This window comes from Paenibacillus sp. FSL W7-1088 (assembly GCF_037969855.1).
Lineage (GTDB): Bacteria > Bacillota > Bacilli > Paenibacillales > Paenibacillaceae > Paenibacillus.
Map to the genome: position 1 here is coordinate 1,153,426 of NZ_CP150216.1, position 115,343 is coordinate 1,268,768.

A 115,343-nucleotide genomic window follows, 5' to 3' on the forward strand; every position below is an offset into this window, starting at 1 on the left:
AGACAGAATGGAAGAGTCGTCAAACAGATGAAGATGAGAGATATCCGTCCCATCTACATACTCATCCAATTGGTCGATGATGGTTTCGAGTTTTTGTTTGTGATGAACGAGTGTACTGCGATGCTCTCTCAGGATATCTTTCTGTTCGTCTTTGGAGAGTTGCATCATGGCTGCAATGTCTTTTAAGGAGAAATTCATTTCTTTGAACAAGAGAATCATTTGCAGATTCCCCAGTGCCTCTTGATCGTAATACCGATAGCCATTGTCCTCGACTCTGCTTGGTTTCAATAGATCCGTTTTATCGTAATAATGTAATGCGCGTTTGGTGATGCCTGTTATTTGAATGATATCTTTAACGGTGAAATAGGGTGTCTTCATTCCAAAAGTCCTTTGTTTCCGCAAGGATGTCACTTGCCGGAGTGATGGTTGCTTCGGTGATCGGTGTACCTGTTTTATTCAAATAATATTGGATTAAGTGATAACCGCAGGCATAGCCAGCCGCATAGGGCATACCAACGGGCGTGAAGTTTTGCATGATGGCAAGTTCATCGCCGTATAGATACGGATTAATCTGGTCAAAACCGGTGAGATGCAGCTGGTCTTTCATTTTTGGTTTAATTAAGGTGTTCAAAGTCTCCATATCCGTTTTGGCTACCCAGGGGCCTAGCAACTTTTCTCCATACAGGGATGTCGCAAAGCTCTCAGCCAACCCCTCACTAACAACCATTTCTCCAAGCGTAATCTGTGGATTCCACTGGATAAATTGATATCTCACATTATGATTGCATTCATGAGCTAACACGGATTGAATACGAGGTAAAGTATACGCACCCGGAATCAGGTTCGCAATAATATAACCAGGAATGCCGCCATCTCCGCTGATACCTTCGTTCATGGTGAGTGATGGACTGTTCTTATCGCCTAATAAAATCGTATATAGATATTCGGAGACAGACAGCTCAATCCCATGATCTGTAAAGGTAGATAGACTCGTACGAACGGCTTCATGACACTGTTGCCAAAATGCTTCAGACGAAATCGCTGCTAGCGATTCGTTAATCTCAGGTGTGATATCTGCGGGAGCGATATTCATAAAGTTATTCATCATGATCACATCGAAGCCGTGAGGCTCATGAGAGCGAAACGGGATATGTTGTATGTTCCATTTGTTCATGAAAGGACCCATCATTCGCTCGCGGTATAACTCCAATTTCTCATCGGGTGCAGCCTGAATGATCTCTTCATAGATTTGATCTGAGCGCAAAGCGGTAATTTTCATCCTTAATCTCTCCTTTAGGTGAACTTGAGATCATTATCAAGTATGACCTGACGTAACAGTCAAGGAGAAATCGCTAAATAGTTTATTTACTAATTGTTACAATTTTGGTTCAATTCCTTTGAACTTTGAGACAGAACTGAAACCCCCACCAAAGATCCTTATTATATAATGCTTTTAAATTGGAAAAACACCCCACGAGGGGGTGTTCCGCTTTTACCAAATTAAAAGTTGGTCGAGTATGACAATCCAAATGTTGAAATGTTATAACTCTTTCCGTGTACGGTGCCTGATCCATTACGAATAGCTGTTCTACGGGCAATTGGATCTGAGCCGCTAACTCCTTTCAAGACAGAATACAATCGTTCTTTATCGGGATAACGACCTGTCTCTCCCATATCTCTCCATGCTTTTTCGAGAGATTTAATTTCGGAAATGATTGAGCTTTCTCCGGAAAGACTCCAGGACTGAACGGAATGATCGAATAAGAAGGCAAGCCCCTGCGTGCTAATAATGCCGAATTTGCCAGCGAAGGTGACAGCGCGATCAAAATAACTTTCGGCATATTTACGTTGAAGTGCCTGGTTCGCAGACTTTGCCCCCATGGACTCAAACAGTGTCTTCCATTCGGATACCACATTACCGCCGCTTGTTGAGATACTGGCGCCCCAATCAATTTGTTGTGATTTCGTTTTGTTGTTGACCACATCTTTCAGGGTCGCGGCTTTGGAAGTACCGAATACGGCTTTGAACTCGGTTTCGTTGTTCTGAATGTACTCTTTTAGTAAAGGTTGCAGGGTCCCTTGACCAAAGTTGTACTGGATAATGCCGAACGAAATTCCTTGTCCATCAAAATTACCTGAAACGGTGGAATAACCATCGTTTCCTTCAAAAAATCCGGTATTTCTCAACAATTTGTCTTTCAAGCTGTCTGTAAGTGCCATATAACTTCATCTCCTTATGTTTGGGAATACTCATAAGGCGAACGAAGTCGACTTTAAAACAACCTGAAATGAGGAAAAAGGTTATGAAAAAATATATGATCCCTTTCTTGCTCCTGTTGCTTGTCGGTTCAGGGAGTACGGTTTGGTTGTACTTAACCAGCTCATCCGCGAGTGAGGCGACTGAAACAGTCTCCACCGAGACGGAACTCCCGCATACCGAATTATCCACTTTACCTGATATCGTTGAAATCAAAAGTGAGGGGGAATCCGTAAAATTATCCCTTAACGACATTCCTCAGTATAAGAATTATTTATTGAATGAAGGGGATATTCAAACGGAGATTGCGCGCACTCAATTTACTTCATTGGATGTACCTTCTTCTAATATGTATGTGATGCTAAAATATGGGTGTGGGGCCAAGGATTGTTCCACTATTCTAGTCCAAACCGATGGGAATAAAAGCGAAGGTCTAACCATGCCTGTGGGCATATTTCAGGATTATAAAGTTTCTTCAGATCATAAAAAGGTGTTAATTCGTTACGCTTATGACGAAGGTAGTCTGGTCAAAAGACAAATTCTTGTTGCCGTAGATCTCGAAAAATTAAAAATCGTTCCGTATACATCAGCTGCTCTTGAAGAGCCATTTATGTTGAAGCCAACTTGGCCCATCATCTCATATGATTGGATAAATAATAACCAATTCAACATTGAAACGGCAGCGTTGGAAACAAGCGAGTATTCAGCATTAAAAAACTGGTTTTCTTCCGAAAATCGCAAAACCAGGAAGGTCACGATTGGGCTGGATGTGAACAAACGCCTCAATGAATATCCAAAAGCAATGTAAAACGAAGTAAAGCTGGGAGATTAGTCTCCCAGCTTTCTATTTAATTACGTGGCTCCTGACGGTTATCGCAATACACCAAGAGATCCAACAGCTGTTTTTGTATCGTCCAGAACCCCGCGATCATTAATGCCTACAGTATTATCTGAAGTTCGTGTAATCACTACATCTACACCTGCGTTGGTTAGATATGTGTAATCACCTCTATGAATTATTTGATCGGTGCCAATCTATTTCATAAAGCGTGATGGACTTATCTAAAAACAACCTAATATGGAGTATATGATGAAAAAAATACTTATCTTTTTGTTTTCTCTGTCGTTAATCTCCAAAGATAAGGATTATTCACCCTGAAAGTGATAATGAGACATCAGCCTAATTGTGCTGGTGTCTTATTTTTTATATCTCAGGGTCATGAGGATAATCATCTGAGGGATGGATTTTTAATTATTTTGTACGATATGGGAAAAAATATAGTATAATAAAGAGAACAAATGTTCTTATTTATGGTTGTTTTTTCTTCTGCCAAAAACGCCTTCTTAAATATAAAAAGTGAAGGAGGCGGAGTCATATGAGTTCCTTAGAGAAGATTTGTCATTACCCAACACATTCGGTGACTGCACAGTTTGAGGAGTACAAGCATCAGAATCCCGCGTTATTCCATAATCGGGTTGTTCTAAACTTTTTCGAACAGGAGAAGCACCAGAAGTTATTGTTGGAGTCCTTGAGAGGGGAGGCTGGTAAGGAAGAAGAGTTAAATGAGGCGTTCCGCAAATATTTCTTTCAATTTCGATTTATCACTTATGTCACATCATCGCTCAAATTCATGAGTATCGATCAGATGCGGCGTAATCAGCGTTATGCTACCCGAAATGTATTGATCTATGACAGGCCATCCTCGGACGAGTCCAGTATGTGTATTGGTGAGACGATGAGTGCCTATCAAACTTCAGTGGATAATGTACAGCCGGATAAACAATCTACTAATTTCCAGGAAGGCTTTGCGGATGAGCATGTGGAATCGGCATTTGATAGTTTAACGGATAAGCAGAAGCATGTCACTACACTATATTATGGACAGGGTTACCACGATCATGAAATTGCGAGCAGACTTCAGGTTAGCCAGCAGGCGATAGCGAAGACAAGAAATGCAGCTCTGAAAAAAATGAAAACCGTGTTGGTTAGAGAGGAGTAAGTAATGGACAATAGCGCATTTGCGACTTTTATAGGTGGAATCAGTCAGGTCGGTTTTCCCATCATGATTACATTATATTTATTTACCCGATTTGAGAAGAAGCTGGATCAACTCTCAGTGAATATTAATACCCTTATAGAGGTAATTAAAGCGGTGATTAAAGATGAATCAAAACAACGTTGAATTTTATGATGCAGTGCAGAAGGCACAGAGTGGGGATCGGGAGAGCATGCTTCAAATTATTAGTGCATTTCAACCTATCATTCAGCGGATGAGATATCAGGTGAGACCTCAAGAGCGTGACGATCTGTCACAGACCATTGTTGAAGGATTGATCATTAAGATCATGAATTATGAGTTGGAGCATGTACCTACATACTCGGAGTTCTGCAAACAACTGTTTGATGCCGAATGAAAAACGAGGGATTATATTTTAAAAAAACTAAATCTGAACCCTGTCCATATTTCATGGTGTCTTTAGTTCACTGTGAAATATTCACAGGGTAATTTGTCAATAAAATAAGAATCTAAAGTGGCTTCATCAAAGCGATATTGATATCGTTTCTGCTAGGCATAATGAAAGGGGATATGGAGTCTTGAACAAATGGGTACATTGACATTTTCAATAGAGAAAGTTATCTTAAACTATATAGTTAAGTTATTAACTAAATGGAGAGGAACAGACCGTATGGACCAATTACAAGAAGAAAACTTGCCCTCAATTGACTCTAAACAAGATGCGCTGCAGGAATACTTGCTTCATCTGCCACTGCCGAATACAGCTTTTTTCATAATGGTTGAGGCTACTGCCAACCTGGTAGCTGTATCGGAAAAATACTGGCAGTCGAAGGGGCTGAATGGAGCAAGAATCCGTGTGCTTGTGGAGATTGCCAAAGATGGGGGAACGATGCTACCTTCAGTGCTTGCCGAAAAAATTGGTGTCACCAAGGCTAATATCAGCTTACTGCTAACACCACTGGAGCGTGATGGTTATATCGCGAGAGCTGAACATGCCCGAGATGGTCGCAAGACGGTGATTTCCATTACCGATGCTGGACGGACATTATTGAGTGGGCATCTTCCGGGAAATCGTGAAGCTGTAGCAAGACAGATGGACAAATTGGATGAACAAGAGCAGCATCAGTTGATCATTTTGTTACAGAAGCTGAACATGTCTTAATACAGTTTAAAACGGTGATAAGATCAGAAGATTCTAGAGCGGGTTGTGTGGAAATGGATATGATTGGTCCAGCGAGGAATATGTTAAAGTCCAGCTGATCATTCTGTCCATTTAGTTAATAACTTAACTACTTGATTATAATTTCATTTAAAGGAGGGGAAAATAGGATGTCTATTATGATTACTGGAGCGACAGGACAATTAGGCAATCTGATTATCGCAAATCTGCTTGATAAAATTCCGGCTACAAAAATTATTGCAGGTGTCCGTAATTTGAGTATGTCCTCAACCTTAGAAGCATTAAAGGATCAGGGTGGAGAGGTTCGCTTCATGGACTATGATAGTCCGGAAACATGCCAGAAAGCTTTTAACGGTGTGAATAAATTGCTGCTGATCTCTAGCTCACATACCGATGATACGGTGCGGCTAACTCAACATACTAGTGTAATTCATGCAGCGAAGAAAGCAGGAGTTGAACATATCTTCTATACCAGCTTTGCTTTTCCTCAGACGGGTCTTAAAATTCCAGTAAGCGTTCATAAACTTACCGAGCAGGTCATATTTGATTCAGGTATGAAGTATACGATTTTGCGCAACGGGCTGTACATTGATTTTGTGGATGTACTTGGATTAAATGAGGCGATACAAAGTGGTGTACTGACAACTCGTCCCGGAAATTGGCGGTTCAATGCTGTAACACGTAGCGATCTTGCACAGGCAATTGCGAACGTACTCGCAGGCAAAGGATATGAGCAGCAAATCTATGAGCTGGCCGCGCCAAAAACTTGGACCTTTGCTGATCTGGCTGAGGTGCTTACAGCGTTTGCAGGCAAGACCGTTATTCACAGCGAGGATGTGTCAGTGCAGAACTGGATCTACCCTTTTTTAAGTAGTATAGATACGGTATCTACATCGAAGGACCTTGAGCAATGGATGGGTCATCCGTTAACTTCGTTGAAGGATAGCATCGCACCCTTTCTGAAATAAGCGAACGCCAATTGGAGCGAAGTTAAGCCTATGATTGTAAAATAAAATCAATTTAAAAAACGCTTACAAACTTGCAATTCTACCCTACCTTTTACCAAACGAAGCTGAGATAATGGGAGAGTAAACGGGAATGAATTGTTCCCCGTATTGTTTATCATCTACGTCAAAAATAAATGCTGCATATCCATAGGAGGATTATCAATGAACACTCAACCACTGGAACTGATCCAATCCACTTCAGGCCAAGCGCTGCTTGCCCAAATGTACGGTCAGCAACAACTAGAAGAACAGACAGCACGTTACACCAAGCTCAATGAATCATTCGAACAGTATTTTGGCGTACAAGTGTGCAGCAAATTGTTCAGTGCGGCTGGACGCAGCGAAATTGGCGGCAACCACACGGATCATAACCACGGCAAGGTGCTGGCGGGCAGTATTACGCTGGATACGATAGCGGTGGCTGCGCCAACGACGGATTCGGTAATTACCTTTTATTCAGAAGGCTATGAACAGAAATATGTAATCGATCTCACAGATTTGGCACCGAAGGCTGAGGACGACGGCACTACAGCTTTGATTCGTGGTATGGCTGCGGGATTTGAGAAGTTCGGATACAAAGTGGGCGGCTTCCAGGCGTACATCTCCAGTAACGTGTTCTCGGCGTCCGGGCTGAGCTCGTCGGCATCGTTCGAGATGCTGATTTGTACGATTCTGAATCATTTCTATAATGAGGGCACATTAGATGTGGTCGTCATGTCCAAGATTGGTCAGTATGCGGAGAACAACTATTGGAATAAACCATCCGGTCTGCTGGATCAGATGGCTTGTGCCCATGGAGGGCTAATTGCGATTGATTTTGAAAATCCGGCCGAGCCTGCAATTGAGCCTGTACAATGGGATTTCCAACAAAACGGTTACTCCTTGGTCATTGTAAACACAGGTGGGAATCACGCGGATCTGACGGAGGATTACGCTGCTGTACCATATGAGATGAGAGCGGTTGCTAAAGCGCTGGGCAGTGAGTATGTCCGGGAAATTACGGCTGAGGCGATCTACGCCAATCTCAAGCAGGTACGTGAAGCTGCAGGGGATCGCGCGGTACTGCGTGCGCTGCATTTCTTGGAGGAAAACAATCGAGTGGACGGTCAGGTACAGGCCTTGCGGGAAGGTAGTTTTGCTGATTTCTTGAATCTGATTACGGCATCCGGGAACTCTTCCTGGAAATGGCTCCAGAATGTATATCAGAGCGGCTCGGTGAAGGAACAGGAGATTGGTATCGCATTGGCGTTAACTGAAAACTATCTGCAAAAGCTGGGTGATGGCGCTTGCCGTATACACGGTGGTGGATTTGCAGGGGTCATTCTGACGATTCTTCCCAACGAAAAGGTTGAGGATTATATGTCCTGGATGCACGGCATGTTGGATACGCCAATTATTGTGGTTAATGTACGTGCGCAGGGTGCGGTTTGTTTGAACACATTAATCGAAAACGTGGGTTAATCTTGTCGGTGTAACACACTGCGATGTTTAACCTGTATAGGTAGTATTAAACAGTACATTATAGCGGTTCTCCAACTTGACACTGGTCATGGAAGAGGATCGCTTTTTGCTGTCTACATTAGGAGAGATAGCTCGCTCCTGACTTTTTTTTGAGGGAACGGTCCGTTATTAAAAACTTCAGATCAGGAGTTGGTGAAGATGATTGTGGAACCTGAGCAATCTTAAGTTCATTTCTCTATAAAATTCCAAACTTTGGTCACGTTTCCGTGTTAAATTAGGTAAAGGAGGGGATGCAGAATGACGACAACCACACTGGCTGAGCAGGAAGAGGCGTGTTTGTATGACGAGTTAAGACATGCGCTGGAAGAAGTGGAGGAAGGAAAGCAACGGCATAAAATGTTGAAGCATATGATCAGGCAAATCAAGTTTGCCAAATGGCGGAAAGAAAGATTTCACTGGTTTGATCAATACTTCCTGAATGTAAGGCCAGTAACACTTTGGATCATGTTAGCCACTGGGGCGCTTATGCCAGTAATGTTGTTCAGCATTTTTATATGGGTATCCTTGTGGGTGGAATGAATCATGAATGATTAGGGTAAATACCTTTGAATGAATAGCATGTTAAAGTGAGGGCAGTGGGTATGGAGGAATTATGTGTACATTCACTGCCTAATAACTTCATTAGGCCAAAGATGCACTATAATGATTCTACTTCTTTTGGTATAAGTTCACATATATAGGGGGTGAATAATATTTTTAAAAAGCTTAAATGTTTATCTATGATATCTATACTTTTATTACTTATCCTTGGAGGATGCAATTCTATGCCCAATCAAAACAAAATCATTGAACAGGCCACAGAAATTGGTCAACAGTATTTTATAGATCAATACAATACGGAAGTTGAGTTTACAGATCATAAGTTCATGCCAAAAGATCTTAGTCACAATGTTAGTCTAAGCGGACATGTCAAAGACGACAAAGAAACGGAAGTCTCTATTCTTATTGATTATGATACGTTTGAATTCCAAACAGCTATTGTCCCCAAAGAACTGCTTAAACAAAAGAAAAAATAAATTCTAAACAATATCTTACTTCTTAGTGAGAAATGAATCAATTTATTTAAGAGGTTTGATATGATCAGGCACTGAACCTGTTTTGACTTCATAGGTATCATAATCCACCATAGCGAATACTTCTTGATCTTTGTTGCCTTTCACATATCCCGTCAATGATACCGTATGAGATAAGTCAGCCGGAATGAATTTATGATTTGTGAATTCTACATCAATTCCATAGTTTTCTTTAAAGTAAGTGAGACTTGCTACTTCGGCTTTTTGAAGGATGTCTTTTTGTTCATTTGACATACATCCGCTTAATACGATGAAAGCAAAAATGAACCATATAAACAAGAACGCTAATGTAAGATATTTTCTATTAGGAATATTCACTTCATTACTCCTTGCCGTACCAATGGAATGTGATGCATTATTTCTTGTCCGTTCCTTCAGGGAGAGAAAGCGTTTCCACCTTCAGAGGAACTTATGATCAGTAAAATCAACCTCCAACCCATAAGTATCCAATATGTATTTATGGGCAAACTGCTCTGCATCAGCAAGAATTTCTTTCTCTTGAGTAGACATACACCCTCCTAGAATAGTAAAAATTAGTCCCAAGGCTACAATGAATAGTAATCTTTTTTTAAATCAATAGCACCTTGGCTTCCATATGATGGTATAAATATACTATAGACACTTAATTTAAACCAGATTACATATAAGCATAAAAATGCATTGAACTCGAAGCTCATAAAGAAGAACTGAAGCGATATATTCGTAAAATGGAGGAAGAGGACAGAGAAGATCGCAGGGATCGCAGCAGGGTAGAGTAATACCTCTTTACAAGAAAATAGTTAGACAGGAATTAAACTTCCCATCTAACTATAGTTTGTTTTGTTTATGAATTGTTAAAGATCGACGCTATCCGAATAGCCGATACTGATTAACGTGTAGCTGACTTCGCCTTGTTCAACGTTTGAATTTTCTCCTGCATGTACTGGTGGTAATCGCTAAAACTGCTGATGTGGTGCAAGGAATCGGAATTTTCAGACTGAATCTTAATTTTGCCGTCCTGAGGCAGTTTTTTCATCTCAGCAACGACTTCTTTCGAGCCTTGAATATCTCCAGCCATCTCCTGAATTCGTTGTAAAAGCGTTGGATGGCCCTCATGTTGCAGCATTTCAGCGAGAGGTCTCATTTCCTCCAGCTTCTGGGTGGATCGTTCAAGGGTGGTCATTACTTTGTCTTCATCCATGCTCGCATTCAGCGAAACCATGCGATGAATATGATCCTTTTCCATCCGTTCCAACGCTTCCAGGTGGGAAGCTTCCAGTCGTTTGGGATCGTTCCAGCTTTCGGTTTGAACGGTCTCCTTCTGCTCCGAAGCATGGTTCATATTGGCATTGCCACATCCCCATAACAGAGTAGAGCAAGTTAACACCGTTCCAACGGCGATAATGCTTTTTAACCTCATGTTGTCACTCCTTCAATAATTTCCTGAAGGTAGTATGAGCTATAATATCCATAATCATGCTTGTATTCTTCATTTCTTTCCCAGAAATAAGCATATCTTTGATCAGACTGGTAAGAACGTCCTATAAGCACTCCATATATTTAGCTCATTGAGATTGAAATTACAGACTTTCTGCTTATTTTTGTAAGCATATGTTTTCGGGTATGTAGATATTGATTTATAATGAATAGATACAAATAAAGGGAATTTGTTGCAAAAAATTCATCTAACAACTAAAAAAAGATTGGGATGTTTTCTCCCAATCTTATATAACGAAGTGTAAATATATCGGTGTATTTCTTTGCAGATTTTTCTCAGGAAGAAGGTACTTCCTTTTTCGGATTTCGGCTATCTATAAACCAGCCTGGTCCTTCTACACTGAGAACCTCCTTTGTATCATAATTATAGGAAACGGTAATACGTTCATCCTCATGTCCTGGAACATGACCGTAAAGGTATAGGCGTGAATGGATGGAAGGGTCGTCAATATCATGACTTGTTACAATAAAGTCCGCATTGTAGTACTTCTTTATGTACTGAACACTTATTGGTGTAGCTGTTTCTAAAATATTTTGCTTATCTGAGGTAGACATACTTGAACATCCTCCTAATAAAAATAAAAAAATAAGTAAGATCAGAGCTACAGGTTTTATTTTCATAGGGCATTAATTCTCCTTTTATGGAAATAAACTCTAAAGACACTTTAATACAAATTATTATAATAGACAAGGCGGGGTATCATGACATACATAAATGATAAGACATATTGGACCATTGCAGATGAGGTATACAAACGAGATTTACCATCATCCGGATACAAAAATGAAAATCTTCCAGGTTGGACAATAGTTGAACCCAAGGGGGCAATGCTTCACGATACGAATGGTTCGGGATTTGATGCTTCAGTGTTTTACAATGAGGACCACAATCAAGTTATTATTGGTTATAGGGGAACTGAACCGCCTGATCGTCCCAAATGGAGTGTAGTAACCGACTGGGAGACTGATTTAAATGATGTTGTGGGTAATCGAACCAAAAATTTGGAGAAAACTCACAATTACATGGAGCAATATAAGGAAGAGATTTCGGCGCTACCTCTGCATAAACAAATGCCTTTTATTGATGCTGAATCCAGATACCGGAATAATCAGTTTGTTCAGGCAATGAATCTCTATGACAAAGTGAAGGAAGAGTTCCCGGAAGCTGATATATCAACGACTGGGCACTCGCTGGGAGGGGCGCAGGCAGAATATGTTGCGATTCGTAACGGAATATCTTCAGCGAGTTATAATCCGCCAAGTGTTGTACATTTGCTTCCTGACGATTTGCAAGAGAAGGTTCGCAACGGAGATTATCTGAAAACTAATGTGGCCTATGTCCATCCAGGGGATTCTGTAGGTTCTGGTGTGAAAAGCGCGGAGCAACATGTCGGTGCTACTTACTATATCAATTCGACTTTTGAAGATGCTAATAAATACGAGACAATCCCTATGTTCTTACCGATACCTCGGGAGACGTGGTGGGAACAAAAACTATTTGGTAACAAGTGGTCGTTTGAATTTGTCCGTGTTCCTTCCATATCGGGAGAACAAAGTGTACTATCTAAGTTTTTGGATCTCTGCTAGTTGGCCAGAGAACGCATAGTATGGATCATTTTACTTTCGATGAAAAAGGGAACATAAGTAATATACTGTTTACGATGGATGGGCAACGTGTGGAAGGCCAGCCTAGAGTGGGAAATTATGAAGAAATGATGCGGACGAGAGAAGAGTTTAAGGAAGCGATGACTACGCTTGTTGAGAAGCATGGTTCTACGATGGGAGGGTTTGGCCAACTTGCGGCAGCAGTGCTGGGAATCAGCCCGGCCGGTATGAATAGGCAGGACCCAGCGTACTATGTTGGCGACCGACATGGTAGCACCATTCAGTTAACACCTGAGGAACTTGGACAGGCTGCCCGACAGATGCGGGATAGTCTACATGGTTTTGCCAATGATGCACGCTCCTCAATCCAGATGTTTCAAGCACATATATCAACCAGTGAGAGCCAATCCTTTACTCCTATAGCCTATGATGCTACAGCAACGTTGGAGCGGATTAATCGGTGGTATCAGGAATCAATTACAGAAATCGCAGATTATATTGAAATGAAAAGGCAGGATTTTGTTCTAGCAGATCAATGATAGCTTAGCTTGAATGAACGTACAGGAGGTGTACATATGGGGAGAATATTTATCTCACTGTCAGATTTGAGAAGAGCCATACAGCAGTGTGAACAGTTGCAGCAACGCTTGATTCAACAGGAACAGCAGATGCGAAGCATATATGGAAGGCTGCAAGATTGGAAGGGAGAGTCTGCAGTGAAGTTGTCTGCAAAAATGTCGACTTTTCTTGAAGGGACTACATCCAAATTAGCAGAGTTAGAAGAACACAAAGAGCAATTAAAACGATATATAAGAAAGATGGAAGAGGCAGACCGCGAAGATCGGCGTAAAGCGCCGTCTCCTTATTAATCAGTTTACTTGCCGAGCAAGGAGGTATTATGTTTATCTACCACAATCCGATCTGGCGCTGGACCATTAATCTTTTATATCCTGCCATTATCTTTGTCTTCCAGAGCTGGGGACCAATATTGGATTCCTGGGCTGTTCCAATTGTATTTGTCGCATTGTTCTGCTTTCTGTGGAGTGGGGTGAAGGATTTATTCATCTCTACCGGACTGACCTGGTTTGTTGCCATCCCGTGCTGGTGGTACTTCATTGAGCTTCCCAAACCATCGTTTGGCGCAGAGAATTTTGCCGCTCATCTGGTGATGATCGTGCCGCTTTTTATATTTGTGGTGCTACTGCCACAGACCCTGATTTTGACCACACGTATGCGAATAATGGAGTACTATAGGCAGAATGGAAAATAGTCTGATTGGCGGCCGCTGCCTAGTGATGGATACGATAATTTAACATCATTAATGACTTCCTAACCTGTATGGTTGGAGGTCTTTTTATTAATCAGCAAGGAATAAACTATTTATAATTCCATATCTATCCTGTAAAATCTTCTGATAAAGGTTATTCACGTTGGGCGATTACGTTCAGGCAATCAGGAGGGCATATGAGCAAGAGGAAGAATGAGAAGTTATACAATTATTTATTATTATTTTTAGTTTTGTATGGAGTTACTTTGTTTATTTGGCCTATGGCTCTTTTTGGACTTGGTATGTCCTTATCGGCACCGTATCCACACACATATGATACTTCCCGTGATCTATTGGTTAAAATTCTTTTCACCTATCCTTTAGGCGTATTATTCGCGATTTTTTATTGTGGGATCAGTTACGAGAACGGGCGATATAAAGCCCCTTATTGGGTTGTTCATGTTCCATTACTTTGGCCTGTTGCATGGATCATAGTCGAATACTTAGGATTGAAATTTAGCTTTTAAAGAAAAGAGGATTGCATATGACACGTAATCGAAAACGGGGAGCATATGTGTTATTTATTATAGTATTTGTAGCGCTTCTCCTCTTGATTCGATCATGCAAGCCAGAAGAGTTCGCCCCCCTGCTAGCCAGAAATAACATTCAACCTGAACAGGTGAGGGTGGTAGCACCCGTCGATTCAAGAACTCACTTGGTTTTATATCAGGACACCCAGACTGAGGGTATTGCTTCTGCCTTGATTCAGCAAAGGAAGTGGTCTTCAAAAGTAATAAAATCAGAAAATGTCCTTGAGGACAATAAGGATGAGCCAATATCTTATCGTCTGACGGGATACCAGTATTCTAATGACAACACGTGCTATATTATATACGGATATATCCACAATCCGGACATAATCAGATTACTTATCCGCTATAATCCGAATTCTCCGGTTGCGGAAGTAGAGGCAGGGATCCTTGATCCCTCTGATCAGGGGAGGTTGTGGTTTGCTGTAATTCAGCAGCCAATAACGGAAATGCAGATGGACATCCGAGGGCTCGATAACGCTGGCAATACGATCTACTCATCCCTGGATAACGAAGATTAGAAGATTACATGAATGTTATTTAAAATCTCATCTCCCTACCAAAATAATCGAAGCATCAACCAAACAATCCCCTAGTCCGTTTCATACGGCAGGGGATTTGTTATGGCTACACTTTCCTACGGAATTTACCCGTATATGGAATGGTAATATGAATGTCCAGCTTCTGAATGGAATCTTCCGTCAGGATCATCTTTGAGCCGTTGTTGGACAGCTTGCGCCACAGACCTGGATTTTTGCGATAAACCTTCTCCTGAAGTCCATAGACATCGACCCCGCGTTTCAGACCTTCGCGATACGTTTGCATGATTTGCTCCCGCAATGTCTTCTCGCTGAATCGGACCATCTCGTCATAGGAAACAGGGGTGAGATATTCATACAAAGCGGTCAGGTACTTGGCATCGATGTTGAAATGAACCTCATTCCCACGAATGACAGGCACAATTTTGATATTAGGCAAACCAACGCTGAGCACACCATAGACGGTTCCTTCGTTCTCAATAATCAATGGCGCACGACGCATATCCTTAAGTAACCAGTGAAATCCAGAAAGCTTGCTATGGGGCAAATATTCAAAATCATCCCCGGTTCTTTCAAAAAAAGCACCGTCAATCATAAACAGTTCATAATTCTTTTTGTTCTGCGACCAGTGTTCCTTGTTCAGGGTGATACAAGGCAGATAAGTTGTCGTGGACGTATTGTTATGGGTGGCAATGAGTTTGAAACTGAGCACTGGAGGAAACAGCGATTCTTCCAGAAATGAGGGAAGAGGGTTGTGCAGAATGCTATCCAGTGGCGACAAATTGTATATGGACGTGGCACTAAGAATATTTTCTAGTGGATCGCGCGTGCCGTACACCCAGGTGGTATAACGTGATTCCGGGAAACGTCCAAGCATGTCAAACACTTCCTTAATATGCTTGCTTGTCAAGACACTTTCGCCCATGACAATGGCTGTCACATGGCCCCAAGCAATATGCAGCTGGGAACTTCGGAACAGCTCGTTTACCGCCAGATTCAATGTTTTCCCTGATGTATGTCCAACCCACACGGGTGGAGCCTCCGCCGTTTTGGTTGAACTTTCGCTTTTGGCTACACTGGTAAAGTCCATGCTCTGAACATACATATGGTACAACCCATCCTTATACTCGATCCCGATCGCTTTCGCATAATCCACCTGTTGAATTTCATATGCACTCCAGCACCCACTGGTCACGAAACAAAGAGAGACACTTAACGCTCCAAGCAACCATCGCTGTAAAAGGCGCTTCATCGCTCATTCCCTTCTTTGCGCGGCTCCTGCGTTTCGAGATAGACAGGTCTGCGTTTCATCCATCCTTTCGGAAGTTTGAACAAGGAGGCGAGTGCCTGTTTGAAATTAAGCGGACTGAGCGGCGTGAGATAAGGAATCCCGAACGATTTCAGATCGGTCAGATAGATCAGGAACAGGATAATGGACAGAATGAACCCATATATGCCAAGGGATGCCCCCAGTACAAAACAGAAAAAACGTAGAATCAGAACAGAACTGGTCATGACCTGATTCACAATCGTTGCTCCGGCCACTACGGTTACAGCAATGACGACAATCATGAGCGGGGAAACCATGCCTGCACGGATGGCCGAATCCCCAATAATCAATCCGCCAACAACGGTCAGTGTCTGACCAATGGCGCTGGGAAGCCTCACCCCTGCTTCCCGGAATAGCTCCATCAGCAGCATAATGAGAAACATTTCCACACCAGACTCCATAGGTAAACCCATGCGCCCAACCGAAATCGTGGCTACTAGAGGAAAGGGTAGCTGGTCCATGTGAAAAGAAGTCAGCGCAATATAGAAACCAGGCAAGAACACGGTTATTAATAGCCCGATAAAACGCAGCATACGGCCCACATTCACCGGAAGAAACGGGAAGCTGGCATCCTCGGGGGATTTGAGAAGCAGAAACAAATTGACGGGTCCGATGATGACGCTGGGATTGCCATCCACGATAATGACGAAACGTCCGTTCAGAAGACATTCAGCCGCAAAATCAGGTCTGCCCGTGTAATGGGTTACCGGAAACAATGTGACTTTGGAAGGGGACAATAATTCCTCTAGTTCATTGGCCGTCATAATGCGTTCGATATCGATTTTGCGCAGCCTATTCTTCACATCATCAATCAGCTCGGGATTGGCAATGTTCTTAATATACATCAGGGCGACTTTGGTCACGGAGCGAGAACCAATTAATTCAATATTACAGGCTAATTCAGCCGTACGCAGGCGTGTACGAATTAACGCAATATTGACTGATAGTCGTTCGATAAAGCCATCTCGTGCCCCGCGGATCGATACTTCCGTAGTGGATTCATCCGGCGACCGTGTAGGAATGTTGGATATATCCATGCTCCACATCTTCTGGATGGAAGGAATGCAGATGAGCATGTGTCCCTCAAACACCCGCAAGGACATGAGTTCCTTTCCCAGCGGATTATTCTGTATGTCTATACTTGTCCATTGCAGGGTAATGGACTTCTCGATATCCGATGCACGAACAAAGTGAGTACTCTCGTACGTTCGCGTCAGTTCGGGAAGAATAATATCATATATGGATTTGCTGTCGACCATACCGCTGCAATACACGATGACAATCTGCTGCGGAGATTCCCCAATCATATGGCTGCTGGTGATCACATCGTCTGAACCTGCAAAAAACGTCGTCAGATTATGCTCATTGATTCGGAATGGTTCAGCCAGATGGGGGTTCTTCTTTCCTGTGGTTGTGAGCGGCATGGGCGGGAGCCTCCTTGTCTTTTTTGTGTATGAATGCGGCGAGGGTCAACAGGACTGTTACCGTGGATACATAGGCCAGCATCACGGGAAATTGAATATGGTTTACATAATAGTCAACGTAATCAATTCTCCACCACTGTACAGCTATGGCGCACATGATGAAGGTGACAATTAGAACGGCAACGTACCTTTTCTTTGGTCTACGAAAATCGAGCAGATCGACGATAAGATAGATGGAGATCGCCACTCTGGCAAATGAACCGCTTAGCCATTGATAGATGGACAGGAAGTCCACGTGCTGGAGCAATTTTCCTATATTCACCAGCTTCCATTGTTCATAGGGGCTATTTCGTTGTTTTGCTGCTTCCTCCGGACCGAACTCAACGATGGCTCCCAGCGTTGGGCCAATTGCCATACTGAGCATGAATAACCCAAGCAGCAGAAGATGCCACCAGCGAATTTTACTTTTGATATCGTGTTGGAACAGCATTAATATCCAGATTTCCATCAGTCCAGCAAGCGAATAGATCATGCCCCTTAGAACGGGGCCGGAACCATATTCCATGATGGGAAACAACTGACCATAGTCTTTATATTTCATATTGGCTGACATCACGAAATATCCAAGCAGGATCACGAATGGAAGCAGAAGACTTGAAGTCATGGCAATGGAACGGATACCTTTGGCAGCCGCCCAGGCAGCAACCAGTGCACCCACACCTGCGAGCACATAGGGTGGGGTGAATTGAAGATAGGTGGATACCGTCCAGTTTGTTGTTTCATATAAGGTATGTGATCCAAGTGCAAGCAGCATGAGTGAGGCAGTGATACGGAAAATCCATGAAGGAATTACGCCAAATTCCCGCGTGATCCAGTCCGTCAAACGCTGTCCGCGTACCCGCCGGATAATAACGAACATCATACATAGAAATAACAAAAATAAGGGAGCAGCAGCGACTACCGATAGCCAGCCATCTCTGCCTGCATAATCCAGGATCGCCGGAATGGACAGCACATGGCACACGAGGCCTGCACTTAACAAAATGATGGAAAAGGACAGCCAAATCGTGATTTCTCCCTTTTCACGGCTCATGGGAATTCTCCTTTCCGTTCAAGGAAGTTTCCGTTAGGTTGTACAGGAAATGGATTTTCGATTCCTGTTTTATCTTTTTGAACAATAGAAGACGAAACGAGATAGACGGAAGAGACAGAAAGCATTAACATACAGATATAGCAAGTTTAGAAGACAAGCTCCAAACGAAGTATAGAGAAAGAGGAGGAAACCTGCGATGACAAATACAACGAAGGCACTTGGAGAGACGAAAGTTGGCTTTATCGGTACAGGCGTAATGGGCAAAAGCATGGCAGGGCATATCCAGCAGGCAGGCTATCCACTGCATGTCTATACGCGCACGGCCGCCAAGGCGGATGCGCTGGTGAAGGAAGGTGCCGTATGGCATGACACACCAGGCAAACTGGCAGCCGAGTGTGATGTCATCATCACGATGGTGGGGTATCCGAAGGATGTTGAGGAGATTTATCTTGGTGAAGATGGTCTCGTGGCCAACGCGAAACCAGGCTCGTACCTGATTGATATGACCACATCCAGTCCGCTGCTGGCTGCACGGATCTATGAAGCCGCGGAAGCGAAAGGACTGCATGCATTGGATGCACCGGTTTCCGGTGGGGATATCGGAGCAAGGGATGCCAAGCTGTCCATAATGGTTGGTGGTAGTACGGAGGCTTTTGAAGCGGTTCGTCCGTTGTTCGAGCAAATGGGCACTAACATTGTGCTGCAAGGCAAAGCAGGAGCAGGACAGCATACCAAAATGTGCAACCAAATCGCCATTGCTTCAGGCATGATGGGTGTATGCGAGGCACTCGCTTATGCCAAGACATCCGGTCTGGACGCGGAGAATGTGCTGAAGAGCATCGCTACCGGTGCAGCCGGGAGCTGGTCACTTAGCAATCTCGGTCCGCGCATGATCGCAGGCGATTATGAGCCTGGATTCTATGTGAAACATTTTATCAAAGACATGGGTATCGCTCTCGAATCTGCCAAAGCTATGGGGATGAAGACACCAGGGCTGGCCTTGGCTGAGTCCTTGTATCAGGAAATATCCAGCAACGGTCTGGATGAAAAGGGTACGCAGGTGCTTTACACCTATTATTTACAGGCTTAATCCTCACAACCAAGACAACAGCGTGTTCTTTTTCTTCAATAGAAAGGAATACGCTGTTTTTTTTAAAATTCCCCTTCTCGTATGCGTCTAAAGTCACAGTATTGGTTAAATATTGGTATATACTTTAGTTGAACAATGGATTGTTGGTCCTCTTCCCTTTATTTTTGCCCCTCTTTATCCGACATAAGTAATAGAAGTATACATAATGGATGTGCGAAACCCACACTACATAGAACGGAGCTTGCCCATGTTCAAAAAAATCCTGTCTCTGTTCAAGTCACAGCCAGAGCTCGCGAACCAGATATCAGCTTCCGCTTCATCTTTACCGTCAACGGCCCCCATTCCCACACGTATGGTCCGTAGTCGTCGCAAAACGAAATCGGACGGAGATTGGACCCGTCAGCCCGAGGAACCAAGCACTGCCCAGCAGCTGCATGCTCTTCCGGGTGAATACAAAGTGCTGAACGACTTGCTCGTTGCCAATCCCAAGTCTCGCTCGGGTTACTCATCGATTGATCATGTCGTTATCGGTCCACGGGGAATCTTCGTGATTGAGACACGAAACCTGACGACAGGTGAGATTCGTGGCGGCCGAAGAGAGGCCAACTGGACAGTCAGCAGCAGCCGAATCAAGATGTACAACCCACTGATGCAGCACCGAGGGCATGTGGAGGCCATTCAGGCACACCTCGGTGATTATAAAAGAGTTCGTCTCGTCTCCATGGTGACCTTCACCAATCGCTGCCGGATCAGTGTTGATCCAGCTGTGCGGTATGTTAATTCGGATGAACTGATTATCTATGATCATGAATTGGTGGAGACCATCCTGCGCAAAACGGAAAGGCTTGAGACCGAAGTCCCCGAAACGTTGTATAAGGAACAGGATATTCAGGCCATCTACAACATGCTGTCCGCAGTCAATTCCACGGATCCCCAGATTCGGGCTGATCATATGGAGAAGGCCAAAGGCATCAAATAAGAGGAATCGAACCTGCAACCTGCTGCATCATTCATACGGCGATGAATTGAAAACGAATAATGCAGCTTACCGAGCGTGCATATCAACACGGTTATCCTTTCATGGATGACCGTGTTTTTTGTTCTCTCCGTAAGTGAGAATAGGACTGACGGAAATACAGCATAAGCATGCAGGCACAATGTCTTATACACCCAGTATTTAACTTATGATAGAATAAAGACCAGATTATATAGTAGTCTATCTATGTTATCCGAAAGAATGTTTATGGAATGAACTATTCATGGATTGAAGTAGAGGTTAATATAACCCAGGTACATACATAAGATAAGGGGAAGATTACACAATGAGTTGGAATCATAGAATCAAGATGTTCACGGCCATTTTCAGCTTGGTTGCCATATTGACTGCATGTGGCGGTGGGGCGAAGGAAGCAACGATGAAGGAGTCTGCTCAGGATGCTGGCACGGTGGCTACAGCGACCAATAGCTCGGACACGTCAACGACTGACACGTCCGCAGCAGATACCAATGCTGAAGACTCTGCGGGCACCTCCTCAACTTCCGATACAGCGGGGTCTTCGCCTGAAGAAGGCAAGATCGGAGTGGACTCTACACTGGAGGAATTGAAGCAGAAATATGCAGACAAGCTTGGCTATATCCGTGTCCCGCTTAACGATCATCCGGTACGCAGGGTAAGTGAAGAAGGCTCCAAAAATATTAATATCGCCAACTACAGTGATGCGGTAGTGAATATGAACACAGGTATTCCCATCCATTCCGATTCACAGCGTTTGATCGATGATGCCTTTCCTTTTTTCACAACCGTTCAGGCACCGGAAGTCTCCTATGTATCATGGGAAGAAGCAACCAATCTGGAACGTGCCATGGTAAAGACGTTGTTTATCTCTCGTCAGGCGCTGCTCCTCACGGAGGATGCCATGAAGAACAAGGATTACACCAGTCAGTCCTTTACGGACTCGATGGTATTTTTCAAGAATGCAGCGGAGTTCGACTCCATGGCACCTGTCGCGCAGCATACGTATGACATCACTTTAACGAAACTTTACGATAAAGCACGCGAGTCGTGGGCCAAACTGGCTGCAATAGATCCGGAACAGGACGAAGCCGCATTTGCTGAGAAGTATACGGAAGCCAGAACAGAAGCGAATAACGTGATGGGGCTGCTGAACATTTTGCTGTCCACCAATGAAGAAGAACGTATGGAGCAGACATACGGCAAATAGTCATCTATGGAAAATACTGTTCTGACAAATGTTCATACGGCTTATCCTTCATAGAGCAGGTAGAAACTCTGACTACCGTCAACACGGGGTCAGGGTTTTTCTGTTGTTTTACATAGGGGTATGATATCTTTTTTAAGAATAAAGTGGTGCGGGACAAGGGTGAGGTGCGAAGAGTGATGAGATGGATTCAGTTATGTAAACGCTTTAAATTCAGAACAAAACTGATTTTGTTTCTGTCGGCGGCGACTGTATTGATATCAGGCATCACGGGGTTAATTACTTATCGCATACATATTTCGCTGTTTAATGAGGAAGTGAGTCGCCAGTATAGTCTTACCGCAGAACAGGTACTTGCAAGACTCGATTCCAGGGTGCACGACATGTATAAAGTGACGGACTACATTACGCTGAATCCCTCCGTGAAAAATGCAATTAAGGCGCAGGCTGCGGGCATTTCCTCCTATGATCAGATGAAGCTGGAGGAGGAACTGGATGATCAGTTGTATCAGGTTCGTCTCGATGCACCGGAGATCATGGGAATTCGAATCTATGATTTGAAGGGGAACATATTTAATCTCGGTACGTTTGCCGGATCGTTCCAACAGATGGACCCCTCATATTTGGCTGAGATGGTCCATAAGCTGGAAGGGACGGGAGGAGAATATGTATGGAACCGTCTGGATGCAGATGCTTTTCTTCAGGAGGAAAAATCCAACTGGATTCTGGCAGGGCGCTTAATGCGTTCTGTTGATCTGGAGACGTATGGGGTCATGTTGATCCTCTTTAATACCTCTCTGTATGAATCCTATCTTAAGGACCTACGTCTTAATGAAGATATTGCCGCGTATTTGTTGGATGCAGATGGGAAACTGGTATATGCGTTTCATAATCAAGATGCAGACCCACCACCGCTTACACAACTAAGCATGGGAGCAACCGAGATTAGGGACGAGCAGGGAACCGCTCATTTGTATACAAAACAAACGTCGGACAAAGCCAAGTTCACGTTAATCAGCAAAGTATCCTTGGCTCAGATTCAGCATAAGGGCAAGATTATCGTAAAGGTTGCTGTATTTTCTGCGGCAGCCACGGTTCTGTGTTCGTGGATCATTATTACCATCATCAGCCGCAGGCTGCTGCGTCCACTGGCCAGTCTGGTTAACGCGATGAAAAGAGTGCGCGACGGACAATTCGATACACGCGTTCAGATTCAGACACAGGATGAGCTGGGCTTCATTGGAGAACGATTCAATGCGATGGCATCACGGATCGATACGTTGATTCATGAAGTCTATGAGCGTGAATTAAGTGAAAAGCAAGCTGAGCTCAAGGCTATACAGGCCCAGTTGAATCCACATTTTCTGTATAACACATTAAGTATGTTCTTCTGGAAGTTCTATATGCTTGGAGATGAGAAGTCGGCGCGTCTGGTTACGGCCTTGTCCGAAATGCTGCAATATACACTGGAGCCAGTCCAGCGGTTGACTACCCTGCAGGATGAGATGAACCAGATTGACCATTACCTGCAGATTCAGCAGGCCCGGTATCAGGAGGCCTTATCGATCGAGATTTCTGTTCCTTCTGAACTGCTACGTTGCCAGGTGATTCGGCTGCTGCTGCAACCCATTGTGGAGAATGTGTTTGTTCATGCCTTTGCGGACAAAAGAGACAATCGTCGTCTCGAGATTCGCGTCTTCCGGTACGCGGGAAATGATGCAGAATCGGACATGCTTATTCTGGAGATAGCCGATAACGGATGCGGGATGGACCCATCCATGATGGATCGTATTTTGGCACCTTTGGCACACGCTGATGAGGAGCGTCAACACATTGGCATGCGAAGTGTAATCAGACGAATCGAACTGATTCATGGCGACCCTTATGGTGTGCAGATCGAATCCACTGCTGAAGTGGGAACGCTGGTGCGGCTTCGTTTGCCCTATCAGGTAGAATAGGTTGCTGGAAGAGAACAGATAACATGCTGAGAGGAGAATACATCCATTGAATGGACGAATGCTCGTAGTCGATGATGAAGCGATGTTTCGGCAAGGATTAATACATCTGGTTTCCAATAATCCACTCGGGTGGGAAGTAGTTGGTGAAGCTGCCGACGGAGAAGAAGCGCTGCAAGCTGTAAACAGTTGTACACCGGATCTAATTATTACGGATATCAACATGCCGGTGATGGATGGCTTGGACTTGGCAGAACAGATCCATGATCGTGGTCAGGACATTATGATCATTATTTTGACGGGCTATCGGGAGTTTGAATATGCACAGCGCGCCATCCGTTATGGTGCTATGGAGTTTCTGCTCAAGCCCTTCTCTCTAGATGAGGCCTGTCGTGTTCTTCGCAAAGCGCATGAGCGATACTGCCAGCGGCAATCCGATAACCGAATTAGGGAACAGTACAGTCTGGTAGAGAGATCGGATCGATTGCGTGATGAGTTGGCAGCATTCTTGTTGAAGCAGCAGATGCAGCAAATGGCTGCACGGATAGATGAACTGTTCAGCCATGCATCCCGGATGCCTCTCCCTGAATGTAAAGCCGAGATTCAGCTGCTCATGAAAGTGATGACCGATCTGTTAGTGCAGCAGTTCCGTGTTCAGCAGTTTGCGAGTGTCGACAAGTTCGGCCCAGATCCGTTGCTCTGGATTCATTCGGTAGCGGAAGTGATGGCTTGGGCACGCTGCAAAAGAGAAGAATGGCTTGGTATGCTGGTCCGGCTTACGCAGGAACAACAGGATCATGTGGTCACACGGGTCCTTCAGTACATCGAGATGAACTATTCCAGCAATTGTAATCTTCAAGCGGCAGCCGCGCATGTTCACGTGACCCCCAATTATCTCAGTCACCTGTTCAAAAAAGAAACCGGTCATGGCTTCAGCCAGTACGTCAGCAAGCGTAGAGTGGATAAGGCGAAGTTACTGCTGCACAGTACCCGGCAGAGCATGGCGGACATTGCTGAACAGACCGGGTTCGATAACTCCAGTTATTTTACAACCGTGTTCAAACAGATAACCGGGCTGTCGCCCCGCGAATTTCGCAAGCAGCCGAGCCATGAGAGCAGCGAGTAGAAGCTGTTACCGAACACAGCCCCACGATGTGGGGTTATTTTGCGTAGAAATTTAAAAAAGGATCGTTAAATATCGAATGTTTACGCTTACATTTATATCTAAAATACAACTATAGACATCCACAGCAGAGAGGAGTGATGAACATGAAGGGAGAGCTGGCCGCAGGGCCGCCAAGGTTGGAACCGCCAGAAAACGAAGTGAGGCAGAGAATCCGGCAGCAGCGGCTTCGCCGTTTCAAGACGAATATTCCGCTACTATTGATGTTTCTTCCGGTGATCCTGTTTTATCTTATCTTTCGTTATGCGCCGATTGGGGGGCTGGTCATCGCCTTCAAGGATTATAACTTCTATGACGGGCTTTGGAACAGTCCATGGGTGGGCTTTCAACACTTTCAGACCTTGTTCAGCGATCCGCGCACAGTGGAGATCATCCGTAATACTCTATTTCTCAGTCTGCTTAGCATTATCGTGGGTTTTCCGATCCCGATTATTCTGGCGATCATGCTGAATGAAGTGAGAAACATGGCGTTTAAGCGGACCGTGCAGACCGTGGTGTACATGCCGCACTTTTTCTCCTGGGTCATCATTGCAATGATGATCATGACCGTATTTTCACTGGAGAACGGAATTGTGAACCGATGGGTGGAAGCCTGGACGGGAGAGCCGTATCCGTTCATGTACAACAAAGGCTCTTGGATCGCCGTGTTTGTCGGGTCAGGTATCTGGAAGGACATGGGCTTTAACGCGATTATTTTTCTGGCGGCACTAACGACCATCGATCCAAGCCAGTACGAAGCTGCACAGATGGATGGGGCGAGCAAGATGCGACAGATCTGGCACGTAACGCTTCCGGGCATTCGCTCCACCATTATTTTGCTGCTTATTCTGTCGATGGGGCGCGTGATGGAAGTTGGATTTGACCAAGTGTATATGCTGCAGAACTCTAACGTGAACGAGGTTGCTGATGTCATCAGTACGTATATTTATCGCACAGGTCTTCAGGGAGCGCAGTTCAGCCTGACGACGGCCATGGGATTATTCGAATCACTGGTCGCGTTTATTCTCATCTATTGTGCCAACTATATTGCACGTCGATTTAACGAAGGTTTGTGGTAAGGGAGGCGGAGCAGAGTGAGAAAAACACGAGGAGAACAAGTCTTTTATATGATCAATTATGTGTTGTTAACATTGGTAGCCATCAGCTGTATCCTGCCCCTTCTGAATATTGTGGCTTTGTCGTTGAGTGATGCGAGAGCCGTTGTATCCGGTAAAGTAGGGCTATGGCCAGTCGACTTCACCTGGTTTTCCTATCACAGTCTAATGACTGGGACGCCAATCCTGAATGCGTTCTGGAACAGTGTCGAGATTACGTTAATCGGTACGGGGCTGAGTATGGCTGTTACGATTATGGCGGCGTATCCGCTGTCGCGCAGGCATTTTTACCACCGCAGGTTTTTTACGATGGCGATGGTATTCACGATGATTTTTAACGGCGGATTGATTCCGACTTATCTGGTGGTGCAGAACCTTGGGCTGGTGAACAGTTATGGTGCACTTTGGCTGCCAGGTCTGGTAAGTACGTATAACATGCTGATTATGAGATCGTATTTTGAAAATCTGCCAGGGGAAGTGGACGAAGCTGCACGCATCGATGGATGCGGAGAGCTCGGATTGTTATTTCGGATCGTGCTGCCTCTGTCCAAACCGTTGCTGGCGACCATTGCTCTGTTCTATGGTGTAGGGTACTGGAATTCATTCATGAGTGTGATGATTTATATCAACGACACCTCTAAGTACAACATGACTGTATTGGTCCAAAATATGATTATGTCCAATCTGAACGTGCAGGATTTTACCGATCCGACGATGATTTCGAATCTAACGCCAGAAGGCATTCGGGCAGCGGCCGTAATCGTGATGGTCATTCCCATTTTGGCAGTGTATCCATTCTTGCAAAAGTACTTTGTTAAAGGGGTTATGCTGGGCTCTATTAAAGGGTAGTGCAGGTTGCAAGCCATTCGCTTATTTCATTTCACATTATATAAGAAAGAGGGTCTGATCTTATGGTGATATCCATCAAGGCATGGATGAAGTCCGGTCTTGTTCTGGGCTTAATCGGCGGAATACTGGCAGGGTGTTCAGGAGGAAGTGGAAGTGAGCAGGCTGAAGGGGAAGGTGCGCGCGGCAATATAACGTCGACGATCTATGATCGGGGCGCCGTACCAAGCGGTATGGGAACGATTGAGGATAACATGTGGTCCAAGTGGATCAATGAGAACGGCCCGGCCAATGTCAAATATACGGCGGTTCCCCGCTGGGAATCGCAGTCCAAATTAAACGTGCTGTTTGCTTCGGGCAGTGCACCAGATGTTATTTTTGAATTCGGAACGCCTATTCGGAATACGTTATTTAATCAAAAACAACTGATGCCGCTGGATGAACTGATTGAGAACTCCAGTGTGGAATATAAAGCGCTGATGGAGAAGTATCCACAGTTAAAGAAAGCTGGGATCAAGAGCGATGGCAAGTTATATGAAGTGGGCCGAATGAATGAGGTATTTCCGCTGACCAGTTTCTTCATTCGTGAAGATTGGCTGGAAAAGCTGAACCTGGAGGTGCCGACGAACGAAGCAGAGATGCTGGCGGTCGCCAAGGCATTCACAGAGAATGATCCGGATGGGAACGGTGCAGACGATACTTTTGGAATCGGAGGTTTGCAATTTGGGGACACTGCGGGATTATTCCGCTACATGTACAATGCCAATTGGGTGAACGTGGAGGACGGGGAGATCGTTGTTGGCCCCAATCACATGAAGGAAATGACGGCGTTTAAGCGGGCATTGTTTGAGGCGGGGGTAGTAGACAAGGATTTTCTGACCGACAAGGATGGAGCTAAGTCCAAACAGGATTTCCTGAACGGGAAAATAGGCATGTATGCCGCAATGACGGCTGATTACACTGGATTTGCGGCCAAGGAACTGGATACGCTCATGCAGAATGTGCCTGATGCCAAGCTGAAGGTCATTGCCCTGCCTTCCACATTGGTGGGTCAATATACGATGGTATGGAATAACCCGGTGCAGATGACGGCCGTTGTGAATGCCCGTGCCAAAAATCCGGAAGCCGTCATTCAATATATTGATTTTCTAACCAAAACCGAGACAGGCCGAACGGTCAAGAACGGGTTCGAAGGCACTCATTATACGTTGAACGAACAGGGCTGCCCGCGTATATCTGATCAGGAAAAGTACAAACAGGAAATAAGCTGGGCTGGTGATTACGCGATGCTGTACAGCCGCCTGGAGGAAGGCAAATGCGGTTACACCGAAATGCTGTTTAGTGAGGAAATCCCTTCCCAGAAGGAAGGACTTCGCCTCTTCAAGGAAGCAAGGGAAGTATACATGAACGATCTGCCGGTGGGTGAAGGCGTTACCCACTCAGAACATATGCCGCAGCTGCCCAAAGAGCTTCAGGTGAAGCTTACCAATGTGACGACAGCCATTAATGATATTTTCACCCGTTCCATTATCAGCGGTAGTAAGTATACAGTTGAGCAGGCTGCTGCAGAAGCGCAGCAAAAGTGGGAACAGGGTGGTGGCCCGGAGATTGAAACATGGTACAAAGACTGGTGGAGCAAAGAAAAGGACAATGTACTTGTCTGGGATGATTTCTATGAAATCTATGAACAGCAGCAAGCCGATTTCAAGAAGTCTGAGTAAAATAGCTGGGATGAGTTGAGTGTCAATAAACGTATTCGAATTGGAATATCATCGCACCTGGGCAGTCTGCTCAGGTTTTTTGTTGCAGATGAATGTTCACTCCAAGTCTATTTCAGGTTAATAATAAGAAGCATAGAAGATATTAGCGATTTGAAAGTTCAAAATGCGATATAATAGGCGTATTGGATACGTGAAATTTTACATAGATTTATGTAAAGAGACTAACGGAGCTAGCTGCGTGAACATACCAAATCGTCACGAAGATGAAACGCTCTGGGCCGGAGGAATGGTTATGATCAAGCTGTTGTACTACTTGAAGAAGTATCGAGTCGCCGCCATCGCAGCACTGGTCATGATGCTGATTGAATTGACGGTCGAATTGGCTCAACCCTATTTAATCTCAAAGATCATTGATAACGGTATCCAGCAAGGAGATCTGTCAGTGGTTTGGCTATGGGGTGGAGTGCTTGTGGGCAGTGCCGTTGTGGCGTTTGCCGCGGGAATTGCGAGTTCGTTTTTTGCGTCACATGCGAGTCTCGGCTTCGGTTACGATCTGCGGGAGAAGCTGTATGACAAAGTGCAAGCGTTCTCTTATGCAGTGTTTAACCGGTTTGCCACATCATCCCTGATTACCCGGTTGACCGGAGACGTTACACAGGTGCAGGATACGGTGTTTATGAGTCTGCGATTCATGACACGTGTACCGCTGGTGGTGATTGGGAGCATGATCATGGCGGTTGTGGTAAATCCGAAGCTGGGTCTGCTGCTTGTTGTGATGGTGCCTGTACTGCTCGTGTTTGTCATCTGGATGATCAAAAAGGCAGCGCTGCTGTTCCGCAATGTGCAGCGCAGACTGGATGCCGTCAACGGAGTCATCCAGGAAAATCTGACAGGCATTCGGCTGATCCGTGTATTCGTCCGGATGGGCCACGAGATTGAACGCTTTGCCGGATATAGCGGCAAGCTGATGAAGGGCACGATCTCCGCGCTGCGCCTGACGGAGACGACGATGCCATTCATGCTGCTCATGATGAATGGTTGTATCATCGCCGTGCTATGGTTTGGACGACGTGACATCACTACCGGAAGTGCAACCGTGGGTGAAGTCGTCGCAGTTATTAACTATCTGCTTCGCACCATTGGCGCCATGTCTGCGCTGTCCTGGATTCTGGTGACCTTCTCCAGAGCGAGTGCTTCGGCACAACGGCTTAACGAAGTTTTTGACACGGAGGAAGTTTCGGATTCGGGTCAATCCATGGACACAGATCGTTCTGCAAAAACGGGTAAAGGGAATCCTGTGATCCAGGGTGCAGTTGATTTTCAGGGTGTAGGGTTCAGTTATCCGGGCAGTGAAATTACCGTGCTGGAGGATATTACGTTCTCAGCCAAACAAGGTGAACGTATCGCCATCATGGGAGCGACAGGCTCGGGTAAATCCTCGCTGGTACAGCTCATTCCAAGGCTCTATACCGAAGATCACGGCGAGGTTCGTATCGATGGTAATGACGCAGAACAGTTGGACATAGCCACATTGCGCGGAGCTATCGGTTATGTGCCGCAGGAGGTGGTCCTCTTTACCGGATCGGTACGGGATAACATCGCCTGGGGCCGGGAGGACGCAACGCTCGAAGAGATCAAGGAAGCAGCGCGGCGTGCCCAGATTCACGAGACCATTGAGAAGCTGCCGAATGGCTATGATACACAGCTGGGTCAGCGAGGAGTCAATCTGTCGGGTGGACAGAAGCAGCGGCTCTCGATTGCCCGTGCATTGATTCGTCGTCCAAGCATCTTGATTCTGGATGACAGTACAAGTGCGCTCGATGTAGCCACGGAAGCAAGGCTGCTGGGCGCACTGGAAGAGCTGTCGTGTACAACGTTTATCATCACGCAGAAGATCAGCTCAACCACCTCTGCGGATCTGATTCTGTTGTTGGACGACGGGCGTCTGATTGGACAGGGGAAACATGAGGATCTGATGGATTCATCCGAATTGTATCGCCGAATCTATGAATCACAATACGGGGAGGGTACACCACATGTTCAAAGCATTCATTGAACCTTTCCGTCAGCCCCCGCCTCCGATTGATCCCGATACGCTGAAGGCAGGAGGAGGTCGCAAGCCGAAGGCAAGGGCGAAGAACTGGTCTGGTACGTTAGGCCGAATCTGGACGTATCTGGCCCGTCGCAAGGTCAAGCTGACGATGGTGCTGCTGATGGTATTTGCTAGTTCTGCACTCGCTTTGCTTGGTCCTTATATGGTCGGTGTGGCCGTGGATAAATTCATTGATGGAGAAGCAACGAGTTCCAGCTGGACGACATTTTTATTGGGTCTGGTGGCAGTCTACGTTTTCTTCTCCCTGACGTCATGGCTGCAAAATATATGGATGATCGAAATTGCACAGGAGACCGTGTTCCGCATGCGGTATGATCTGTTCTCCCATCTGCACAAACTGCCGATTCCATTCTTCGGCAAGCGTCAGCAGGGGGAGATCATGAGCCGGGTTACCAACGACATTGAGAATGTCAGCGGTACGCTGAACAGCTCGGCCATCCAGATTTTCTCCAGTGTGTTAACACTGATCGGAACGTTTGGCGTGATGCTCTGGTTAAGTCCGCTGCTGACCTTACTTACATTTATCGTGGTACCACTGATGGCTATCGGCATGCGCTGGATAACGCGCAGAACCGGACCGTTGTTCAAACAGCGTCAACGTAATCTCGGCGAACTCAATGGGTACATTGAGGAAACCTTGTCCGGGCAGAAGATTATCAAGGCGTTCTCTCAGGAGGAGCGGGTCATTCGCGGCTTTGAGGAACGAAATACGAAGATCCGGTTGTCCGGTTTCTGGGCACAGACCATCTCCGGTTTTATTCCAAAGCTGATGAATGGTCTGAACAACCTGAGCTTTGCGATTGTCGCAGGCATTGGCGGGATCTTGGCGATTCAAGGTTCCGTTACCGTCGGCGTGATTATCATCTTCGTAGAATATGCCCGTCAGTTTACCCGTCCGCTCAACGATCTGGCCAACCAGTGGAATACGTTGCTGTCTGCGATTGCCGGGGCAGAGCGTGTGTTCGAGGTATTGGATGAGGATGAGGAAGCGAAGGATGAAGGCGCAGCAGTATCTCTCGAAAAGGTGGAGGGAGCCGTTCGCTTCGACAAGGTATCCTTTGGATACGATGAAGGACGCAATATTTTACATGAAATTAACTTTGAAGCCAAGCCGGGTGAGATGATTGCTCTTGTAGGTCCGACCGGGGCAGGGAAAACAACATTGATTCAGCTGTTATCCCGCTTCTATGATCCTACATCCGGTACACTAACGGTGGATGGACGTGACATTACGACCATTCGGCGCGAGAATTTGCGCTCACATATGGCATTTGTCCTTCAGGATTCATTCCTGTTCCAGGGCACGATTCGTGAAAATATCCGTTTCGGCCGTCTGGATGCGACTGACAAAGAGGTGGAAGCTGCTTCAAGGCTGGCGAATGCTCATTCGTTCATCATGCGGATGAAGGACGGGTACGATAAAGTGCTTCAGGCCGACGGAAGTGGCATCAGTCAGGGACAGAAGCAGCTGCTTGCGATTGCCCGGGCAATTCTGGCCGATCCGTCCATCCTTGTATTGGACGAGGCGACCAGCAGTATCGATACCGTGACGGAGATCAAAATCCAGGAAGGGCTGCAGCGCCTGATGCAAGGCCGCACCAGCTTTGTTATCGCTCACAGACTGAACACGATCCGCCAAGCCGATCGTATTCTTGTACTGAAGGATGGTCAGCTCCTGGAGCAAGGTTCGCATGACGCATTGCTGGAACAAGGTGGCTTCTACAGCGAACTGTATTACAGTCAGCTGCGGAACAAGGCGCAATAACGCAGAAGAGCATGGACCAAGAACAATGGCGACCATGCTCTTTTCTGTAGGCTCTATTGGATAGTTTCCAGCTATCCTGGTAAAGAATGTTCAGTTTCTTATACCCGGAAAAGAAAGAGCAGGTATGGAGGGCATGGTGCCCTGCATTCCTGCTCTTTGCATTTGAATTGGATATGAATTGTAGCTTGTGGTAATTTATTTCGTTACACTGCTCAGCTTGAACGAGCCGTCGGTCAGCTTGTTTGTATTGGCAAAGTCTACGCCAGGTTTATTCGTTTCCGGGTCAATGATCGCAATCGCGATATCATAGGTTCCGGCAGCAAGACCGGAGACCGGAATGGAATCGGACAGGGTGTAGGTACCCGTTTTCCACGTGGTCAGATTAACGGTTGTTGTTTTCTTGGCGACCACGGTATTGCCGCTGCGCAGTTGAATTTCAACCGGCCACGCAAATGGGAAGTGCTGTACACCTTTATTCTCCACTTTAATCGTTGTTGTAAACGTGCTTCCGCTAATGGTGGATGGATGCGAAATTTCCTTCACGACAAAGTGGTAACCCATTCGTTTCTTGAGTGCATCCATATTGGCCTGTAAGGCATGATTTAGAGGAAGCGAGGCAGGGGAATTCGGTCCCAGCCAACTTGGTTTGCTAAGCTCCGTTTGACGCAACGTTTCCGTGAATCCGCTGCCGGTAGTTAATGCCGCAAGCATGCCGGAAGCTCCCCCGTAAAATTCGCCTCCTGAGATACGTGTCTCCCAGAAGTTCGGATGTCCTGGCTGCTGCTGGCCGATATCATCCCAATAACCGTTCTGGGTACCTGTGTACCAGCCCCAATCGGCATCAAAGCTGTCTTTATGTCCAAACACATCGTTGAACATGCCCATGACCATGCCTTTGTTATTGGTTTTGGCGAGGGCGATACTGCGCCGGATCAGAACCTGCATTTTGTCCTCTTTGCCAGCAAAAGCATCAATATAATGTTGAACGTACTTGTTCGAGATGTCATTGGTCGGGAAAGCACCTGTGTAATTGGTTTCACCATTAGGTCCGACATAAGGCCACGTATGGAACTCGCCCCAGTGTCCGAGAGAACCGATCTGGACAAAGGCGACCGGACGATCATTCGTGTTGTACCTTGCCGCAATGGCTTCGATAGCTAATTTGTGCCGTTCTTGCAGATAGGTGGAGTTGTAGTTGGGGGAGAAGCCCATGTTGTTTCCCGTACCCATGCCTCCGGTTGTATCGTTGTATACGGTTCCAGGCGATTCTCCGCGGGCAACCATGTCATTGTAGAGCCAGTCGGGAATATCCCGGTGAGCCTGTCCTGTCGGGCTGTCCAGAATGAAGCGAAACACCACTTTGACCCCTTTACTTTTCCAGTAGGCAAAATTGTTGGCGGCTTCAATTGCACTAAAATCATATGTGCCTTTGGTAGACTCCAGCTCCTTCCAAGTTACACCAGCATATACAAGCCTGTGTGGCTGTGCATATGTGGTGCTCTTGGCCGAAGGCGCCCAGCCTTTGAATGGATTGTTGAGTGGGCTGTCCAGCTCTACGGGATTCACTACGGTATTGTTCCCCGTACCACCACCTGATCCAGCCGAGGTCAAAAGGTAAGCGGGCAGTGTTTGTCCAGCCGCGGGCAATCTCGACGTATCCGAGCTGTTGTCGATATACCCGACTCGCACGGTGCTGCCTGCACTGATTTGCAGTGTAGAGAGAGGAATAGCGACCTCAATGACGGTGGAGCTGCGGTAGAATTGGGAGCTGGTCAACGTGCTGTTGAAGTTCCAGACCCAGTCGGTTCCGCTGCCGCCATAGCGGTATAACCCCGTATTTTCAAGCAGCCACTCCACACCTGTAGCTCCCCAACCCGCAGCCTGGTAACCCGTTGACGTATTGTTATCGGTATTGATCCAGAAGTTGCCCATCGTTGTACTCAGACCAGAGCCTTGAATAAGCAGATAGAGATGGGTTCCATCATTGGTCACCTTGAGCGTCTGGGCAGTGCCACTATTGGTGGTGAGAGCACTAACGCTGCTCCAGTCGTTGATATTGCCATCAATGGTGATGGTTGCAGCAGAGGCTTTGGGTAAGGCTCCCGCAGGCAATAGCAGGGTAATCATGAGGACAAAAGCCAAAAACAATCCAAGGCTCCGCTTGCTTTTATCAAATAATCTTGTCATGGTATACCTCCTGAATAATGGATTTTGAATGATACCTCGTTCTGCCCACCCCGAATTTCGTTATGAGGGGAGCGTTAGGAGAGCTCAACTCCTTTCTGATCCGCATGAAGCAGCAGAATAGTAACGTTTTATGTAAGAGTCATGGTAGTAATCGGGGGATAAACAACTAAAAAGATGTGATTTTGGTTTGCGGCAAATTTAAAATGTATTTTTAGTTCTTGGATTCTGTGTCTAAATTGCATTATAGGGGATGGATACGGGAGATTCAACAGAATTTTTTCCAGAATTTATTGTGTTTTCTATTGAAAATAAGCGTGTTCCATTGAATTTTGAACATGAGTACACATGGGAATAATATAATATTTGCCGCAAATAAAAATGAATACAAATTAAAGTATATGATAATACAATAAAAATGTAAACGCTTAATTTATGATGAATAAAGAGTTATACTGTTTAGTAGTATGTAAAATGCACTGCAAATATATTGCCGCAAAATAATTTAAAATTTAGCCAAAATCAATTGACAAGGATTTAAAACTATTTTACTATCGTTACATAGTCACAGTCTTGTTAGATTTATTGACATTGAATTGGCTTCATGGCATTTGCCGCAAATTAACGAGCAACGGAGAGTGTAAGCATGGGGAAGATAAAAATGGCTTTTATCGGTGTAGGAGACATGGGGTCACATCATTGCATTGGTTTTGATTTGCTTGAGGATAGTGAGGTTCGTTATATCTGTGATATGAATGAAGCCAATGTGGCACGTACGCTGGCTGAACTTAAGAACAGTAATCCTACCATCGTTAGCGATTATCGTGAGCTGCTTGCCAAGGAAGATTTGGATGCGGTGGTCATCAGTGTACCGAACTATTTGCATCGTGAAGTGGCAGTCGCTTTTCTGGAAGCAGGCAAGCATGTATTTCTGGAGAAGCCGGTTGCCCATACCATTGAGGACTGTGATGCCATTATAGAAGCGGCGGAAGCCTCGGGACGGGTATTGCAGATCGGATTGGTATATCGGTATTCGAATCTGTATCGCCGAATGGAGAAGGAACTGGAGAGCGGACGTCTTGGTGACGTGAAATTGATGTGGTGCAAGGAATTCCGTGATCCGTTCCCGCCTGCGGATTGGTTCTATGACAAGACCAAGTCTGGGGGAGCGATTGTAGAGAAGGATTGTCATCACTTCGATATTTTCAACTGGATGATCCAGGCGAAGCCTGTCCGCGTGTTTGCCTCTGGAGGCCAGCATGTCATGAAGCAAGGAGAGCCTAATCGGATTCAGAATTCATACAGTCACTACCCGACGAAAGAAATTTCGGATACCTCCATCGTCGACCATGCCTTTATCACCATTGATTATGATAACGGCAGCAAGGCCAATCTGGGCCTGTGCATGTATTTGAAACCGCGCAATCTGATGGGAGAAGGGCTTGAGATTGGCCTGATCGGAGAGAACGGCGGCCAAATGGTTGCCCGTAATGACAAAACGATTGATATCGTTGGCGGGCAGGACTGGACGAAGGACCATCTCGAGATTGATGTGACGTCGGATTCCATTATGGGTGGACACACGGGTGGACAGACCCAGCGCATTGATTTTTTGAAATGTGTACAGGAAGGCAGACAGCCCTTTGCTAGTGCTCAGGTTGGTCGTAACGCGCTGCTTATTGCTCTGGCGGCAGAGAAATCTATTTTGGAAGAACGGTACGTCTATTTAGAAGAAATTTCAGGCTGAGGGGTGTCATCATGAACAGGTTGAGAAAATATGACACACTGCTGTTTTTTCTCTTCATTTTGCCTTGGATTATCGGATTTATCACCTTTTTCCTGTTTCCTTTCGGGACTTCGGTTTTCTACGCCTTTACGGATGCGAGACTCCCGGGAGCGACCAACTTCAATTTTGTCGGCATTGATAATTTTACGCACATGATGGATGATCCCATCTTCCTGAAAAGCTTGATGAACACGATGTTTTTCGTGGTATTCGGTGTTCCGATCGTAACGGCGGGTATGCTGGGTCTGGCCATGCTGCTTAATTTTAATGTCAAAGGTATTGCCCTGTTCCGTACCTTCTTCTATTTACCGACCCTGGTGCCCATTGTGGCAACGGTTATTATCTGGCGACTGGTATTCAACTCCGAATTCGGCATCCTGAACGCCGGACTTGGCGCGCTGGGTATAGGCAAAGTGGACTGGATTGGCGGGGAGCATACGATTAAGCCGGTCATCATCATGCTTCAGGTCTGGATCTCGGGCAGCGGGGTTCTGATCTTCCTGGCTGCACTAAAAAATGTACCCAGACATTTGTATGAAGCTGCTGCAATTGACGGTGCAAGCGGGATTCGCCGATTTTTCCAAATTACACTGCCGATGATCAGTCCTTCCATCCTGTTTGTCATCATTATTCAGACGATGTATAACTTTCAGATGTTTACGGAAGCGCTGCTGCTATCTAAGGGTGGTCCGAACTACTCTGCTTATACGTTTGTCTACAATATTTACAAGTCGGCCTTTACCGATCTGAAATTCAGCATGGCGATGACGCAGTCGATTTTCCTGTTCGCCGTGATCTCGCTTGTCACCCTGATCCTGATGAAAGTTTCAAACCGCTTTGTGTATTACGAGGGAGAACGATAGGAGGAGAGTTACATGAACAGCCGAAAAATAGCGGTAAAAGCGTCCCAATATACCATGCTGATTGCAGCATTAATGCTGTTCGCAGGGCCTCTGGTATGGATGCTCTCGACCATGCTGAAAACCAAAGCGGAAACCTACAAGGTACCTCCAACCATCCTGCCGGACACATTCAGTCTGGAAGCCTTTGAACGGTTGTTCGCTGTGCAGCCGATGATGTGGCAGTGGATTCAGAACTCATTTATCATTTCCTTTTTTGTTGCAGCGGGGGCGGTGGTGTCCAGTTCACTTGTGGCTTACGGTTTCTCCCGTTTTGCAACCAAGTACCGGAATATTCTGTTCCCGGTTGTACTTGTTACCTTAATGATTCCTCCATCCATTATGATGATTCCCTCGTACGTCCTTTTTTCCAAGCTGAACTGGATTGATACCTGGTTGCCGCTCATTGTGCCAGCCTGGCTCGGAGGCGCCTATTATATCTTCCTGTTCCGACAGTTTTTCATGACGATTCCCCAGGAGCTGGACGAGGCTACATATCTCGATGGCGGCAATCGCTGGACGGTATATGCACGAGTCATTATGCCGCTGTCCAAACCCATTATTATGACGACTATTATTTTTGCCTTTGTGAACTCCTGGCTCGATTTTCTGGGGCCGTTCCTGTATATCAAAAATGCAGAAATGTTTACGCTGAGCGTAGGCTTGCAGCTGTTAATTGGTCAGACGAGCCAGGATTTGCCGGCGCTTGCTGCAGGTGCATTTATCAGTATTGTACCTATTGGTCTGCTGTATCTGTTTGCACAACGTTATATCGTCGAGGGGGTGGTGCTTACGGGCACCAAAGGGTAGAGTGGCTGCCTGCTTTCCGGTTTTCAGGTGAACAGGACTTATTGATATGACTTAAAGGGGAGCTGTGTATATGAGAGCGAAGAGTAAACGGCTATTCAATGTATGGGCACTTGTACTGGCTACAATGGTGGTGATCAGTGGATGTGGAAATGGGGGATCGTCCGAAAACGCCGACTCTTCTGATTCCGGCAGCAGCCAGAGTGAACCTGTAACGATCACATACTCCCAGTGGGGGACGGCAGAAGAGCTTCATCGTACACAGGAACTGCTGGATCAGTTCATGAAGGCCAATACCGATATTAAGGTCAAACTCGAAGGCAAGGATTGGGGCAGCTACTGGGACGGACTAACAGCCAATGCAGCTGGGGGCACACTTCCGGACGTGTTCAAAACGAGTTATGCATACGTGGAGAAATACGCCGAGCTGGGCATTTTCAAGGAATTGGACGGCTTGCTCGCGGAAAATCAGTTTGATCTGAACAATGTGGACAAAAGTCTGCTCGGTCTCCATCAGTACCAGGGTAAACAAGTATCCTTGCCTATCGATGCCAACGTCATCGTATGGTATTACAACAAAGCGATCTTTGAGAATGAAGCCACGAATCCTCATAAAGCACCCGTTCCATCGCTTGAGCCAACGTGGGATGAAATTACCGACATTGCAACCAAGCTGACGCTGGATAAGAACGGAAAAAGCGCAGACGAAGCGGGTTTTGACGCCGGAAACATTGTACAGTGGGGCATGTCCATTTCACCAGGATCAACGATGGATTGGTTCCTGGAGCCGGAGTTGTGGTCCAATGGTGCGAAGCTGGTGAATGACGATGGTTCCCTTGCGCTGGAGACACCTGAAGCGATGGAAGTGCTGAACTATTTTATCGACTTGACCAAAAATAAAAAGATCAACACCACACCTGCACAGATTGAAGGTTTGGGTGGACAGGTGAATCTTGCGATTACGACATCCAAAGTAGCGATGAATCCGGGTGGCAGCTGGAATACAACCAACTACCAGGAGGCTGGTGTGGATTATGGTATCTCCTATTTACCAAAATTCAAAACGAACCAAACCGTTGTTCAGCCAGCAGGTCTTGCCATCAGTTCCAATACAAAGCATGAAGAGGCGGCTTACAAGCTGCTCGCTTGGCTAGCAGGTCCGGAAGGACAGACCGAACTGGCGAAGCAGGGATACTCGATTCCGGCGAACAAGGCCGCAGCGGATGCTTATATTGCCACTGTAGGCGAAGATAATAAAATCTTCCTGGATGCGCAGCAGTATGGCATTGTCTCTCCCTTTACAACCAAGAAAACCGATCTGGTCTGGACGTATGGTGAGCAATCACTCAAACTTCCACTTGCCGGAGATGGTGATCTGAACGCAGCGCTTAAGGATTTGGCCTCCAAGATGCAATAAGTGAATGAAGCCGATCAAGAGTGGGAAGAGGGAAGAGCCTCATACGTTTTCTTAAAAAGGATTAAAATTGCGGCAGTTATGGGGGAAAGCAAACTCCCTGACTGCCGCTATTATTTTATAAAAGACTGCGCCCGTGCACCATTTCATTGACTTCTGACCGGTAGAAATATAGAATTATATTTGCCGCAAATTTGTGTTTACAGAGATGAAATTGCCCCAATACGAATGGGGTCTAAATACATAGGTAGAGGAAAGGTGGGGACTTCACATGGCAAAATTGAAGGATATTGCAGACCGCGTCGGTGTATCAATCTCTACCGTTTCACGTGTGATGAAGAACGATGTCAATCGATCGGTCAGCGATGAAACCCGCAAAAAAATATGGGACACCGCTGAGGAGCTTGGCTATCGTTCACAGCGTCCGGCCAAGAAGAAAAAGGTCCAGCCCAAGACGGCATATGCGATCGGCTGTGTGGTGGCTATTCCCCAAAATAAATACAACAGTCCTTATTTTTCAGTCATTATGGAAGGGATTGAGAAGCAGCTTGCTGAAGCAGGCATGCGTCTGGAATTTGTGTACAGCATCGAAAACGATGGGGATATCGTGCAGCTGCAGTCTCTGGTGAAGGAACATCAGATTGATGGCATGATTGTGGTGGAACGGATTGATCCGGAAGCCTATCGCTGGCTCAAGGCTAATGTCCGAACTGTTGTGGGTGTGGATATTACGGACCCGGACATTCCGGTCGTCGGTTATGATCGTGAAGAGGCGGCGAGGGAGGCAACGAATCATCTGATTGCCCAAGGGCATCGGATCATTGCCTACATTGGCGGAGCAGAATTCAAGAATGATTTTCGTGAGGAAAAACGGTTTCTTGGTTATCGGCGTGCCATGACGGATGCGGGATTACCTATTGATAATGATTGGGTGATCGATGTGAAATGGGATGTTTCGCTGAGTTATGAATTGACCAAGCAGGCATTTACCAACAATGCGAACAGACCTACAGCCATCTTTGCAGCCAGTGATATGATGGCGATTGCGGCCATGCGTGCTGCAACCGAACAGGGGCTCCGCATTCCGGAGGATATCGCTTTTTTTGGGGTAGATAATATTGAAATATCCGAATTCACCTCTCCGCCGTTGTCGACCATTCATGTACCCAAGCTGGAGATGGGCATGTTCGCGGTTAAACAGCTGCTCGATTATCTGGATCATTCATATGAAGTGGCTGTCAAAATGATCGTTCCGTACCGCTGTATATTCCGCCAGTCTTCCAATGGCAAAATATAATAGCGATCAACCAAAGAGTTCCTGTGTCCAGTTTTGGGCGGAGGGAACTCTTTTTTACTAAAAGAGCTGTTGATATACCAGTTGAGAAAAAAATTAAAACCGAGGGGCTATGGTATGCCAAAAAACGATAATATGTTAGCCATTCTATGGATGCTAAATTCAGGCACGAAAATAACTGCAAAACAAATATCAGAAAAGTTAGAAATAAATATAAGGACCGTTTATCGATATATTGATGCATTATGTGCCAGTGGAGTGCCTATAATTTCAGACGCTGGCCATCATGGCGGGTATAGCTTACTGAATACTTTTATCACAGCACCTCTGTTATTTGATATTGAAGAGAAAAAAGCGCTTCTTCAAGCTGCTGTTTTTGCAAAAGAATCGGGATACCCTTTGAATGAGGCGTTAGAGCATGCAACATCAAAGTTGAAAAGATATTCAAATCAGGAACAAGAAAGTATACTTAGTGGTCATTTAGCCGGATTTGATGTGATCAGCCGCAAGGGAGATCCTTCCATTCAGCCTGTGTTGATGGAATTGGAGCAGGCTGTGGCAAACGATTTCTCTGTAGAAATCGATTATCGCGCAAGCCATAAAGAACAATCGGAGAATAGGGTGATCGATCCCTATGGAATGGTTTACTGGAACAATAAGTGGTATACAATTGCATTTTGCCATCTAAGGAATGAGATTCGCAGCTTTCGGGCCGAACGGATTCTACAAATCCAGCGGACTCAAAATAAATTTAAGCGTTCCGAAACTTTCTCAGCTCGTGAATTTTTTATGCATAATTTATTACCTGATGTAGTGGACAAGGATGGATTAATTCAGTTAATTATCACAGGAAGGCCAGAGGCGTTGGATGACTTATGCTTGCATTGGTTTATGGGACACCATTTGAAAGAACGGACTTCAAACCAAGCCATCTTTTTACTTGAGGAAAATTCACTTCATACCTATGTTCCATATTTTCTCCTATCCTACGGTAAGTCCATTCAAGTCATCGAACCACCGAGTTTAAAGGACAAACTTGTTGCGGTTGTGTCCGAGTTAATGGAATACTATCAACTTTAATAACTACACTGACAGTAGATGTCAGTGTAGTTATTTTATAATGATGACAATCAGGGATTACCGAGATGGATACTGGGATCACTTGATAAATAAGCCTAAAATCAATAAATTAAAATCATTTAAAGGTGGGTAATTATGACTGAAAACACAAAATACACTGCAGTCTCAGGCGAATATACAACGAATGGTACGCCCAACGGTGTTACATCTATTACTCCGTTTATAACAGTGAAAGATCCCTCTGGTGCAATCACTTTCTATAAAAATGTTTTCAATGCAAGGGTGAAAGACATTACCGAACATTCCGATGGGGATGGAAATCAAATGATTGTTCATGCGGAATTAGATTTTGGAAATGGTTTTTTGCAGCTAGGAGCAGCGAATCCAGCATATCAGTTGGCTCTGCCACCAGATGAAGACAATGCATGTTATTCTTTGGGGATTTACGTCTTGAATGTGGATAAAGTAATCGAAAATGCGGTATCAAGAGGAGCCAAAGTACGGGAATCAATTATAAACTTTGCTTCAGGTGATCGTTTTGGAAGTATAGTAGATCCTTTTGGAGTAAGGTGGTCCATTCTAACTCGAATTGAAGATTTATCAGAAGAAGAAAGTAGTCAGAGGGTCGCTGAATGGGCCAAAAGCTTTAGTGCAGAATAAAAATCAATCAAATATTGAATCAAATATGGATAGAAGTTATAAAAACGGTCGTCTTTCGCTTATCGAGCGGAAGATGACCGTTTTTTTCACAGCATTCTGGACAACTTCCGGTATTCCCGGGGGGAAATGCCCTCATATTTGCGGAACATACGGCTGAAATAATGAATGTCTGGGTAACCGCTTTGTACACCCACAGCCTCAATGGAATAATCCGTTTCCCGCAGCAGTTTGCGTGCCTCGCTTAGGCGTATGGATTGAATATATTCGTTGGGAGGCATGCCCGCAACCTGTTTGAACAATTTGGCCATGTGATCCACACTCAGGTTCAATTGTTTGGCGATGCTCGAATTGGTCCACGGGTCGGATGGGGCAACCTCTATACGTTTCATGAGTTCGAGCAGCTTCTCTCCGTGTACCGAATCATGACTTGATGAACTTCGCCAGGATGAACGCAGTAGATGGGTCAATATTTGCAGCATCAGGGCTTTACATACCAGTTCATATCCCGGTGGGCGCATCGTAAATTCATGTACTAATTGCTCCATAAGCTGCACCGCAGCTGGAGAAGGGGTATACACCGGGTTGATAGATAGCGGCGTCATGCCCTCTGCGCAAGCTTCCACTGCGAATTTATGGTGCAGAACAGTCTCTTCGTTAACAACCATATCTGCCTCGGTCTGAATGGTCAATTCGTTGAAGAAATCAAAATGAATGCCAATGAAACGTGCTTCCGGGCTGGAAACCACCTCATTCTGGTGATAGACACCGGCAGGCAGCATAATTAGCTGACCAGCTTTCAAAATATGGTGTTTATCGTTCATATAAGTTGCAGCTTTACCTTGAGAGACGTACAGAAGTTCAAAGTCATACAGACGCCGCTTTGCCAGCTTGCCGGGAGGAAGGCTCTGGAACTGAGCATAATGTACGTTGGGAGACCATTCCTTGTAAGTGACGGTTCGTTGCAGAGGATATACCGCTTGCTGGAGAGACATAAATTCCAGCTCCTTTTTCGATGAGATTGGCCCAAATAGATCTATTTAAAACTGAACGGAATTGTGCAAATAATCTCTTTATCTCCTAAATAAATAACTGCGTAATTTATTTATAATATATGTATTATCACATGTTCTTACGAGAGAGACAACATCACGGATTAAGCTAAAAAAGGAGAGGATTACGATGCGCTCTCTCCCTGTGGAACGGAGCACGAGTTATTGCTGCGAACCGCTTAGGTCAGTTGCACAGCATGGATTCCCCTCGACTGCGGATTGGGAACGATGTGTTCCAGTGGAACTGGTGGACACGGTAACAGGTAGGCCACCTCATCAATCCACAGAAGTCCGTTTTGGCTGGAGTCCCGAATATTTGCATATTCGCTTTGTATGCCAGGATGATCACGTTGTATCTGATTTCACGGAAAGGGATCAGCCATTGTATGAGCAGGATGTGGTTGAACTGTTCATTGATGAACAGGGCGATGGCAGGAATTATATCGAACTGGAGGTCAGTCCGCACAACGTAATATTTGATGCGCTCATTCACAATAACAGCGAAGGTTCCGAATTGAAGGCAGATGTAACCTGGCAGCTGGAGGGGTTGCAAACGGCTGTAGAAGTGGATCGTCAGGGCCATCGGGTGTATGTGATCCATATTCCAGCGAGTAACTTCAAGTCGCCCCTGACTAAAGGCGTATGCTGGAGGGTCAACGCTTACCGTATTGATGAGAATGTGCAGGGAGATCGGGAGTATCAGGCATGGCAGCCCACGGGGGCTGTGAACTTTCATTTGCCCAGCCGATTTGGTTATTTTCAATTGGGATAGCTATGCGATGCTGAAGAACAGGTTTTCATATTTTGAAGGAGGGTATTCGGATGAAAAAAGGGATTAACATATGGTCGTTTGCAGGAGATGCCTCTATTGCGGATTGTATTCAGACGGCGAAGCAAGCTGGCTTTGAGGGGATTGAACTTTCGCTTAATGGAGAAGGCGAGCTGAGTCTGTCTGCCACGGATCAGGAGGTTCGTGATATTCAAGGACGTCTGGAAGAGGCTGGACTCGAAATCGCGGGACTTGCAACTGGATTGTACTGGGATTACCCGATGACGAGCGCCCGTCCGGAGATTCGCACAAAAGCACTGGATGTGTGTAAAAAACAGCTGGAGCTTGCCGCGGCATTTGGTGTGGATACCATTCTGGTTATTCCGGGTGCGGTTGGTGTGGACTTTATTCCAGACAGCGAAGTAACGGATTATGAAGTTGCCTATGAACGGGCGCAAGAAGCCCTTGCGCATCTGCTGCCGTATGCGGAAAGTGCAGGAGTATCGATTGGTATTGAGAACGTATGGAACAAATTTTTGGTGTCGCCGCTAGAGCTGCGTACCTTTATTGATTCTTTTAGCTCAGATTATATAGGTTCGTATTTCGATGTGGGCAATGTCGTACAGAACGGTTACCCGGAGCAGTGGGTTCGCATTCTCAGTCACCGGATTAAGAAGGTGCACTTCAAGGATTACCGTCGTCAAGCGGGAGGGCTTCATGGATTTGTGGATTTGCTGGCTGGAGATGTGAATTATCCTGCGGTGATGCAAGCACTACAGGCCATTGGTTACGACAACTATGTGACTGCCGAGATGATTCCGCCTTACACTCATCATTCGAAACAGATCATATTCAATACATCCAAAGCGATGGATGCCATTCTTGGACGTTCTCAGTAATAAATTCAGATAACAACGTTTATAAGAATATAAATTCTATTTTTATATGGGAGGTAGAAATATGTTAAAAGTGGGATTGATCGGTTTTGGGTTTATGGGACGTATGCATTTTGATAACTATGTACGCCTTGCCTCAGAAGGGGAACCCGTGGAATTGGTAGCCATCTGCGATCTGAGAATAGAGGAACTGAAGAACGGTAAAGCGGCCGGCAATATGGCAACAGAGCAAGAAGTATATGATCTCACACCTTATCGTTTGTACGACAACATCGACGCGATGCTGGAACAAGAAGAACTGGATATCATTGATATTACGCTGCCTACACCACTACATGCTGAACTAACGTGTTCCTTGTTGGAGAAAGGCTATCATGTGTTGTGTGAGAAACCGGTTGCTCGCCATTCGACGGAAGGCTGGAAGATGGCGCAGACAGCCAAAGCGACTGGGAAAACACTGATGATTGGTCAATGTTTACGCTTCTGGCCAGCCTATGCGTATCTGAAATCCGTTGTAGAAGACGGTCGCTATGGAGCTGTCAACGCAGGTTATTTCTTCAGGGGTTCAGGTTTGCCTCAAGAGTGGTTTTTGGATGGGGAGAAAAGCGGTGGCTGCATATTAGACATGCACATCCATGATGCGGATATTATTCACTGGGTGTTTGGCAAACCGGATCAAGTATCCACGCTGGCTCGCAACGTCATTCCGGGAAGTGGCTATGATACCGTCTCCACCAATTATGTATACCCTGACGGAAAAGTGCTGAATGCCCAAGCCGACTGGACACTGGGGGGAGACTACGGTTTCTCCATGACGTATCGGGTTAATTTGGAGCAGGGGAATCTGGTCTTTGAGAATGGTGAGCTGAAAGTAAATCCGAACAATGCTCCCGGCTTCGTCGCTGAGCTGTCACCCGACTCGGGATATTATCACCAGCTCAAATATTTTATCCAGTCTGTTCAAGCAGGTACGCCTGTATCTGTATGTACCCCAGAGAGCGCAACAGGCACGCTTGAGTTAATTGAAGCCGAGATGCGCTCGGCGGATGAGCGTGGGGCATTGGTTTCGGTGGGGGAAAAGACAGGTCAAATGACAGCAGAGGCATAATTAATGCGATCAATTTCCAATCCTGGCATCGTCCACCTGCTGGATGTTCTATAAAAATTACAAATTCGCGCTGATCATGGCAAATTTTTACTGGTGTGGGTGACGATTCTTTTGCTTGCCGCACTTGCCTCTACCCTGGTTAGATCGATACGAAATGGAAAGAGCAGAACCTTCGTACATGAAGGTTCTGCTCTTTTTTACAACAATGTTCCTTTTAATGGTCGAACATGAAGAAATGTAAGTGATAATTATTACTGTTTAATTAATGAATTTACTGGATAATTTATTATGCAAATACAATTTAATTAAATTTGGTTGTTAATCTAAATGAAGGGAGGGAGAGATATGCTTAAACAGATCAACAAGGGATTTGCTAAGGGTTCCTCTGACTCAAAGTTATGTTGGACATGTGATACAAAGGACTACTGTGTAAAATGTGATGCACTTGACTGGGGATGTTCAGGTGGATGGGAAACATGCATTACCAAAGATTCTGATGGTTAGATTGTGAGAAGTGAGCTTTTTACTAGACACACTGCTCAGCAAAGAACCCAGATTTTCTAAGAAATAATCTGGGTTTTTTGAGCGTTATTTTATCAAGAATAACTTACAACGTATAGAATGGAGCAAAGGAAATGAACGAATTAACAAATGTTTGGGAAGAACGCATCACACCAGGAGATGTTATGCTTCTAAAACATAATTCTACTAAATATGCATACGTTCCAGAGAGTAATGCATTATATGAAATTGATAACAATTTAGAGATGATTCTCAAGTCAGAAAATGAAACAGTATCGGTATTATACAATAAATTACCTTCACCATTAGAGAAAGGAGAGTTTCTCGAAGTCATTGATTCTCTGATCGAGAATGAAATGATCAATCAAGAAAGAAAAACTAAAGAAATTGAGACAGCCCATTTTCAAACAATCAGCGCTCTAACACTTATGATGGTACAAGAATGCAATCTAAAGTGTACCTATTGTTATGCTGGAGATGGCGAGTACAATGAAAAAGGAAAAATGAATTTCGAAACTGCGAAAAGATCTGTGGATTTTTTAATTCAGAATTCAGGAAATATTGAAGAATTGACTCTTGTTTTCTTTGGCGGGGAACCTTTATTAAATTTTGAAACAATCGAGCAAGTTGTACAATATGCTAATAAACTAGCGGAGACACATCATAAAAAAATTAAATATAGTATGACTTGTAATGGAACCCTCATTACTCCGAAAATCATTAACTTTATTCGTGCTCATGATATCTATGTTCAAATTAGTGTTGATGGCCAGAAGTCTGCTCATGATGAGAATAGATTTTATGGTAACCAAAAAGGTAGTTACGAAATAATCATGAATCGTACGGAAGAGCTCAGGAACAAAAATCAGTTGGGGGTTCGTTCTACACTTACTCCCGCAAATACGAACTATACAGAAATATACCAACACTTATTTTCTTTGAATTTTCGAAGTGCTTTTTTAGCACCTGCTATGCAAATGTTTAACAGAGAGAGTTTTGAAGATTTGGGTGTAGAATTTGAGGTTCTAACACAGTATTTTCTAAAACTTATAGAAGCGAAGGAATATAGTAAGGCTAAAAAGATAAATAATGTAATGAAATTTTTACAGAGATTACATAGTGGTTTCGAGTCGACCTATTCGTGTGGAGCCGAGGTTAACTTTTATGCTGTTGATATTCATGGTGATCTCTATCCGTGTCATCGCTTCGTTAACAATAAAAATTACAAACAGGGCAACGTATACTCTGATATTGATCATTATAAGAAAAATGTATTTCTTCTAGAAGCACATACATCCAATCGGCAAAATTGTAATTATTGTTGGGCTAGAAATTTGTGTGGCGGTGGCTGTCATCATGAGAACTATGAGTTATCTGGAGCTGTAACATCACCACCGGTGGATTATTGTAGGCTTACCAAAACACAATTACACTCCATTTTTCATCTTTACTTAACTTTGACAGAAGAAGAAAAAGAGATATTGCTAGGTTAACTTTTAAAAGGGTATTTCTAAGGAGATTCAATTATGAAAGGTCTTGCTTTTATATATAAAAGACTGCTCCCTTATAATCGTGAGATTGTGACAATTTTGTTATTCATGGGGCTTCCTCTGTGTTTTGGAATAATGCAGCCTATCCTTTTTGGAAAGTTCGTTGATTTGATTAGTTCTAACCAGATTAAGGATGCTTTTTTTATCGTTTTTTTGATTTTTATTGTTTGTTTGATGAATCTTCTTTTTAACTTGGTGTGCAAATATAAAGTAGCGAGTATCTCTTATAAAATTCAATTCAGTTTAAAGACGGATCTAATTAAACGTATCTTCTTTCTTCCTATGAACATCTTCGAATCGCTCCCCAAGGGAGAGCTAATTAACAAAGTTGAAAATGATACAAAAGCATTCTCAATTGCCGTAACGGACTTAGCTAAGTTTCTCGTAGATAGTATCAGTTTCATCTTTATTATTATTATACTCATTAAAATCAATCTGAAACTTTCATTAATTTTAGTTCTTCTTGGGCCAATATTACTTATATCATTCTTGGTATTTGGAAAAAAAATAAAATTTATGGACACGATAGTTAAACGGAAATTAGATAGTTATCTTAATTTATTGAATGAGACCTTGGAGAAATTCACGCTATTTAGAGTTTTTCATGCAGAAGGTCTGATCTTTCGAAAGTTTGAAGGGGAATTGAGTAGTTATCAATCGTCATCATTAAAAAAGAACAGGATAACCATTCTTTCTAGTGGTACAGTAGAAGGCCTAAACTTTATTTCATATATAGCAATTCTCTTGGGTGGACTTTATTATATTGGAAACCACAATCTTACTCTGGGGGAACTTGTAGCATTCACAACGTATTCCAGCAATTTCAATTACTCTCTGTTAAGGTTTTCTCAATTTAACGTCCTGGTACAGGAAACCGTGGTCTCTATAAATCGAATGGATAATATTCCGGCTGCAGCATCAAAAAATAGCAATGAGAATGGTAAATATCATCCGAAAAGTTTGACTGATTTTACTGGAACTGTCATGGAAATATCAAATCTCTCCTATAGCTATGCTGAAGTCGGTATTAGGTGTATTAATGAATTAACCGTTTCTGTTTCTCGATCAAAAATTCTTCAAATTACTGGGGCAAACGGGAGCGGGAAATCAACCTTGTTAAAAATTCTAGCAGGGTTGTATCGGAACTATACAGGTGAGATTCGTTATAAGGGATCAGATATTAATGATATCCCTCGTTCTGTATATTGTAATGAGGTATGTTTCGTTACTCAAGAACCTCAAGTCATTTCTGGCTCAATTCGAGAGAATCTTTTACTGGGGAACGCTCAAGCAACTTCGAGAGAACTACGCAAGGTGTGTGAAATGGTTGGTATTGCTTCGTTTATTGATTCACTAGATCATCATTATAATACTTTAATCGGTATTAATGGAATTGAACTATCTGTTGGTCAAAAACAGAAGTTATCCATGGCTAGAGGACTGCTAGTAAATGCAGAATTATACTTGTTTGACGAAGTCACTTCTGCGCTTGATGCGATGCATAAACAAACTTTTTTTGAATTGATGCACTCTTTGAAAGAGAACAATAAGGCGATTATTATCATCTCTCATGATCCACTTCCGCCTAGCTTGGTTGATGAAAAAATTGAATTATGTATCTAAGGACTTAGATGTCAAAATAAAAATAAGGTAGCAGGTGAGTATTTATGAAATTGAGCGTTCAAAATCTTTCGAAACATTACGATAAGCCTATTCTCCAGAATGTATCTTTTGAAATGAATACTGGAATACTTGGTTTGCTAGGCGAAAATGGAGCAGGAAAAACGACATTGCTCGAAATCATCTCCACGCTCATTGCCCCCCATACAGGTCAAGTAGACTATGAAGGCATGGATGTCGTTCAGGATTTACATACGATTCGAAAACAGATTGGCTACTTGCCACAGAAGTTTGATTTTTTTCCCCACTTGACCGTGCAGGAGATTCTTGAATATGTATGTCGTTTGAAAAATATTCATGGGAGGCAGCGGATAACAGAAATTGAAGAAAAACTCAATCAGGTTGGATTACTGGAGCAAAGAAACAAAAAATTCAATGCTTTGTCTGGAGGTATGAAGCAACGCTTAGGTATTGCCCAGGCTATTGTCGGCAACCCCAAGTTACTTTTGATTGATGAACCTACTGTTGGACTTGATCCTCATGAGCGTGTATCGTTTAGACAACTGTTAACAACTCTTGCAACAGACCGGTCTATTATTATTTCCACTCATATTGTAGAAGATGTTGCACTTACAACAGATTTTGTTCTTGTACTGCACCAAGGGAATGTTAACTACTTTGGAGATATCCCTGCTTTCATCAAATCGGTCGAGGGTAAGGTGTGGCTTTACAGCGGAGAGAATGTGACAGAGAAGCTTCAAAAACAAGGTGCACTAATCATCTCAACACAGGTCACTGCAAGTGGTGTACATATTCGCTATCTATCGGATACCCCGTTGGAAGGCAGCCTTTTATTAGAGCCTACTTTGGAGCACGCCTATATTTATACGAATAGAAAGAAGGTATAACCATTGAATGAATTTATGGTACAACTTCATTTTTCGTTTAAATCTTTGCTAAAACATCGCATGCTACTTATCATTGTTTTTTTTCTCACAACGATAATCCCACTTGTTTTGGCACAAATGAGTGGAGAGACCCACTTTGAAAATCGTTGGCTTTCTATGCTTCAGCTCCAAATGATTATTGTGACGCCTCTAGTCCCCGTTCTCGTAAATGCTGTTTGGGGCGGAAAACTAAGAGACTTTGAACTGAAAACGATCATGTTTTATCTAATTATCCCATCAAATTATTTAATCTCTAAGCTTGTAGCGGTTGGGGCCGGAATAAGCATGAGTTTGATACTGATCGATTCTATTTATTGGTTTGCATTATCAAACCAAGGTCCTAATCTCTTATGGTTAATTACACTCTTGCAAATCATCTTAACCGTATCCTTTGTTGTCTCGTTAACTGGACTATGCTCACTTATTTTTAAGAGGACGATATACAGTACTATTTTAGTTTTTATTTACTTGATTATCAGTATTCAATATGTCCGACAACCAATGTTTGCGATCTGGTTTAATCCAGATTATGTATCGGAAATGATACTACAGCCGAATTTTATGCTTCAACGGTATGTCTTAGTCTTGTGGGTAGCCCTCATGCTTTTGATCAGCTCAATGTTGTTCAGAAAGCAGGTTGTACGCACATGATACGGTTATGGTTTTTAAAACTAAAGGTCCTATGGCGTAGTGAACATATCTGGGCTTTCTACATGGGACTGTTCATTTTGTATTTGAGCAAATTTGTAGTTTTCATAGATGAATTGCCTGTTACCATACCTTTATATGGACTTTTCATGTCCACCATGACGCTTGTTATATTGAATTCACCTAAGCGTTACCATATGGTTCATATGATAAGACTTACCAACTGGAACCCTATACGGAGAACTTTGCAGTCATGGTTATTTAGTTTTTTTTGTACGCTTCCAGCCTCAACCCTCTTATTTTTCACGGTTCATGAAATCTTTAAAGACACTCCAGTTTATCTGCTTGTGTTTGTTATTTTCGGATTATCTTACTTCGCAATCAGCTTTGCGTTTGTAATTTCTTTATTACCTTTTAAAATGGCTATTCTATGCAGTGTATCTGTGTACATGCTCCTCACTTTAATGCATGGTTATAAACTGGAGAGTGTTCGGTACGTTGCGCCAACTCTGAATTTTATGTATCCAGATTACCCTGATATGATTAATATGCTGTCGATATTTTTTCTTGGTATACTGATGCTGGCCATCTATTGTTGGAGAGGGGTCGATTGGCCTCGCCGACAAAAAAAAATATTGCTTTTCATTCTCATGATTATCGCTTCCACATACATCGCAGTTCCCCTTGGACAAATATGGAATGGAAGGCATTTAGCAAATCAACCTTATCAAAAGGTTCAAGTGAATAACATCGTTGTGCAGTATAAAGGCATCCCTCATACTATTGCAACAAGATATGGTCAGGTAGTCTCTGATATTTTTGATGAGTTGAACGAACATAAGATTAATCCTAATATTACCCAAATTATAATTACTCGATTAGATCATGTTCCCAAAGGTACTCAACTGGAGCATATTTTGAAGTTAGAAGAGAAGACGCTATACATTGAACCATATTCGAATAAGTTTTATGAGTTTAATTATGGATATAATATAATTCGGGATATGCTTGAACTTTCCGAAACTGATCATCAGATTGGACTACAAATAACCCAAAGTTTGATTAGTAAGAACAAACATCACTTTTTCGATTCACTTCAACGTCGGGGACTTAATGAAACCTATGAATAAAAGATATGGTTTCATAAAAGTAACTATCCGTAAGTTAATAGAGTTGGAGTGAATTAAAATGATTAATAGTATACTAAACCGTTACTTGTAGTTAAGGCGTGTCTTCAAACTGTTTGAAGACACGCCCTAGAACATTAGCTAATGGATTTCCCACACTATCGAATTTAGTGATTGTACTTTTTTAAAAATACATACTGGCTTGACTTTTATTTTTGAAAATTAAATTACCTTCCAGTTATTCGCCTGCTCCACTGTTAGTGGTTGATGTCTGCGAATATAATCCTCCACCAGTGCCGCCATATCCGTGGCGCCTTCGTGAAGTACCTTTTTGCCTGGATACATCGCATAATCACCGCCACCTGCCGCGCGATAACTGTTCATCACTACAGAATACGTCGCGTCCATCGCAACAGGTATGCCCTCACGCTCCAGCTTCACCACACGACTTCCCACAGGTTTGGAGATATCCAGCTCATATTCGACGCCTGCCCACATGTCATAATTATAATGCTGTGGTTTCGGCTGCATGTAAGCAGGATTAACGACTACTTCGCCTGAAGCCTCCACTTCAAAGTAACGCGCCGTTTGCTCTAATGCATCCCGAATGTCCTGACCACGAAGCTCCAGCACTGTCAGTGTATTGGGATAGATAAAGTTGGACAACACATCCCGAACGGTAATGAGGGAACCGAACCCACGCGCTTCTTCGCTGAGTAATGCGGTATTGGAGATTTGAGCTCCCGTTGCTTCCATCTGCACCTGATGTACAAAAGCAATGAAGGGATGCGCTGCGAGCCGCAATGCGGCAGGATCGGTGATGGATAGGTCTCCGGCCACCTCGCCAATCGGCTGGTCCAGCCATGCCTGTGCTTTTGCTTCCAACTCATCCGTCAGTTTCATAACAGCCGCATCGGGCTCTGCGTCATTATTTTCATCCAAGAGCAACAAGCGAGCCTGTTTGCCTGCAATCTGCCACCTTCCATTCGATAACCGCTCCAACTGGACGGATACATGACCTGCCCCGTTCCCACTAAATCCAGGCTGAACCACGCTCACTCCATGAATGTTAGCGGTAAGCTGACGATGTTGATGTCCGGTAAGAAGAACGTCAATCCCATCAATGTCACGGCAGATGGCGTACGCCTGATTTTCTCCGGTTAACCGCTCGGCAGGTTCGCCCGTCTCCAGATCGCTCTCAAAACCACCATGATAACTGACCACGAGCACATCCGGCTGTTCATGTTCACGAATATAACCAACCCACGCACGAATAGTCTCCATAGCATCAAGGAACTGTAAACCTTCTATATTTTTCGGATGCTCCCAGTTCGGAATATAGTGCGTCGTTGCACCCAGCAAAGCAATTTTAACGCCTGAAGACAAGGTTTTAATCAGATAGGGAGGACCGAAGGCGGGTATGCCTGCTCCAATAGGTGCAATGACCCGTGTTTCTTTTTCAGGATTCCCTTCATATGAATGGATCACGACCGTGTCATCCTGATAAGTTCTATACGACGGATGATCGTCGGCGCTGTGTTGTTCAATTAAACTTTCGTAGTCTTCCTTGTGACGATTCATAACAATATTTGCGGATAGCCAAGGAAAATGGGAATCTTCAACGGCTTTACGCAGCAAGTCCTGGCCGTAGTTGAATTCATGATTGCCCATCACGGCTGCATCATAGCCCAGTTCGTTCAGAACATTAATGAAGGGATGCACTTCGTGATTCGAAACAAAGGAAGCAGCATACGAGGCCAAGGGAGAGCCCTGCAGCAGATCGCCGTTATCCACGAGCAGCAGTTCGGGTGAACGCTCCCGTTCACGTCGGATCAGCGAAGCGAGCAAAGCAAGTCCGGCTGGGCGATAAGCATTGGTGTTGTAATGTATGGGGCGAATGGCTCCATGAAGGTCACTGGTTACCATGATGTCGACGTTTGCCGTAGTTGGTATGGATGTCATTTTACAATCTCCTCTAAATATATAAGTTTAAACATATCTAATCACAGGTCATTCTAGCGGCAGAGTACAAGGGAATTCACCATTTCTATTTGTATTATCAACCGTAATGAGGCTATTCTAACAGATCAAAGCCGCTCTGACAGCCTGACAGGAAACTTTACAAAACTCCAAATTTCGTTTCACATCGCGCAAATAATTGACGACTATAGTAGACAAGTAATGAAAAATAGAAACTCTTTGGAGGGTGTTCGCTTGAAGAAGTCTGCTTTATTTTTACCATTGTTGATTTTGGTTCTGTTTCTAAGTGCTTGTGGGTCTAACAGTAGTACAACAGGTTCGGCTAACGGGGCTGATACGAGCTCGAATTCATCCAGTACTGACACGGCAGAGACAGACAAAGCCGCTGAAGGTTACGTGCCGACTGAGCTGACTGTACAATTCGTTCCATCACAAAATGCAGATACACTCGAAGCCAAAGCAAAACCGCTCGAGAAGCTGCTGGGTGACAAATTGGGTATCCCGGTGAAGGTCAGCGTATCCACAGACTACAACACAATTATTGAAGCAATGGCTTCCAATAAAGTGGACGTAGGTTTCCTGCCTCCGACGGCTTATGTACTTGCCAAAGAAAAAGGCGCAGCTGAAGTTATTCTTCAGGCACAACGTTTTGGTGTAAATGATGAGACTGGCGCTCCAACCGAGCAACTGGCAGATTCGTATAAATCCATGATTATTGTGAAAAAAGACTCGCCGATCCAATCCGTTGAGGATCTGAAAGGCAAAAAAATCGCTTACCAAAACGTAACTTCTTCCGCAGGTTATGTATGGCCGGCAGCCCTGTTGCTCGACAGAGGCATTGATCCTTTGAAAGATGTACAACCAATCACGGTTAAAGGCCATGACCAAGGCGTACTGGCAGTACTGAACGGCGACGTTGATGCAGCAGCGATTTTCCAAGATGCTCGTAGCACGGTAGCGAAAGATTACCCGACTGTTTTTGAAGATACTCGTGTACTGGCGTTCACTGAGCCCATTCCTAACGATACGATCGCAGTACGTACTGACATGAATGCAGATTGGACAGCGAAGATCAAACAAGCATTCATCGACATCGGTAAAGATCCACAAGGTCACGAAATTATCAAAGAAATCTACACACATGAAGGTTATGTAGAGTCTGATGACAGCAAGTTTGATATCGTTCGTGAGTACGGCGAGAAAGTAAAAACCGAGTAGTTTTCTGTCAATAGAAAGAACGCTAATGATTGCAATGCATTGATTATGTTTTCATTGGATAACTTCATTGGTACAGCGGGCAGGCCAGTTCAGCGTGACATACGCTGCGCTGGCTTGTCCCATTAGAGCGTGACCTTGCGAAATACCATATTAATGAAAGAAGGATTACTGCCATGATTGAGCTTCACAACGTAACGAAAACATACGCTAACGGCACCAAGGGCCTGAATAATATTAATCTGAAATTTAAACAAGGAGAGTTCATTGCCGTCGTTGGTTTGTCTGGTGCGGGAAAATCGACGCTTCTGCGTTCCATTAACCGACTTCATGATATCAGTGAAGGTGAGATTTTGATTAATGGCAAGTCGATCACCAAAGCTCATGGCAAGTCACTGCGCATGATCCGCCGGGATATCGGCATGATCTTTCAGAGCTTCAATCTCGTGAAACGTTCCAGTGTGCTTCGTAACGTGCTTGCTGGACGCGTGGGATATCATTCCACGATGCGTACCATTCTGGGTCGTTTTCCCAAAGAAGATACAGAACTCGCATTTGGAGCACTGGAACGGGTAAATATCGCAGAAAAAGCCTATTCCCGTGCAGATCAGTTGTCCGGTGGGCAGCAGCAACGGGTGGCCATAGCCCGAGTGCTTGCACAGGAAGCTAAAATCATTCTGGCAGACGAGCCTGTCGCTTCACTCGATCCACTCACAACGAAACAGGTAATGGATGATCTGAAACGCATTAACCAGGATCTCGGTATTACAACTATCGTTAACCTTCACTTTATTGATCTAGCCAGAGAGTATGCGACCCGTATTGTGGGATTGCGTGCCGGCGAAGTGGTGTTTGATGGTCCGGTATCCGAAGCAACGGATGAGCGTTTTGCAGAAATTTATGGCAGACCTATTCTGGCAGACGAGCTGCTGGATAAACAGGCTGTACAGGAACAGCGGGGAGAAGTTCTGGTATGAAGCAACCCGTAAACGTATCGATAGATGGATCCTTGCAGAACGAATCAGGAAAGGGAAAGCGTCCTGGCACAGGCTCGAATTCGGCTGTCCATCGTCCCAAACCACCAGGGCGTACCAAGCATCTGCTCACGCTAGTCATCATTCTGCTGCTTTTGTGGGCAAGTGCAAGACAGACCGATGCCAGCTTCAGTGAGCTGTTTGAAGGTTTGCCGAACATGATGGATCTGCTGCGTGAGATGTTCCCGCCGCGGTGGAGCTACTTTGACAACATCGTTCAGGGCATGCTGGAGACGATCCGTATGGCTCTGATCGGTACAACGATCGGTGCGATCATCGCAATTCCGGTCTCGATCATCTGTGCAGGCAACTTAATGCCTAGCCGTTGGATCTACTATCCGGCTCGCTTCGTACTGAACCTGATTCGTACCGTGCCTGACCTGCTGCTGGCGGCGCTGTTCGTTGCAGTGTTTGGACTGGGACCGATTCCTGGTATATTGGCACTCGCCGTCTTCTCGGTGGGACTGATTGCCAAGCTGACCTACGAAACGCTGGAAACGATTGATCAGGGACCGCTTGAAGCGATGACGGCTGTCGGCATGAACCGGATTCAACTGATTGTTTATGGCGTGGTGCCCCAACTGGCCGCCCAGTTTACTTCCTATGTACTGTATGCCTTTGAGATTAATGTACGTGCCGCTGCCATACTCGGATTGGTTGGTGCAGGGGGCATCGGACTGTATTATGAAGCAACACTTGGATTCCTGGAATATGACAAAACGAGTGTGATCATTCTGTTTACCCTTGTCATTGTTCTGATCATTGATTATGTAAGTACTAAGCTGCGGGAGAAATTGTTATGATGAAAAATGAAACAAGCGTAATCCGGCGCAAACCACGGAAGAACCCGCTTCGCTGGGTTATTGTAATCTTGCTTATACTTGTGTACGCATGGGCACTTGCCGGTGTGCCGTTTACCGGTTTGAAGGAAACCGCTGGTCAGATCATGAAGGCAATTATCGCTGGGGTTTTCTCCCCGGATTGGGACTTTGTTTATCTGCCTGAGGGTGAAGATTTGCTGCGAGGATTGTTGGATACGCTGGCGATCTCCGTACTGGGTACCGTCATATCCGCCGTATTATGTATCCCGTTTGCATTCTGGTCTGCCCGGAATATGAGCAGCTTCCGTCCTGTATCGAGTACGGGCAAAATGGTGCTCAGCTTTATCCGTACGTTCCCTGAGATTATTATGGCTTTGCTGTTCATCAAGGCGGTGGGCCCGGGTTCTTTCGCGGGTGTACTCGCCCTTGGACTGCATTCCATCGGGATGCTTGGTAAACTGTTTGCTGACGAAGTGGAAAATATTGATTATGGTCCTTCTGAAGCGTTGCTCGCTTCCGGAGCAACTCGCATGCAGCAGCTGTGGTTTGCTGTACTGCCACAGGTTTTGCCTGGATTCCTTAACTACACGTTGTATCGGTTCGAGATTAATGTGCGTTCTGCGACCATACTGGGTGTAATTGGGGCAGGGGGGATCGGTACCCCGCTGATCTTTGCCCTCAGTACGCGGAATTGGCCGCGAGTAGGGATTATCCTGTTGGGTATTATCGTGATGATTACGATTATCGATTTGATCTCGGGGTATATTCGCAAGAAGCTGGTATAGAGAAGTAAAGGTAAAGTTTGCTTGCTAATCAAGGAATAAAATAAAGAACATGATGGATATGTTTCACTCCGTTGGTGTTCTATAGGAAGAGCAGCCCATGCAATAGCAGGTGCTGCTTTTTGCATTATATAGGAAGTTAATATCAGCAAAATATTGAGTCTATATGAAATTACTGTTTTAGAAGTAGACTCATCTTATGATACTGTATAGTTATAAATTTAGTAATGGAGGTAAATTGTGAGAAAAAACAATAACGTATTATGGGTCTCTATATCTATACTTATTTTAATAGTCGGCATGTCTCTCACTGGTTGTTCAAAAATGCAAACAAGAATTAATCTCATGGGAGAGAGTGAAAATTGGAGAGGCGAGCTAGATACGACAGTAACAAATGAAAGAGAAGAAAATGGAGCCTATACTATATTTGATAAAAAAGATAATTTAGAAGATATTAAAGATTATAAAATTAGCATCAATGAAGGAAGTATAATTAGAAAGGAAAGCGATTTAACTTCGAAATCGATAAATTTTCCTATAACGCGAACACGAGGTTCACAGGTTAGTAGGAATGAAGACCAAACTATTGTCATTGAGTGGACAGATATGAATGGTAACAACTTTGAAGAGAATTTCATCTTAAGAGAAAAATAACAGAAAAAAACAGCAAAAAAGCGAAGCAAGGTGCCTGGAGTCCCGGGAAACTTGCTTCGCTTTTTCTATGCTTGGTTAAACGTTAGTCATTCCTTATTGAGACCTAGCTTGCTGCTGGCAAAGATACAGCGGATTTCGTTACTTGTACCGTAATCGTTTCCGTGCTTGTCACACCCGCTGCATTGATCAGCTCGGCGCGATACGTGTACGTTCCATTCGCGTGACCGGATACATCTGTCACAGCGCTTTGGGCATTAGGTGTTACTGCGTTCAGTGCTTTGGTATCGATCAATTGACCGTTCTCATAGAGACGGTATTCTGTTGCGTTTGTTCCCCACCACAGATTCATCGTCACTTTGTAGTTGCCGTCCCCATCCCAATTGTCCTGGGAGAGAACTGCTTTGCCAGGGGCAGCATTTGCTACTTTTACAGTGAGTGCTTCACTGCGAGTTGTGCCCTTGGAGTTCGTCAGCTCAGCCACATAAGTATACGTACCATTGGCTTTGCCACTAATCGTTGTTTGGGCCGATTGTGCTGCTGGGGTAGCGTCAGTCAGCTTTTGTGTATCAATCAGCACGCCATCTTCATACAACTTATAGCTAGTGCCATTGTCACCCCACCAAAGGTTCATCGTAACGGTATAAGATCCTTCGGACAGACCGTTGCTGTAACCATTGTTGGATGTAAGCGCCGGTTTACCTGGTGCGCCAACAGCTGGCGTAGAAGGTCCTTCTTCGCCGCCTTCTTCAACTGCTACGAAATCGTTCAAGCTTCTAGGCTTCAGTTGAAATACATCTTTGAAAATAGCGGCAACACCTGTCACGCTGATCTTATCGCCTGCTGCATAAGGGAAGGACGTTTGCGTTACACCTGTGCGTGTATCCACACGTACATGCGTGCTTGTTCCGTCCGCTGCAACTGCATCGAATTCAAACGAACCTACCGGTGTTGCACTAATGATGTTCTCAACAGTTACTTCTTTCAATTGAACGAGTTGACCTTGGTTTGCAGCCGTAACTGCTGGCACTTCAATGGCAGCAGGGATGGAGGCTGTACCCGTTTTCTCGATCGCTACGATATCCGTAAGCTCAAATTCACTGTTGTACAGCGCCGTTGCTGCTGTTACTTTAACCACATCTCCAGCGTGGAAGCCGCCAGTGCTTTGGAAAACATAAAGGCCGCCGGTTGTGTCTTGAAGATAGAAGGATTGTCCACCAAAAGCACCTGGCTCTGTAGTAACGACACCCTCAACTGTAACCGTTGAACCAGCTGCTTTGGTGCGTGCATCAGCAATGCTGATCGTTGCCGGGATTGGTCCTTCTTCTTCCGGAAGCTGCTCAGCCGGAACATTGCCGACGGTAACTGCAGTCGTGATCAGGTTGCTGCCGTTCAGACGCAGACGCAGGCTGGCAGCGCCCGTTGTACCTGATTTAATGCGGACATTCAAGTCCTTGATTGCGCGACCTTTGCTGTCGGAAGTTACGCTAAAGTTGGAGCTATATCCGTAAGAAGTCGGCCATGTACCACTTTCATTCTGAATCATGGCGACCTGTGTTCCGCCCGTCAGATAGATTCCTGCACTGTAACCGGAAACGGTTGTGTTAGCAGGCATGTTCTCTACAACCACACGGATCTGGAAATCCTCCGCATTAGGCAGGGTTTCCTGCTTCACGAAGCTGTAGGAAGCGTTCGCGCTTGAAGCTGGTCCACCATAAGAACCTGCTTTGAATGTGGAACGATCATACCATTTGTATCCTGCAGCTGGTGCGGCCCAAGGTTCAGCCTGTGGTTCTGTGGAAGCAGCAGGTTGTTCGAACGGAAGCAATGCTGTTGCATTATCCAGTTGAAGTCCGCTTACTTGAGTCAAGCTAGTGTAATTTTCTTGCGTAGTAAGCCAGTTAACGGTATTGACCAGCAATTTGCCGTCATCCACTTCTTTGAAGCCGTCATACGTTGTTTTGCGAGCACCGGTCTCTTCGCGCAGATACTTCGGTGAAGCATCTTCAACCGGAGAGGAATCCCCGATAAACGCTGCTTTACCTGCACCCAGCTTGGATACGGCTACGTAAGGACCTTCCTCAACTCCACCGCCGTTGTATACGCCTTGGTCAACAGCGTTCGGCCAAGCTGCATTCGTTTTCGGCAGGTATACAATACCTTTAGCCTTTGTTGGATCGGTGATCGCAAGTGTAGATCCTGCGTGCATGGCTACAGCAGATACACCTTCCGTAATGCCAAATGCCTGTCCAGCAGGCACAATGTTAGTGGCGTTAATATCGCCTAATGCGTTGTAACGGAAGCGTACGCCGAAATTATCGGACAACCAGTCGCTGCTAGTTACATTCTGCATAGCCTCAGAGTTACGCTCCTCTGTGCTCATGCCTTTGGCTGGATCTTCAAACGCGCCACGACGATAGCCGTTAATCGCTTCAGAACCATCCCAGCGGTTTTTGTTACGGTCAGCATTGTAGTGATCTCCAATAAAGAAGATGCTGCCGCCTTTTTCTACATACTCTTTCATGGCTGCCTGTTCTGTTGTTTTGAAGGGAACATTGGGTTCAGCGATGACAAACACGTTATATTCTTTCAGATCGTCGTAGGTAAAAGGAGTGGTCTTGCGCAGTTCCTTTACATAATATCCATCATTCGCGAGTGCATTGCCGAAGTCAGAAAAGCCTCCGTCAATGACCCAGTCAGCTGCTCCGGCTGTCTGTGCATGAGTATTGTCGAACAGTACTTTCTTGCCTGCATTTCCGTTAACAACCTTCGCTTGAATGAACGGTGCAGGGTCTGTTGCCCATTCGGCCTGAACCGTTGCATCTCCGTTCCACAATCCGATCTGAAGCGGCAATGCCATGGACAATGCCAGGAGTGATTTTACCCATACTCCTCGCATACGTGTCAATTTACCCAACCAAATCCCTCCCAAATATTAGTTGAAACATGAGTTCGTCCATATTCTAACACACCAAAATCTCACATAGTCATAACAATTTGTAAAAACGAACTCGACTTTTGTAAAAATGAGTCCTTTGTCATGCTCCATCTATCAAATTTTGATACTTTCTAACATTAGATGTTGATTTCACGTCATTTCTGCTCATGAAAAAAGCCATCTCTTATGAGATGACTTTGGCCCGAATACGATTGACGGCATGGAATACCGAGGATTTGATCATGCCTTCACTGCGGTTGACGAGCTGTGCGGTTTCCTTGATGCTGTACCCGTGAATCACGCGTAATTCAAGAATTTTGCGATGTTCAGTATTGTTAATGACCGACACAAGGTCGTTAACACCTTCGGAAATCTCCAACTCGGAGGTATCACAGTGATAGGTCTGCATCTCCAATCTACTGTCCCGCCTTAGTGTGCGGGTTCGCTTGCGGAATGTATCCATGGCGAGGTTACGGGCAATTCTTTTGAGGTAGTAGAGTAGCCGGTCTTCCCTAATGTCTGCCGATACATTCATCATTCGAATGAAGCACTCCTGCGTGAGATCCTCTGCATCCTGTTGATTTTTGACGATCTGAGATAGATACCGTGTCACTTCTGATTTATAGTTTACATAAGCATCATGAATGGTTGTTTTGTTCACGTGATGTTTTCCCCTTTGGATACCGATCTGGCCTTTTCCGGTCTGGTTTGTTCTCTATGTTCCATAGTATATAGGGATGATGTTTCCAAAGACGCCAGACTTGTATCCGAGTTGTAACATTTTCGGTGAACCTCTGTTCAATCATGGAGCAGAGATACAAAATATAAAGCAGATGAAATTCATAGAGCAGGGAGATTAAGATTCATCATGAGAGCGAAACAGATTTTGATTATTGAGGACGAAGAGTCCATTCGCGATATCCTGTCCTATTCTTTGCGCAAGGAAGGATTTGAGATGACCGAAGCAGCAACAGGCAGAGAGGGCCTGGATTTGCTCAGAGAGTCCAGACCAGACTTGATCCTGCTGGACCTGATGCTGCCGGATATGAGCGGATTCGATGTGTGCAGACAACTTTCTGTGAATTCAAAGATTCCCGTGATTATGATAACGGCAAAGTCCGATATGCTGGACAAGGTGCTCGGCATGGAGCTGGGGGCAGACGATTATATTACCAAGCCATTCGACATTCGTGAGGTAGTTGTTCGCATTCGGGCCATTTTCCGTAGGATTGATCTAATCAGCGAGACGCTGGAGAATCAGTCTTATGAAGTGGTGCGGCTTGGCAGACATATTGAGATCCGCAAGGATGAGCGTGAAGTCTGGAAAGATGGGGAACGCGCCGGACTGACCAATAAGGAGTATGATCTGCTCTTATATTTGGTCAACCATCACCGCAAAGTACATACGAGGTCCGAGTTGCTGGATAAAGTATGGGGATTTGATTTTCCCGGAGATACCCGGACGGTAGATATTCATATTCAGCGAATCCGCAAGAAGCTGGATAGTGGGGAGCAGGGGATTTCACTTATCGAGACGGTTTTCGGCGTAGGATACAAACTGAATATTCAGGTGCATACATGAAGTGGACGATCCAGTTCAAAATGGTCGTTCTTTTCTCGGTCATCGTATTTATTGGTTTTTCGGCCTTGCTCATTATTTCGAATAAAGTGGGTGAGGAGAACATGTACAGGGAAGTGCAGGAGGACATGGTGCAATCCAAAAAAAATCTGGATATCGCGCTCAATCAATACTTCCTGATTCATAACAAACGGATTAGTGAGGACTCCCTGGGAACAGGAAATCGGGACCTCGCAGAACAGATCGGCTCCGCAGTAGGCGGCAAGGTCAGGGTCTATCGGTCTGATGGCAATCCCTTTAGCAGCACGGGTGCGGAGGCGAAGCTGGCTGCTGCTCAAACCTCTGATCTACAGGCTGCCATGAAATCAAAGATCGCCTATACAACCGTGGTGGACAAAGGCAGAGTAACAGGGAATCTGTCTTTCCCTGTGCTGTCGGAGGGGAGTATCCTTGGCATTATCCAGCTGGAAAGGGATTATACGGATCTATTCAAACGGCATCTGCGCTTTCAGAACACCATCAAGGGCTTTGCAGCCGTCATTTTTGTGTTTGTTTTCATAGGATCTGTCTTTATTTCACGCCAGATTACGAAGCCGATTCGTGTGCTGACAAAACGTTCAGCAGAAGTTGCACAAGGCAGCCTGAATGCAGACATCCACATCTCCACGAAGGATGAGATTGGAGAGCTGGCTTCTAGCTTTACGGTCATGATTGCTCGGGTAAAGGAGCAGATTGACGTGATTGAGAGAGAACGGGATGAGGTCAAGCATTTGCAGGCACGCAACAAGGTTTTTTTTGACAATGTGACGCATGAATTAAAGACACCGCTGACCACGATACTGGGGTATGCCCAGATTTTGCGGGATAATGGATTTACGGATCAAGCGTTCTTCGATAAAGGGTTGAAATATATTATCAACGAGAGCCAACGCCTCAACGTCATGGTTGCGGATATCCTGGAAGTGACCGTATCGTCCACACCGATTCAGACCTTCCGTTTTGAGCGGGTAAATGTATCGAATATTATTCGGGAAGCCTGCGAAGACATGTCCATCAAGGCGGGCAAGTACAATATTGGCATTCGCTATGAACTGGAAGAATTGCTGTATGTCCAGGGGGACTGGAACAAGCTCAAGGAAGTTTTTTTGAATGTGCTGGATAACTCGGTCAAATACGGGAATGTGAATTCCATCATTCAGGTCCAATCGTTTCGGCTGGGAGATTCGGTAGCCATACTGATTCGTGATGAAGGAGAAGGCATTCCGGAGGAAGCGCTGAAGCATGTATTTGAACCCTTTTATCGGGATAACGGGATGAACAGGACAGAGAAGGGAAGCGCCGGGCTGGGCTTGTCAATTGTGAAAAACACGGTGGAGCAGCATGGGGGAACGGTGGAGATGAAGAGTGTATTAAACAAGGGAACACAGGTGAATATCAGTCTGCCTGGAGAATGGGACGTATGAAGAAACGAGGATTTTGGAGCAGACATCGCGATATGCTTATGTTATCCGGTTTGCTGATTGTATTTGTCGGAGGTATTTTTGGCATTGGTAGTCTGTTCAGCATTGGACATGGGAAGCCCAGAACCGTCATTCTGCCGGATAAACAGTTCAACAGCCGCCTCGCCCCGCCGCCAAGCAGCACCATTCAGATTGAGTCGGCTACCAAGCTGCCCAATGACTTTGCCATCTATGATTTTGAGGTAGCTGATTCCAACACAGTCATATTGAATCGACCGGATCGTTCCTATACCGGGATCAAGCTGTCACAGCTGCATATGGATGATAATCTCTTGAAGGACATCGCCACCAATACAGAGTATGGCATTACCCTGAGTCCGGATAAGAACAAGCTGATTTATTCACAGTACCGATCGACTCAGGCGCAGAAGACAACCTATGAATATGACTTGAAAACAGGAGAACATCGCAAGCTGAAGAATGACAACTCCTATTCACGCGTCTTTGTAGGCAATGAATCCTACATTGGATATGATGATCTGGTGTTCAACATGGTGGAGCTAAAGACAGGAAAGAAACATGAATTGTACAGTTATGATGAGTTAGCTGCCAAGGTTGCACAGACGAGCAACATTTCAAGTACGGATGATACCCTGATTATGCTGGATTTATATGAGATCAGCCGGGATCTATCACGGGTGTATGTGCTGGTCAAACTGAAAGAAAATTACGCCGTCTATAGCTTCTCTCTTAACGATAAAAATGATATCACCGCATACACTCCTGCCCAGGATATCCAGCAATTTAAGGTATTGAAGAATGGGGATATGCTGATTCAGGGCATGATCAATGACGAACAAGGATTGTACAGATATCGAGCGGATACCAAGAAGTTTGAGCTGCTGGTCAAAGGTCCCATCTGGAGCTTCGATCTGGATGAGGAGGAGTCCCGCATTGCCTATTTTTTGACGCTCGAAGGACAGAAGAACGAAGTGCACATTGCCTATCTGAATGACCGCAAGCTGGGGTCGGATACAGTTATCTATCGGAATATCAATTATTTTATCAAGTTGAAATGGAATGACAGCAATCTTTTTGTTGTCGGAAGCTCCATGGAAAAAAGCGAGTTATATCGGTTTAGCTTCCGTGCTTGGTAAAGATGTGAATATGGAATGCTCAGATACTAGGGTCCTATGGAATGAAGTCGCTATGTTAAGGACTGAACCCATAGGGCTCTTTGTTATGCGGGCATTTTCATAAATCCCCAGATCTCCATTTGATTCAATTTGGTTGAAGACTGATTTTACAAATTGGATACAAGTCCAGATTGGACCGATACATCTGATGGCTATAATTACCTCTATTACATCGATGAGAGAGGAAGCCGGATTCATGCTGCGAGTTGAACAGGTATCACACACGTTCCGCAATGCACAAGGGACTGTTCCCGTATTGCAGGACATTAACATATCCGTGGGTAAGGGTAAGATGGTTGCACTGCTGGGAAGCTCCGGTTCAGGAAAGTCGACGTTATTGCATCTGATGGCAGGTCTGATGAAGCCCGACACAGGCCAGATCCTTATTGCAGATCAGGATATTGTACGTATGAGTGAGAACCGACTGGCGGAATTTCGCCGGACACATATTGGCTTTATTTTTCAGGCGTATGAGCTGCTGGCGAACCTGACCATTCGGGAAAATGTGGAGCTGCCGCTCGTATTTCAGGGCATTCGCCCATCACAGCGTAAGCAAAAGGCGATGCACCTGCTGGAACAGGTTGGCCTTGTCGACAAGTCCGAATTATTCCCTTCCCAGCTATCGGGAGGGCAGCAGCAGCGTGTCAGCATTGCGCGTTCACTGATTACGGAGCCGTCCGTCATATTCGCGGACGAGCCTACCGGGAATCTGGATACACGAACGGAGGAAGAGATTATTTCCATTTTGCAACAGCTGAATCGGGAGATGCATACAACATTCGTTATTGTCACGCATGAGGCTGAAGTGGCGGAGCAGATGCAGGTTGTCATTACATTGCAGGACGGATGCTTGGTGGAAAGTGGCCCGTCCAAGGCAATAGAGCAAGGAGAGCGGTTGTGAGAGTTCTGGATGTGTTGCGAATGTCATGGGGACAGATTGTGCGCAGGAAGGTGGTTACTCTACTGTGCATGATTGGTCTGTCCATCGGCTGTGCGGCCATGATTATCGCATTAAGTGTGGGGCAGTCGGTACAAGTCTATGGTGAAAAAACGTTAAACGAGAATTACAAAATGGATGAGATTACGGTGTCTCCCAATGAGGGAATCGGTTCGGGCGGAAACAATGGGCAGACGCCCACCTTCGAACGAGGAGCGCTAACGGCTCGAAAAATCGATATTATTGCCAGCCTTCCGCATGTTGTCGCCGTTGCTCCGATGCTGAAGCTGGATATGCTGGAGATGTCTACATTGGATGGCAAAAGCTCCAATGTGGAAGTCATCGGTACAGAGCTTGGATCATTGAGTCGTTTTGGCTACCGTTTTGACAAAGGCGGGGCATCGGGGATCAGCGGAGCCGCTATTGTGAATTACGGTGCAACCTTCGGGCTTGTAGACGCCGAGGTGATACGCGAACTGAACAACAAGCTCATGGAGGATTCGTTTAATGACGAGTTTCTACAGCAGTATATGACGTTGATGTCTACCCAAACCGAGCTGTTTCAGGCACAGTTTAACCTGAAATATCAGGACATGAATGATTCGTCCAAAGCCAAAACAAGTTCGCCTTTGCGAGTGACGGGTGTGCTGAAAGTGCCTGCCGGCATGAGTGAGAACAATGCCATGTATGACAAAAAGGTCTATGTTTCCCTCGAAACCGCACGGATGCTCGCCGAACAGTTCCAGAGCAGTCAGGCACAGGCCGCCGCAGCAGGACGGTTGAACTCGGCGCTCGTGAAGGTGGAGGACAAAAAGTATGTGGCACAGGTGCAGGCGCAGATTAAGAAGCTGACACTGATGACAGACAGCAATCTGTATCAGGAGCAGGCGATGAAGGAGCAGCTCGGCATGTATCAGAAGGCTGCTATGGGCATTGGCATATTCGTCATGCTGCTGGCTTCGCTGTCCATTATCGTTGCAATGATCATGTCCACGCATCAGCGCCGCAAACAGATTGGCGTCATGAAGGTGCTGGGAGCTAATCTGTGGCAGATCAGACAGATGTTCATTACTGAAGCTGCTGTACTTGGAGTGTTGGGCGGCATTGTGGGTGTCTTCATCGCTTACGGAGCCATCCAGGGGGTCAATGGACTGCTCCAAGGGCAAATTTCGATGGAGGCAAGTACACCTCTTCAAGTAATTATTCAGACGTCGGCCCTGCCTGCTGGTATAGCGTTTGCGGTGTTAACCGGAGTACTCTCGGGAATCTATCCAGCGATTAGCGCCTCACGTACAAATGCGTTGCAGGTGATTAAATCGGCATAAATAAAACAGAGATACAGGGGAAGCAAAGTTTAGGGATTGAACAGACAGAATCAACAGACAGATTCAATGAAGGGACATACGGCAATGAAGAACTCGGCAATAAGCAAATGGATAAAGAGAATCATCATGATCGGACTTCTCGCAGGCGCTGGATACTTTCTGTACCAGCAATATAAACCGGTACCCGAAGCGCCCATCGAGGCCCCGCAGCCTATTACATTTGAAGTCACACAGGAGACGATTACGCAGGAAATTCAGGTCAAAGGCAAGTCGGCCTATGCCAAACAGACGGATGTCTACGCTCCTTTTGCCTCGAAGATAAAGCAGTGGAATGTGGAGAACGGGGAGCCCATTCACAAGGGAGCCGTCATGTTCTCGCTTGATTCGAAAGCATTGCAGACGGAAGTGCAGCAGTTGGAGACCGATATTGAGAAATCGAGACTGGAAGCTCAACTGAATGAGATTGGTCTTACTCAGGGTGAAGGTCCCGAGCAATTGGGGGTTACCGAGGAAGAACGGAAGAAAGCCTTCGCCGAGCGGGAAACCAAACGACTGACCAACGAAATGAACAAGGAATCCATCGCTGTAAAGGAGCAGGAGGTTCAGGCCAAGAAAGCGGTGATTGGTTTATCGACCGTGTACGCCCCGGTATCCGGTGTATTTCTGATGAACGATACGGAGACGAAGACACGGATGGTGGGCGAAGGTCAGTATGTGGGTACCATTGTGGACACGGGCAAACTACAATTTGTGGCGACCATTAGCGAGCAGGAGCTATTCAAAATCCAAACAGGCATGCCTGTAAGCGTACATATGACGGGCAATAAGGAGGTTCCGTTAACCGGAAAGGTCAGCAAAATCGCCAGGTTTGCCAAAAAGGGAACGGAAACAGATCTGAAGCAGCCTTCCCAATTCGATATTGTCATTGATTTGAAGCCAAACGCCAAGCTGATCGGTGGATTAAGTCTGGAAGGCAAGATTGAAACGCTGCGCAAGGAGAAAGCGACGGTCGTTCCCACGCTGGCGGTCATGCGAGATCAGGATACGGCATATGTAATGCTGGATCAGGGCAACGGGCAGTATGCACAGCAGAGTATTCAAACAGGCATCGAGACAGATGACAAGACCGAAGTACTGAACGGTTTGAAACCGGGAGATATTGTGGTGCTTCCATAAAAAGAGAGCATGAGAATATGCCATGTGAAATAGCTCATTACGGGGGATCAGCCCGTGATGGGCCTTTTTTCTGGCTTGGGGAGGGACATATCGGAATTCCTGCATGATTTATGGAATTAAATATAATAAATTTTAATAAATTCAATTTACAGTAATATTTACATGGAGTATAATCGATTCATAAGGAGGTGGACACGCGATGTGAGGTTTGTATCGAGGGTAAGCCTTTTTTTAAAACCTCATAAGTAAGCGCTTACTTTATTAAAGTCTGAGCAATGCCTTGAAAGCCGTTCACCGAAGATCACCCGCACACACCTACAGATGTTACCCCCTTGCTTTGTCACTTAACCTCAGTGTAAGACACCATCATTTCTGTTTCTTGTTTCACACCTTATTGTTGTTGACCTAGCTTGCCCCAATTGAACTACATTCATGGAGGTGAAGTTCCTACAGCTCATCTATACGTTCTCTACCGTGCATAGCATCTTGCCGACACAGAGGATCAGACATGAGTATATACCCAATCCAATTACAGGAAAGGTGGTACCCTAATGACAAGATCGAAAACCTTATCGAAAGGCGGAAAGGTGCTTCGCAGAAGTGTAAAACAAATGCTGGCAGCAACGCTGCTCGCGGCAGGGATTTTCCCGGGCATGGCTCCAGGAGTAACTCAGGCGGCTGAAGCCCATGTGGATAATCCGTTTGTCGGAGCTACATCGTATTTAAACCAGGATTATTCCGCTCTCGTAGATACGTCCATCGCTCTCACCAGTGATGCAGCGCTAAAAGCCAAGATGGAAACGGTCAAATCCTATCCAACAGCAGTCTGGATCGACCGTATTGCCGCCATTAATGGTGGAACAGACAATGCCGGACGCAAAAGTGTGGAGCAGCATCTGGATGCCGCCTTGGCGCAAAAGAAGGCAGGTACTCCCATTACCGCTTCATTCGTTATTTACAACTTGCCTGGGCGGGATTGTCATGCACTGGCCTCCAATGGTGAACTTCCACTAACACAGGCGGCCCTGCAGACGTATAAAACGGATTATATTGATGTGATCGCAGATATCTTCGCAGATCCGAAGTATCAAGATATTCGCATTATTGCAGTCATTGAACCGGACAGTCTGCCTAACCTTGTGACCAACCTGAGTACACCAGCTTGTGGCCAAGCCAGTTCAACAGGTATCTATGAGGCGGGTGTGAAGTATGCACTGGACAAGCTGCACGCCATTCCGAATGTGTACAACTATCTGGATATCGGCCACTCCGGCTGGCTTGGGTGGGATAACAACCGTTCTGCAGCAGTCGCGCTGTATACAAGTGTTGTGCAAGGGACAGCTGCAGGTCTGAACAGTGCGGATGGCTTCATTACGAATACAGCGAACACGACACCGCTGGGAGAGCCGAACCTGTCCAACCCGGATCTCAATATCGGTGGACAACCGATTAAATCCGCCAAGTTCTATGAGTGGAATCCTTATTTTGACGAAACCGATTTCACCGCTGCGCTGTATGCCGATTTCGTACAAGCTGGCTGGCCAAGCAGCACAGGTTTCCTGATTGATACCAGCCGGAATGGTTGGGGCGGGGTTAACCGTCCTGCATCGGCTACGGGCAGCAACATCAACGATTATGTGAATTCCGGACGTGTAGATCGCCGGGAGCATCGGGGGAACTGGTGTAATGCCAGTGGAGCAGGCATAGGTGAAGCACCGAAGGCAGCACCAGGACCAGCTCATCTGGATGCATATGTGTGGGTCAAGCCTCCGGGTGAATCCGACGGTTCCAGTTCGGAAATTCCGAACAATGAAGGCAAGGGCTTTGACCGGATGTGTGATCCTACCTTTACAACTCGTGATGGTGTGTTGACGGGTGCACTGCCTAACGCTCCGGTATCTGGCCACTGGTTCCATGATCAATTCGTCATGCTGGTGCAAAATGCATTCCCTGTTCTTCCGGCCAGCAATAATGGAGGTGGCGAAACGACGGCTCCAGCAGCTCCGGCAGCACTGACTGTGACTGCAGGCAACGCACAGGTTTCCCTGAGCTGGACGGCTTCCGCAGGAGCGACGAGCTATAACGTGAAGCGGGCGCTGAGTGCTTCTGGTCCATTCACAACCGTTGCTGCCAATGTGAGCGGCACATCGTATGCCAATACAGGCTTGACGAACGGGACAACCTACTATTATGTGGTTAGCGCCGTGAATGCCGTGGGTGAAAGTGCAAACTCGACTGTAAAAAGTGCTGTGCCGGTTGCAGGCGCGACTGCTCCTGCCGCACCAACAGCGCTGACAGCTACGGCAGGCAATGCTCAAATCAGCTTGTCCTGGGCGGCTTCGGCAGGAGCGACAGGTTATAACGTGAAACGAGCGTTGAGTGCATCGGGTCCCTTCACTACGGTTGCTGCTGGCGTGAGCGGCACATCCTACACGAATACAGGTCTGACCAATGGAACGACCTATCATTATGTGGTTAGTGCCGTGAACGCTGCCGGGGAAAGTGCCAATTCTGCGGCAGCTTCTGCAACACCGCAAAGTGTAGTTGTTCCGACCAGTGATCTGGTTCTGCAATATCGTGCGGGAGATACCAATGCTCTGGATAGCCAGATCAAACCGTATTTCAACATCAAAAACCTGGGCAGCACCGCTGTGAATCTGAGTGACTTGAAGATCCGGTATTACTTCTCCAAAGAAGGCTCTGCTGCAATGGATTCTGCTATCGATTACGCTCAAGTTGGTGGAGCCAACATCCAGCGCACATTCACCGACTCCTATGTGGAACTGAGTTTCACATCTGGCGCTGGCAGCATTCAGGCTGGTGGACAGACTGGAGACATCCAGCTTCGGATGTACAAAACAGACTGGTCCAACTTTGACGAGAGTAATGATTACTCCTTCGATCCAACCAAAACATCCTATCAGGATTGGAACAAGGTGACCCTTTACAAAGGCGATACTCTGGTCTGGGGCATTGAGCCTTAAAAGGAATGTTATACAGTTGGTTCGGTTGTGAAAAATGAAGTTCGCTGATGGAAGTGTTTAAGAGCCGCTTGAAGATCCGAAATTAGGGATGCGTAAGCGGACGTATGAAGCAGGGCTGTCCTCTGATCATGGAAATGATCTGTGGCGACAGCCCTTTTTCTTTTATAACGAACAGAGCGAAGGCTATATAGGTGATTTGGTTAAGTTGGAAATTCTAACGAATTCTAGACACGCTATTTAGTGAATTTGGGTGGAGTTTGACTCGCATAGCCCCGTTTTGGTCCGAATAAGGTTACTGAGGTTCGTTAGAATTCATCGTTGGAGTTTTACGCCCCAATAGGGTGTGTGAGATTCGTTCCAAAAGAATTGGCGGTGAGCCTGAATCAGCCTTGAGACTGAATTGTTCGTTGGTTTGATTTCCTAAAATGTCTTCTAAAAACACTGAATATTGATCGTTTTGGACGGATATTTGCCTATGTCGCGGCAGGTAGGATGTCTATAATAATACCCGATGGGTAGCATGAAGCTGCTCTGATGGAGATGGAATGGAAGGGGGACGGAGTCAAGAAATTCAGTTGAGGCGGGAGATCTTTCTTTTATATTTTTGTAAGCGCATTCAGTGAAATTTGAAGAATATGAACGTCTGTATAGATTGACGGATGTCGCCACGATCCAAGCACAGCCATAAGCATCACCCATTCTGTCTCAAGGAGAGTGAAGGTCGATGAAATCCAAAACAACAGCGCCGATACATAAAGGATCGGTTTCAGGTATGGACTCCAATCGCAGGAAGGTACGTATGCCGCTTGCAGCCAAAATGCTGTCTTCGGCACTAAGCGTTGCTATGCTCGTTGCGGGAACAGCGGGTGCGAGCGGAGCAGCAGCTTCCAGTGATAACAGCACGGCTGAGGCCAGCGTGCAGTCACATAAGGGAGGGAGTTCTTTGAAAGACATTCAGCTTGAGTATCTTGATCGCGGTCTGGTTGCGGCGTCTACTTCGGAGGGTGTTTTTCTTAGTTGGAGATTGCTTGGTGACGAGGCCACAGGGTATAGCGATAAAGGTCTGACAGGCACGGATTTCAACGTATATCGGGATGGCAAGAAGATTGCGACGGTTACCGACAGCACTAACTATGTTGATTCCGCAGGCAAATCATCGTCCCGTTATGAAGTGGCAGCGGTAAGCAAGAAGGGCAAGGAGAGCAAACGCAGTGCATCCGTCAAACCTTGGGCGAACGGCTACGTCGATATTCCTTTGCAAAAACCGGCCGATGGTGTGACGCCTGTCGGAGAAGCCTACTCGTATTCTGCGAATGACATGAGTGTGGGCGATGTGGACGGGGACGGACAGTATGAGTTTTTTGTAAAATGGGACCCTTCCAACTCCAAGGATGTCTCGCAAAAAGGCTACACCGGTAAAACGTACGTGGATTGTTACACGCTGGATGGACAATTGTTGTACCGGATCGATCTCGGGGTTAATATCCGTTCGGGTGCTCATTATACACAGATGCTCGTTTATGATTTTGACGGGGATGGCAAGGCTGAGCTGATGTTCAAGACCGCACCGGGAACCAAGATAATCAAATATAACAAAAAAGGAAAGGTCACTTCCGAGAAATACATCACCCTTCCGAAGCAGGATCGCAAGGCAGGATACTCCAACGAAGATGATTACCGGTTAAGTGCAGAAGGCTACTATGATCATGTCGTGGATATGTTCAAGAACTGGCATAAACATGAAGAGGTCGTGAAAGGCAACTGGCCTGCTACGTTGGAGGAAGCTTTTGGGATTGCCAAAAAGTATAACTATCCATTGTCTCAGAAGGATGCTGAGAGTTTGGCCGATTACTTCATCGATGTGTATGCACCAAGCCGCAGTGACAAGAATGAGCTGCGCAAGTTCGAAGGTTTTATCGTGGATGGACCTGAGTATGTAACGGTGTTCGAAGGAGAGTCGGGCAAAGAGCTGGAGACCATTCCTTATGAGCCGGGACGGCAGGATGATGGGTTGATGTGGGGCGATTACGCAATGGCGCGTATTGAACCAGGCAACCGGGTAGATCGTTTTCTGGCAGGCGTGGCATATCTGGACGGGAAGAAACCGTCTGCGATCTTTGCACGCGGGTACTACACACGTTCCACCATGGTCACCTATAACTGGGATGGCAAAAAGCTCAAGCGTGAATGGAAAGTGGACAGTGGATGGACACCCATGAAGAACCCGTTCAATGACGGTCCGCATGGGGTGGACGGTACAGACCCGGTGTATGGCTCCATTACAACGCAAGGCGCGCACTATTTCAGTGTCGCTGATGTGGATGGAGACGGTAAACAGGAGATTGTGTACGGCTCGGCCACGATTGATCATGATGGCAGTGTGCTGTACAGCTCCAAGGACCTGATGCCTGCGGAGAGTGCTGCTCCGGGAACGATCGCACGTCTGGGCCACGGGGATGCGCTTCATGTAGCGGATATTGATCCGGATCGTCCGGGGCTGGAGATCTTCATGGTGCATGAGGGTGGTCCTTGGGCGCCATACGGATATTCCCTGCGAGATGCGAAGACTGGGGAAGTGATCTATGGCGGATATACGGGCAAAGACACTGGACGCGGCATGATCGGTGATGTGGACCCGACCCGCCGCGGGTTGGAGACATGGGCGGTAGGATTGTGGACAGCCAGCGGTGAGAAAATAAGCGATAAAGCCCCTGGCACAAATATGAATATACGATGGGCCGCCGATATGACAACTCAGAACGTAGACGGTGCCATCAATGTCACGCCTGCGATTAAAGATTGGAATCGGGGTACGCTGTTGACCGCAACCGGCACGTTGACCAACAATTATACCAAGGGTACGCCATCTCTCGTAGCGGATATCTTCGGGGACTGGCGGGAAGAAATGCTGGTGAGAACCGAGGACAGCTCGGCGATCCGCATCTACCTGAGCACTGAGAAGACCGATCGCAAGCTGTACACGCTGATGCACGATGCGATGTATCGTGTCGGCATTGCCGGGCAGAACAGTGGATACAATCAGCCGTCCTACCCATCCTTCTACATGGCATCGGATATCGATTGGTCGAAGGTTACGCTGCCCAAGTTCCACACGCCCAAGTCGGGTAAGGGTGAAAAGTGAGAAGTAAAAGGCGATAGGTTTTCAAAAGTAATATTCTGTTATAGGAAGTGTTTGCTGTTGTATTAAAGTGAAGCTCTGGAGTAACCTCAGTGCGTTTAACGTACGGGAGGTTACCCGGAGTTTTTTTGGATATGGCTAAACTGAAGCAACAGTCGACATCATCATTTCAAATGAGCTACGGATGCAAAATCTTGAATGGTGTATTTCCCGTTTTCATGAATCAATGTGGTGATGGAGCATTCGGGAATCAGTTGACTTTGCATGGCTATAAAATCAGGATGCCAGACGTTAAGCTCTTGCTCTGAAAATGTGTTTACCAGAAAATCCGTAATTAACCCGCCATGAGTAACGATAACGATATGGCTATCTGGTGGCTCTGAATTCGCCAATTCGGTTAGGAAAGAGGCTAAACGTTCCCCAGCCTGCTTGGCTGAATCACCTACGGGTGGAAGGTAGCCAGGATCAATTGTGGTTCGGTCCCACATGGCAATGAATTCTTCTATTGTTTGTTCAGGCAAGTCACCCCAGTTGGCGCGTTCCCGCAGACGCGGGTCTTCTGTCACTGTAATTTTTGTTCTGAGAGCAATATGCGCCGCAGTATTGATCGCTCTTCGAAGTGGGCTTGCAATGATTTTGGTGACAGGTACATTAGCCAAATGAAGTGCCGTTGACTCAGCTTGTACTACTCCCTCGGATGTGAGGGGAACATCACCGATGCGCTTTTCTTTTAATGCATGCCTCACAAGTAAAAATGTAGTTTTCATGGTCTCCAGACCTCCTACTTATAGATTAGATGAAAATAAATTAGATTTATAACTAATTATACGATTATCTAATTTATGATCGCAATGATTTTTCTTTTGCATAGGTGAAATACATCGCCGAGACTTGCTACAATGGAGAAAAGTGAGGATCGTTGCAGCAACGGAGGTGCAGGCATTGGAAGCAAAACATTCGACAGGCAGTCTGTTTCAGGAGAAACTGCGCTTGGAGGACTATGGACCGCGTTTCTACGCGTATTATTACAAGCAATGGGACAACTACCAGATGTCCTATCACGATCATGATTCCACAGAGATCATGTACATTATTTCGGGAATGTGCAGGGTCGATGTACAGATGCCGGATGGCAGCTCAGAACAGGCAGTATTGAAAAAAGGGCAGTTCATTCTGCTGGACGCGGGGGTTCCGCACCGTCTGCTGGTGAAGGATGGGGTACCGTGCCGCATGCTGAATGTGGAGTTTGGAGTTGCCAGCTCGGAGCCAGGCCAGCCTTCTATTCGCCAGCTCGCGCTGGAAGAGGAGGAAGTCCATGATTTTCTAACACAAGCCTCGCCTTATCTGGTTTTGCCTGATCCCGAAGAGGTGTACCACATTATGAAAAGCCTGGTGCTGGAGCTGGATCAGCGTGGACTGATGGAGCAGGGACGACCATCTGCACCCATGCGAGTTATACCGTCGGAGGAACGCTCGCATCATCGCGAAGCACGTGATTTGAAGTCGCCTGAGCAAGGTACGTTGGTACGCACGCTGTTTATCCAACTGCTGGTTCGGGTTGCACGACTTCGCGGGGAAATCAACCGAAGTGCGCTGGATCAGACGGAGCTGTACGTAAAACGGACGATTGAATTCATGCATCACAATATGGATCGTAATATTCAAATGAAGGATATCGCAGCAGCGGTGAATCTGCATCCAGGCTATTTGCACCGTATTTTTCGCCAGCACATGCAGCGCACGCCTACCGATTATCTCACGATGCTGCGAATGGAAAAGGCGAAGATGCTGCTGCAGCAGACCAATATTCCAATCTCCGAAATTTCCGATTACGTGGGCGTGGGGAGCAGACAATATTTTCATATGTTATTCAAGAAATATACAGGCCGAACTCCGGTTGAATTCCGTTCCGCGATGGAGCGACATGTCAGTCATTATCCACTGGAATAATAGGGGATAGATACTCTGTTTTTATCTGAGCAGGATAGGCTTGATGATCTTAGGACACAAAAGTGAGGATTTTTGACAACCTCGCTGCGAAGAGGTCATGATTTTGATAACGCTTCCTTACAACCCGTTGCTACAATGATTTCATGAAGTGAGAACATTAACCGGGGCGAATATACTCGGATTACGGGAGGAACTGTGCATGTCGTTTAAAGTGGCATTTATCGGGGCGGGCAGTATCGGATTTACACGGGGGTTGTTGCGTGATTTGCTCGCGGTACCTGAATTCAACAATATTGAGATTGCGTTCTGTGATATCAATCAGCACAATCTGGACATGGTTACCGAGCTGTGTCAGCGCGATATTCGCGAGAATGGACTGAATATTCAGATTCAGCCGACAACGGACCGTAGAGAAGCGCTCAAGGACGCGAAGTATGTACTGTGTACAATCCGTGTGGGCGGGTTGGAAGCTTTTGCAACCGATGTGGATATTCCGCTCAAATATGGGGTGGATCAATGTGTCGGCGATACGTTGTGTGCAGGTGGGATTATGTACGGCCAGCGCGGAATTGCTGAGATGCTCGACATCTGTAAGGATATTCGTGAGCAAAGCGCACCGGATGTGCTGCTCCTCAATTATTCCAACCCAATGGCTATGCTGACATGGGCCTGCAACAAGTATGGCGGTGTTCGCACGATTGGACTATGTCACGGGGTACAGCATGGTCATCACCAGATTGCGGAAGCATTTGGACTGAAAATGAATGAAGTGGATATCGTATGTGCAGGAATTAATCATCAGACCTGGTACATCAAGGCATCCCATGAAGGGAAAGACCTTACGGGTGATTTGCTCGAAGCCTTCGAGAAACATCCAGAGTATAGCCGTACCGAGAAAGTGCGGATTGATATGCTGCGCCGATTTGGTTATTACAGTACGGAATCGAATGGTCACCTTAGTGAATATGTACCTTGGTACCGCAAACGTCCGGAAGAGATCAAGGACTGGATTGATCTGGACAGCTGGATTAACGGCGAGACGGGCGGGTATCTGCGTGTGTGTACAGAGGGCAGAAATTGGTTTGAGACTGATTTCCCGAACTGGATGAAGGATGAACCGATGCAATTTGCCCCGGAAAAACGAGGCGGAGAACATGGTTCCTACATTATAGAAGGGTTGGAGACGGGACGCGTATACCGCGGACACTTCAATACCGTCAATAACGGTGTGATCTCCAATCTGCCGGATGATGCGATCATCGAAGCACCGGGATATGTGGATCGCAACGGCATTTCGATGCCACATGTAGGCGACCTGCCACTCGGCCCGGCTGCCGTGTGTAACGTGAGCATTTCCGTACAACGGCTTGCGGTTGAAGCTGCGGTACATGGTGACGACAAACTATTGCGTCAGGCGTTCATGATGGACCCACTCGTGGGTGCGGTATGTAATCCAAAAGAGATCTGGCAAATGGTCGACGAGATGCTGGTCGCTCAAGCCGAATGGTTGCCGCAATATGGTGACGCCATTGCTGCGGCAGAAGCAAGACTGGCTGCAGGCAACCTGATTCCTACGAAGGAATATGAAGGTGCTGCACGTCTCAAAGTGAAAACCGTTGAGGAGATGCAGCAGGATCGCGATGCCGCCAATAAAAATGCGGGTGAATCGGATAAAGGGAAAGATCGCGAGAAAGTTCAGCAATAGATAGAGGCAGGATGTACAAAAATGAAGTCTAAACTGTAATTTAAGATTTAAGATTTGAGAATTAAGATTTAAGAATTTGAGAATTAAGAAATAACGACTAAGAAATAACGACTAAGAAATAAAGAATAAAAAAAGATTAAACAGATTAAATAGGGCCCTCTGCAGCGGAGGGGCCCTGTTTGTTTTTATTTTTTCTCAACAACACGAACTACAAACGCAAAAGAAGTACTTCCGTAGCTGATCTGTGAATCTTGACTTGAAGTCCAGCGGACAGATGCACCGTAGTAGTGGGTTCCTGGTTCTTGCGGTAGATGGAATGACTCCTTCGTTAAAGCGAGAGGCTTGATTTTCTCATCCACATATTCAAACAAATCTAATTCATCAGGTGGGATATCTATGCCCATATCTATGGATACTTTTTCACCAACCAGAGCGGACATAGGTGTATGTCCTTTAAGCAAGTCCTTACCTCCCACATAATCAGCACAGGTGCCACTCCAGCAATAACTGCCCTGTACAGCTGGAATAGAGGTGCCGCTTTCGCTCTGAATAGTTGGCGTAGGCAATTTCTTAGGTAAGTTGGGCTCCGATTCTTGAACCTGTTTTGATCCTCTCTCGGCTTCCTTTACATTTGTCGCTGGGGGTGAGGCAGTTCCGTTAGTATTGTTACTTGGAGTAGAATTACAGCCGGATAATATTAGTAAAGTTGTAAGGAACAAGAATGAAATTTTCGTTCTCATAGTAATGAATACTTTTATTTTATTCACCTCCCTAATATCTTCCAGACGAAAAGCAAGAGAAGAATGTTGCTCGCTGTCATAAGCTGGAACGGAATTGAAGACCCTCCAGGAACCGGGGGAGTGGGATTCAACAGTACGTAAGAAGCTGGTAGATTCCATGCAAGTGAAAGCAGCTTTTTCACAAATTGTTGACAATTAAGTGGGTTCAAAGATAAGGAAAAGGTAAGAGGCTCGACTCTTCTCCTATGCTATGTTATTATAAGACTCTGATAACGTGGTAACGAACTAAAGCGTTTGGGTTTTGGTTATAGACATGGAGGGGTTAGAGAGATGAGAAAACAAGCGATATTTCTATTATTGATCAGCATATGCATGATTGTTGTTGCGGGTTGTTCCAGTTCGGGAAGCAAAGATAATAATGCCATTATTGTGGGGATAGATGATAAATTTGCTCCAATGGGCTTCCGGGATGACAAGAATGAAATTGTTGGTTTTGATATCGATTATGCCAGAGCGGCAGCGGAGAAAATGGGTAAAGAAATTACGTTCCAGCCCATTGATTGGTCTTCCAAAGAATCGGAGCTGAACAGCGGCCGCATCGACCTGATCTGGAACGGGTACACGATTACGGATGAGCGGAAAGATAAAGTGCTGTTCACGAAGCCGTATCTGAAGAACAGCCAGGTTGCAGTCACGCTCGCGGACTCACCGATTACGAAGCTGGATGAACTGGATGGCAAAAATGTAGGTTTGCAGGCCTTGTCCTCTGCGGCAGATGCACTCGCGGCAAGTCCTCTGAAGGATAAAGTGAATGCTTCCGAATTCCCGGACAACGTACTGGCCCTTACCGATCTCAAGACGAAACGTTTGGATGCTGTCATCATCGACGAAGTGGTCGCGAGATATTACATGTCCAAGGAAGAGGGAACGTTCAAACTGCTGGATGAATCTCTTGCTCCGGAACAATACGGCATTGGTGTGAAAAAAGGCAATGAAGAACTGCTGAATCAGCTGCAAAAAGCACTGGATGAGCTGAATGCCGATGGCACAGCAGCCGAGATTTCCACCAAGTGGTTTGGTGAAGATGAAGTTTTGAAATAGGATTAGGCCACTTGCCTGACATATGTAGTAAACAACATGACCCCGGATTCCAAAAAGGAGCAATTCTCCTGCGGAATGTGGGGTTAACAGATTAGAGGAGTCGATTGCGATGAGCTGGGAGTATTTATGGGGCGTCATGAAGCCCATGCTTGAAGGGGCACAGACCACGATCTTTTTATTTTTGCTGGCCATTATAGTGTCTGTACCACTTGGATTTGGAGTAACTTTATTGATGAAAAGCCGATTCAAGCCGTTGGCATGGATCGCTCATACGTACGTATATGTGATGCGGGGAACGCCGCTGATGTTGCAGCTGTTGTTCTTCTGCTTCGGTCTGCCGCTGCTTCCAGGCGTAGGGGAGTATCTTGTATTTGACCGCTTTACGGCGGCAGCACTGGCCTTTATTTTGAATTATGGTGCGTACTTTGCCGAGATTTTCAGAGGTGGATTGCTCTCGATTGATAAAGGACAACATGAAGCTGCACAGGTACTGGGTCTAAGCAAATGGCAGACGATGACGAAAGTCATCATCCCGCAGATGTTTCGGGTAGCATTACCTGCTACTGCAAATGAATCCATAAGCCTTATTAAAGATACGGCATTGCTGTATGCTGTTGCTGTACCTGAGCTGCTGCATTACGCACAGGCCGCAGTAAACCGGGATTTCCGTCTGACACCATTCCTGATTGCAGCTATTATGTATTTGCTGATGACCATGGTACTCACCTTGTTCTTCAAGGCACTGGAGAAACGTTATACATTTGAGTAAACGCGTACGGAACAGAAGTTTATGAAGTTATCCAATCTCATCAATTAAAGGACTGTCTGCATATGACACATATTATAGAAGTGAATCAATTAAGAAAATCATTCGGTACACTTGATGTGCTGAAGCAGGTATCGTTCAACGTGGAGCCAGGTGAGGTTATTGCCGTAATCGGGCCTTCCGGTTCAGGTAAAAGTACGATGTTACGCAGCCTGATTCATCTTGAGGATATTTCGGGAGGAACCATTCGCATTCAAGGCCAGGCGCTGGCTGAGAACGGTTCGTATGCAGGTGCCGCGGATATTCGGAAGATTACGGATCGCATGGGCATGGTCTTTCAGCATTTCAACCTGTTTCCGCATCTGACGGTACAGGCGAATCTGGAATTGGCACCGAAGACGTTGAAAAAAGAAAGCTCAGCAATCATCCGGCAGCGAAGTCTTGAATTGCTCGGTAAAGTAGGGCTGTCCGACAAGGCGGATGCTTATCCCGCCAATCTGTCCGGTGGACAGAAACAGCGCGTAGCGATTGCGCGCGCACTGATGATGCAGCCCGACATTCTGCTGTTCGACGAGCCGACCTCGGCACTTGATCCCGAGCTGACGGGGGAAGTACTGCGGGTCATCAAGCAACTGGCGCAAGAGAATATGACGATGATGATCGTCACCCATGAGATGAGCTTTGCCCGCGATGTCGCGGATCGCGTTTTCTTCATGGACAACGGCGAAATCGCCGAGGCGGGACCGCCGGAGCAGATCTTTGGCAATGCCAAGCTGGAGCGCACGCGCACGTTTTTGCAGCGAGTGGAAGTGGAAGGGTAAGCAAACATAGATATATTTAAAAAAAGTGATGTTACATTCAAATGTAGCATCACTTTTTTTTGACTAAGTTTCATTCATGAGATGTAGCCGTCAAATAGCCAATTTCCTTCTGGGGAACGAACAAAAGAGAACTCATATGCGGTATTTCCTTCCGAACCCTTTGTCGTGATGTATTTGGCTATGAACAGCATGAAGTGGTCCGGATCCTTTTGGTTATAACCTCTGAATTCGAATTCATCCCACTGTATACCTTTAAGGAAATTGACTTCATAGGAGTGGCCTGCATTATGAATAATCATGGTATTGCTATTTTTGGATATATCTACATTGGGTGAAGATACGGACTCAATATACGCAATATCTCCAGCCTCCATAGCAGCGATCAGCTTAAACGTCATGTTTAGAGTTTCTCTTAAATTGTTTCTGAGCTCCTCGCTATGTACGTTCTCTTGAAGTTGAACGATCTGTTCCTGAAGATGAGCGTTTTCTTCACGTAGTTCCTTGATAGTATGGATATTTTCCTCATGAAGCTCTACCGACTTCAAAGCTTCGACCGATTTATCCGTTTCACTGCAACCCGTCATCAGAAAAGTAAGTGACAATAGTAAAGATGCGAATTTATACATAATAAACCTCCTTATCCTTAAAATAGAATATCATATTTCCTGTGCTCTTAGGTGCTCCGTGTTTCCGGACAAAAAAGTAAATATATTTAATAAAATCGGAATATTTACAAATAATGGGACATATTTTCCCAGTTAATCAAGTATAATAAGACTACTTAATAAACAGGGAGGATTTACCTTTGGATCAACGTCACAATGATGTGGACCGTTATTATAGCGATCCGCTTCCGCCACCACCTTATGTAGTACCAAAAACCAATAGCAAGTCTATCGCAGCTCTTGTCTTGGGGATTTTGTCAGTGATGATTCCATACTTGGGATTTCTGATAGGGATTGTTGCTATCGTATTTGCATCTATTTCTCTTAAAGAAATCAAGCTTCGCATGGAACAGGGAAGAGGACTCGCGATTGCTGGTCTTGTCTGTGGCATCATTGGCACGGCGATTTATGCAATTATCATTTTGCTCCTACTGGTTGCATTTGTCGCATTTTCTAGCGGCGAGATTTCTTCTACATATTAGGATCGAGGAATGAGGAAGGGCGATCTACATTTTTATCTCTTCACTAAAAAAGCAAGGCCGTGTATAAGCAAACACCCGCTGTTATTGAGGCGAGGGCGTTGCTTATAACAGGCCTTGCTTTTTATGTTTCCACCTTACACGTGAAGCACTGCTTCACTGTTTACTTCTTCGACCTCATTTGTTCGATGCATCATGAAATAGGCAAAGGTAGCCGCCAGACCAATCACCGCAAAGATGCACAGAATTCCGATCTGATCCCATGCCACACCGAACTGTCCACTTGAAATAACCGCTTTATACCCGGTTACCGAATAGGTCATTGGCAGCCATGGGTTGAAACCTTTCAGCCAGTTCGGAATGAGCTCCAACGGGAACGTACCTGCACTGGTGGTCAGTTGAAAGATTAACATGAGGATCGCCAGGAAGCGGCCGGGATTCTCCAACCAAGTGACGAGAGCCTGAATGATGTACATGAAGGTCAGGCTGGTAACGAAACTGAATAAAAGGAACAAAGGCACGCTTTGAACTTCCAGGCCCAAGCCGGACAAGACAAGCCAGGAAGCAAGCAGGGACTGCACGGCACTCATGATCGTGAAAGCAAGCGTTCTGCTCACAAAACGATTCCAACCACTCGCATCGGTAACCGAGCTGCTGCGTGTTGGTACAACCAGCGTTGCAATCAATGCCCCGACAAACAGTCCCAATGACAGGAAGTATGGCGAGAATCCTGTACCATAGTTGGGCACTTCATTATGTTTATGTTCATCCACCTGAACAGGCTCTGCATACATCGTTACAAGTTCATCCGTCTTTTTCACACTACCCGTTTGATCGGCGGCATCATTCAGTTTGGTGGCAAGCTCACCAGAGCCGTCGGTCAACTTGGTGGTACCTTCTTTTAAATCTCCTGCGCCGTTATCCAGCTTGCGGGAACCATCGGCAATGGTGGTGATTCCGTCTGAAAGTTGGTTCAACCCATCAACCAGTTTCCCTGCACCTGCGTTTAATTGACTCGAACCCTCTGAAAGTTTGGCTCCGCCAGCGGCAGCCTCAGACAACTTGGAGTTGAACTGCTGGAGGCCAGTCGCAAGCTGCACCTGTCCAGCGGACAATTGTGTTGCTCCTTCTAAAAGCTGCTGCTCACCCTGCACTAACTGGCTGCTGCCTTGATGCAGCTGATGTTGAGCAGCTTGCAGGTTTTGGCTGCCTTCAAGCAATTGCTGTCCACCTTGATATACCTGTTCGCTACCAGCGGCAACAGCCTGGCTTGCTGCCAGCAGCTGCTGTACAGCAGGGTTAGCAGCGAGCTCCGGACTGGCTTCAGCTAATTGAGCAAGACCTTGCGCAACGGCCTTGGCACCTTCACTTACTTTGCCACTGCCTCCGACTGAAGTCTGCAATCCAGCGGTCAGCTTGGCACTGCCTTCCTCGGTTGCTGCCAGTCCAGCATCCAATTTTGCGGCTCCTTCCTTAGTGGATTGAATCCCAGCCTGTAACTTTTTACCGCCAGCTTCAGCCTGTGCTGCTCCGTCTCCAAGCTTCGTACCTGCTGCCGCCAATTGGGACAAACCATTGGAAAGGGAGCTCGCTCCCGTATGAAGTTCACCAATACCCTGAGCCAAGGTGTTCGTGCCTTCTTTTAACGGGGGAATGCCTGTTTCGAGTTTGTTGGTTCCATCGGCCAGTTTGGACAGGTTCTCTTTCAGCTTGGAGGCACCTTCATCCAGCTTAACCGCACCCTCGTTGATCTGACCTGCACCACCTCCGGCATCCGCCAAACCGTTAGAGATTTTCTCCACCTGGTCGAGCAACGTTTCGGTATACGACTCCGTCACTTTGGCCGAGACTTTGGATTTGATCTGTTTGACCGCAGTCCCGCCAATCTGACCCGCAAGGAAGTTGTAACCTTCATTGGGTTCATAGATTAGCTCTGCTGGTTGTGGATGGTCATCCATCAGAGTGGTTGCTTTCTTGGAAAAATCCTCTGGAATAACAATCGTCATATAATACGTGTTGTCTTCCATGCCTTTCTCGGCTTCTTCTCGGGTCACAAATTGCCATTTGAAGTCGTCACTTTTTTTCAATTCATCGACCAGATTCTGTCCGACTTCCAGCGATTTGTCATTGTAGGTTGCCCCCTGATCCGTGTTGACCACGGCGACAGGCAATTCATTCATTTTGCCGTAAGGGTCCCAGAATGCATTGAGGAACAGACCGCTATACAGTACCGGAATGAACAGCACCACGAGAATCGGAATAAATACTTTGGGTTTCTTGAAGGCGGATTTCAAATCCTGCCCAAATACAGTGAATGATTTCATCATGTTCTCTCCCCATCATTACGCTACTCTGTTGCTATATCTATCTCTAATCGATAAAGGATTAAGCCGCGCATCTTTCTTTATGTAGGGGATAATCCACTTTTGAGAAAGAGGCCCACGAAATCCTTGATCTGATCCTTGTGTAGCGAAGGATGCGCTTTATTCCAATCGGAAGTTAAGGTGACATACAGCTTCAACAGGACAAAAGAGACCAGCCTTGGATCGTCCTCGCGAATCTGCTGTAGTTCCATGGCGCGCTGAACTTGGCGTTCCAGATATTCGAGAATGGCTGTCTCTACTTTTTGCAGACCTTCCTTCGCCTGAGGCGTGCCGAATTCGTTCACCTCCTGAAACAGCTTAATCAACAGTTCATGTTCTTCCCTGTACTCCAGCAAAGAGTCCATGCTAAGGTGTACGTTATCCAGAAACGAATTCTCTTCCTTCACTGTTTGCTCCGTAATCTGTTTCATATCGGTAATGATCGAGTGGAGAATCTCGTCGAACAGTTCTTCCTTGTTTTCGAAAAAAGTATAGATCGTCCCCTTGCCTACATTGGCAAGTCTGGCAACCTGCTCCATGGTTGTTGCTTTGTAACCAAACAACGCGAACGATTTTTCAGCCGAGTCAATGACCTGCTGCCTTCGATCAATGGTTCTAATGGTATATGCACCTCCTTGTTGTATGGAATGTAAAAGGGTAAACTCGGAATTGACTAGATTACTTATTTGGTCAAATGGTCGTTTATAACTGTAGCATTCGGGCAGGAATGGTGGATGTGATCTTTGTCATGGTTGGATGGGAGATCAAAAAGATTATTCCAGGGAATCGATATGTGACTTAGGAAGGTGCGAATGTGATGCTCACATGAAAACCCTGGGGGATTCATCGCAATAGCGCAGGCTACCTCAACGACTTAGAGCAAAAATGGAATTCACTTATGAGCTAGTTAATTATGCTTTATGGGAAGGTCGCTTATTTGAAAATGGAAAGGACAGTTAAACCAAGTTCAGACATTGTCATAGAGGGTTATTTAGATTCTCCATTGTGAATCGAATATCGAAGAAGTAACAAAAAGGTTATCTTTACTCAACTAACCGTTTCCTATTTTGGTCAATACTCGCCCTCCGCGTTCGTGCTGCCATCGTTCGGGTCCCATTCCGTTTCTAAAATTTATTCAAATTTAGGATATATCAAATTTTATAGCGATTTACATCCTTTCAATAAGATTGCATAATGATTTATTATAAAGTATGTATATTTATATCATATACTTACCAAAAGGAGAGTGTAGCTTGTGCACGAAACTATTCCAACTGGCTTGAAACTAAACGAAACTGGCTTTGGATACACGTTGTCCTTAATAGGCGGTAAATATAAAATGATCATTATGTATTGGCTGTCTGAAAATAAGGTAATGCGGTTTAATGAGCTGAAGCGATGTATCGGTACCATCTCCTTTAAAACGCAAAGCATCATGTTGAAAGAGCTGGAGGCAGATGGGCTTATCATACGCAAGGAATTTCCCCAAATACCTCCAAAAGTTGAATATTCATTATCTGAAAGTGGTCTTTCTCTCATTCCATTGTTAAATATGATGTGCGAGTGGGGAGAGAAAAACAGTTCGCCAGCTCTGGAGGCTGTACAACGGTAGGCATAGTTGTTTTGTTTATATTACAAAGAAGTATCTCCTGAACAGGGAAATACTTCTTTTTTATAGCAGTCTTAAATAAAGCTAACTATTACAGATTGTCAAGAAAACTCAAATAATTTAGTGTGTTTTTTTCCAATTCGCTTACAGACGGCTTATTTTCTGTATCAGGCACATTTTCACCAGGCTCGTTTTCCGTACCATAATACGCAAAGAACGAACGATAATTTGCATTGCAGTATAGGAAGGTAGTTTCAAAAGGAGATAATAAATAATTAAGTACATAGTGATATCTTCCATCTTCACTATAATCTTCTTTTTACTTCCGGCAGATACAGCTAAAGCAGCTTTGCGATTCTTTAATTTATCTCCTCCATTTGAACCATGAGCCCACCCATAAGTTAAAACATTGTCAAGCCATTTTTTAAGGAGAGGCGGACAATTAAACCAATATATAGGGAACTGCAAAACATGATTACTAGGTGATTCAACCAATTTAATTCTCGCAACGTTTTACCTTGGCACGGTAGAAAATGCTCCTTGATGCTGCTCACGATGCAGGGGCTATCTATGATCTTTTGAAGCATCAAGGGATTTAGCCGTTCATTGATCTCAATGAGCGTGGCACCAAAAATCTGGAAACTGAAAGCGATATGAAGATTTCTCCCAGGGGAGTCCTAATCTGCCTTGTAGGCAAGGAAATGAAACCCTACGGCTTCGATCATGCCCAGAAGCGGCATAAGTGGATCTGCCCAATGATGCAAAACAGAACGACCAACACTTGCTCTACACCTTGCTCTGATGCCCAATACGGCCGAACCTTCCATACCTGCAGCAAGGATAACCCCCGGTTGTTTCCCGATGTGGCCAGAAGCTCAGAGCAGTGGAATCTCACCTACAAACGCCGCACCAACGTGGAGACCTGTAACAAGCGAGAGAAGAACGATTATAACTTGAGGCAGGTCGCCATCATTCCACCAAGATGTGGTACATCCGTTTTTACGGCATTATGATGTGCCAGCACATGGATGCTTGGTATCTTCATAAGCATGAGGAGCTTGAGGCCAAAGAGCGTGATTTTTTGCCTCAAATAGCTTAACTCGCATAGCCTCCCGGCTAAACTGTGACGGGCTCTTTTAGCCTACGCAGAAGGTCGCATCCGAGGCGGGCAAGGTTTCCTTCAACATTAAGCGCCGTGCTACTTGCGAATGCACCGTTTTCTGGTATTGCAACGGGCTCAACGCAGTGACGAGCTTGAAATGTTTATGAAACGCCGACGTGCTCATGTGTACGGACTTTGCAAGCTGCTTGATCACGAGCGGACGGTAGTATTGCCGGTTAATCAACTGGATCGCTTGAGCAATTTTGTGCGCGTTGGCTTTTGCAACTGGTTAAGCACCAACCTTTTAGATATTAGTTTCTTTTATATCTTTCCTAATTTCTGGTGGAGCTTTGGAGCGGGTTACTCGTAAATATACCATAACTGTTGTTGCAGCGATGGCAACAACCGCTGCTCCAATCCAGCTAATCGAAGCTAAGGAAGTTTGTTCCACGACAACGCCTCCAATTCCTGCACCAGCGCCCATAGCAAGCTGTAAAACTGAACTATTCATACTCACCATAATGCCTGAAGCCGCCGGAGCAAGCGTCATTAAGTGATATTGCTGAGTTGGACTTGTTGACCAAGCGGAGAGAGCCCAAAATATGAGCACAAGGAAAACGATAGCAGGCGATTGGGCTGATAATGACAGTAGAACTAAGGCTACTACATGCAGTACCATACTAACAAATAAAGTACGAGGGAATCCCCATTTATCTGTACTATAGCCGCCAAGCTTTGAGCCGAATAAGCTGGCAATCCCGAAAGCGAATAAAGCAATGATAACTGTTTTACTGTTCATCCCTGTAATCGACAGTAGGAAGGGAGAAATGTAGGTGTAGACAGTAGAATAACCAGAAATCCATAAGAAAGTGATCATTAGAGCTGCAATTATTTTCGGTTGCTTAATTAAAGCAAGCTGTTTGCGCAAGGGAACCGACTCATCACCATTTGAGCGTGGGATGACTAAGAGTATAACGATCATCGCAAGAATACTAAGTGTACCGATTCCTCCGAAGATCAATCTCCAATCATAAGCGGAAGCAATAACTCTGCCTAGCGGAACACCGATAATCAACGAGGTGCTAAAGCCCATAAGGATTGTTGCAATTGCACTTCCTTGTTTATCAGGTGGAGTCATCTTGGTAGCGACAGTAAAGGAGGTTACAACGAATACTCCCATGCTTAGTGCAAGAATAACGCGTGAAACTAAAAGAAATTCAAAGCCAGGTAAAACTACGGCGATAATATTTCCAATCACAAATACGCCAAGTGAATAAACTAAAAGCTTGCGCTGCTCCATTCGTGCTGTAAATGCGATGAGGAAAGGTGTTCCAAAAGCATAGGCGAGTGAAAAAACAGTAATGAGCTGACCAGCAGCAGCGACGGAGACATTAACGTCTCTTGCAACTGTGTCGAGAATCCCTGCTATGATATACTCGGATGTTCCAAGCAAGAAGCTAACAGCGGCTAATAAGTAAACTTTCCAAGCATTAGACATATAATTATCCCTCTTTCTTAAGTTTCTATATTCCGGGTATATAGAAATTTATTTATTTCCTTCATTGAGTATAAAGATTGTACTATAAATATGTAAGTACGCACATTTAGTACAGGTACTGTCATAAAGGTGAGTGTCACTCTGAGCAGATACACTACATTTTGTTAACACCGTAATATGAGTATTAAACTCCCAGGGGAACTATAGTTCAACATCGAAAGGGCTGCCGCGTGGAGCCCTTCGCTCAGCTAAAGGGCAGCATAGTTTATTAATCTAAGATTGTTGTTAAAGTTATAAAAGTTCTTACCTAAGCACTGACGGTTGCTGTCCCGGCATACCGAAAGATCTTGCAGATCTGCTGCAAGGCTGCTGTTTTGAGTCCATTTTTTATGACAACAGGGAGTTATCTTTCAACTGTCTCCACAATTAAAGGAAGGCAGAACGTGTACTCATTCAAAGTAACCTGATAAAAACAAGCCGGAGGCGCATGTTGAGCCGCACTCCGGCTTGTTTTTATTTGTTGAGTTTTCATCCTGCTCGTAAGTAAGATGAATTCGCTCTTGCAATAAGTCGTATTTAAAGCTAAACTTTAATTAATTAACTGATCATTTAATTAATTAAAGTTTAGCTTAAAGAGAGGGGAATACATTTGGCAAGACCCATCAATGAAGAAAAAAGACTGGAGCGTCGTAAACGGATTCTAAAAGAAGCTGTTGTCCTGTTCGCAGAAAGCGGATATTCCAATACCACAACGGCGATCATTGCGAAAAGTGCGGGAGTGACTTCCGGAACCATTTTTCAATATTTCCCTAGCAAAGAAGCTTTATTCTATGCCGCTGTTCTTGAGCCGCTTGCTGATATACAGATGAGATCACTTGCTTGTCTACAACAAGAGGGAACGCCGGGCGCATTGATTAAGAACATGGTGGCAGAACAATTCAACCATATCTACTTCTATACCAATGAATTGCGGCTTGCCCAATCTGTCTTAGGGCAACGAATCAGGTTCCCTGAACTTACACAGAAGGTCCTTGAGAGCATAAAGGTAATGACCGATGAGATCGAAAGTATCTATGCCAAGGGACAATTAATGGGAGAGTTCGACAAAAGCTTTTCTCCCGCAATGATCTCCCGTGCCTATATCTCTTTCTTAAATGGAGTGGCTTTAACTCTTGGAGAAAGTATTCTTCATCATCCCGAGTGGGAAAATCTGAAGGGGCATGCCTTTTATTTGTTCGCACCCATATCACCTATAGAAAAACTGGAGGAGTCTGAATGAGTCAAACATCATTAGAACCCAATCATAACGTTCGTATGAAAAAACGGAACAAAATTTTATGGAGCCTGGGAATCGTGCTTTTGCTTGTGGTGGCTCTTGTATTTTTTATATCGTATAAAGTAGTAGACACCTTGTTGCACCATCCTAGAGACACGAATGTCAGCTACGAATTGAATATCGATAAAACGCCCTACGAAGAGGTCGAGTTCAAGAGTTTGAAAAATGATAATACGATCAGAGGTACCTTCTTTCCTGCAAATGCTGGTGTTAAATCAAGCGATAAGACGATTATTGTCGTCCATGGGTATACAAGTAATCGTTTAGTCAAAGGGCGGACGCCAAAGTTAGTAGAGCATTTCGTTCCCAAAGGCTACAATGTATTGGCATTTGATCTCAGCTCGCAAGGTAAATCCGATGGTGATCTGATTACACTTGGGCTCAATGAAAAATACGATTTGCTGGGAGCCGTAGACTATTTAAAATCCAAAGACCATGCGGGGGATAACATTGGAGTGATCGGCTTTTCAATGGGTGCAGCTACTTCTTTGTTAGCCACAAGTGAAAGTGATGATATCCAAGCTATAATCGCGGATAGTCCGTTTCGCAATGCTGGGCTATTTCTGAGAGAGGGTCTGCCTTTCTTTTCAGGTTTACCTGCGTTCCCATTCAGTTATACATCGACCTGGATGGCCAATTGGGTCTTTGATGTTGATCTCGATTCCGTATCTCCCATGGATGCGGTGAAAAAAATGCAAGACAAGCCAGTTATGCTCATTCATGGTACTGGAGATCAGCAAATCAGTTATAAAAATACAGAAATGATATACGAGTCCTTAAAAGATAACCCAAGCGCAGAAGTATGGTATCCGAAAAACACCGAGCACATCGATGCGATCAATCACTACCCCACTGAATATTTCCAGAGAGTAGATCATTTTTTGGATGAGTATATAGGAAAATAAATGTAGTCTTAGAGAGCTGAAATAGTAGAGGAGCTTTCTGACGAGGTGAAAAAACCATAATATCAAGCATTTTCAGCCTATAGCGTGCGAAACCGCTATAGGCTTATTTACATAGAAGAACAGTTGTTTTTAAAGCCTGAAATGGTGGCGCAAAGGCTGCTTCAACCTAAAAAAAACACAAGTGAACGAAAAGACAGTCTATTGTTGCTCTCTCACAGGAACGCTAAGATGAAGTTGTTGAAGCGTTTACATTATATGGTGAAGGGAGCTTAACTCGGATGCCAGAAATTACGATCAGACTGTATGAAGGCAGGACGGATGAGCAAAAACAGGAGATTGTGGAGGTGTTCACACGCGAGCTATCTCGTATTATCGACCGTGAGCCGGATTATATTTCCGTTGAATTCAATGAAATCCCATGGGACGAGAACGTTCCTGATAATTTGAAAGCCATGCAATCACAGAAGCAAGGAGGGGAGAAGACGTGAAGCCGGCGGACATTGCTCCGCCAAGCCGGGGAACAGCCAGACTTCACTCGTCTGGTCTGGGCACTCGGCTCGGAGATGCGGGACGTTATCTGTGGAGATACCGGATACTATATTTGCTCTCCGTACCGGGCATCCTTTATTTTTTCCTCTTCAAATATGTGCCCTTGTTCGGCTCGATCATTGCTTTTCAGAACTACAACATTTTCAAAGGCATTACCGGAAGTGATTGGGTAGGCCTGGAGCATTTCCAGAAGATGTTCAGCCATTATGACTTTTTGCGAATTCTCAACAATACACTTCTGCTCGGACTATATGATCTCGTAATTGCATTCCCGGTACCGATCTTACTGGCCATTCTGCTGAATGAAGTGCGGATGATTGTGTTTAAGCGTTTGCTGCAAACGATTGTATACATGCCTCACTTTCTGTCCTGGGTCGTTATTAGCGGAATATTCATGGGCATTTTCTCGATGGATGCCGGGGTGGTGAACAAGGCACTTGGATTTCTGGGCATGCAGCCGATCTACTTTCTTGGGGAAGACTCGTACATTCGTTCCATTCTGATCGGTTCGGGGATTTGGCGGGATTCCGGGTACGGCACAATTATTTTCCTGGCTGCCATTGCGGGCATTAATCCCGATCTGTATGAGGCGGCAGAGGTAGATGGAGCCGGACGTTTGAAGCAAATATGGTCGATTACCCTCCCATCTTTACTGCCGACGATTATGATTCTGCTGCTGCTGCACATCGGGAAGTTCCTCGATCTGGGCTTTGAGCGTGTGTTCGTATTCCTGAATCCGCTCAATCTGGAATCGGGTGAAATTCTCGATACGTATATCTACAAAGCCGGCCTGCTCTCACAGCAATACAGCTATACAACAGCCATTGGGTTGTTCAAGTCAGTCGTGGGTTTGATGCTTGTTCTACTCGGTAATTTCTTCAGCAAAAAAACAACCGGCGAAAGCCTGTATTAGGAGGCGAGATCGATGCGTTCCCCCAGTGTCCGTTACCGTATATTCCGCATTGGCAATCTCGTTTTTCTTACGCTGCTCTCGTTGACGATGATTCTGCCTTTCATTAATGTGCTGGCTCAATCTCTTAGCAGCTCGGAAGCGATCATGGGCGGAAAGGTCAGCTTCTGGCCTGTGGCTTTTACCTGGATCAATTATGAATATGTATTCGGCGATGCTTCGTTCTGGCGGGCATTTGCAGTATCGGTTGGGGTGACGCTGTTCGGGACGCTGGTCAATCTCGCTGCAACGGCATCGCTGGCGTATCCCGTTTCCCGTCCAGAGTACAAGGGGCGCTCTGTGGTCGTCATGTTTGTCCTAATAACCGTTGTATTCTCGGCGCCGCTCATTCCGAACTTTATCCTGATGAAAGAACTGCATCTGGTCAACAATCCGCTGGTACTGATTGTGCCAGGAGCGATCAATGCCTTTAACTTTTTCGTCATGCGCTCGTTCTTCGCACAGCTGCCGGGTGAACTGATCGACGCTGCCCGCATCGATGGCTGTGGGGAATTCGGCATCATCTGGCGTATCGTCATTCCCTTGTCCAAACCAGCCATGGCATCACTCGGTATTTTCTATGCGGTAGGCCACTGGAATGCCTATTCAACTGCGCTGTATTATCTGAATGATCCAGCCTGGTGGCCGATTCAGGTCACACTCAAGAAGCTGTTTGAAAGTGACGATATTTCCGTCGATGCGGGTTCTGCCGTTTACAGCACCCTTGCACATACATCACCGGAAGGCATCAAAATGGCAACCATCATTATCGCCACCTTGCCGATCATTATCATTTACCCTTTCCTGCAAAAACATTTTGTAAAAGGAATCATGGTTGGCTCCGTCAAATCTTAAGTACAAGAAGCAGACAGATCTGACGGAAACGGGGGAATGACGATGTTCAGAATCTTGATTACGGACGATGAACCGATGATTCGGATGGGTCTGGCGAAGATGATCAAGCAAGCGGGACTGTTCGACTGTGAGATTCGGCAGGCTGCGCATGGGGAAGAGGCCCTCCAGGTGGTAGAGGCCTTTCGGCCGCACATCTTGTTTACGGATATCCGCATGCCAACGATGGATGGTATTGAGCTGTGCCGACGTTTATCCGAGCAAGGAAGTACGATGCGCATTATTGTGGTTTCCGGTTATTCGGACTTTGAATATGCAAGAGCCTGTATGGATTATGGAGTAAAGCGATATCTGCTGAAGCCTGTGGCACGACAGGAGCTGCATGAACTGCTGCTCAAATTGCTGGCCACCGAAGAGGATAAACCTGCGGTATCCCTTGTACCCGTGAGAGAGCTGAATGATTGGGCGATGCGTCTGGAAGAGGCTATATGGGAGTTACGGCAGTCCGATGTGACGGAGCTGCTCGCAGCATGGTCTGGTCGTTATCCGGCATATTCCTTGATGCCTGAGCAGACAGCGGAGCTTTTTCAGGAATTGCTGGAATTGATTGTGGCCCGCATGAACGCACATGGCAACGGAACAATGAGTACATCCTGCAAGATAAATGAAAGCGCTTCCTCAAAAGAGTGCTTCGAGGCTCTGGGCAATGAGATCCACACATTAATGAAGACGATCAAGGAGCGGCGCAGCGGCAAGCGCAAGCATCCGGTGGAAGAAGCAAAAGCCTATCTGGAGAAGCATTTGCGCCGCGAGGTGTCGCTGGACGAGATTGCAGCCAAGCTGGGGCTTAATCCGTCCTACTTCAGCCAGCTGTTTAAGCAAACGACAGGTCAGACTTTTATTCAATACCGGATACGCAGCAAAATGGAACTGGCTAAACGCATGCTGGAGCAGCCGGGCAACCGGATTACGGATATATCCTACGAAGTGGGGTATGCGGATCATCCCCATTTTACCAAGACATTCAAGAAAATAACCGGACTGACACCGTCCGAATACCGCAGCAAGTTGGGCATCGAATGATGAAGCGCAGCCTGTCCATCCGCCTGTTCTTTCATTTTGCCGTCGTGATTACGTTGTCCCTGTCCGCCATTGGCTTGTTCACCTATACCTATGCCTCGACTGAAATGAACGACCAGCTCGCGGACAACATCGCCCAAACGATGCGCAATACGGCGTACCAGACCGATCTGTATTTGCAAAATTATGATCGTGCAACCTACTCCATTCTCTCGAACGGAAGTGTGAAGCATTTCCTCGATATGAATTCGGAGGACAGTTATGCCTATTACGAGTACAGCCGTCAGATTAAGACGAACGTGTTTCCAACTGTTTTTATGTTATACCCACAGATCAAGTTTCTGTATGTTATCGGGGATAACGGGCGTGTTGTGATTGATGACAACCAGAATTCAGCCGGCATACCGGATATCGACGCGGCACAGCAATATAAGGAGCTGCTGGCTGCAACCCCTGCAAATGGCGAATCGACGCTGCTTACCCGCAGTATTCGCAGTGGACAGAGTGCCAATGTGATTACGATCGCGCGCCGGATCAGAGGAGTGTCCTCCTATACGCCCAACGGAGTACTGGCGATGGAAGTAAATGTGCTGGAGCTTGACAAAATATGGGGAGAACTCGACCTCGGTCAAGGTGGGTATCAGTATGTGATGGATCAGAACGGAACGGTAATCTACACACCCGGGGACGAAGAGGCGCAGACAGCGATGCCGTCCAGCACGGTGAACAGGCTTATGCACATGGAGGCAGGATCACTGGAACAGAACACGGATCGCACCAAACGGCTGCTCATATCGGAGCTTTCTGCATATTCGGGATGGCGCTTTGTCGCTTCCGTGCCGCTGTCTGAGCTGCAAAGACCGATTGCAACGATCCGTTCGGCCACCTTATGGGTTGGTGCAGGAACCTTGCTCGCTGCACTTGTTGTGGCCTACCGGATCGGAGCATCTCAGGTGGAACCCATTCGTGTGCTAATGAACGGAATGAGACAGACGGAGAAGGGAATTTGGAACAAGGTGGAGATGAAGGAAAGGCGCGATGAAATTGGCGTGCTGATCCGCAGCTATAATCTGATGGTCAGCCGGCTGTCGGACATGATTGAGAGTGTATACGAGTCGGAGCTGCGCCGCCAGAAGTCGGAAATCGAGCTACAGCAGGAGGCATTGGAACGACACCGTGCGGAATTTCAGGCGCTCCAGTTGCAGATCAATCCGCATTTTCTCTACAACACGCTGGAGACGATCAAATGTTATGCCGTTGTACAGGACTCCGAAGAAATTGCACAGATGGTGGAATCCATGGCTCATATGCTCCGTTATTCCATTCAGACCAATCTGGAGGAAATCACGGTTGCCAATGAACTGAAACATGTGCTGGCCTACCTTTCCATTATGAAACATCGCATGGATCGGGAGCTTGAAGTTGAGGTCATCATTGCACCGGATCTGTTGTTGGAAAAAATGGTTCGACTCACTCTTCAGCCACTGGTCGAAAATGTGCTACAACACGCATTTCCACGAGGCATGGAGCCCGGTCACTTTATTCGTATCGATGCTCGGCGCCTGGAAGATCGCTTTCTTGTCATCGTCCAGGATAACGGCATGGGCATGAGCGAGGAACGCCTGGAGAAGCTGCGTGACCGTCTGGAATTGAATCGTCTGGCAGGAGAAGATTCCGATGATGTCTACCATCGCGGAGGCATCGGTCTTATGAATGTCCATCGACGGATTCAACTGGTATTTGGAGAATCATATGGCTTGATGATGGAGAGTGAGCGAGGCTTGGGAACGACCATTACGATGGCACTTCCGGCGGATCAGCACAGCAAGCGGATTTAATGTAATTGAAACCAATAACAGGGAGGAAGATCAAACATGAATATTAACTTGCAGAACAAAATTGCATTGGTAACAGGTTCCAGTGGAGGGATTGGCGCTGCCATTGCCGGGGCATTGGCTCGCTGCGGGGCGAAGGTTGCTGTGAATGGTCTGCATAACATGGAGCGGGCGGAGGAAGTCGTGACTGCCATCCGGAATGCTGGCGGTGAAGCAGCTGCATTTCAGGCAGATGTGACCGATACGAATGCCATAGAATCGATGGTTGGGGATATCACACTCCGCTTCGGCGGTCCGATTGATCTGTTGGTTAATAACGCGGGGCATCTGGTGGAGCGGAGCCCCATTGAAACGATGAGCGAGGAGTTGTACAGCCGGATTATGGATGTCAATCTGAAGAGCGCCGTCTTTGTCTCCAAAGCGGTCATTCCTGGCATGAAGGCGGTTGGAGGCGGCCGAATTATCAATCTGACTTCCGTAGCGGCTCATAATGGTGGCGGGCCGGGTGCAGCTATTTACGCAGCATCCAAGGCGGCTGTCATTGCGTTAACCAAAGGACTTGCCAAAGAACTGGCTCCTGGCGGGATTACGGTCAATGCCCTTTCACCGGGCTTCATCGGACAAACGGCGTTCCACGCTACGTTCACCTCGGCGGAAGGCCGAACTTCTGCGGTAAGCAGCATTCCGCTTGGGCGGGAAGGGACTCCCGATGATGTCGCAGGAGCGGCGCTGTACCTGTGTTCCGAGCTGGGTTCTTTTATAACCGGAGAAACGATTGAAATCAATGGCGGGATGTACATGCGTTGATGCTACACCATTGCGATAAGGAGGGGACGATACGATGGAAGTGAAGCGGAAGCTTGCAGAAAGACCGTTGTACCAACCAATCAGCGGGCCGTTCCATGTGGACTATGCGCCTGACGAGCACACCGTTCTAGGAGAAAATCCGCCGAGGTTTACCTGGATGGCGGCACAGCAAGAAGACGAGAATGCCTATATGCTGCAAGTATCGGTGGGGTCTTCTTTTCAGGAAGGAGAGACGATGACCTTTGCGCCGCTCCCGTATAACTTTTTCACGCCGGACCGGGTGTTTGAACCTGGGGAGTACTATTGGCGATATGCGCTGCTTGTAGATCAACCAGTGCAGCAAGTGGGCGAAGCCGAAGCATATGTCTCTCAGGGGAAGCAAGGGAGTGAAGCCAAAGGGCATGCCTCGCAAAGGAAGCAAGGGGAAATGTCGGCTTGGAGTGAGGTGCGGCAGTTCACTGTGCCAGCGGGATTACCCGAGACACCGCTACCTTCCCGGGCGCAGCGGTACATTTCCACAGACACGTCTCACCCCCGGTTATGGCTCGGAGAGAGCGGGCTGCAGGCACTTGCGGATGCCATTGCGACAGATGCTACATATTGCGGCTGGGATGTATTTATGGCAAATTCCGTGGAGCCATGGGCCAACCGCGAACCAATTCGTGAACCGCTGCCTTACCCGGAGAACAAACGTGTCGCCGCGCTCTGGAGGCAAATGTATATTGATTGTCAGGAAACGTTATATGCGATTCGACATCTCAGCATCGCGGGGCGGGTGCTACGTGACGAACGGTTGCTTGGAGCAGCGAAAACCTGGTTATTGCATGTGGCGGCTTGGGATACAGAGGGAACGACCTCTCGTGATTATAACGATGAGGCGGCCTTTCGGGTTGCCGCTGCGCTTGCTTGGGGTTATGACTGGCTGCATGATGAGTTGAACAGTGAAGAGCAAGAGATGGTAAGGCGCAGTTTGCTGCGGCGGACAGAACAGGTAGCCCAGCATGTGATGGTTCGCTCGAAGATCCATCATGTGCCTTATGACAGCCATGCTGTGCGTTCATTGTCTTCCGTGCTTGTGCCCTGCTGTATGGCCTTGTTGCATGAGCATCAGCAGGCTGCAGTGTGGCTGGATTATGCGATCGATTATTATGCCTGTCTGTACTCCCCTTGGGGAGGAAGTGATGGAGGTTGGGCTGAAGGCCCGATGTACTGGACAACAGGTATGGCCTACGTGACAGAAGCGATGAATTTGTTACGAAACTATGCTGGCATCGATTTCTTTCGTCGGCCGTTCTTCCAGCGTACTGGGGATTTTCCACTCTACGTGTACCCGCCCGATGCACGGCGCGCCAGCTTTGGAGATCAGTCTACGCTGGGTGACCCGGTAAACTTGAAAACAGGCTATCTTGTCCGCCAACTGGCAGGTGTTACAGGCAACCGTTGGTACCAGTGGTACTTTGAGCGTGTGCGCCAATCCGATCCGGGGACAGAGGGAGCTTTTTATAATTACGGTTGGTGGGACTTTAACTTTGACGACTTGGTATACCGCCACGATTATCCGCAGGTGGAGGAAGAGTCGCCTGTAGACATCGAGCCGCTTAAGTGGTTCCGAGATGTGGGGTGGGTAGCCATGCATCACAGGATGGACGATCCGGATGAGCATGTTATGCTTCTTCTCAAATCGAGCCGTTATGGCTCCATCAGCCACAGTCATGCGGATCAGAACAGCTTTACCCTGCACGCATTCGGTGAGCCGCTTGCGGCGGATACAGGCTATTATATCGCGCACGGCAGCTCCTTTCACCGGGAATGGCGCAGGCAGACACGTTCCAAAAACAACCTGCTGATTGGTGGAGCAGGGCAGTATGCTGAGAACAACAAGGTGCTGAATATGGCCGCCACCGGGCAGATCGAAGAGGCCTATTGGCGGGACGGCGATGGTTATGTGCGCGCGGTAGCGACCGATGCCTATGCCAGCACCGTACCTCATGTGAAGCGTGTTGTACGGGAGATTCATTTTCTGCAATCATCCTACTTCGTCATTGTGGACCACATTGACCTGGAGAAGCCGGACAGCGTTCAATGGCTGTTCCATGCACTGCACCCGCTACAGCTGAAAGGGCAGAGCTTCCGTCTGAACGGGAATATGGCGGGGCTTGAGGGCACGTTTGTATATGCTTCCTCCGGTGAGCTGGCGCTCAGCCAGACGGATCAATTCGCAGAGGTGGACCCGGCAGAGTACGAAGGGCTGGAAAGACATTATCATCTGACCGCAGAAACGCGGCCGGCCTCAAGCCACAGAATTGTAACACTGCTTGTACCATATAAAATCGAGGAGCCGAAGTATGTCCCCTATTTCATCGATGACCAGGATCACGGCATCCATCTCTATTTTACCGACAACGGTGTAACGAAGAAGATCGAGGTATCCAAGACGTACTAGGGAGTGCGGACCTAAAGAAAACGCAATCTCATCTAAAACATCCCCATTGTTGCAGGCGGTGGGGATGTTTTAACATCTATTTGAAAGCGCTTCACCAACGAGTGGTACCTAAATCAGGATGAAAAGAGGGGTAGCATGAAAAAGTGGATGGTCTCAGGCATGGCGCTATTGCTGGCAGCAGCTGTTATGACCGGGTGCAACAAAGGCAGCGGAGCGGCATCCGGTGAAGGCGGGGGAGACGGCAAAACGAAATTCTCCATTTCACTCCGTACGCTGGCGTATACGTATGTGGAGAAGTCACCAGACATTAACAAGGATCAATGGGTGAAAAAACTGGAGGATCTGACGAATACCGATCTGAAAATTGTCCTGGTCCCCCATAAGGAATATGAACAGAAAATGGTCCAGATGTTTGCCACCAATGATATTCCTGACGTGGTGCAGGGTGACGGCGGCGTCAACGGCAAAGAGATGGCAGGCTCGGTCGAAGCTGGAGTATTTCAGCCGCTGGATGAACTGCTGCAGCAGTACGGGCAAGATTTGCTCAAAACCGTGCCGAAGGAAGCCTGGGACCAGGTAACTCATGACGGCCATATCTATGCTATCCCTGAATATTTATCCAATCCATCCCGCCGGGCAACCTGGATTCGCAAGGATCTGCTGGATCAAACGGGACTGCCGGTGCCCACGACGGTTGAGGAGACTATGGACGTTTTGCGCGCCTTTAAGAAGCTCGGCGTGGAGAATCCGTATATGGGGCGTGAGGATTTCAAATATGCGGATACCTTTTTCGGTGCCTATGACGTACAGCAATTCCTGTCCATGATGGAGCAGCAGGGCGACCAGGTTGTTCCTAAATTTATGGATAACGAGAATATGCAGCAAGCCCTAACGGTCTATAAGACGATGTACGAGGAAGGGCTGATCAACAAAGAGTTCGCGACCATCAATTCCACCGTATTCAAAAATACGATTCTCTCGGGCAAGGCGGGCATGTGGTCCATGAATGCCAACGAACTGATCCAATGGGAGAAGCAGATTAAAGCGTCGGTTCCCGATGCCAAAATCGAGATTATCCCTTCCCCTGTCGGCCCGGACGGAAAGGGCGGTTATTATTTGTACGGTCCGGTGACACGTGCCTACTTTATTAATAAGGATGCGGCTGATCCGGCTTCCATTATCCGTTTCTTCAACTGGATGGTGTCTGACGAAGCGGAGAAGTTTTTCACATACGGCACAGAAGGAGAGACCTACACAGAGGATAATGGCGTGATTTCATACACAGCTCCAACAGACTCCGCTGGTGTAGACGAAGAGCGTTACCGTCAGTCGTTCTTATGGTTCGTACAGGACACAACGTACAATAAAGGCTCGTTATCGCTGACAGAAGAAGGCAGAACGCTGATGAATATTTACGATACCATTTTAGCCAAAGAAGGTCGGGATGGCATCAACTTTGATCCGCGTTTGGAAGCTTTTGTACAGAATCCCGAGATTGCTCCCAATTCAGATACACCTCCTCAGGTATTGCTCACACACATGATCAAGATGGTTTATGGTAAGGAGCCAATCTCCGATTGGCCGAAAGTGGTAGAGGAATGGAAATCCAAGGGCGGCGATCGGGCAATCGAGGAAGCCACCGAGAAATTCAATAAGGGTGAAGGCGTGTCCGCACCGCGTCGCTAACGATTTAAGTTGAACTATACATTTTACACGATAATAGCGATCGGAAGGTTGTTCTGTCATCGGAGTGGCAAGTCAGCTGAATACGGAGGGGATGCAAGTGAATGACGTGTTCAAAACGTGGAAGAAGCGGGTTGTACTTGTTGCCATGTCTGTCATACTCATTAGCGGTATTACCGTTCCCGTGCATGAAGTCCGGGCGATCGAAGACGCTGTTCCTCATTCTATTTTAAATAGTACGCAGGAAGAAAATATCCCGGATCCGGAGGGCCCAGAGTTGGAGATTTACGCGGAAAACTTTGATGATCCGGACAACTTTGGCTCTACAGGCGGAATTGCACTGAGAGCCCCCTGGCTTCAGGAAGGAGAAGGAGGGAGCAAGGCCAAAACGTCATCTTCCACAACCGCCCCCTCGTTGCCCAACATGATCAAAATTGACGGAACCGATGCAATCGCACTGCCGCTTGATCTGACTGGATACGGAAATATCCGGCTGAACTACTACACACGCGCCTCGTCCTATATCAGCGGAAGCATCATTATTGAATGGTCGAAGGACGGAGGCAGTTCCTGGGCAACGCTGGAGACATTTGAACTTGCCCCAGGCACTCCTGATGCGAAGAACAAGCAAGGAAATACGTTAAAAAGCTGGACGCTGGGTTCGGAAGCGAACAATAACAGCACAGTGAAAATTCGTTTTCGAACAGTAGATGCCATGCAGGCCAACATGTATATCGACAATGTTGTCATTTACGGTCAGGCTATTCCCGGTATAACGCCTGCCCCATCCCCAGTTCCGCCTGGAGAGGAGAATACGGAGTTTACGCCACCACAAGGAGTAACTTTATACGAGGATGTGGAGATTGGCACGGCTGGTGGGCGAGCAATCTATTCATCCATTGCTGTTCCCGAGACAGCGGCAGCTGAACCGATGCCGGTCATGGTCTATATCCATGGAGGTGGATGGAATCACGGGGACAGGAAGCAGGCATTAAACTCCATATGCAATTATGTACTCAAACGCGGTTATATCGGTGTATCTCTGGACTACCGGCTGACACCTGAGGCGCCTTTCCCTGCCCAGATTCAGGATGTAAAGCTCGCTATCCGATATTTGCGGGCCCATGCAGCCCAGTACAATCTGGACCCGAGTCGGATCGGCGTCTGGGGATCATCAGCGGGCGGCCATCTGGCTGCATTACTCGGCACAACAGGGGACATGGTCGCTGGGGACACTGTAGAGCTCGATACAGGGGTGACGGTAGATGTACCTGATCTTGAAGGTTCTGGCGGATGGCCTGAGTATTCCGACAAAGTGCAGGCCGTTGCCGACTGGTACGGACCTGCTGATTTTACGACGACATTTGCCAATAACTATAGCTCGGTCACAGCTCTGCTTGGCGGGCATCGTGCGTTCGATGTTCCGGATCAGGCCAGACTTGCCATGCCGGGCACGTATGCTTCACCGGATGATCCACCGTTCTGGATTCGGCACGGTGATGCTGATGCCACCATTCCCTATACCGACAGTGTTACTTTCGCGGGACAGCTTCAATCGGCGGGTGTCCCGATTGTGGATATGAAAGTCGTACCCGGTCAGGGCCATGGATTTACAGGGACGGCTTCCGAGGTTGCCAATGCGGAGGCATGGGCCTTCCTTGATGAACATGTGAAGAACCGGATCGTTACGGAGCCCATTATTTTCAAAAACAATCCCGAAGACACTTCGCCTGGAGATCAAGAAGAGGAAGAAGAAAAACCGTTGATTGAAAAGGTCATCGCCAGCAAGCTGCCAAGCGACGATGCGGCGATTGACAGCAGCAAGCCTGACTTGAATTTCAATCAGGCCACGGGCTCCAGCACCGGATTGCTAAGCATTTCTTCCACGCCATCGACCAAGAAATATGTGTACTTCAAATTTGACATGACCGGAAATGAGGTCGAAGGAGATCGGTATCGACTACGGATTGCCGCCAAAAAAGGCACATCGAATATCGATACAGAGTTGTCTCTTTACGGTTTGAATGAAACAGACTGGAGCGAATCATCGTTAACCTGGTCGAATGCCCCGGTCCAAAGTCTCAGCGAAAGTTCGTTGCTTGGCACATTCCAGGTCACGGCAGATCGTAGTGGAAGCCCGGCCGTCTATGAAGTGGATGTAACCGATTATTTGAAGAGTCGTCCAGATGCGGATCAGGTTGCATTTTTGCTCGCGGATGCGGGATCAACAGGTGTTTCCGTGAACGTATACACCAAGGAAGCCAACGGAACGAGCAATCCGCGTCCACAGTTATCTGTTATCTCATTAATCGAAGATGGAAGCGACACACGCGCGCCAGAATGGCAGCAGGAAGCTGAGCTTGAGATTCGCAACTGGGGAACGGAGTTTGCAGAACTGAGATGGCCCGCTGCCAGTGATGATACAGCTGTATCTGCCTACCGGATTTATCGAGATGGAGTTATGCTGGCTGAACAAGGTAAGCAGTCATTTCGTGACAGCGGACTTGCAGCCGAAACATCGTACACGTTTCAAGTGAGGGCGATTGATGAAGCCGGCAACGTCAGCAGTGCTCTATCAACCGGTATGACCACCCTTGCGGTTCCGGTATCGTCCCTGCCTGTTGCCTCCGTCTCGGCAAGCGGTAGCGACGGCAACCTGGCGACCAATACCCTCGACAATAACAGTTATACACGCTGGTCAGTTGCCGGAGAGGGGCAATGGATCATGTATGATCTGGGTCAGGTTCAGCAAGTGAGCTATGTTGGGATTGGTTTTTACAAAGGGGATGTCCGAAAGACCTTCTTTGAGATAGACACGTCTGTTGACGGGAATCATTGGACCCAGGTATATGGCGGCGAAAGCAGTGGGGATACAACCGAAATGCAGGCATTTGATATCCCGGACACGTCTGCACGTTATGTACGGATCACCGGGCATGGCAATTCTGATTCAAGTATTTACACGAGTCTGACCGATGTGCATCTGTATGCCCCTTATGCAGGGGGAGGAACGCCTGTTGCCCTGATTCCATACATTGAGCCACAACCACCTGAAGGGACGGTGCCCTTTATCGCTCCAGGACTGACGGAGACAGATGGAGCACCGCATACTATCCATTCTCCTCATGCTGTAACCGGACGTACGATTGATGTACGGGATTACGGAGCAGATCTGGCTGATCATACGAGTGATGACCGACCCGCAATACAGGCTGCTATTGATGAGGCGAACGCTGGTGATGAAGTGTTTTTGCCTGATGGAGTGTACAATTTGTTGTCCGGGCCGGATGGAACCACCAACCTGAAGCTCAAATCCGGGGTGAATCTGAGAGGAGAGAGCAGTGGCGGAACCGTGCTCAAGACATCGCTGGATCAGGTGACGGGCAGCGCGGTCCTGAAAGCATCGGCTCAGCACAGCATTCTCGTATCCAATATGACCATAACATCATCTTGGTCTGGCAGCTACACAACCGATCACAAATCCAACAATCCCTCCGCAGGGGGGCCGGATAGCCTAATTCACATCGCCAACTATGGTGAGGCTCCATCGTATGACATTACGATCGACGGCGTAATTGTGGAGAAATTCAAACGAATGGCGATCCGCATCGAACACAGCCGAGATGTCGTTGTGAAGCATGCAACATTCCGTAATGCAACAGATCTGGGCCCTGGGGGTTCAGGCTACGGAATTTCCATTCAGGGAACGGCCAAGACTGATCGACTCGGTTTTGACAATGATACGTTATGGAATGTGGTTGAGGATAGTACGTTTGAGGGCCCTTATCTCAGACATGGAGCGTTGATTCAGTTTGTCGCTCATAACAACGTGCTGCGTGGCAATACATTTAACGGAACCAAGCTGGATGCTATTGATCTTCATGGTGAACTGGAGTATTTGAATGAAATCTCCGGCAATGTCATTACGGATGTGCTGACAGGCGCAGGGATTGGACTTGGCAATACAGGGGGTTCAGCACCCAGCAATCACAGCAAGTCGGGTAAAGGAAACTACATTCATGACAACACGATCAGGAACAGCCAAATCGGCATTTCGGTAACTATGGGCACCCCCGATACTCTAATCGAGGATAATCTCATCGAGAATACAACCACGATTGCAGATGCGGCAGGAATCAAAGTGTTGAATGGACCGGGTACGGTGATTCGAGGCAATGTGATCCGTAACAATACCGCAAGCGGATACTGGGGCGTGCGTCTTGAACGCGACAAAGGCGATGCCGGAGCCGGCAATATTGGCGAAGGGAACCCCGAGAATGTGTTGATTGAAAATAACCGAATCGAAGGGAACGCAAACGGAATCGGACTCTTTGCCGGAGTCGGCATCCTAATGAAGGCCAACGTTCTAAACAATATGAATGAGGACTACTACAAAGCAGCAGGTGTGACCGTTACCGAGCAATAAAGGATCAGAACAAGTAGCCTGGCAGGCGTCTATATAAGTTGAAGCTCAATTGTACACCGTACTGTAATCGGAGTGATAAGGTGTACCATTTATAGTTCAACTTATGTAGCCTAATAGGCTACTTTTTGTTGTGAATCATTGATTTAAGATTCATTAAAGGTTTGTCCTCTACCATGGTTTCATAAGCCTACGTTGCTTAACAGAAACCAAGAAGGAGGATTCATCATTTGAATAGTCTACTACGTAAAGTTGCAGTAACGGCCTTGTCCGTGACGATGGTAACATCATCTTCTTTTGCCTTGGTAGGAAGCCCGAACGCTGCGTTTGCCGCTGAGGATACAACTACCAGCACAGGTGTCACTCAAGCCTATGAATCGTTGTTCCAAACGGACAACATCATTGATGTGAATATTACGATTGATGATGCAGACTGGAAGAGCATGCTCGAAAGCCCGCTGGATAAGGATTATAAGAAGGTAAGTGTGGAAGTGGACGGCAACAAGCTGGATAACGTTGGTTTCTCCACCAAGGGTAATCTGACGTTGAAATCCGTAGCCTCGATGCAAGATTCCGACCGTTACAGCTTCAGACTGAAGTTCGATAAATACGACAAAACACAAACCCTGCTCGGTCTGGATAAAATGGTCCTGAACAACAACTACGCCGATCCATCGTACATGCGTGAAGTTCTTCATTATGAAGCGCTGCGCAGCATTGGCATGGAGGTACCGATGACGAACTACGTTAATCTGTATATCAACGGCGAACTGGTTGGTTTCTATACCGGGGTCGAAGCAGTAGATGACAGCTACCTGGAACGCAATTACGGCGAAGATTATGAGGACGGCGTCCTCTACGATACGGAGGAGAAGAGTTATCTGCAGTATTCAGAAGGCAGTGACTACAGCACCATCACCGAAGATTTGGGTACGGACGAGAATAAAACCAAGCTCAAAAACTTCATCAAAACGCTGAACGACATGCCTGAAGGTGAAAAAGGCGATATCGAGAGTGTGCTGGACGTGGATTCGGCACTGAAATATATCGCGGGCAACATGGTCTTTGGCAACTATGATAGCTATAGCGGTGACAAAGGGCATAACTACATGCTCTACGGCGACGCAGATGGCAAATTCACCGTTGTCCCTTGGGACTTTAACATGTCTTTTAATGGATACGCCGGTGGAGGCGGACGTGGAACAACAACAACTGGATCAACGATGACCAACACCAACGCAACGAACGTATCTGTGGACGAGCCAGTACTGGGCATTAGCATGGAAAATGTACCGATGATCAACAACCTGCTGGCTGTGCCTGAGTATAAGGAAAAATACTTGAGCTACGTCAATGAGTTAACGGACTATCTGGAAGACATTCAGGACCGTATCACAGATCTGGCTGACATCATTCGTCCATATGTAGAAGCAGATCCAACGAAGTTCTACACAGCAGAGCAGTTTGAATCCAACATCGCATATTCAGCCAACGCTGATGCAGCAGGCGGTATGGGTGGCATGGGTGGTACACCACCAGAAGGATTCGAAGGTATGACACCGCCAGAGGGCATGGAAGGTATGACGCCTCCGGAAGGTTTTGAAGGCATGACACCTCCCGATGGTACGACACCGCCGGATGGCACAACAGGAACGGGAACAACAGCCAGCACAGGCAATACCCAGACACGTCCTGGCGGTAACTTTGGCGGAGGTATGGGCTCCATGGCAGCGGGATCGCTGACGACGTTTGCCCTGAACCGACTTGCCAATCTGCAAGAGCAGCTTGGACGTGAAGTAACACCTCTGCCTGAGACTTCGGAAGATACAGGTACGGATACCGGAACAGGAACAACAGACAAAGCGATTACGGTAACCCTGGATGGCCAAGCGATTACGTTCCCTGATCAGGACCCGTTAGAGCAAAACGGACGAGTTATGGTACCTGTGAACGCGATCCTTGAAGCTTTGGGTGCAGAAGTAACGTGGGACAAAACAGCGAAAACGGTAACAGCCGTTCTGAATGACCAGACGCTTGTGCTCCAGATCGGAAGCAGCACGGCAACGGTGAATAGTGAAACGCTCGAAATTGATGCACCAGCCATTATCAAGAACAGTCGCACACTTGTACCGGTACGCTTCATCTCTGAAGGACTGGGACTGACCGTGGATTGGGATCAAACGGCTGCAAAAGTAAGTCTTACATCTAAATAATCAGGATGGAATAAAAGGGATTCGATGAGCACATCGAGTCCCTTTTTTTTGTTCGTCTCATTCCTCTAAGACATCTTCTTTTCTTGCAAGAGTTTTACCACAGCCCGTAACAACAAATAGTTGAATGTGACTATTGATCAATAATTCTTTAGGATAGGTCATTGAATCAAACCGTGAGAAACCTTACTTTTAAATAACAAAAGAAAACGCTAACAAAGCAGAAGGAGTGGTGTTTCGATATGCGATGTCTGGGAAGTTTCACCGTGCAATTTTAGGACAGATTCAGGTTTGGGTTGGTCATAGGATCTTTGTATTAAATAAGGATTGATCAGTAATCCCCTCCCCCGTTTTTCGAATGTAGTCAGGATGTTAAATTCATTCATCGGGTTATAACATTAGCCATGGCCTAAGTACAAAGGAGGATAAATATGAGAAGATTTTCAGCCATTCTATTCATCGGGATATTAATGACAGCGCTCACAGCTTGCGGAGGAAACGGTAATCAGGCGGAGGAAAACCCTGGGGGCAGTTCTAATCCGGGTGGGCAGGAAATTTCCGGCGACCTTACCATTTTCGGGTGGGGCGGCGGTGAGGAGCTCCAGTCCCGGAAGGAAGCAACTAAAATTTTCAAGAAACTCTATCCAAAAGTGAAGGTGCATGAAGTTTGGCTCCCGGCAGATAACATCGATGTTAAGTTGGATGCAGCTCTCGCTGCGGGAAATGCTGGTGATGTGATTATGATGTCCCCGGACTGGAAAGGGCTAAGGTCTAAATGGTTCGAAGATTTAAACCCTTATATTGAAAAGGATCAATTAGACCTGGAAGCTTTGTTTACGCAGGGAGTTGACGGAGGATATGTTGATCCGGACGGTACACGCAAAGGTATGCCGACAACAGCCTCGGATTTTATGATTGCGTACAATAAAGACATCTTTGACAAGGCGGGGATCCCTTATCCAACAAATGACTGGACTTGGGATGATTTTTCGGCAACAGCCAAACAGATCTCGTCGGGTGAAGGAGTAAACCGGGTCTACGGTATTGTGTCCCACTGGATTTTGCAAAGCTTTGCTCCATTTATATACGGAGGGATGCCATATAACGAGGATTGGACCAAACAGACTTTGGATGATCCCAATACGCTTAAGGGGTACCAATTGTTTGGCGACCTGGTGAACGCAAAAGCAATGCCGGATGATGCTGCTGCCAAGAGCATGCCCATGGATCAAATGTTCGCTGCAGGCAAGGCTGCGATGTATCCGCTAGGTGTGTTTGAAGCTTCGACGATTTCCAAAAATATTGGATCAAATTTCAAATGGGGAATTGTGATGCCTCCAAAAGATCCGTCCGGAAAGACAGTCAACATTAAATTTCAGACCGGCTTCGCCATGAATAAAGATTCTAAAAATAAAGAAGCGGCTTGGGCTTATATAAAAACAGTATCCCTGAATAAAGAGGTAGGCGATTTGTACAGCAAGGTAAATCTTCCTGCGGCGAAAGAATCGGCTGAAAGTACGTTTGCCAACTTGAAAATTGAAGGTACAGATATCTCCATGGTGGATTTTGTAACTGGACTGCAGGATGCCATAACTTTCCCTTGGGGAGGCTCCATTGCTAAGGCAGGGGATCTTTACAAGCAGACCTGGCAGCAGGTCACCGTTCAGGGGAAATCGGCTGAGGAAGCCGCTAAAGCCTATACCTCACAAATTCAGGCCGCTCTTGACTCGATCCATCAAAACAAATAATAGAAGAACAATGTACGGTTTGTTTAACAATGGGGGGGCAGTCCCCCCATCTCTATCATAATCGGTCTTGCAAATGCAGGCATTTATGGAGGCGAAAGAATGAAGGCTCGAAACATTAGCATTGAAAAAAGGGAGGAAAAATCATTTTTCCTCTTTATCTCGCCATGGCTTTTGGGCTTTTTAATATTCACTTTATATCCCATGGTTTATTCCATCATTCTGGTTTTCACAAATATGGATATGACCGGCTCAGGTCAATTTATTGGCTTAGATAATATCGTCAGAGCCTTTACACAGGACCCGCTATTTTACCGTTCGTTGCTGAATACGCTATATTTTGTGTTGGTTTCCGTCCCGGCCAGCTTGCTCTTGTCCTTTCTGATTGCTCTTCTGCTTAATCAAAAAATTAAGGGGGTTGGTTTTTTTCGAACCAGCTTTTATATCCCTTATATCACATCCGGCGTTGCGGTTACCTTGCTTTGGGGGTGGATTTTTAATGCTCAATACGGACTCGTTAACTATTTCCTTTCTCTATTCGGCATTACAGGACCGAACTGGTTAAGCGATACCAAATGGGCGATGCCGGCAATTATTATTATGGGGGTCTGGACCATCGGGAATTCCATTATCATTACACTTGCGGGGCTGCAGGATATTCCGGAAGCCCTATATGAGAGTGCTGAAATGGATGGAGCGAGCAGTTTAGTGAAAATTACGCGGATTACTCTGCCTCTGATAACGCCTACGCTTTATTTTAATCTGATCATGGGGATTATCGGTGGTTTTCAAATCTTTATGCAACCTTTCATCCTGACCGAAGGCGGCCCAAGTTACTCCACCTATACTTACATGATGCATATTTATAACAGCGGATTTAAATATAACGAGATGGGTTACGCCTCAACTTTGGCCTGGTTATTATTCTTAGTTATTATGCTCATCACTCTAATCGTAAACCGGACCTCCAGACACTGGGTTTATTACGATAACTAATTTGGGAGGTGCAGCCATGGAGGCTTATTATAAAAGTAAAAGAACCAGCGATCGAATCAGAGTCAGCTTGAGTTATATAATACTGACAATTGTTGCAGTCGTTTTTATCTTTCCGTTTATATGGATGCTTTCCACCGCCTTTAAAATCCCCTCGGAAGCCTATACGCTGCCTCCCAAAATCATCCCGGGAACTTTTACGTGGGATAATTTCATTCAGGGTTGGCAGTATGCGGATTTCACACGGTATACATGGAATACCTTAATCGTAACGGGACTGGCAACGTTTGGAACGGTTCTTTCCGCTTCATTTGTAGCCTTTGGCTTTGCACGCTTCAAATCCAGATACAGCGGGTTGTTATTTACCGTCGTGCTTGCTACCATGATGCTCCCCAGTCAGGTGACTCTCATTCCTACGTATCTGTTGTTCACCAAACTTGGCTGGCTTGATACGTTGATGCCTCTGATCATTCCCTCCTTTTTTGGGGGAGGAGCATTTAACATTTTCCTTCTCAGACAATTCTTCAAAACCATTCCGAAAGATCTGGATGAAGCCGCCTATATTGACGGTGCAAATGCCTTCCAGATTTATTACAAAATACTGCTGCCAGCCATCAAACCGGCTTTGATTACGGTTGGTCTCATGTCAATTACCTTTCACTGGAATGACTACATGTCTCCGTTAATTTATTTGAATAGCGATGAGAATTTTACATTGGCTATCGGTTTGCAGTTCTTTCAGAATTCTTTTGGCTCTTCCCAAATACAGATGCTGATGGCGGTTTCCTTGATTACAGTGATCCCCGTGCTGATTCTCTTCTTCATCGGACAAAAGTATTTTATTCAGGGGATTACGATGACGGGAATCAAGGGTTGACCCCATCGAAATCGGCTGTGCCAACAGGCAAGTCGACGATCCGTTTGTGAAATCTCTTTGGTGTCGAACCAGTCACTTGTTTGAACTGCCTGCAAAAATGCTCTACATTACGGTAACCGCAGCGGTCTGCAATCTCTGAAACCGTGTAGAGGTTATGTCGAAGGTATTCTTTGGCTAAGCGAATTCGACTATGAATAACATCATCCATACACGAGAGGCCAAACAATTTCTTGTAAATGAATTGCAGGTATCCCGGACTGATGCTAATGATTTTAGCCATTTCCGATATGGTCCAAGGGTGGCTGGGATTATTGTGGACGGCCGCCCGAAGTTTTAAAAGATTATAGTGTTGAGGACTAATCTTTTCTTGAAAGTAAGACTCAAGCAGTTTATTGAACAGGGTCCGGAGCAGACAATCTATGGATGATTCCCTGTAATCTTTTTTGAATGAATTCTCTATGACAAGCAGTTGGAATAGCATGTGGCAATATTCGGGGTCATCCAAAGGAAAAGGTTTGCCAAATGGAAGCGAGGTTTCGGTCACGTAAGGCTCATCGCTTTCAAAACGAATCCAATCATTAATATATTGCTCTCCACAAGCCCGATAATACACTTTTTGATGCGGTTCAAAAAAAACGGCACAATGGGGAGGGTAATCCTTCAGTTTTCCATCTACCCAGAACTGAGCAGGAGTCTGTGTAATAACCAAAAGCCAGCAGTTGTGCCCTTCGGGAATATCAAAAACAAAATTGCTGTTATGTGCAGCGTCATACTCAACGTAAAAAATGTTTGTCATTGTCTTCACCTTATTATTAGAGTTGAAAAGTCAGTAAGCGTTTTAGTTGTTTTCTATTATACGGGATTTATTTTCAAATCATATTGCCTAATTACTTTTGCGAGGAGTGCAGCTTGAATGAAGAAACAGGGGTTAAATCCATACCTTCCATCCTGGGAGTACGTTCCTGATAGTGAGCCTTATGTATTTGACGGCAGAGTTTATGTGTATGGTTCGCATGATCGATTTAACGGACATGTCTTTTGCTTGAATGACTATGTATGCTGGTCGGCCCCAGTGAATGACCTGGGGAATTGGCGAAATGAAGGTGTGATCTACCGAAAAACAGATGATCCGCTGAATCCGGATGCCAGTATGTGCCTCTATGCGCCAGATGTTACGGTAGGTCCTGATGGACGGTATTATCTGTATTATGTGCTGGATAAAGTGCCGGTTGTTTCTGTGGCTGTATGCGATACACCTGCCGGCCAATATGAATTCTACGGTTACGTGAAATATGCCGATGGCACTCGACTGGGAGAAAGAGACGGGGACGAGCCACAATTCGATCCCGGCGTGTTGACTGAAGGGGAGCATACATACCTGTATACCGGCTTCTGTGCGCCCGGGGATCAATCGAGACATGGCGCGATGGTGACGGTGCTTGGTCCGGACATGCTGACGATTGTGGATGAACCCGCATTCGTAGCTCCTAGCCAACCATACAGCAAGGGCAGCGGATTTGAAGGACATGAATTTTTTGAAGCACCTTCCATCCGGAAGAGAGGGGACATCTACTACTTGGTTTATTCCTCTATCGTCATGCATGAATTATGCTATGCTACCAGTACATTTCCAAACAAAGGGTTTGAATATCAGGGCGTTATCGTAAGCAACTGCGATCTTCATATCGACGCCTATAAACCAGCTGACAAGCCGATGTATTATGGCGGGAATAACCATGGCAGCGTTGTGGAGATAAACGGGGACTGGTACATTTTCTATCACCGCCACACCAATGGGGACGCATTTAACCGTCAGGGCTGCGTTGAAAAGATCTCTTTTGAGGAGGACGGAAGCATTCCTCAAGTGGAAATGACTTCCCTCGGCTTGAATGGGGGACCTCTTGAAGGAAAAGG

At 46.2% G+C, this 115,343-nt stretch carries 97 protein-coding genes and 1 pseudogene (2 of these 98 only partly in view); 76 read left to right on the forward strand and 22 right to left on the reverse strand.

Translation table 11 applies throughout. The annotated features are described in order from the left end of the window. The 3 genes from MKY42_RS05205 to MKY42_RS05215 all read right to left on the reverse strand — a co-directional run. Positions 1-378: the beginning of a MerR family transcriptional regulator gene (locus tag MKY42_RS05205; protein ID WP_179261402.1), read on the reverse strand. Its footprint begins 435 nt before the window's first position; 378 of the gene's 813 nt are visible here — the first part of the coding sequence; its start codon is at positions 376-378; the stop codon falls past the left edge of the window. Next, positions 353-1,279, reverse strand: a complete 927-nt coding sequence (locus MKY42_RS05210) for a DUF2268 domain-containing protein (protein ID WP_179261400.1) — start codon at positions 1,277-1,279, stop codon at positions 353-355. The genes MKY42_RS05205 and MKY42_RS05210 overlap by 26 nt, the downstream gene beginning before the upstream one ends. A gap of 221 nt (positions 1,280-1,500) precedes the next feature. After that, a complete protein-coding gene (locus tag MKY42_RS05215) occupies positions 1,501-2,220 on the reverse strand; it encodes a hypothetical protein (RefSeq protein WP_090893640.1) in 720 nt (239 codons plus the stop codon). 83 nt (positions 2,221-2,303) lie between these two features. On the opposite strand from MKY42_RS05215, the gene MKY42_RS05220 reads away from it, so the two are divergent. The 9 genes from MKY42_RS05220 (at position 2,304) to MKY42_RS05260 (ending at position 8,999) form a co-directional block, all read left to right on the forward strand. Further along, positions 2,304-3,065 carry a hypothetical protein gene (locus tag MKY42_RS05220; RefSeq protein WP_339849268.1) on the forward strand — a complete coding sequence of 254 codons (762 nt, stop codon included), beginning with the start codon at positions 2,304-2,306 and terminating at the stop codon, positions 3,063-3,065. A 568-nt stretch (positions 3,066-3,633) separates the two neighbouring features. Then, positions 3,634-4,257, forward strand: a complete 624-nt coding sequence (locus tag MKY42_RS05225) for a sigma-70 family RNA polymerase sigma factor (RefSeq protein WP_090893644.1) — start codon at positions 3,634-3,636, stop codon at positions 4,255-4,257. A 3-nt stretch (positions 4,258-4,260) separates the two neighbouring features. Further along, positions 4,261-4,440 (forward strand): YvrJ family protein, encoded by a 180-nt coding sequence (locus MKY42_RS05230; RefSeq protein ID WP_090893646.1) that lies wholly within the window; start codon positions 4,261-4,263, stop codon positions 4,438-4,440. Beyond that, complete coding sequence (locus MKY42_RS05235) at positions 4,421-4,672, forward strand: helix-turn-helix domain-containing protein (RefSeq protein ID WP_090893648.1); 252 nt, start codon at positions 4,421-4,423, stop codon at positions 4,670-4,672. The genes MKY42_RS05230 and MKY42_RS05235 overlap by 20 nt, the downstream gene beginning before the upstream one ends. Before the next feature lie 273 nt (positions 4,673-4,945). Further along, positions 4,946-5,437 (forward strand): MarR family transcriptional regulator, encoded by a 492-nt coding sequence (locus MKY42_RS05240; RefSeq protein WP_090893651.1) that lies wholly within the window; start codon positions 4,946-4,948, stop codon positions 5,435-5,437. Positions 5,438-5,604: 167 nt separating this feature from the next. Then, entirely contained in the window at positions 5,605-6,423 is an 819-nt protein-coding gene (locus MKY42_RS05245; protein WP_339849279.1) for an NmrA family NAD(P)-binding protein, read from the forward strand. 201 nt (positions 6,424-6,624) lie between these two features. After that, the gene (locus tag MKY42_RS05250; protein ID WP_339849283.1) at positions 6,625-7,923 is read left to right on the forward strand and encodes a galactokinase family protein; all 1,299 of its coding nucleotides are present in this window, start codon (positions 6,625-6,627) and stop codon (positions 7,921-7,923) included. Between the two features lie 297 nt (positions 7,924-8,220). Then, positions 8,221-8,502, forward strand: a complete 282-nt coding sequence (locus MKY42_RS05255) for a hypothetical protein (RefSeq protein WP_339849286.1) — start codon at positions 8,221-8,223, stop codon at positions 8,500-8,502. Between the two features lie 245 nt (positions 8,503-8,747). Continuing rightward, the gene (locus tag MKY42_RS05260) at positions 8,748-8,999 is read left to right on the forward strand and encodes a hypothetical protein (RefSeq protein ID WP_339849289.1); all 252 of its coding nucleotides are present in this window, start codon (positions 8,748-8,750) and stop codon (positions 8,997-8,999) included. Positions 9,000-9,041: 42 nt separating this feature from the next. Here MKY42_RS05260 and MKY42_RS05265 read toward each other — a convergent pair whose 3' ends face one another. The 3 genes from MKY42_RS05265 to MKY42_RS05275 form a co-directional block, all read right to left on the reverse strand. Then, the gene (locus MKY42_RS05265; RefSeq protein ID WP_339849292.1) at positions 9,042-9,374 is read right to left on the reverse strand and encodes a hypothetical protein; all 333 of its coding nucleotides are present in this window, start codon (positions 9,372-9,374) and stop codon (positions 9,042-9,044) included. A 550-nt stretch (positions 9,375-9,924) separates the two neighbouring features. Continuing rightward, positions 9,925-10,455 (reverse strand): hypothetical protein, encoded by a 531-nt coding sequence (locus tag MKY42_RS05270; protein WP_339849294.1) that lies wholly within the window; start codon positions 10,453-10,455, stop codon positions 9,925-9,927. 353 nt (positions 10,456-10,808) lie between these two features. Then, positions 10,809-11,153 carry a hypothetical protein gene (locus MKY42_RS05275; RefSeq protein WP_063565969.1) on the reverse strand — a complete coding sequence of 115 codons (345 nt, stop codon included), beginning with the start codon at positions 11,151-11,153 and terminating at the stop codon, positions 10,809-10,811. A gap of 81 nt (positions 11,154-11,234) precedes the next feature. Between MKY42_RS05275 and MKY42_RS05280 the strand changes: the two genes are divergently transcribed. From MKY42_RS05280 to MKY42_RS05300, 5 genes are all read left to right on the forward strand, one after another. After that, positions 11,235-12,119 (forward strand): hypothetical protein, encoded by an 885-nt coding sequence (locus MKY42_RS05280; RefSeq protein WP_339849298.1) that lies wholly within the window; start codon positions 11,235-11,237, stop codon positions 12,117-12,119. A gap of 74 nt (positions 12,120-12,193) precedes the next feature. After that, positions 12,194-12,676, forward strand: a complete 483-nt coding sequence (locus MKY42_RS05285; protein WP_339849301.1) for a hypothetical protein — start codon at positions 12,194-12,196, stop codon at positions 12,674-12,676. Positions 12,677-12,712: 36 nt separating this feature from the next. Continuing rightward, positions 12,713-13,006: a WXG100 family type VII secretion target gene (locus MKY42_RS05290; RefSeq protein ID WP_339849305.1), complete on the forward strand. Its 294-nt coding sequence runs from the start codon at positions 12,713-12,715 to the stop codon at positions 13,004-13,006. 29 nt (positions 13,007-13,035) lie between these two features. Further along, on the forward strand, positions 13,036-13,407 hold the full coding sequence (locus MKY42_RS05295; protein WP_063565968.1) for a hypothetical protein: 372 nt from the start codon (positions 13,036-13,038) through the stop codon (positions 13,405-13,407). A 541-nt stretch (positions 13,408-13,948) separates the two neighbouring features. Then, on the forward strand, positions 13,949-14,515 hold the full coding sequence (locus MKY42_RS05300; protein WP_339849316.1) for a hypothetical protein: 567 nt from the start codon (positions 13,949-13,951) through the stop codon (positions 14,513-14,515). A gap of 106 nt (positions 14,516-14,621) precedes the next feature. Here the strand turns inward: MKY42_RS05300 and MKY42_RS05305 are convergent, their stop codons facing one another. From MKY42_RS05305 to MKY42_RS05315, 3 genes are read right to left on the reverse strand one after another with little or no spacing between them, the layout of a single operon-like run. Beyond that, positions 14,622-15,785: a Ger(x)C family spore germination protein gene (locus MKY42_RS05305; RefSeq protein ID WP_090893680.1), complete on the reverse strand. Its 1,164-nt coding sequence runs from the start codon at positions 15,783-15,785 to the stop codon at positions 14,622-14,624. After that, entirely contained in the window at positions 15,782-17,287 is a 1,506-nt protein-coding gene (locus tag MKY42_RS05310; RefSeq protein WP_339849320.1) for a spore germination protein, read from the reverse strand. Before MKY42_RS05310 ends, MKY42_RS05305 begins: the two co-directional genes overlap by 4 nt. Next, entirely contained in the window at positions 17,244-18,380 is a 1,137-nt protein-coding gene (locus tag MKY42_RS05315) for an endospore germination permease (RefSeq protein ID WP_339849323.1), read from the reverse strand. Before MKY42_RS05315 ends, MKY42_RS05310 begins: the two co-directional genes overlap by 44 nt. 196 nt (positions 18,381-18,576) lie before the next feature. Here MKY42_RS05315 and MKY42_RS05320 point away from each other — a divergent pair, with 196 nt between their 5' ends. From MKY42_RS05320 to MKY42_RS05365, 10 genes are all read left to right on the forward strand, one after another. Further along, positions 18,577-19,470 (forward strand): NAD(P)-dependent oxidoreductase, encoded by an 894-nt coding sequence (locus MKY42_RS05320; protein WP_339849326.1) that lies wholly within the window; start codon positions 18,577-18,579, stop codon positions 19,468-19,470. A gap of 247 nt (positions 19,471-19,717) precedes the next feature. Continuing rightward, positions 19,718-20,449: a nuclease-related domain-containing protein gene (locus tag MKY42_RS05325; RefSeq protein ID WP_090893689.1), complete on the forward strand. Its 732-nt coding sequence runs from the start codon at positions 19,718-19,720 to the stop codon at positions 20,447-20,449. A gap of 343 nt (positions 20,450-20,792) precedes the next feature. Then, on the forward strand, positions 20,793-21,692 hold the full coding sequence (locus MKY42_RS05330; RefSeq protein WP_090893691.1) for a hypothetical protein: 900 nt from the start codon (positions 20,793-20,795) through the stop codon (positions 21,690-21,692). A gap of 176 nt (positions 21,693-21,868) precedes the next feature. Further along, entirely contained in the window at positions 21,869-23,647 is a 1,779-nt protein-coding gene (locus tag MKY42_RS05335) for a histidine kinase (protein ID WP_339852725.1), read from the forward strand. A gap of 46 nt (positions 23,648-23,693) precedes the next feature. Next, complete coding sequence (locus tag MKY42_RS05340; protein ID WP_090893695.1) at positions 23,694-24,770, forward strand: response regulator; 1,077 nt, start codon at positions 23,694-23,696, stop codon at positions 24,768-24,770. Between the two features lie 260 nt (positions 24,771-25,030). Further along, positions 25,031-25,885 (forward strand): ABC transporter permease subunit, encoded by an 855-nt coding sequence (locus MKY42_RS05345; RefSeq protein WP_256222185.1) that lies wholly within the window; start codon positions 25,031-25,033, stop codon positions 25,883-25,885. A gap of 15 nt (positions 25,886-25,900) precedes the next feature. Beyond that, the gene (locus MKY42_RS05350; RefSeq protein WP_090893698.1) at positions 25,901-26,770 is read left to right on the forward strand and encodes a carbohydrate ABC transporter permease; all 870 of its coding nucleotides are present in this window, start codon (positions 25,901-25,903) and stop codon (positions 26,768-26,770) included. Positions 26,771-26,832: 62 nt separating this feature from the next. After that, entirely contained in the window at positions 26,833-28,488 is a 1,656-nt protein-coding gene (locus tag MKY42_RS05355) for an extracellular solute-binding protein (protein WP_090893700.1), read from the forward strand. A 292-nt stretch (positions 28,489-28,780) separates the two neighbouring features. After that, the gene (locus tag MKY42_RS05360) at positions 28,781-30,544 is read left to right on the forward strand and encodes an ABC transporter ATP-binding protein (protein ID WP_090893702.1); all 1,764 of its coding nucleotides are present in this window, start codon (positions 28,781-28,783) and stop codon (positions 30,542-30,544) included. Beyond that, positions 30,525-32,366 (forward strand): ABC transporter ATP-binding protein, encoded by a 1,842-nt coding sequence (locus tag MKY42_RS05365; protein ID WP_090893704.1) that lies wholly within the window; start codon positions 30,525-30,527, stop codon positions 32,364-32,366. Before MKY42_RS05360 ends, MKY42_RS05365 begins: the two co-directional genes overlap by 20 nt. A 195-nt stretch (positions 32,367-32,561) precedes the next feature. Here MKY42_RS05365 and MKY42_RS05370 read toward each other — a convergent pair whose 3' ends face one another. Then, positions 32,562-34,553, reverse strand: a complete 1,992-nt coding sequence (locus tag MKY42_RS05370) for a DUF4832 domain-containing protein (RefSeq protein WP_339849340.1) — start codon at positions 34,551-34,553, stop codon at positions 32,562-32,564. 643 nt (positions 34,554-35,196) lie between these two features. Between MKY42_RS05370 and MKY42_RS05375 the strand changes: the two genes are divergently transcribed. From MKY42_RS05375 to MKY42_RS05405, 7 genes are all read left to right on the forward strand, one after another. Further along, a complete protein-coding gene (locus MKY42_RS05375) occupies positions 35,197-36,297 on the forward strand; it encodes a Gfo/Idh/MocA family oxidoreductase (protein WP_109997833.1) in 1,101 nt (366 codons plus the stop codon). An 11-nt stretch (positions 36,298-36,308) separates the two neighbouring features. After that, complete coding sequence (locus tag MKY42_RS05380; RefSeq protein ID WP_072735121.1) at positions 36,309-37,199, forward strand: sugar ABC transporter permease; 891 nt, start codon at positions 36,309-36,311, stop codon at positions 37,197-37,199. Between the two features lie 12 nt (positions 37,200-37,211). Further along, on the forward strand, positions 37,212-38,045 hold the full coding sequence (locus tag MKY42_RS05385) for a carbohydrate ABC transporter permease (protein WP_090893710.1): 834 nt from the start codon (positions 37,212-37,214) through the stop codon (positions 38,043-38,045). A 70-nt stretch (positions 38,046-38,115) separates the two neighbouring features. Beyond that, on the forward strand, positions 38,116-39,459 hold the full coding sequence (locus MKY42_RS05390) for a sugar ABC transporter substrate-binding protein (protein ID WP_109997834.1): 1,344 nt from the start codon (positions 38,116-38,118) through the stop codon (positions 39,457-39,459). Between the two features lie 268 nt (positions 39,460-39,727). After that, complete coding sequence (locus MKY42_RS05395) at positions 39,728-40,753, forward strand: LacI family DNA-binding transcriptional regulator (protein ID WP_339849350.1); 1,026 nt, start codon at positions 39,728-39,730, stop codon at positions 40,751-40,753. A 114-nt stretch (positions 40,754-40,867) separates the two neighbouring features. Further along, positions 40,868-41,830 carry a YafY family protein gene (locus MKY42_RS05400; RefSeq protein ID WP_339852728.1) on the forward strand — a complete coding sequence of 321 codons (963 nt, stop codon included), beginning with the start codon at positions 40,868-40,870 and terminating at the stop codon, positions 41,828-41,830. Positions 41,831-41,965: 135 nt separating this feature from the next. Then, positions 41,966-42,490: a VOC family protein gene (locus MKY42_RS05405; RefSeq protein WP_179265701.1), complete on the forward strand. Its 525-nt coding sequence runs from the start codon at positions 41,966-41,968 to the stop codon at positions 42,488-42,490. An 86-nt stretch (positions 42,491-42,576) separates the two neighbouring features. On the opposite strand, the gene MKY42_RS05410 is transcribed toward MKY42_RS05405, so the two are convergent. After that, complete coding sequence (locus MKY42_RS05410; protein WP_339849361.1) at positions 42,577-43,482, reverse strand: AraC family transcriptional regulator; 906 nt, start codon at positions 43,480-43,482, stop codon at positions 42,577-42,579. A 187-nt stretch (positions 43,483-43,669) separates the two neighbouring features. On the opposite strand from MKY42_RS05410, the gene MKY42_RS05415 reads away from it, so the two are divergent. From MKY42_RS05415 to MKY42_RS05450, 8 genes are all read left to right on the forward strand, one after another. Then, positions 43,670-44,311: a carbohydrate-binding family 9-like protein gene (locus MKY42_RS05415; protein ID WP_090893722.1), complete on the forward strand. Its 642-nt coding sequence runs from the start codon at positions 43,670-43,672 to the stop codon at positions 44,309-44,311. 50 nt (positions 44,312-44,361) lie between these two features. Further along, entirely contained in the window at positions 44,362-45,207 is an 846-nt protein-coding gene (locus MKY42_RS05420; RefSeq protein WP_339849364.1) for a sugar phosphate isomerase/epimerase family protein, read from the forward strand. Between the two features lie 61 nt (positions 45,208-45,268). Beyond that, on the forward strand, positions 45,269-46,312 hold the full coding sequence (locus tag MKY42_RS05425) for a Gfo/Idh/MocA family oxidoreductase (protein ID WP_090893726.1): 1,044 nt from the start codon (positions 45,269-45,271) through the stop codon (positions 46,310-46,312). 635 nt (positions 46,313-46,947) lie between these two features. Continuing rightward, complete coding sequence (locus tag MKY42_RS05430) at positions 46,948-48,327, forward strand: SPASM domain-containing protein (protein ID WP_090893728.1); 1,380 nt, start codon at positions 46,948-46,950, stop codon at positions 48,325-48,327. Between the two features lie 33 nt (positions 48,328-48,360). After that, positions 48,361-50,007 carry an ABC transporter ATP-binding protein gene (locus MKY42_RS05435; RefSeq protein ID WP_179265698.1) on the forward strand — a complete coding sequence of 549 codons (1,647 nt, stop codon included), beginning with the start codon at positions 48,361-48,363 and terminating at the stop codon, positions 50,005-50,007. A 44-nt stretch (positions 50,008-50,051) separates the two neighbouring features. Then, positions 50,052-50,912 carry an ATP-binding cassette domain-containing protein gene (locus tag MKY42_RS05440; protein ID WP_090893734.1) on the forward strand — a complete coding sequence of 287 codons (861 nt, stop codon included), beginning with the start codon at positions 50,052-50,054 and terminating at the stop codon, positions 50,910-50,912. A gap of 3 nt (positions 50,913-50,915) precedes the next feature. Further along, positions 50,916-51,602, forward strand: coding sequence for a hypothetical protein (locus MKY42_RS05445; protein WP_179265697.1), 687 nt, complete (start codon positions 50,916-50,918; stop codon positions 51,600-51,602). 83 nt (positions 51,603-51,685) lie between these two features. Further along, on the forward strand, positions 51,686-52,729 hold the full coding sequence (locus MKY42_RS05450) for a hypothetical protein (protein ID WP_339849374.1): 1,044 nt from the start codon (positions 51,686-51,688) through the stop codon (positions 52,727-52,729). Positions 52,730-52,948: 219 nt separating this feature from the next. Here the strand turns inward: MKY42_RS05450 and MKY42_RS05455 are convergent, their stop codons facing one another. After that, the gene (locus MKY42_RS05455) at positions 52,949-54,688 is read right to left on the reverse strand and encodes a bifunctional UDP-sugar hydrolase/5'-nucleotidase (RefSeq protein WP_339849377.1); all 1,740 of its coding nucleotides are present in this window, start codon (positions 54,686-54,688) and stop codon (positions 52,949-52,951) included. A gap of 252 nt (positions 54,689-54,940) precedes the next feature. Between MKY42_RS05455 and MKY42_RS05460 the strand changes: the two genes are divergently transcribed. The 5 genes from MKY42_RS05460 to MKY42_RS05480 all read left to right on the forward strand — a co-directional run bounded on the left by MKY42_RS05460 (position 54,941) and on the right by MKY42_RS05480 (position 59,212). After that, the gene (locus tag MKY42_RS05460; RefSeq protein WP_339849380.1) at positions 54,941-55,924 is read left to right on the forward strand and encodes a phosphate/phosphite/phosphonate ABC transporter substrate-binding protein; all 984 of its coding nucleotides are present in this window, start codon (positions 54,941-54,943) and stop codon (positions 55,922-55,924) included. Positions 55,925-56,097: 173 nt separating this feature from the next. Beyond that, entirely contained in the window at positions 56,098-56,898 is an 801-nt protein-coding gene (gene phnC, locus MKY42_RS05465) for a phosphonate ABC transporter ATP-binding protein (RefSeq protein ID WP_024628881.1), read from the forward strand. After that, on the forward strand, positions 56,895-57,758 hold the full coding sequence (gene phnE / locus MKY42_RS05470; RefSeq protein WP_257031555.1) for a phosphonate ABC transporter, permease protein PhnE: 864 nt from the start codon (positions 56,895-56,897) through the stop codon (positions 57,756-57,758). Before phnC ends, phnE (MKY42_RS05470) begins: the two co-directional genes overlap by 4 nt. Next, the gene (phnE, locus tag MKY42_RS05475) at positions 57,755-58,561 is read left to right on the forward strand and encodes a phosphonate ABC transporter, permease protein PhnE (RefSeq protein ID WP_179265693.1); all 807 of its coding nucleotides are present in this window, start codon (positions 57,755-57,757) and stop codon (positions 58,559-58,561) included. Before phnE (MKY42_RS05470) ends, phnE (MKY42_RS05475) begins: the two co-directional genes overlap by 4 nt. A gap of 237 nt (positions 58,562-58,798) precedes the next feature. Then, a complete protein-coding gene (locus MKY42_RS05480; protein ID WP_339849388.1) occupies positions 58,799-59,212 on the forward strand; it encodes a hypothetical protein in 414 nt (137 codons plus the stop codon). Between the two features lie 103 nt (positions 59,213-59,315). Here MKY42_RS05480 and MKY42_RS05485 read toward each other — a convergent pair whose 3' ends face one another. Together MKY42_RS05485 and MKY42_RS05490 are read right to left on the reverse strand one after the other, a co-directional pair. Further along, positions 59,316-62,108 (reverse strand): chitinase N-terminal domain-containing protein, encoded by a 2,793-nt coding sequence (locus MKY42_RS05485; protein ID WP_339852731.1) that lies wholly within the window; start codon positions 62,106-62,108, stop codon positions 59,316-59,318. Positions 62,109-62,331: 223 nt separating this feature from the next. Further along, positions 62,332-62,808, reverse strand: coding sequence for an RNA polymerase sigma factor (locus MKY42_RS05490; protein ID WP_339849390.1), 477 nt, complete (start codon positions 62,806-62,808; stop codon positions 62,332-62,334). A 207-nt stretch (positions 62,809-63,015) separates the two neighbouring features. Between MKY42_RS05490 and MKY42_RS05495 the strand changes: the two genes are divergently transcribed. The 8 genes from MKY42_RS05495 to MKY42_RS05530 all read left to right on the forward strand — a co-directional run bounded on the left by MKY42_RS05495 (position 63,016) and on the right by MKY42_RS05530 (position 75,946). Then, complete coding sequence (locus MKY42_RS05495) at positions 63,016-63,729, forward strand: response regulator transcription factor (RefSeq protein ID WP_090893749.1); 714 nt, start codon at positions 63,016-63,018, stop codon at positions 63,727-63,729. After that, positions 63,726-65,189, forward strand: coding sequence for a HAMP domain-containing sensor histidine kinase (locus MKY42_RS05500; protein ID WP_090893751.1), 1,464 nt, complete (start codon positions 63,726-63,728; stop codon positions 65,187-65,189). Before MKY42_RS05495 ends, MKY42_RS05500 begins: the two co-directional genes overlap by 4 nt. Then, positions 65,186-66,343: a hypothetical protein gene (locus MKY42_RS05505; protein WP_090893753.1), complete on the forward strand. Its 1,158-nt coding sequence runs from the start codon at positions 65,186-65,188 to the stop codon at positions 66,341-66,343. Before MKY42_RS05500 ends, MKY42_RS05505 begins: the two co-directional genes overlap by 4 nt. A gap of 235 nt (positions 66,344-66,578) precedes the next feature. Beyond that, a complete protein-coding gene (locus MKY42_RS05510) occupies positions 66,579-67,283 on the forward strand; it encodes an ABC transporter ATP-binding protein (RefSeq protein WP_339852734.1) in 705 nt (234 codons plus the stop codon). After that, the gene (locus tag MKY42_RS05515; protein ID WP_339849398.1) at positions 67,280-68,644 is read left to right on the forward strand and encodes an ABC transporter permease; all 1,365 of its coding nucleotides are present in this window, start codon (positions 67,280-67,282) and stop codon (positions 68,642-68,644) included. The genes MKY42_RS05510 and MKY42_RS05515 overlap by 4 nt, the downstream gene beginning before the upstream one ends. A gap of 66 nt (positions 68,645-68,710) precedes the next feature. Then, positions 68,711-69,820 carry an efflux RND transporter periplasmic adaptor subunit gene (locus MKY42_RS05520; protein ID WP_339849401.1) on the forward strand — a complete coding sequence of 370 codons (1,110 nt, stop codon included), beginning with the start codon at positions 68,711-68,713 and terminating at the stop codon, positions 69,818-69,820. A gap of 551 nt (positions 69,821-70,371) precedes the next feature. Next, positions 70,372-72,804: a glycoside hydrolase family 6 protein gene (locus MKY42_RS05525; RefSeq protein ID WP_179265688.1), complete on the forward strand. Its 2,433-nt coding sequence runs from the start codon at positions 70,372-70,374 to the stop codon at positions 72,802-72,804. A gap of 799 nt (positions 72,805-73,603) precedes the next feature. Next, entirely contained in the window at positions 73,604-75,946 is a 2,343-nt protein-coding gene (locus tag MKY42_RS05530) for a rhamnogalacturonan lyase (RefSeq protein WP_339852736.1), read from the forward strand. Between the two features lie 161 nt (positions 75,947-76,107). Here the strand turns inward: MKY42_RS05530 and MKY42_RS05535 are convergent, their stop codons facing one another. Next, the gene (locus MKY42_RS05535; RefSeq protein WP_339849407.1) at positions 76,108-76,710 is read right to left on the reverse strand and encodes a histidine phosphatase family protein; all 603 of its coding nucleotides are present in this window, start codon (positions 76,708-76,710) and stop codon (positions 76,108-76,110) included. A 175-nt stretch (positions 76,711-76,885) separates the two neighbouring features. Here MKY42_RS05535 and MKY42_RS05540 point away from each other — a divergent pair, with 175 nt between their 5' ends. Together MKY42_RS05540 and MKY42_RS05545 are read left to right on the forward strand one after the other, a co-directional pair. Further along, complete coding sequence (locus tag MKY42_RS05540) at positions 76,886-77,893, forward strand: AraC family transcriptional regulator (protein ID WP_339849409.1); 1,008 nt, start codon at positions 76,886-76,888, stop codon at positions 77,891-77,893. 199 nt (positions 77,894-78,092) lie between these two features. Further along, positions 78,093-79,598 carry an alpha-glucosidase/alpha-galactosidase gene (locus tag MKY42_RS05545; protein WP_113054582.1) on the forward strand — a complete coding sequence of 502 codons (1,506 nt, stop codon included), beginning with the start codon at positions 78,093-78,095 and terminating at the stop codon, positions 79,596-79,598. A gap of 185 nt (positions 79,599-79,783) precedes the next feature. Here MKY42_RS05545 and MKY42_RS05550 read toward each other — a convergent pair whose 3' ends face one another. Next, positions 79,784-80,497, reverse strand: a complete 714-nt coding sequence (locus tag MKY42_RS05550; protein WP_339849418.1) for a hypothetical protein — start codon at positions 80,495-80,497, stop codon at positions 79,784-79,786. Between the two features lie 171 nt (positions 80,498-80,668). Here MKY42_RS05550 and MKY42_RS05555 point away from each other — a divergent pair, with 171 nt between their 5' ends. The 3 genes from MKY42_RS05555 (at position 80,669) to MKY42_RS05565 (ending at position 83,026) form a co-directional block, all read left to right on the forward strand. After that, complete coding sequence (locus MKY42_RS05555) at positions 80,669-81,439, forward strand: amino acid ABC transporter substrate-binding protein (protein WP_339849421.1); 771 nt, start codon at positions 80,669-80,671, stop codon at positions 81,437-81,439. Between the two features lie 109 nt (positions 81,440-81,548). Further along, entirely contained in the window at positions 81,549-82,208 is a 660-nt protein-coding gene (locus MKY42_RS05560; protein WP_090893772.1) for an amino acid ABC transporter permease, read from the forward strand. Between the two features lie 62 nt (positions 82,209-82,270). Further along, entirely contained in the window at positions 82,271-83,026 is a 756-nt protein-coding gene (locus tag MKY42_RS05565) for an amino acid ABC transporter ATP-binding protein (RefSeq protein ID WP_079695067.1), read from the forward strand. Positions 83,027-83,100: 74 nt separating this feature from the next. On the opposite strand, the gene MKY42_RS05570 is transcribed toward MKY42_RS05565, so the two are convergent. Beyond that, on the reverse strand, positions 83,101-83,652 hold the full coding sequence (locus MKY42_RS05570) for a hypothetical protein (RefSeq protein ID WP_179265684.1): 552 nt from the start codon (positions 83,650-83,652) through the stop codon (positions 83,101-83,103). A 179-nt stretch (positions 83,653-83,831) separates the two neighbouring features. Between MKY42_RS05570 and MKY42_RS05575 the strand changes: the two genes are divergently transcribed. Then, on the forward strand, positions 83,832-84,173 hold the full coding sequence (locus tag MKY42_RS05575) for a DUF4190 domain-containing protein (RefSeq protein ID WP_090893780.1): 342 nt from the start codon (positions 83,832-83,834) through the stop codon (positions 84,171-84,173). Between the two features lie 134 nt (positions 84,174-84,307). On the opposite strand, the gene MKY42_RS05580 is transcribed toward MKY42_RS05575, so the two are convergent. After that, positions 84,308-86,494, reverse strand: coding sequence for a YhgE/Pip domain-containing protein (locus MKY42_RS05580; RefSeq protein WP_339852739.1), 2,187 nt, complete (start codon positions 86,492-86,494; stop codon positions 84,308-84,310). Between the two features lie 80 nt (positions 86,495-86,574). Next, the gene (locus tag MKY42_RS05585; protein ID WP_090893784.1) at positions 86,575-87,153 is read right to left on the reverse strand and encodes a TetR/AcrR family transcriptional regulator; all 579 of its coding nucleotides are present in this window, start codon (positions 87,151-87,153) and stop codon (positions 86,575-86,577) included. Positions 87,154-87,788: 635 nt separating this feature from the next. Between MKY42_RS05585 and MKY42_RS05590 the strand changes: the two genes are divergently transcribed. Continuing rightward, positions 87,789-88,145, forward strand: a complete 357-nt coding sequence (locus MKY42_RS05590; RefSeq protein ID WP_339849433.1) for a helix-turn-helix domain-containing protein — start codon at positions 87,789-87,791, stop codon at positions 88,143-88,145. Positions 88,146-88,233: 88 nt separating this feature from the next. Here the strand turns inward: MKY42_RS05590 and MKY42_RS05595 are convergent. Continuing rightward, positions 88,234-88,640, reverse strand: a pseudogene (locus MKY42_RS05595) (NAD(P)H-dependent oxidoreductase); the annotation flags it as partial. Positions 88,641-88,843: 203 nt separating this feature from the next. On the opposite strand from MKY42_RS05595, the gene MKY42_RS05600 reads away from it, so the two are divergent. Beyond that, a complete protein-coding gene (locus tag MKY42_RS05600) occupies positions 88,844-89,155 on the forward strand; it encodes a hypothetical protein (RefSeq protein ID WP_339849436.1) in 312 nt (103 codons plus the stop codon). A 393-nt stretch (positions 89,156-89,548) separates the two neighbouring features. Here the strand turns inward: MKY42_RS05600 and MKY42_RS05605 are convergent, their stop codons facing one another. Further along, on the reverse strand, positions 89,549-90,742 hold the full coding sequence (locus MKY42_RS05605; RefSeq protein WP_090893789.1) for an MFS transporter: 1,194 nt from the start codon (positions 90,740-90,742) through the stop codon (positions 89,549-89,551). Between the two features lie 649 nt (positions 90,743-91,391). Between MKY42_RS05605 and MKY42_RS05610 the strand changes: the two genes are divergently transcribed. The 15 genes from MKY42_RS05610 to MKY42_RS05680 all read left to right on the forward strand — a co-directional run bounded on the left by MKY42_RS05610 (position 91,392) and on the right by MKY42_RS05680 (position 113,429). Beyond that, the gene (locus tag MKY42_RS05610) at positions 91,392-92,021 is read left to right on the forward strand and encodes a TetR family transcriptional regulator (RefSeq protein ID WP_339849441.1); all 630 of its coding nucleotides are present in this window, start codon (positions 91,392-91,394) and stop codon (positions 92,019-92,021) included. Next, entirely contained in the window at positions 92,018-92,983 is a 966-nt protein-coding gene (locus MKY42_RS05615; protein WP_339849445.1) for an alpha/beta hydrolase, read from the forward strand. The genes MKY42_RS05610 and MKY42_RS05615 overlap by 4 nt, the downstream gene beginning before the upstream one ends. 278 nt (positions 92,984-93,261) lie before the next feature. Then, positions 93,262-93,471, forward strand: coding sequence for a tautomerase family protein (locus MKY42_RS05620; RefSeq protein ID WP_063567830.1), 210 nt, complete (start codon positions 93,262-93,264; stop codon positions 93,469-93,471). Between the two features lie 56 nt (positions 93,472-93,527). Further along, on the forward strand, positions 93,528-94,445 hold the full coding sequence (locus MKY42_RS05625) for an ABC transporter permease subunit (RefSeq protein ID WP_063567852.1): 918 nt from the start codon (positions 93,528-93,530) through the stop codon (positions 94,443-94,445). Positions 94,446-94,457: 12 nt separating this feature from the next. After that, the gene (locus MKY42_RS05630) at positions 94,458-95,336 is read left to right on the forward strand and encodes a carbohydrate ABC transporter permease (RefSeq protein ID WP_179265671.1); all 879 of its coding nucleotides are present in this window, start codon (positions 94,458-94,460) and stop codon (positions 95,334-95,336) included. A 42-nt stretch (positions 95,337-95,378) separates the two neighbouring features. Continuing rightward, complete coding sequence (locus tag MKY42_RS05635; RefSeq protein WP_339849450.1) at positions 95,379-96,416, forward strand: response regulator; 1,038 nt, start codon at positions 95,379-95,381, stop codon at positions 96,414-96,416. Next, positions 96,413-98,251 carry a sensor histidine kinase gene (locus MKY42_RS05640; protein ID WP_339849453.1) on the forward strand — a complete coding sequence of 613 codons (1,839 nt, stop codon included), beginning with the start codon at positions 96,413-96,415 and terminating at the stop codon, positions 98,249-98,251. Before MKY42_RS05635 ends, MKY42_RS05640 begins: the two co-directional genes overlap by 4 nt. 36 nt (positions 98,252-98,287) lie before the next feature. Then, positions 98,288-99,055, forward strand: coding sequence for a glucose 1-dehydrogenase (locus tag MKY42_RS05645; RefSeq protein WP_339849456.1), 768 nt, complete (start codon positions 98,288-98,290; stop codon positions 99,053-99,055). 34 nt (positions 99,056-99,089) lie between these two features. Continuing rightward, a complete protein-coding gene (locus MKY42_RS05650; RefSeq protein ID WP_179265667.1) occupies positions 99,090-101,498 on the forward strand; it encodes a DUF4962 domain-containing protein in 2,409 nt (802 codons plus the stop codon). A 135-nt stretch (positions 101,499-101,633) separates the two neighbouring features. After that, complete coding sequence (locus MKY42_RS05655; protein WP_339849461.1) at positions 101,634-103,184, forward strand: extracellular solute-binding protein; 1,551 nt, start codon at positions 101,634-101,636, stop codon at positions 103,182-103,184. Positions 103,185-103,248: 64 nt separating this feature from the next. Then, a complete protein-coding gene (locus tag MKY42_RS05660) occupies positions 103,249-107,607 on the forward strand; it encodes an alpha/beta hydrolase fold domain-containing protein (protein ID WP_339849464.1) in 4,359 nt (1,452 codons plus the stop codon). Positions 107,608-107,834: 227 nt separating this feature from the next. Continuing rightward, on the forward strand, positions 107,835-109,817 hold the full coding sequence (locus MKY42_RS05665; protein WP_339849467.1) for a CotH kinase family protein: 1,983 nt from the start codon (positions 107,835-107,837) through the stop codon (positions 109,815-109,817). Between the two features lie 428 nt (positions 109,818-110,245). Then, complete coding sequence (locus tag MKY42_RS05670) at positions 110,246-111,562, forward strand: sugar ABC transporter substrate-binding protein (protein ID WP_090893815.1); 1,317 nt, start codon at positions 110,246-110,248, stop codon at positions 111,560-111,562. A gap of 201 nt (positions 111,563-111,763) precedes the next feature. After that, a complete protein-coding gene (locus MKY42_RS05675; protein WP_339849472.1) occupies positions 111,764-112,555 on the forward strand; it encodes a sugar ABC transporter permease in 792 nt (263 codons plus the stop codon). A gap of 16 nt (positions 112,556-112,571) precedes the next feature. After that, the gene (locus MKY42_RS05680) at positions 112,572-113,429 is read left to right on the forward strand and encodes a carbohydrate ABC transporter permease (protein ID WP_256221911.1); all 858 of its coding nucleotides are present in this window, start codon (positions 112,572-112,574) and stop codon (positions 113,427-113,429) included. Here the strand turns inward: MKY42_RS05680 and MKY42_RS05685 are convergent. Further along, entirely contained in the window at positions 113,419-114,225 is an 807-nt protein-coding gene (locus MKY42_RS05685; protein ID WP_090893821.1) for an AraC family transcriptional regulator, read from the reverse strand. The two genes, MKY42_RS05680 and MKY42_RS05685, sit on opposite strands and share 11 nt — an antisense overlap. A gap of 117 nt (positions 114,226-114,342) precedes the next feature. Here MKY42_RS05685 and MKY42_RS05690 point away from each other — a divergent pair, with 117 nt between their 5' ends. Further along, positions 114,343-115,343: the 5' portion of a family 43 glycosylhydrolase gene (locus tag MKY42_RS05690; protein WP_339849476.1), read on the forward strand. It continues 421 nt past the right edge of the window; 1,001 of the gene's 1,422 nt are visible here — the first part of the coding sequence; its start codon is at positions 114,343-114,345; its stop codon lies off the right edge, out of view.

Bases quoted from the DNA above. Each gene is read 5' to 3' on its own strand.
- MKY42_RS05210 (WP_179261400.1), bottom strand. From the start codon at position 1,279: ATGAAAATTACCGCTTTGCGCTCAGATCAAATCTATGAAGAGATCATT.
- MKY42_RS05215 (WP_090893640.1), bottom strand. From the start codon at position 2,220: ATGGCACTTACAGACAGCTTGAAAGACAAATTGTTGAGAAATACCGGA.
- MKY42_RS05220 (WP_339849268.1), top strand. From the start codon at position 2,304: ATGAAAAAATATATGATCCCTTTCTTGCTCCTGTTGCTTGTCGGTTCA.
- MKY42_RS05225 (WP_090893644.1), top strand. From the start codon at position 3,634: ATGAGTTCCTTAGAGAAGATTTGTCATTACCCAACACATTCGGTGACT.
- MKY42_RS05230 (WP_090893646.1), top strand. From the start codon at position 4,261: ATGGACAATAGCGCATTTGCGACTTTTATAGGTGGAATCAGTCAGGTC.
- MKY42_RS05235 (WP_090893648.1), top strand. From the start codon at position 4,421: ATGAATCAAAACAACGTTGAATTTTATGATGCAGTGCAGAAGGCACAG.
- MKY42_RS05240 (WP_090893651.1), top strand. From the start codon at position 4,946: ATGGACCAATTACAAGAAGAAAACTTGCCCTCAATTGACTCTAAACAA.
- MKY42_RS05245 (WP_339849279.1), top strand. From the start codon at position 5,605: ATGTCTATTATGATTACTGGAGCGACAGGACAATTAGGCAATCTGATT.
- MKY42_RS05250 (WP_339849283.1), top strand. From the start codon at position 6,625: ATGAACACTCAACCACTGGAACTGATCCAATCCACTTCAGGCCAAGCG.
- MKY42_RS05255 (WP_339849286.1), top strand. From the start codon at position 8,221: ATGACGACAACCACACTGGCTGAGCAGGAAGAGGCGTGTTTGTATGAC.
- MKY42_RS05260 (WP_339849289.1), top strand. From the start codon at position 8,748: ATGCCCAATCAAAACAAAATCATTGAACAGGCCACAGAAATTGGTCAA.
- MKY42_RS05270 (WP_339849294.1), bottom strand. From the start codon at position 10,455: ATGAGGTTAAAAAGCATTATCGCCGTTGGAACGGTGTTAACTTGCTCT.
- MKY42_RS05275 (WP_063565969.1), bottom strand. From the start codon at position 11,153: ATGAAAATAAAACCTGTAGCTCTGATCTTACTTATTTTTTTATTTTTA.
- MKY42_RS05280 (WP_339849298.1), top strand. From the start codon at position 11,235: ATGACATACATAAATGATAAGACATATTGGACCATTGCAGATGAGGTA.
- MKY42_RS05285 (WP_339849301.1), top strand. From the start codon at position 12,194: ATGGATGGGCAACGTGTGGAAGGCCAGCCTAGAGTGGGAAATTATGAA.
- MKY42_RS05290 (WP_339849305.1), top strand. From the start codon at position 12,713: ATGGGGAGAATATTTATCTCACTGTCAGATTTGAGAAGAGCCATACAG.
- MKY42_RS05295 (WP_063565968.1), top strand. From the start codon at position 13,036: ATGTTTATCTACCACAATCCGATCTGGCGCTGGACCATTAATCTTTTA.
- MKY42_RS05300 (WP_339849316.1), top strand. From the start codon at position 13,949: ATGACACGTAATCGAAAACGGGGAGCATATGTGTTATTTATTATAGTA.
- MKY42_RS05305 (WP_090893680.1), bottom strand. From the start codon at position 15,785: ATGAAGCGCCTTTTACAGCGATGGTTGCTTGGAGCGTTAAGTGTCTCT.
- MKY42_RS05310 (WP_339849320.1), bottom strand. From the start codon at position 17,287: ATGCCGCTCACAACCACAGGAAAGAAGAACCCCCATCTGGCTGAACCA.
- MKY42_RS05315 (WP_339849323.1), bottom strand. From the start codon at position 18,380: ATGAGCCGTGAAAAGGGAGAAATCACGATTTGGCTGTCCTTTTCCATC.
- MKY42_RS05320 (WP_339849326.1), top strand. From the start codon at position 18,577: ATGACAAATACAACGAAGGCACTTGGAGAGACGAAAGTTGGCTTTATC.
- MKY42_RS05325 (WP_090893689.1), top strand. From the start codon at position 19,718: ATGTTCAAAAAAATCCTGTCTCTGTTCAAGTCACAGCCAGAGCTCGCG.
- MKY42_RS05330 (WP_090893691.1), top strand. From the start codon at position 20,793: ATGAGTTGGAATCATAGAATCAAGATGTTCACGGCCATTTTCAGCTTG.
- MKY42_RS05335 (WP_339852725.1), top strand. From the start codon at position 21,869: ATGAGATGGATTCAGTTATGTAAACGCTTTAAATTCAGAACAAAACTG.
- MKY42_RS05345 (WP_256222185.1), top strand. From the start codon at position 25,031: ATGTTTCTTCCGGTGATCCTGTTTTATCTTATCTTTCGTTATGCGCCG.
- MKY42_RS05355 (WP_090893700.1), top strand. From the start codon at position 26,833: ATGGTGATATCCATCAAGGCATGGATGAAGTCCGGTCTTGTTCTGGGC.
- MKY42_RS05360 (WP_090893702.1), top strand. From the start codon at position 28,781: ATGATCAAGCTGTTGTACTACTTGAAGAAGTATCGAGTCGCCGCCATC.
- MKY42_RS05365 (WP_090893704.1), top strand. From the start codon at position 30,525: ATGTTCAAAGCATTCATTGAACCTTTCCGTCAGCCCCCGCCTCCGATT.
- MKY42_RS05370 (WP_339849340.1), bottom strand. From the start codon at position 34,553: ATGACAAGATTATTTGATAAAAGCAAGCGGAGCCTTGGATTGTTTTTG.
- MKY42_RS05375 (WP_109997833.1), top strand. From the start codon at position 35,197: ATGGGGAAGATAAAAATGGCTTTTATCGGTGTAGGAGACATGGGGTCA.
- MKY42_RS05380 (WP_072735121.1), top strand. From the start codon at position 36,309: ATGAACAGGTTGAGAAAATATGACACACTGCTGTTTTTTCTCTTCATT.
- MKY42_RS05385 (WP_090893710.1), top strand. From the start codon at position 37,212: ATGAACAGCCGAAAAATAGCGGTAAAAGCGTCCCAATATACCATGCTG.
- MKY42_RS05390 (WP_109997834.1), top strand. From the start codon at position 38,116: ATGAGAGCGAAGAGTAAACGGCTATTCAATGTATGGGCACTTGTACTG.
- MKY42_RS05395 (WP_339849350.1), top strand. From the start codon at position 39,728: ATGGCAAAATTGAAGGATATTGCAGACCGCGTCGGTGTATCAATCTCT.
- MKY42_RS05400 (WP_339852728.1), top strand. From the start codon at position 40,868: ATGCCAAAAAACGATAATATGTTAGCCATTCTATGGATGCTAAATTCA.
- MKY42_RS05405 (WP_179265701.1), top strand. From the start codon at position 41,966: ATGACTGAAAACACAAAATACACTGCAGTCTCAGGCGAATATACAACG.
- MKY42_RS05410 (WP_339849361.1), bottom strand. From the start codon at position 43,482: ATGTCTCTCCAGCAAGCGGTATATCCTCTGCAACGAACCGTCACTTAC.
- MKY42_RS05415 (WP_090893722.1), top strand. From the start codon at position 43,670: ATGCGCTCTCTCCCTGTGGAACGGAGCACGAGTTATTGCTGCGAACCG.
- MKY42_RS05420 (WP_339849364.1), top strand. From the start codon at position 44,362: ATGAAAAAAGGGATTAACATATGGTCGTTTGCAGGAGATGCCTCTATT.
- MKY42_RS05425 (WP_090893726.1), top strand. From the start codon at position 45,269: ATGTTAAAAGTGGGATTGATCGGTTTTGGGTTTATGGGACGTATGCAT.
- MKY42_RS05430 (WP_090893728.1), top strand. From the start codon at position 46,948: ATGAACGAATTAACAAATGTTTGGGAAGAACGCATCACACCAGGAGAT.
- MKY42_RS05435 (WP_179265698.1), top strand. From the start codon at position 48,361: ATGAAAGGTCTTGCTTTTATATATAAAAGACTGCTCCCTTATAATCGT.
- MKY42_RS05440 (WP_090893734.1), top strand. From the start codon at position 50,052: ATGAAATTGAGCGTTCAAAATCTTTCGAAACATTACGATAAGCCTATT.
- MKY42_RS05455 (WP_339849377.1), bottom strand. From the start codon at position 54,688: ATGACATCCATACCAACTACGGCAAACGTCGACATCATGGTAACCAGT.
- phnC (WP_024628881.1), top strand. From the start codon at position 56,098: ATGATTGAGCTTCACAACGTAACGAAAACATACGCTAACGGCACCAAG.
- phnE (WP_257031555.1), top strand. From the start codon at position 56,895: ATGAAGCAACCCGTAAACGTATCGATAGATGGATCCTTGCAGAACGAA.
- phnE (WP_179265693.1), top strand. From the start codon at position 57,755: ATGATGAAAAATGAAACAAGCGTAATCCGGCGCAAACCACGGAAGAAC.
- MKY42_RS05485 (WP_339852731.1), bottom strand. From the start codon at position 62,108: ATGCGAGGAGTATGGGTAAAATCACTCCTGGCATTGTCCATGGCATTG.
- MKY42_RS05495 (WP_090893749.1), top strand. From the start codon at position 63,016: ATGAGAGCGAAACAGATTTTGATTATTGAGGACGAAGAGTCCATTCGC.
- MKY42_RS05500 (WP_090893751.1), top strand. From the start codon at position 63,726: ATGAAGTGGACGATCCAGTTCAAAATGGTCGTTCTTTTCTCGGTCATC.
- MKY42_RS05505 (WP_090893753.1), top strand. From the start codon at position 65,186: ATGAAGAAACGAGGATTTTGGAGCAGACATCGCGATATGCTTATGTTA.
- MKY42_RS05510 (WP_339852734.1), top strand. From the start codon at position 66,579: ATGCTGCGAGTTGAACAGGTATCACACACGTTCCGCAATGCACAAGGG.
- MKY42_RS05520 (WP_339849401.1), top strand. From the start codon at position 68,711: ATGAAGGGACATACGGCAATGAAGAACTCGGCAATAAGCAAATGGATA.
- MKY42_RS05525 (WP_179265688.1), top strand. From the start codon at position 70,372: ATGACAAGATCGAAAACCTTATCGAAAGGCGGAAAGGTGCTTCGCAGA.
- MKY42_RS05530 (WP_339852736.1), top strand. From the start codon at position 73,604: ATGCCGCTTGCAGCCAAAATGCTGTCTTCGGCACTAAGCGTTGCTATG.
- MKY42_RS05535 (WP_339849407.1), bottom strand. From the start codon at position 76,710: ATGAAAACTACATTTTTACTTGTGAGGCATGCATTAAAAGAAAAGCGC.
- MKY42_RS05545 (WP_113054582.1), top strand. From the start codon at position 78,093: ATGTCGTTTAAAGTGGCATTTATCGGGGCGGGCAGTATCGGATTTACA.
- MKY42_RS05550 (WP_339849418.1), bottom strand. From the start codon at position 80,497: ATGGAATCTACCAGCTTCTTACGTACTGTTGAATCCCACTCCCCCGGT.
- MKY42_RS05555 (WP_339849421.1), top strand. From the start codon at position 80,669: ATGAGAAAACAAGCGATATTTCTATTATTGATCAGCATATGCATGATT.
- MKY42_RS05560 (WP_090893772.1), top strand. From the start codon at position 81,549: ATGAGCTGGGAGTATTTATGGGGCGTCATGAAGCCCATGCTTGAAGGG.
- MKY42_RS05565 (WP_079695067.1), top strand. From the start codon at position 82,271: ATGACACATATTATAGAAGTGAATCAATTAAGAAAATCATTCGGTACA.
- MKY42_RS05570 (WP_179265684.1), bottom strand. From the start codon at position 83,652: ATGTATAAATTCGCATCTTTACTATTGTCACTTACTTTTCTGATGACG.
- MKY42_RS05580 (WP_339852739.1), bottom strand. From the start codon at position 86,494: ATGAAATCATTCACTGTATTTGGGCAGGATTTGAAATCCGCCTTCAAG.
- MKY42_RS05600 (WP_339849436.1), top strand. From the start codon at position 88,844: ATGAAACCCTACGGCTTCGATCATGCCCAGAAGCGGCATAAGTGGATC.
- MKY42_RS05605 (WP_090893789.1), bottom strand. From the start codon at position 90,742: ATGTCTAATGCTTGGAAAGTTTACTTATTAGCCGCTGTTAGCTTCTTG.
- MKY42_RS05615 (WP_339849445.1), top strand. From the start codon at position 92,018: ATGAGTCAAACATCATTAGAACCCAATCATAACGTTCGTATGAAAAAA.
- MKY42_RS05620 (WP_063567830.1), top strand. From the start codon at position 93,262: ATGCCAGAAATTACGATCAGACTGTATGAAGGCAGGACGGATGAGCAA.
- MKY42_RS05630 (WP_179265671.1), top strand. From the start codon at position 94,458: ATGCGTTCCCCCAGTGTCCGTTACCGTATATTCCGCATTGGCAATCTC.
- MKY42_RS05635 (WP_339849450.1), top strand. From the start codon at position 95,379: ATGTTCAGAATCTTGATTACGGACGATGAACCGATGATTCGGATGGGT.
- MKY42_RS05640 (WP_339849453.1), top strand. From the start codon at position 96,413: ATGATGAAGCGCAGCCTGTCCATCCGCCTGTTCTTTCATTTTGCCGTC.
- MKY42_RS05645 (WP_339849456.1), top strand. From the start codon at position 98,288: ATGAATATTAACTTGCAGAACAAAATTGCATTGGTAACAGGTTCCAGT.
- MKY42_RS05650 (WP_179265667.1), top strand. From the start codon at position 99,090: ATGGAAGTGAAGCGGAAGCTTGCAGAAAGACCGTTGTACCAACCAATC.
- MKY42_RS05655 (WP_339849461.1), top strand. From the start codon at position 101,634: ATGAAAAAGTGGATGGTCTCAGGCATGGCGCTATTGCTGGCAGCAGCT.
- MKY42_RS05670 (WP_090893815.1), top strand. From the start codon at position 110,246: ATGAGAAGATTTTCAGCCATTCTATTCATCGGGATATTAATGACAGCG.
- MKY42_RS05675 (WP_339849472.1), top strand. From the start codon at position 111,764: ATGGTTTATTCCATCATTCTGGTTTTCACAAATATGGATATGACCGGC.
- MKY42_RS05680 (WP_256221911.1), top strand. From the start codon at position 112,572: ATGGAGGCTTATTATAAAAGTAAAAGAACCAGCGATCGAATCAGAGTC.
- MKY42_RS05685 (WP_090893821.1), bottom strand. From the start codon at position 114,225: ATGACAAACATTTTTTACGTTGAGTATGACGCTGCACATAACAGCAAT.